Genomic DNA, 113740 nt, shown 5'->3' on the forward strand with positions numbered 1-113740 from the left:
ATGGCCTTCTCGCCCTTCGTTTCGGCAGTCGGCGAGGTCTACACCGAGAACGTCAATTGCGGGAAGCACACGTCAAAATGAGTCTGGTCCGCAGCGAGCCAGTCGTCGCTGACGATTCCGTGCACCACTGACAGCGGCACAGGGTCCATCGCAACTAAGACTTGCGCTAACGCTTGCTCCATCAGCGGCAGACTACCGAGGGCTCGGGGCCGACGCGGGTACCGCGTGTGCCAACACGCGGTACCCGACGTGGAAGCCCCAACGTGCGCCCCCACGGTTTCTTGGCCGTTGAAACGCGAGGTCGGGTGTCACGACGTATGAGTGGCAGGGGAGCGGCGCGCAGTGGCGGCTTTTCCGAGCTGGCGCGCCACCCTAGCGGTGGTCCCGAACAATGATGGCGGCATGTTGGCGCGAGATGGCGACGGCTGGCGGGACTGTGGTCGTGATTGGCTCGCGGAGCGGCGCAGAGTGCGGAGCGGGCAGCGGAACACCTAGCGGCTCCAGCCCCGGACCGAACGAAGGCTTGAATATTGCCTGGCACGCTGACCGACTTGGGGAGTCGTCGGCCGGCGCAGCGGGGTCCGAGCGCATTGCCGACCGTGGGCGATGCGTCGTTTCCGGTTCTGGAAACGCTGCCGGAGAAGGCCGCCAATCGAAGCGCGCCCTACTAGTAGTACATTCGGCTCCGGAAAGGGTTGCTGCCGTGCTTGTACGGATCGCTTCAGGAAGGCGCGTTATGAGTGGTTCCAAACGGGGGCGACGTAGCGGCTCCGAGCGCCGACGTCTGACTGAGACGGTTGTCGTTCGCCTTGCACCGGCTGAAAAGAAGATCTTGGAAGAAGCGGCCGCGCGGATGGGCATTAGCATCGTCCGACTCGTGCGCGAGTCCATCAACGGCCATATGCGCGAGCCGGTGCTGGCGACTGGCGAAAGGAATAAAACCACCGAACGTTAAGAAGAGTGAGCGGGGTTCAGCAACCGCTGACAGTGCCTACGCCGAAGAGGTGGTTGTGCCGCTGGGACAGGACTGACGTACTCGCTGCCTCAGTGAGGCTCTACTGCACTGGGCAGGCGAATGCCCAATTTCGGCGCCAGCATGATTTCCAGGGGCCAGCACCCTCGGTCGGGCAGTATCGCGATGCGCACGAATACATCCCGGCCTGGCGGCACTTTGGCTGCATACGTGCCATGACCGACCGGCGTCTCCCTCCGCCTGAAATTGATCAAGCGTCATAGCATCAATCGCAGTGGGATCGGCACCCATTGGTTGCGCAAATGTTCGGATTCCCCCATTCCAGCTACCAGTTTGTCGAGGTAGCAGATCGACTCCGTGAGCCGGTCAAGGGCATCAACGCTTAACGCCGGCAACCGAGTTGGCCCCATGCGGTGGCTGTGACAGCCTGACTTGGCCCCGGGTGGACGGTTTGAAGTGGCTCCACCTGTGTGGTCGCGGGTGTGCTGTTTTGACGGTCTGATTTGGCTCCGTCTTCACGACACGCCGCGTTGGTTATGACGACGTGGATTGGCCCCACCTGACGGTGATCGCGTGCGTTCCGGATGGCCTGGATCGCGTGGTGATGAAGGTGAGGGTCTGGAGGGTGAGGTCGAAGGTGGAGCAGTTCGCGGCGATCCGCCGGGATCATCGGCTTGAGGGGTTGTCGATCCGGGCGCTGGCCGATAAGCATCGGGTGCACCGGCGCACGGTGCGTCAGGCGTTGGCCTCGGCGGTGCCGCCGGCACGCAAAGTTCCGGCGCGGGTGGCACCGCGGCTTGAGCCGTTCAAGGCCGCTATTGATGAGATGCTGCGCTCGGATCTGGACGCCCCGAAGAAGCAACGTCACACCGCCCGAAGGGTTTTGGCGCGTCTGGTCGATGAATACGATGCGACCGGGTTGTCGTATTCGACGGTGCGTGATCATGTCCGCAAGCGGCGCCCGCAGATCGCCGCGGAAGCGGGCCGGGCGTTGGAGGCGGGGTTCGTGCCGCAGACGTATCGGCCCGGCGCTGAAGCCGAGGTCGACTTCCATGATCTGTGGGTGGTGCTGGCCGGGGTGAAGACCAAGACCGCGCTGTTCACAATGCGGTTGTCGTTCTCGGGGCGGGCGGCCCATCGGGCGTTCGCGACCCAGGGCCAGGAGGCCTTCCTGGAAGGTCACGTGTACGGATTCGACCGGCTCGGCGGCGTACCGGTCGACAAGATCCGCTACGACAACCTCAACAGCGCGGTCAAGCAGGTGCTGTTTGGGCGTTCTCGTCAGGAGAACGAACGCTGGATCGCGTTTCGTTCGCACTACGGTTTCGAAGCCTGGTACTGCCAGCCCGGTCACGACGGCAGTCACGAGAAGGGCGGCGTGGAAGGCGAAGGCGGGCGGTTTCGCCGCACCCATTGCGTGCCGATGCCGAAGGTCGAGTCGATCGACGAGCTCAACGAGATGCTGGCTGCGGCTGATGATGCTGATGATCGGCGTCGGATCGCCAACCGCGCCAACACTGTTGGGCAGGACTGGCAGACCGAGAAGCTGGCGTTGCAGCCGATCCCCGGTGAACCGTTCGATACGGCGTTGACGTTGACCCCGCGGGTGGACCGCTACGCCCAGATCATGGTGCGCTGCAATCAGTACTCGGTGCCGGCCCGGTTCATCGGCCATCGGCTCCGGGTCAAACTGTCGGCCTCCCACGTCACCGTCTATGACCGCACCAGCGTGGTCGCACGGCATCCGCGGGCGGTCGGCAAGGGCACCAAGGTGCTGGAATTGGATCACTACCTGGAGATCCTGGCCCGCAAACCCGGCGCTCTGCCTGGGGCCACCGCCTTGCTGCAAGCCCGGGCGGCCAAGGTGTTCACCGCCGAGCACGACGCCTGGTGGGCGGCAGCGCGGCGGGCTCACGGCGATGCGGCCGGTACCCGGGCGCTGGTGGAGGTGTTGCTGCTGCATCGCCGTCTCGACCACGCCGATGTGCTCGCCGGGATCGCCGCCGCACTGTCGGTGGATGCCACCAATGCCGATGTGGTCGCGTTGGAAGCACGCAAAGCCGCCGAACGACGCCGTCGCGGCAGCGACACCGACCCCGCGGGCGGGCCCGCTCACGGTGGGCAGGTCCTGGTGCTAGCCGAGCGCCGTCTGCTCGATGCGCGTGCGCTGCCCTCGGTCGACCAGTACGACACCTTGCTGGGCCGGGAAACGTCATGAGTATTGCGCGACGCAATGTCACCGAGCAAGCCGCGGTCTCGGCCATCGAGCAGGGCTGCCGAATGTTGCGGCTGCCCACGATCCGTGACCGCTTCGCCGAGATCGCCGCGGCCGCCGAACGCGAGCAGCAGTCCTATCTGGGGTTCTTGTCGGAGTTGGTGATCGCCGAGTGTGACGACCGGGATCGGCGCCGCGCCGCACGCCGCGTGCACGACGCGGGATTTCCCCGACCAAAACGGCTCGAGGAGTTCAACTTTGAGGCCAACCCGGCGATCAACCCGGCTGTCATTGGAACCTTGCGCACCTGCGGCTGGGTCAAGGCCGGTGAACCGCTGTGCTTGATCGGGGACTCCGGGACCGGCAAGAGCCACCTGCTGATCGGCCTGGGGACCCTGGCCGCCGAATCCGGCTACCGGGTCCGCTACACCCTGGCCAGCAAGCTGGTCAACGAACTCGTCGAAGCCGCCGACGACGCCCAGCTGAGCAAACTGATCACCCGCTACGGGCGGGTCGATCTGCTGCTGATCGATGAGCTGGGCTATCTGCAATTGGATCGCCGCGGCGCCGAACTGTTGTTCCAGGTGCTCACCGAACGCGAAGAACGCTCTGCCGTGGCGATCGCCTCCAACGAACCGTTCTCGGCCTGGACCAAGACATTCACCGACCCGCGGTTGTGCGCGGCGATCGTCGACCGGTTGACCTTCGCCGGACAGATCATCGAAACCGGAACCACCTCCTACCGGCTGGCCCATGCCCGCAAAAGACGCACCAGCACAGCCACTGAGTCCACCCGCAGCTGACCCGCGCCTACACCCTGCGGCGGCTACAGTGACCAGGTCATGTTGGTCGCCGATCTGCACCACTTCCTCGACGTGGGACCCGACACCCCGGGCCCGGCCCGCAAGCTCGCCGAACACCTAAGCGCGATTGTCGCCGCAGCCTCGGCCGGCGACGCTCACACCCGATGGGAAACCGCCCTGCCGTGCCGGCGCCGGCCAGCCCACCGTGCCTGCCCCGGCCGCATCGTCGTGAGCTGGACCCAACCCGATCACCCCATCAACTGGTGCTGCAGCCACTGCGATGACGACGGCACCATCAGCAACTGGGCCACCTCGATCTACGACCTGCGTCGCCAGCAGTTGAGCGCGGCCGAACCCGTCCAGAATGTCCTCGTCGATGCCGACACCGCGGCAATCCTGCGGACCCTGCCGTTCCTCGACCATGACTGCCACAGAGCAGTTTTCGCCATCCACGCCCACGGCAACGAATTGCACCTCACGGTCACCGACACCGAACTCAACGAACTGATAGATTCCCTGGCCGCCGAAGCCAACCACGAACCCAACCGCCGCCGCCAACGACAACTCGACAACGCCTACGACCACCTCACCACCGCCGCCGGCCAACCCCGCTGGTAATCAGAATGGCACTGCCCGAACTTGACGTCGCACGCGTGCAACGCTGGTGCGCGGCAAGGGTTCCCGACGACGCGCGCCACGAAGTACGCCTGGAATGCGAGGTAGCGTCCAGGTATCTGACCATCACCGAGCATCGCCCGCCTTGGCGTGACGACTTCGGCCCGGACTGGATCAGCTTCCCGATCGCCCGACTGCGCTACACCGCTACCAACAAAACCTGGACCCTCTACTGGCGTGACCGCCACCAACGATTCCACCGCTACGACCTGCTCGACCCCTCAGCCCGCATCGCCGACCTGCTCACCGAAATCGACAAAGACCCCACCGGCATCTTCTGGGGCTAACCACCCGAACCCTGGGCCGGGGCCAAATCCGGCCGTCACACCGGGGCCAGTTCAAGTTGACATTGCCAATGCGGTAATGCAACGAGTAGCCCGTGCCTCCAGCCATGAGCTGAGCGCCTCACCCTCGGGTGGCCAAGTCGGATGGAAAAAGTACGGATAGACCCGATTGATGTCGGTCGGGGCTAAAAGACGCCAAGGCCGACGGCGAAATGTATTACTAGTAGGGCAGACAGTTGGGCGCTGACGCCGATTACTTGAGAGCGTGCCCACGCGCCCGAGCCAAAATAGTCCGGAGCGGGTCGCCCAGTGGGAACGCTGGCGATCCGTCGTGGGGCACAACATCCGCGAGTTACGGATCCAGCAAGGGATGACTCAAGAGGCGCTTGCATTGCGGTCGGGTGTTACACGCAATGTCCTCATCGATGTTGAGCACGGGCGCCGCGGATTGCTCTATGAGCGCCTTTTCGACATTGCCGAGGCCCTGCAAGTTCCGGTAAACGAGCTCTTGGTTGCGCGTACGCGGCGCCGAAACAAGCGGTAAAGCAGGTTTTTTGACGCAACCGGCGATCTGTTTCGCGCCGGGCCGATGTAGCGGCCGGTTCTCCTCGAAAGGCGCCGGTACGTTCGTCAGGCCCTGGGAGGGCAAGCGGGTGCGTCGATTGACTTTGGTCGTCCTGCGCGGTCGGTTCCAACCCGAACGCCGACTCTTCGGAACAGCCACCCCCAGGGCACTCTCGATCGTACTACTAGTAGTGCTACATCACATCCGTTTCTCGAACGAAAGCGCTTGCGATCACGTTGTTCGGGTCGACTTGGCCGCGAATCCTCGATGCCAATCCGATTTACGATTTACGGCGTGTCGCGCCTGTTGACAAGAACATGACCGCGCAGGAGTTCAGCCATCGTTTCCCAATCGACCAAGTCTTCCAGCCCTTACTGCGCTGATCCGTGCGCTTCTGCGGGTCGTGGCGCCGATCAGCGACTGGTTGAGCCTAGGACTGCGCTGTTGATCACAGGTAGTTGCCCTGGGGTAGTTCGGGTTTGAAGCGGCCGGACTGGATGGTGGCCAGGAGCGCGGTGTCGCTGACCGTCCCGGTGGCTAGAACGGTACGCCGAACGATTTCGCGGATGTCGGCGCCATTGGTTTCGGTATTGAAGTGGCAGGCGACTTGACTGGAATCGACGGATTCGGCTCCGGGAATGCCCCGCAGGTAGGTGGTCAGGATCCGTGCTGCCGCCGCGCGTGTGGGATAGCCGATCTCGATGATCGAGTCGAAGCGTGCGGTCCGGATCGCCGCCGCGTCCAGAGACGCGACGTCGTTTGTGGAAGCCAACGTCAAGATCGGCGCTGAGGGGTCTGTGTCCATGACAGCCAAGAACTCCGAGAGAGGACGAACCTCGCTGTGGTGGCGGCGATTGCCGACGATGAGGTCGATGTCCTCAAGCACGATCACGGTGGGCCCTAGTGCACGGGCCTCTTTGTACACGGCGGACAGCACTGATTTGCCTGCGCGGGCGTCGACATTGATCACGGTAAACGGCCCGACGAGTTCGGCGGCGATGGTTTGCGAGATCGCGGTCTTGCCGACGCCCGGCGGCCCGGCGAGCAAGATTCCGCGGCGTACTCCCAGCCCCAACTGGGTCATCAACTGCCGGTGGGTGGTCAACGCGGCGATATTGAGGTCGATCTCTTCCCATACCGACTCGGGCACAATCACATTCGTGCGGCTAAGGGTTGGGATGTCCGTGACCTCAAGAACCAGGCCGTTGTTCTCGGATGCGGTCAGCGCTCGACCACGGTAGAGGTTTTTGGCGCCATCGGCGTCGGTCATGATCGCCTCGATCACGGCGACGGCATGACCGCGATCAGCAGGGGTGGTGTAGACCTGCAGCCGTGGCGTATCGGAATACAGCGTCGATGAACTTAGCCGGACCACGACGGGCGCGGGGGCGAGCTGGCCGGCTGTGAAGAACGCCGACAGCCGCGCAGGCGGCGCAAGGTGTTTGTCGCCAATCTCGATGTGCGCCCAGGTCGGTGGCTCATCGTCGTCGCTGGGCCCGATCGGGGGATCGAAGCGGTCGATCAACGCGGCCAGCGCCAACCCGGCCGCGACGTGTCCGATCGAGGACAGCCGCCGTGACTCACATACCAGATCCGACCCCGATCGGCCCAACATCGCATGCAGAAACCCCGCGAGGGTGACTTGCGTGGTTACCGACCCCGTCAAAATTTGGCCGACTAACTGCACTGCCCGCCGAACCGACGAATCCTCACCGGCCAACACCGCGGCTAGGGCTGGTGGCTCAACGTCGGACATGCTCAGCAGTATGCCCGCACCTACCGACGCACCGCAGGACCGGCCATCGCTGACACCTTTGGCCCGCGTGGAAATAGCGGGCGCAATAGGGTCGCCGAGCGTTTTCCGGCGGCGACCGGCAACAACTAGCTGCCCGGCGAGCCTTGCTGGATCACCTTGGGAACCGGTAGGCCATCTCGACGTAGGTCGCCGGGGAGGCACGGCGATGTTGCGACGATGGTCGGTGGATAGTCGGGAGGATATGCCGCCTTGATTTGTATATGGTATCCGTCTGGGAAGTAACCGAATTGGTTGGGTTTTTCGAAGCCGTCGCGCTCGATCACCGTGATGCCCCAGCTTCGCCAAAGTTCTCCGGCGTGTGCGATGAGATCTGCCGGCTTCATGCCGGCGGGCCCGATCACTTTGGCGAACAACGAAAATTCGGCGGGGCCGGGGCCGGGGCCGGGGCCGGTGTAGTTGTCATCGCAGCCGAGGTTGCTGCCGCCGATGGTGTCGCTCGTGTCTAGGACGGTGCCCGGTGGCAACCCGTCGACTGTTTTCTGTAGGTACCGAACCAGTGAGTCCTGGGCCTCTTGTTGGCTTTTCGGGATCTTCGGTGACGGCGCAATGGGTGTGGGTTCCATGGGCCCTCCTGGAATCATTGTCGCGCAGGACGGGGCTGATGACCCCGACCCTGTGTGCTTGGTTGGATTGGTCGATGAGCACGCGGCAAGTACGGCCGCTGCCAACAGAACAGCAAGAACGTGAAGTAATCCGCGGGATTCTTCGTTTGTTTTCATTCTGGCCTCGCGGGAGGAGGCCGGGCTGGCATCGTTGCTTCAGGTGTGATGCAGTTCGTCGAGGTTTCCGTCAGCCCACTCGTCCGCGGCCGCCACGGCATCGGGATGATCGGACATCCAGTTGCCGTGCGCCGTGCATCGCAGGCACAACTCGTCCTGGTCTGCGTGTCGCGGCAGCAAGCCGTAGTGAGCGCGGATGTGTCCCTCGCTGAATGTGCGGCCTGCGCGGTAGTCGGCTTCTGCTTCGATGAGCGATTCACGAACGCCCGGTAGTGCCAACCGGAAGTCTGTGTCGTCGTCGGCCCACTGATCGGCATTACCAGTCACCCCATCAGGGTAGTGGCGTATTGCGATAAACCGGATCTGCTGACTATCGCGATGGGCGGTAGCTTCACGACAATGTCGGCAAAATCCGAGCTGGACCGGATTGGTCACCACATCGCCGATGAGGCGTAGACCGGGGTTTGGCGGAGGGCGCGCCGCTGTTCGCTCGCAGTGGCGGCGGATCAGTTCACGTCACTTGGCGCGCAGCGTCGAGCTCGCGGTGGATCCTCGACATCGTCCCGAGCAGATCGAGCGCATCCTGCTCGGTCCAGCCGGGGTTCGTGGGCCCCAAGGCTTTCGGAAGCCTGCGAAGGCACCTTCGGCCAGGAGCGCTGCGCCCTCGTGCTCGTTGTGCTCGGTAAGCCGCGATGGACAGGTATGCCCGCGTCACCCGGACCTTGTTCGATACGACCCTTGATCCCGACAACCAGCGCGGCTCCCTCACGTCCACCGAAGAATTGCAGTCGGTGATTGCGAAGTTCGAGCCGACAGATACGGCACAGCTGGAATTACTGGGCTCGTACGCCTGGGTCATTGGACAGTTGCGGCAACCGAATCCACGCGCTTCCCCTCGACACACAACATAGGCTGTCTCGCAGCTACGGCTCGTCCACAACGGTGGCGAACACCCTCAACGGTCTTGCAGAGTTCGACCCCGCCGCCACACCGCTCAGTCAAGTCCAACTGGACAGGCTTGGGGTCTGGAACGCACAGTCATCCAACCCATTTCAGCCGCGCACGTACTCTGCAGACATCGCCACCCTGGTGACAACCCTCTTCAGGGAGACGCTGTGCTACTTGGAGGAGTTCTCTCACTTCATCATTCGCAACAAGGTGCTGTTAACGATCACAACGCAGAAACGTCCCGTGCTCGGTTGCTGGGCGGACGATCCTCGCCCGATGCCAGACGCGCTGTTAAACGAGCTTCTCTATCGGGAAATGCTGGGATGGGCTGAGTTCGGCTGATCTGCACAACGCAACGGCGCCGTGCTTATCAGCGGGTTCGGGGTGGGTCAGACAGCCTCCGCGAGGCAGCGCGTCCCGCGAACAGCCATACAACCGACAAGCCGAACCTCGTGTTCTTTGATGTCAGGCAACTGTTCTCGCGGAGGCGGTGCCGAGATGCCGGCTTCATCAAGCAAAGGTAGGGGCCACAGAGCGCCCGATTTCGCTCGGTGAGCGCTCGAACCAAGCTTAGTTTCGCGGGCTCTCGCGGCCTAATCGGTTACGCGCCGGGCTCCGATGACGTTCTGGCCCTTGCCTATTGCGGCGGATTGCCAGGCGGCGGGTAGACACCCCGCAGGATCCAGGGGAACCAATTGATGCCGAACTCGAGCTCGTCGCTGGCGTCATAGTCGGGGCTGGGATCGATCGGTATATTAGTCTCGCTTTGCGCTGCGCCCATGGGCGACACTTCATTTGCCCCGGTGCCGGCCGGTTGTACGGGCTGTCCATAAACAGCCACGACGACGGTGCGATCCGGGCTGTTTTCCGACCAGACTCCCATCTGGGAATTGGCGCAGTTGGACATGATGGCGTTGTAGCCGGGGTTGTAGTACCACCGGTTGATCAAATCGTTTCCGCTGATTGCGATGGATTGGTTGATCGCCACTGTTTCCGCGGCCTGACCGTGGAAGCCTGCCGCGTTCGCGCGGTCCTGGGGGGTGGATCCGTCTGAGCCGATGTCGCCGTCGAGGTTGCGGTTGTTCAGCACATCCCTACTGTGCCGCTGCGCGGCGAGTTGCAGCTGTGGGTTGATCCTGACGTCGTTGGTGCAGCCTGCCTGATGCTGCATGGTGTAGACGTTGGCAACGACACCGTCGTTGAGGCGTTTGTTGTTCGGTATGAGCGTGTTGTTGTCATTATCCGCATGCGCGGCAGGGGCATACAGCAGGGCGCTGGTGGCGACTAACAACAAGGCGCGCGGTGTCAGCGGCCGATACTGCATGTCGTTTCCTCCTTGTCCGCCACCGAGTAGGCGGAGGCCGGTGGCGCGCCGCGGAAGCGCCTACGACCAATTACTGCCTTGGCCATGGTGATTGCGCCACAGTTCGGCCCTTGCTTTCGAGCGACCAGAATTAGACAGACATATTACGCTTTAGCCGCCACGAAGCAAGGAGAGCTTTCGCTCAGGTGGATCATCGGGGCCGCTCTCGCGATCGCCCGAACGCGGCGCATCTGCTCAACCACTGTCGCCAGGCTGAGTGCCAACTGGGTTGGTTCGTGATCGGCGGCAACGGGCTAACACGCGACCCGGATTGCGAATGTGCCTGTTGTCCGCACGCTGGGGTGGTCGGTGTCGAACCCGTCGGCGGTACCACGGATCATGTACGTCTGACCCGTCATACTTACGCCGGCGTTGCCGTCGAGCCCTTTCATGTAGCTCCCGGTGAAACCGCCCAAGTTAGTGATGCTGACGGATTTGGCAGTGAGCCCAGTTTCGTTGGATATCAGTGCCGTAACGCCTGCAGCCGTGTCACCAGTAGTGATCGTCGTTAATGCTCCTATTGGCGAGCACTTCACCGAAGTCGTCGCCGGGAGTTCCTTGTCGTTAATCGTCACCCTCGCGGTTCCTGCGGCCAGTGCGTCCGACGGAGGCGAGGCAAGGGGCGACGATGAGCAAGCCGCGATACCCGACGCGACCAGAGCCGCCGCCGTCGTGTTGAAGAACCGTTTCTGCACGAGCCCACCTCGGTTTCGTCTCGTCACTTCTGCCCAACCTTCCGCTAGAGAAATGTAGCCGCCGCGAGGGCCACCGGTGATGAATCGCTCAACCAACAATGGCGCCTGCACGCCGATCCCGCTACGCCCGAGGAGTCAGTGAGGCGACGAGCAGGTTCCGCAGCAGGCCCTCGTCACCACCGTCTTCGGGACTAGCCGGTTCAGCAATGAGGCTGAAGTTGATCCGGACAATCCAGCGGGCAAGGGTGCTGGCTGGTAGGTCGCGCCGAATCTCGCCGGCAACCGCAGCGGCCTCGAGCCGCCGCACGAGCGTGTCAGCGAGTTTGGCTCGCCACAACTCGGAGCCTTCGGCGGCGTGATAGGCGGCACCGAGCGCTTGATGTTCTTCGATCAGCGATCGCATTATCGGTGAGCTGCGGGCGATGTCGGTGCCCCGCAGGCATGCTGCGACGAGCTGAGTCATAAATGGGTCGTCGGTCTGCCAGCATCGTTCGACGGCTTCCGCGGTGGCGGCGAGGACCCGCACAAAGGAGGCAGCCAGCAGGGCGTCTTTCGTTGGGAAGTAGTAGTACACCGTCGACCGGTGCACGCCTGCGCGTCGGGCGATGTCGCTCATCCGGGTGCGTACCGGGCCTTTGTCCGCGTAGCAGGCATCGGCTGCGGCGAGTAGCCTTCGGCGCGCCTCGTCCTCATCGGCAGGTGAGTCGGCGCCCCACGACCGCGCGCGGTGTTTCTCGGGTCGAGCGGTCACAAGAGCACACTATGGGTTTCCTGGCATTCCGGTGACGCACTTCGCAGTTACGGTCGGACACCTTGGTCGAAGCATCCGTCGACCGACCGTAATCAGGAGGACACGCAGGCAGGCGCACCATCGCGGTCATATCCGCACCGACTCGGCAACGGATATACAGTGGGCGCGGCTCGCCGCCGTGGAGCATCTGACGGGTGTCGTCCGGCTCATCAGCAACGTGTTTAAACCAGCTAATGGTCTAATGAGATAAATAGATAAATGTTTTGCTGTTGTGAGCTAATGCCCGACGCGGCCCATTCGCATGCTCCTCTTCTGCTCGGCCGACACCCTAAGCCGAGACGGGTTGACCGACTAGCCTGTTGGCGGAGAAAAATTGCCGAATCTGTTCGAGGGTGGCGCAAGCGGCAAGATTTGAGGGCAACTCGGCGTTGCAACCGCACCGCCGACGCCAGCGAACACCCGCGCAGCCCAAAAGTGCTGGTCATACGTCCGGCGGGCTGCCAACCGTTCGGTGGCTTTGAGGCCGGCGCCACCATGTGCGACGTGGTACGCCTCCTGCGGTGCGCCGCTTCGCACTCGGGCCGCAGCGCCCCAGTTTGAGATACAGAGCGCGAATTTACCACCATTTATCTTCTCGGCTCGCAACTATTCGATGTCTGCGCGATGCGTGACTAAATAAGGTTTAGAAGCATCGAGTGTCTGCACAAATAAGCTTTTTATTTTAGCTGCGGCAAGTCCTATTTGTGCGCTCACAAGAAATCTTGGCGCAAAGTGCGGCGTGCCAATATATTCTGATCTTAGAGGCGACCAAGCGGATGAAAAAGCTGATCTCAGCGAATGATTGAAAGCTAAAGAAGCCGGTTTCGCTGATCTGGAACGGATGCTCCGGCTCGGCTATGTGCGGCACGGTCGTGCCCTGGGGGCCTACTCTATGAGACCTGCGCTTAAGGGTTTCACCTGCGGGAGGGCGCAGCGGTCGGCGCCGACCAAGGAGCGCGTGATCGATCAGGTTCATCAATGATTGCGACATTTGTATTGACTTTGTCGGAACCTCACAGCAAAGCAGTCATAGTTCGACAGATGTCTACCGAATCTGGGTTATGGAGAATAAAAGCCGTTTATGTTGCTCTTCATGAAAGTCGTGGTAGCGTCCCGCTGTGCCGTGGGCCACACTGTGGAACGGGTGCACATGCATAAACCGCTACGGAGAGGATTCATCCGCTCAAATGTCGGGCGAGGATAGAACGGGAGCCTTAGTGGTCGCGACGGAAACTAGGCCTGACCCGCCGGCCACCAGTTTGCGGACTGGGGGCATCGACCCTAGGCCGGAGACCTACACCAAGCCGCTACGCGAGGTCGGCAGCTTCTTCGCGTTGTCGCTGGACATCGCGATGCAAATGGTGCGTCCGCCCTTCGCCTGGCGAGAGTTCATTCATCAGAGTTGGTTTGTGGCCCGGGTGACCATCTTCCCGACCGTTGCCGTGTCGATCCCGTTCAACGCGTTCGCCGTCTTCATCATCAACATCCTGCTGGTCGAGATCGGCGCTGCTGACCTCTCCGGCACCGGCGCTGCGCTGGCGTGCGTCGTGTACATCGGCCCGATATCGACGGTTCTGGTCGTCGCGGGTTGTGGCGCCACCGCGATGTGCGCCGAATTGGGGGCCCGCACCATCCGCGAAGAAATCGATGCGATGCGGGTGATGGGAATCAACCCGGTCCAGCGCCTCCTAGTGCCGAGGGTTCTTGCGCTCACTGTCAACGGGCTACTGCTGAATGCCATCAACACGATCGTCGGTCTGGTGACCAGCTACTTCTTCTCCGTCGGCTTCCAACATGTCAACCCCGGTTCCTACGCGGCGAGCTTGACACTGCTCGTCGGGGTCACCGAGGTCGTCATAGCGTTCGTCAAGGCAACACTTTTCGGCGTGATCGCCGGCTTCATCGCCTGCTACAAGGGCACCACTGTGGGCGGAGGCCCGCAAGGCGTCGGCAACGCGGTCAACGAAACCGTGGTGTACACGTTCATGGCTTTATTTGTGATCAACGTGGTGCTCACCGCAGTCACGACGAAGGCGACGATGTGAGCGCCGCCCCCGCCGGACTGCGGCTGCCGCGGCTGATGAATACCGTGCGTGGCCTGATCAACGAGTGGAATCGGCTGGGAAGCCAGACTGCGTTCTACGTCAGGGCACTTGGCTTCATGTGGGAAGCCGTTGTCCGCTACAAAGTGGAGACGCTGCGACTGATCGCCAACATGAGTCTGGGTGTTGGTGCGCTGGCCGTGATCGGCGGCACCGTGGTCATCGTCACCACCTTGACGATGTCTGTCGGTGGACTTGTCGCCATCCAGCTATTCCGGTCGTTGTCCGATGTGGGGGTCCAGGCGTTGAGCGGTTTTGCCTCCGCTTACATCAACACGCGTCTCGCCGCGCCGCTGGTCGCCTGTATCGGCCTCGCGGCCACTATCGGCGCCGGTGCCACTGCGCAGTTGGGCGCCATGCGAATCAACGAGGAGGTCGACGCGCTCGAGGTGATGGGCATCCGCACAATCACCTACCTGGTCTCCACCCGGGTGGTGGCCGGTGTGGTCGTCGCAGTTCCGTTATGGTGCATGGCCTCGCTGGCCGGCTATATGGCCACGCGGACCCTTGTCATTTTCGCGTATGGGCAGGCTCCCGGGGTCTACGACCACTACTTCCACACCTACCTGCAGCCGAAAGACCTTATCTGGTCGATGCTGCAAGTCATCGGGACGGCCACATCGATCATGCTGGTACACACCTATTACGGTTTTAACGCCTCTGGCGGCCCTGCGGGCGTCGGTGAGGCGGTCGGTCGTGCGGTACGCGCATCCCTGGTCGTTGCGGTAGCGGTGACTTTGGCGGTGGCGATGGCCGCCTACGGTGTGTCCGGCGACTTCAACCTGTCGGGATAGCGACGATGACAAGGAAACGGCGCGAGGCCGGCCTGCACCCGGCGCTGTGGACGGTGATCCTTTTCGCCTTCATCATCGGCGCGGTTGTGCTGACGCTAGGGGCGTTCAACAGAGACTTCAGGCCGTACGCCAGGGTGACCCTCACCTCGGACCGGTCGGGCCTGGTCATGGAACCCGGCGCGAAGGTGAAGTTGCGCGGCGTCCAGGTCGGCCGGGTGGCGTCGATTCAGCAGGGCGACCCGGTGAAACTTCAGCTGGAACTGTATCCAGAGCAGCTCAAATACATTCCCTCCAACGTCGGAGCCGAGATCACCGCCACCACAGCGTTCGGCGCCAAGTATGTCGACCTGCTCACCCCCACCGACCCGAGCCCGAAGCGGCTGACGGCCGGAGCGGTGGTGGAGTCACGCAACGTGACCACCGAAGTAAACACGGTGTTCCAGAATTTGGTGGCGGTGCTGAACAAGGTCGACGTCGCCAAACTCAACGGTGTCCTCACGGCGCTGGCCGAAGGGTTTCGCGGCAAGGGTCCGGCCATCGGCGAGGCGACCACCGACTTCAACCAGGTCCTGACGGAGATCAACCCCCGCAGCGAAACCATCCGCGCGGATTTCCATGCGCTGAAGGGGTTCAGCGACACCTACGCCGCAGCCGCACGCGACATTGTGACGGTACTGGACGCTGCCAGTGCGACTAGCTCCACCATCACCAACAACGCCAAGCAGCTTGACTCGTTGCTGCTCGACGTCACTGGACTTTCCCGTAGCGGGGTCAACCTGCTCGGTCCGAACAAGGACAACCTGGTGCACGGCATTAACCTGCTCGAGTCGACCACCAGCCTGTTGATGAAATACAACCCGGAACTGACCTGCTTGCTGGTCGGCGGCAAGAACGTCGTTGATTTCGGCTTCTTGGATGTTGCCGGTGGCCGCAACGGCTTCTCGGTGATCCTGGACGCCGGACTGCTATTGGGCGACGACACATACAGTTTCCCCGAGAATCTGCCGATCAACGGCATCAAGGGCGGCCCCGGCGGCCAGCCCGGTTGTGGATCGTTGCCAGACGTGTCGAAAAACTTCCCGCAGCGCTACCTGGTCACCAACTCGGGGTGGGGCACCGGGATGGATGTGCGTCCTAACCCCGGTATCGGCTTCCCGGGCTACGTCGATTACTTCCCCGTCACCCGCGGAACACCGAAACCGCCCAGCTTGCGCCACCCGGGAGGCCCGGCTCCCGGCCCGATCCCGTACCCGGGTGCACCACCGTACGGGGCGCCGATGTACGCCCCGGACGGAACGCCGCTGTATCCCGGGCTGCCGCCGGCGCCCCCGCCGGGCAGGCCCCGGGAACCGGGGCCGCCGCCGGCCGGATCCGAACCGTTCTTGCCCGCAACGCCGGGCGGACCGCAACCAACATGCGGGCTGGTCACCGGGCCGTGCGAGCCGCCGCCACCGCCGCCGTTTGCCCCAGCGCCCTGACGGCCGAAAGTCATAGAGGAAGGCAGAGATGCGAGAGAATTTGGGAGGCGCGCTGTGGCGCCTCGCCATCTACGCCGTCGTCTGCGTAACGGGTGCGTTCGGGCTGATCGCCGTCTTCGCGCAGATGCGTTTCCAGTCGGAGAAGACCTACACGGCCCAGTTCGTCAATGTATCGGGGCTGGAGGGTGGCAACTTCGTCCGCATCGCGGGTGTCGAGGTCGGCAAGGTCAAGAACATCGCCGTCCAGCCCGACTCGACGGTGCGCGTCGAGTTCACCGCCTCCGACTCGGTAGTGCTCACCGAGGGCACCAGGGCCGCGATCCGTTTCGCCGACCTCGTGGGCGGCAGGTACGTGGCGCTTGAGGAAGGAGCCGGGGGAGTCAAGAGACTTAATCCGGGCGGGACCATCCCACTGAGCCGGACCGAACCTGCGCTGGACCTGGACGCATTGATCGGCGGTTTTCGGCCGCTGTTTCGCGCACTGGATCCAGACCAGGTGAACAAACTGACCGGTCAACTGATCGCTGCCTTCCAGGGACAGGGCGCCACGATCAGCTCATTCCTCAGCCAGGCCGCAGCCCTGACCAACACCCTGGCCGACCGGGATCAACTGATAGGTCAAGTCGTCGTCAATCTGAATACCGTGCTCGGCTCGCTGAGCGGCCAGAGCAAACAGTTCGCCAAGGCCGTCGACTCGTTGTCTGAACTCGTAGCTGGCCTGAACGCCCGCAAGCAAGACATCAGCAACGGCGTGGCCTACGCCAACGCAGCTGCCGGGTCAATCGCCGGCCTGCTAGCGCAGGCTCGCCCACCGCTGAAGAAAGTGGTTCACGAGGCGGATCGAACGGCCGCAACCATATTGGCCGATCACGACTACTTCGACAACTTCCTCAACACCTGGCCCGATGCGACTCAAATACTCAACAGGCAGGGCATGTACGGCGACTTCTTCAGCTTCTACTTCTGCGAAATCGTGTTGAAGGTCAACGGCAAGGGCGGCCAACCCGTATACGTCAAGCTGGCCGGTCAGCCCACCGGGAGGTGCACGCCGCGATGAGGCCCTTCTCCGAACGCAACCCACTTGTCATCGGCGCCATCGGCGTCGGCATCATTCTCGTTCTGATGCTGGTGTCCGTGAACTACGACAAGTTGCCGTTCTTCAGCAACGGGAAGACCTACTCGGCGTACTTCGCTGAGGCCGGCGGGCTGATGTCTGGCAACGTGGTCCAAGTGTCCGGCTTCCGGGTCGGGCAGGTCTCCAGCGTCGAGCTGGACGGACCCCGGGTGCTGGTCAAGTTCGACGTCGCCGACAACATCCGCCTCGGTGACCGCACCGAGGCGGCAATCAAGTTGAAGACTCTGCTCGGAACCAAGATTCTCGAGGTCACCCCCCGAGGGGAGGGGAAGCTGAGCGGTCCGATACCCCTCGACCGGACCACTCCGGCCTATCAACTGCCCGACGCCCTGGGTGACCTCACGACAACCATCAGCGGCCTGAACACCAAACGACTGTCGGATTCGCTCGCAGTGCTGTCCGACACTTTCTCTGATACGCCACCCGACCTGAAGGCCGCGGTTCAAGGGGTCGCACGCTTCTCGCAGACATTAGACGAGCGCGACGCGCAACTGCGAAACCTGCTGAGTAACGCCAACAAGGCAACGAAGGTGCTGTCTGAACGCAGCGACGAACTGGTCAACCTGGTCGCCAACACCAACGCGTTGCTGGTCCAGCTGCGAAGTCAAAGCAACGCACTTAACCAAATCGCCCACAACCTTTCCGCGCTGGCCCAGCAGTTAAAAGGCCTCATCGCCGAGAACCGCGACACGTTGAAACCGGCGCTGGACAAACTCAACGGCGTGTTGACGATCGTCGACAACCGCAAAGACCGCGTGCAGAAGGCACTCGTCGGGCTTAACAGATACGCCTTGGGGCTCGGTGAATCGGTGGGATCAGGGCCGTTCTTCAAGGCCTATGTTGTCAACCTGCTACCCGGACAGTGGCTGCAGCCGTTCATCGATGCCGCCTTCTCCGACCTCGGCCTGGACCCGAACGTGTTGCTGCCCTCGCAGCGCACTGACCCGCAGGTCGGCCAGCCGGGGACGCCGCCGCTTCCGGTTCCGTACCCGCGTACCGGGCAGGGCGGACCACCCCGGATGACCATTCCTGACGCGATCACCGGCAACCCGAGCGACCATCAGTGCGGTCCGCCCGGGGTGGCGTTGCCTGGTCCTGGCTGCTACCCGGCTCGCGAGCCGGTGCCCGCGCCACCACCCGGGGGGCCGCCGCCAGGACCGCCCGCGCCGCCGGGTCCCGGCCAAGGCCAATCCCTGCCGCCGCCGTCGGGACCGATCGAGCAGCCGGCACCCGGGCAGGTGCCGGCGGCGCAACCGCCCGTGATGAGCGGCCCGGGCCCCATTAGCCCGCCAGCTGGAGGTGGACAGTGACGTCTCGCAACGCCAAGATCGGCGTAGCCGTCGTGCTGGTGCTAGTCCTGGTCGGGGGCATCGTCACGGTGGCACGGTTGGCGAACGACATCGGCCGCACCAACGTCGTCGGATACTTCGCGAACAGCACAGGCATCTACAACGGAGACGACGTCGTTATTCTCGGCGTCCCCGTCGGCAAGGTCGAAAAGATCGAGCCGCTGCCCGACCGCGTCAAGATCACCTTCTGGTACAAGGACAAATACAAGGTGCCTGCTGACGCCAAGGCCGTGGTCCTGTCGCCGTCGCTGGTGACGCCTCGATCCATCCAGCTGACGCCGGCCTACACGGGTGGCGCGGTGATGCACGCAGGCGCGGTGATCCCGCAGGAACGCACCGCAGTCCCGGTGGAATGGGACGACTTCCGCCAGCAACTCGAGAAGCTGACGCAGGTATTGCAGCCCACCACAGCCGGCGGGACCAGCACACTAGGAGCGTTCATCAACACTGCGGCCGACAACTTGCGCGGCCAGGGCCCAGACATCCGTGACACCATTATCAAGCTGTCGCAGGCGATTTCCGCTCTGGGCGATCACAGCGACGACCTGTTCACCACTGTCAAAAACCTGTCGATTCTCGTCTCGGCGTTGCACGACAGCGGCGATCTGCTGCAACACCTCAACCAAAACCTGGCCGCGGTGACGAACCTGCTGGCCGACGACCCCCATGCGGTCGGCAACGCGGTTCGGGATCTCCACGACGTGGTCGACGACGTCCGAAACTTCGTGGCCGACAATCAAGAGTCGCTGGGAACCACCTCGGACAAATTGGCGTCGGTGACGCAGGCAGTGAACGACAGCCTCGACGACGTCAAACAACTCCTACACGTTGCGCCCACGGCCTTTCAGAACTTCCTCAACATCTACCAGCCTGCACAAGGCACGCTGAGTGGAGCGCTGGCATTCAACAACTTCGCCAACCCGATTCAGTTCCTGTGTTCGGCAATACAGGCCGCTTCCCGTCGGGGAGCCGAGGAGTCAGCGAAGCTATGCGTGCAGTATCTGGCGCCGATCTTGAAAAACCGCCAATACAACTTCCCGCCGCTGGGCGAGAATTTGTTCGTCGGAGCCTCAGCTCGTCCCAACGAAATCACCTACAGCGAGGACTGGTTGCGGCCCGACTACGTTCCCCCGCCACCGCCGGCGTCCGACCCGGGCAACCCCCCGCCTGCGGCGAATGCACCGCCGGCGGCCGGCAGCTCACCACTGGGGGCGGAAGCGCCAGGCGCCCAACCGCTTCCGACCGATCCAGCCGCCGGCCTGCGCGGGCTGATGGTGCCTCCCGGAGGCGGACAATGATTCGGGTGCGACACCGGCTGCGCGTTACCCGCGGGCTCGCGGCGGTGCTGGCCGTCGCCGCGCTTTCCGGGTGCGGTTTCCACGGCGCGAATTCGTTCAAATTGCCGGGCACCAAGGGCGGCGGTCCAGGCTCATACACCGTCCAAGCACAGATGCCCGATGTTCAAAACCTCCAACAGAATTCCCGCGTCAGAGTCAACGACGTCACTGTCGGCACCGTGACCAACATCCAACTTCAGGGTTGGCATGCGGTGGTCACGATGACGATCAACGGGGACGTCGATCTGCCGGCTAACGCAACGGCCACTCTGGGGCAGACCAGCCTGCTGGGCTCGGTGCACGTAGAGCTGGCACCACCCGCCGGTGTGCCGGCCAAGGGCAAGCTCAAAGCGGGATCGGTGATCCCGTTGACGTCCGCTAGCGCGTATCCGTCCACCGAACGGACGCTAGCCGCAGTGTCGTTGTTGGTGAACGGCGGTGGCCTAGGCCAGATCCAGGACATCATCAAGGCATTGAGCACCGCGTTTACCGGTCGTGAACAGGACCTGAGAAGCCTTCTCGGACAACTCGATAAGTTCGTCGGCTACCTCAACGATCAAAAGGACGACATCCTCGCCGCAACCGACAGCCTCAACAACGTGGTCGGTCAATTCGCCGACCAGAAGCCGGTGATCGATAAGGCGCTGAAGACACTGCCGGGTGCGTTGACCGTCCTTAAGGACGAACGGGACAACCTCGCCGACGCGCTCGGGGAGCTGAGCAAATTCGGCGCGCTTGCTGCTGATTCGGTAAACAAAACCAAGTCAAACCTGGTCAAAGAACTGAACGACCTCGGCCCGGTACTCCAATCCCTAGCCGACGCTGGACCGGCGCTGACTCGTTCGCTCGGGTTTTTCGGAACCTTCCCCTTCCCCAAGGACACGCTCAACAAGTGGCTACGCGGCGACTACGCGAACTTGACCGCGGTCCTCGACCTCACGCTGAGCCGGCTCGACGCGGGGTTCTTCACCGGCACCCGCTTTGAGTGCAATCTGACCGAGCTCGAGCTGCAGTGGGGCCGCACCATCGGGCAGATGCCCAGTCCGTGCATGGGCGGCAGCCAGTACAACCCCGGCAACCCATTAGTCGTCCCTTACCACTTCAATCAGGGTCCGTGACATCGTGTTAACGAAGCGCACCAGAATCCAATTGGCGGTTTTCGCCGTGGTCAGCTTGATCGCGGGCACCATCATGTTCTTCGCCTACATGCAGGTACCGACGGTCTTCTTCGGGATCGACCGGTACTCGGTCACGGTGCAGTTACCTCAAGCGGGTGGCCTGTACCCGGGCGGAAACGTCACTTACCGTGGAGTCGAGATTGGCCGGGTACAGGCCGTACGTCTCACCCAGACCGGTGCCGAGGCGGTGCTTCAGCTGAAATCGGACATTCACGTCCCCGCCGACCTCAACGCTCAAGTACACAGCGTTTCGGCAGTTGGCGAGCAATACGTCGAGCTGCTACCCCGTAGCTCACAAGGGCCGTCGCTGAAAGATGGTGACGTGATCGCCATGGACCGTACCTACGTTCCGCCGGACATCAACTCGCTCCTGGAGGCGACCAACCGCGGCCTGTCCGCCATCCCACGTGACAACCTGAAAACGGTGGTCGACGAGGGGTATGTCGCCTTCGGCGGGCTCGGGCCGGAACTCTCCCGGCTGGTGAAGGGGACGACCGATCTGGCGATCGGCGCCCACAAGAACCTGGATGCGATCACTACCTTGATCGACCAGTCGAAGCCGCTACTCGACAGCCAAACCGCGTCATCGGACTCGGTCCAGGCATGGGCCGCCCATTTGGCGACCATCACTTCGCAGCTACGGAGCAACGACTCCGCTGTGGCGGGCCTACTGCAAAAAGGCGGCCCAGCGGTCGACCAGGCCCGGGCGCTAATTGACCGGCTCAGCCCTACGTTGGCGATCGTGCTGGCCAACCTGGTCAGTGTTGGCCAGGTTGGGGTCACCTATCGGGACAACCTCGAAGGCCTCTTGGTGGAGTTACCGCAAGGCGCGGCCGACATCCAGGCGATCGGGGTGGCCAACCGAAATACGAAGCAGGACTACCTCGGTGCCTACCTGAGCTTCAACCTGAACCTCGGATGGCCGCCAGCATGCACCACCGGATTCCTGCCCGCCCAGCAGCAGCGGGCCGCCAGCTACGAAGACTATCCAGACCCCCCTAAAGGCGACTTCTACTGCCGGGTGCCGCAAGACTCGATGCTCAACGTGCGCGGCGCACGCAACTATCCGTGCGAGACCCGTCCGGGCAAGCGCGCCCCGACGGTGAAAATGTGCGAGAGCGACCAAGCCTACGTTCCGCTCAACGACGGGTGGAACTGGAAGGGTGATCCGAACGCAACATATACGGGGCAGGGTGTCCCGCAGTACAGGCCAGGCGAGGAGCCGCCAGGTCAGGCGCCACCTCGGCTGCCCCCCGGTCCACCGCCACCACCGATAGCGGCCTTTCAATACGATCCAGGCACCGGTATGTACATGGGACCCGACGGCCATGTTTACACGAAGGCCGAGTTGACCCCAGGCGCCGTAAAGGAGCAAACATGGCAGAGCATGCTGATGCCTCCCGCGAAGAATTGAACACCGACGAGGGTGCATCTGAATCGCGCGATGAGGTCGCCGAGGCGGAAGTCCAAACCGCGGACGCCGAGGATTACGACGGCGCGGTGGACGCCGATGTGGACGACGCTCCCAAAGACGTTGCCACTGAGAAGAAACCGACGTCGCCGGTCCGGCTGGCAATAGTGTTGGGTCTGGTCTTCGTGACCGCCTCGACCGCGCTGGCCGGCTGGCTGGGATTACGGGATTATCAGGCACATCAGATCCAGCAGCAGCGGGCGCTGTTGGTTCAGGTGGGGCGGCAGGGCGCACTGAACCTCACAACGATCGACTGGCAGCACGCCGACAGCGACATACAGCGCATTCTGGATTCCGCCACAGGCAGCTTTTACGACGACTTCTCCAAGCGCTCGAAACCCTTCGTTGAAGTGGTCAAGAAGGCGCAGTCGAAGTCAGCGGGGACGGTCGTTGAGGCGGGCCTCGAGTCGCAATCGGGCGACGAGGGCCAGGTGCTGGTTGCCGTTACCGTCAAAACCTCGAATGCCGGTGCGCCCGAAGAGGAGCCGCGACATTGGCGAATGCGAATTTCGGTGAAAAAAGTCGGCGACGAGGCAAAGGTCTCCAACGTCGAGTTTGTGCAGTGAGGAAATGGCAGAAGGGCATGCGCCGACTACCGATCCTACGAACCAGAGAAGGAACCCTCCCCGTGCGGGTTGAAACAGAACGCGAGACCGGCCAGGACGCGGCCGAGGTCTTCGCGGAGAAAACCGAGCAGTTTGCGATAGAGGTTGACGACCCCGAAGACACCGGGGACGCCACCGAGCACACCAGAGACACCGAACAGATTGCGGAATCGGAGAACACCGAAGATATTGAGCCACCAGCACGTTGGCGCCGGGTTATGTGGTCGCGAGTGTTGGCCTTTGGAGTGCTGCCGGTCTTGGCGCTAGTGATAGCGGCGGCCGCAGGTTATCTGAAGTGGCAAAACGCATGGGTCCGCGGGTCTGGAGTCGCGAGCCTCGAGTCCGTTGCGGCGGCAAAAGATTCCACCGCGGCGTTATTGTCCTACCAGCCCGACACCGTCGATAAGGATTTGGGGGCTGCCCGTGATCGGTTGACCGGCACCTTCAAGGACTCCTACACGCAGTTGACCCACGACGTGGTGATCCCCGGCGCGAAGAAGCAGCACATCTCGGCGGTCGCCACCGTTCCCGCTGCCGCTTCGGTTTCGGCGACTCCACAGCATGCGGTCGTCCTGGTGTGCGTCGATCAGACGGTGACCGTTGGCAACGACGCACCCACCGAAACGGCGTCCACCGTCCGGGTGACTTTGGACAAGACCGGTGCCCGCTGGCTTATTTCCTCGTTCGATCCTGTCTAGATGGAATACCCTGAGCGACGCGACGTCGTCCCGCCCTGACCTCAGAGGGTGGTTTGCGTTGGGCCGAAATTTTGGCAAAGCGTATACGGTGGCTGGAAGGTGCTGGCGCATCCCTGGGCCTTGACGACATAGGTCGTGCCAGGCTGGTAGGGATAGCGCACCTCCGCCGGGTTCTGCCCGTTCATCGATGCGCACTCTCCCTGCGAACCCCCGCCGGCCACGGACAGACATATCACCGACAAGTTGGGGCTGGCGTGGATCGTGCACGGGCCAGGCCGCAAAGTGGCTGACACGACGCTCAATCCGGACACCTGCACGACTTTCGGCGGCGTGAGGATGAAGGAGCACTGCCCGGGTCCGTCGTCGCCCGATGGCGACGCACGTGAGACGCCCGCGGGACAGACAGCAATGAATGCCGCCGATAGACCGGCCCAGAGCGCTGCCAGTGACCTTAACGCCGACATGCGAAGATAATATCCCGTTATATGTTTATATGTCTTCAGGAAGCCTGATAGTTCCACGAGTGGTGTGTGCTACGACGACACCGTTTGCCGGCCCAAACCCGTCCGGGAGATTACGCGCCTCGACGGCGCTACAACGCGGTGATCAGGTGATCGCGCCGGCGATCTTGAGCTCAATGAGGCGGTCGTCGTCGACGCCGAGTTCGCGCAACACCCCGTCGGTGTGCTCAGCGAACTGCGGCGCCCTGGCCAGGCTTGCCGCATCATCGTCGAACTTCACCGGATTGGCTACCAACCTTTGCGGATGACCTTCGGCATCGATGATTTCGGCGATGCGACCGTTGGCGGTCAGTGCCTCGTCATTGGCTATTTCCCAGGCATCCTGTACCGGTGCCCACTGCCCTCTGCCCTTGCGTAACAAGGCTTGGCACTGTTCGAAGGTCAAATTGCCGATCACATCGCCGACGATGCGTTGAGCAGTTTCGCTGTGCTCGGCCATCGCCTCGATCGATGTGAATCGTGGATCTTCGGCGACATCGTGCAGACCCATCAGCCGGCAGAACTCCGGCCAATACCGCGTCGGCTGCAGCATCGACAACTGGACGAACCGTCCGTCCGACGTTCTATAGGCGCCGGTCAGCGGGTTGCCCGGGGCCTGGGTTCGGCGTTCCATCTTCGGCAGCGGGCCGCCCATCAGCATCGCCATGTTCACGTTGAACTGGGTTGCCCAAGCGCCGACCGCCAGCAGCGAAACATCGAGCACCGACGGTTCCCCCGTGGCCTGCCTGCCGTAGAGTGCCGCCGCGACACCCCCAGCGATGGTGATCCCGCCGATGTTGTCTCCGTAAGCCCCGGCGGGCATGAACGGGCTGTGTGGGGCGTCAGGCGATGTGAGGCCGTCCGCGCTGCCGCCTCGGGCCCAGAAAGCCGTCGCGTCGTAGGCACCGGCATCGCGGTCAGGCCCGTCGGAGCCGAAGCCGTTGCCGATGACATAAATGATGTCGGGGTTGACGCGGCGGACGTCGTCGACGTCGATGGACAGCTTCTTGCGCGATGACGGCAGGTAGTTCGTCAGGAACACGTCGCTTCGCCGGATCAGTTCGTCGAGCAGAGGGCGAGCCTCGGAATTGTCGAGGGCCAACCCGACACTGCGCTTTCCGCGGTTGGGCGCCTCCATGATCGGCGCGAACGACGATCCGGGTACCGTCGCCGCGGCGCCCAACACCTTGACCAACCCGCGCTGGGCATCGCCGGTGACGGGATGCTCGATCTTCACCACGTCGGCGCCCCAGTCGGCGAGCACCGCGCCCGCCGATGGCACGAAGGTGAACTGTGCAACCTCCAGAACGCGAACTCCGTTGAGCGGCTTATGCATCAGGTGTCCTTCGAGTGGAAGTGGGCGCGGTGCCCACTCAATGCATGATGTCCTGAACCTTCGTCTTCTCGTAGCCTTTGAGCAGTGCCGCACTGGCGTTCTCCATATGTCGCCGCCAATGCGCTTCGGCCTCAGCGCCTTCCCGGGCGGCCACCAGGTCGGCGAGCCGCGTATACGATCGCATCAGCTTGGTGTACTGAGCCTTGGGCACAACGTTCTGGACACTCAGAAATGCTGCGGTCATGTGCTTTTCGAAGATCTCGTGCAGCATGCCGGCGATCACGGTCAGGGTCGCGTTGCCCGACAGTTCCACCAGCCGACGGTGCAAGGTAGTGGAGGCTGCCGCTAATTTGCCCGTCTCCCACGCAGCGGGGACCTCTTCGATGAGGTCCCGTAACTCGCGGTGGGCTGTTACGGTGCCATTTTCTGCAAGCAGTCGGGCTGCATACGGTTCAATACCCATCCGTGCCGTCATCACGTCGGCGAGCGTCGTTCCTGCCAGAGCGAGCAGGAAGCCTGCCGGTCGCGCGACGATCTCGGGGCCCGGGACCCGAACCCGGGCGCCGGTGCGTGAGCCGCGCCGCACCTCCACGAGTCGGTCGGACTCCAAGACCCGCACCGCTTCTCGTAGCGATGGCCGGCTGACCTGAAAGTGATTCATGAGTTCGGCTTCGTAGGGGAGGAAGTCACCGTCTTTGAGCTGTCCCTCGACGATCATCCGCCGTAATGTATCCGCCACGATCTCGGCCGTCTTGGGCGACCGCACCGCACCGTTCTCTGACGTGGTCATCGGCGCGAGAGGTTCCCGTTTGGGCATCGCGACCTCCTGAATCTCGACGTGTACTACTCAGTACACCATGTAGGACGCTGATCTGGGACATTCGTGGCTTTCGTCAGTGCAGCCGCGACAGAACGCGTGTCGCGGCTGCACCATAGCCAGCGCGTCGTCGGCGTCCGACCAAGAAGCTTGGCGGTGATGCAAACGCCATGTCGGGCAGTCGTTTGCGAGCCGCGAGCATCTCGCGAGCTTGTGTCTCGTTGCCGCAGATCGCGATCGACCACAGCATATCGTCGCTAACGTGGTCGGCGATCGTTTCTGGATGGCCGCTACGGAAGGCCGAACGAATCCTGGCGACCTCGTCCCCCCAGCCGTGCAGTTCGACGAGTGAGTCGTAGGTCTTCACAGTGAGGTAGAAGCCGATCTGAAGCCGCGCGTCCCGGACAGCCCGGGCCGGGTTATCGTTGTCGATCGCGGTGATCAGCCAGCCCCACCGTCGTAGCTCCGCGGGATCGCGTCCGGTTGATTCGGCGCCGCGGGCCAGTTCGGGCTCTACGAGTTCGGTCCACCACCGATCGGTGAACAGTCCGTGTCCGAGCACGCCATCGGCGGTGCGACCTACCGTCCGCACCATGATCTTGTTGAAGGCTCCGATCAGGATGGGCACGTCCAAGCGGCCGAGCACCGGTGCACGGATGTCGGCGTCGACCGTGTAGAACCGGCCCTCGTAGCGGATGTGTTCGCCGTTCTCGGCGTGGAGGAACGCCCTGATCACCTCGATCAGTTCGGCCATCCGGGGTGCGGGGTGGGCGGCGTCGACACCGAACCAGTCCTTGTTCATCCGTGAGGTTCCGGACCCAAGTCCCAGAAAGACCCTGCCCGGGGCGAGCGTGGCGAGGTGTCGGACCGCAGCGGCGTGCACGAACGGGGATCGGGCGAACGCATAGGCGATCCCAGGGCCGACCTTCGCCTGCGAGGTACCGAGGGCCATCTCAGTCGCGGTGATGTAGGCGTTCAGATCGGCGAACTCGCCGGCGCAAAATGCCTGCGCCCCGGAGATTTCGGCCTGCGCCGCTAGCGCGGCCCCTGGCCATGGCAGACCCCAGTCCATGTGTCCTCGCATCCGTCGCCAAACATCACTTACCTAGTAATACATGTGATTGTACGTCCCGATCGGCAGCCATAGTCGATTGCCCGGTGGCCGATTTTTTTCGACAATTGCGTCAAAAATGAGTAGCCTCGAGGTATTGCTGTGCCAGGTGTCGTACGTGGAAGGGACGTTCCGATAATGCAAAGCTTGCCGAGCATGCTGCCCACCGGTTGGTTTCAGGTCGCCTGGAGTGGCGACATCGCCGTCGCCGAGGTGGTCCCGCTGCACTACTTCGGCCGGGATCTGGTCGCCTTTCGGCAGCTGGACGGGGTGGTGAATGTGCTGGACGCGCACTGCCAGCATCTTGGCGCGAGTTTGGCCCATGGTGGCTGCGTGGTCGAAGAAGGCATCCAGTGCCCATTTCACGGCTGGGTGTGGAACGGAGCTGGCCGCAACGTCCGCATTCCGTACCAGGATCGGCCCAACAAGGCCCGACGAGTACGTTCCTATCCGGTCGCTGAGCTCAATGATTCGATTTTGATCTGGCATGACAGCGCCGGCAGGGAGCCACTATGGGAAGCACCAGATGCTTTCACGGTGCTTGGCGATCACGTCCGATCGCAGCGGTTCCACCCGCTGGGCAGCGATTGCCGGACGCGGCACGAGCGAGTGAAGGTGCATCCCCAGGTGATCGCCGAGAACGCCGTCGACCCGCACCACTTCCAGTTCGTACACAGCACCGCGATCAGTCCCGTGGTGCTGCGTGAGAGGACTGACAGCTCTACCTGGTCGGCCAAGGTCGGCTTTGGCCGGAGGTGGAGCGACGGCTTGGACCGCGACGGCGACACGATGAACACGATCGAGATCTATTGGTCAGGCGTTGGTCTCAGCTACAACGGCGAACACGTCCGCGACGGAATCCGGGTCATCTCGATTTGCGCGACACCGGTGGACGACACCAGATCCGACATCTTCGCCGGCTACTGGATCAGCGAGGAAGCATCGGAAGGCCCGGGTGATTTCGAGGCGCGGCTGGCCGCTGCGAAACTCGCCCTGCCCGACGACATCCGGATCTGGGAGCACCAGAAGTATCTCGAACGGCCGGGCCTGGCAACCTCGGAGGGGGCGGGCTTTCGCGCACTGCGCCGGTGGGCGAGCGGGTTCTATCCAGAACCGCAGGCCGCAGCGGAACCGGTCACGCATGGCGCCTGAGGGCTCGGCCCGGCGGGCAACACGGAAATCCGACCGCACCCGAGAGTCAATTCTCGACGCCGCGCGGACGGCATTCGCGCGCAAGGGTTTCTCGGGCGTCACCATCAGGGACATCACTGACCTCGCTGCTGTCACCCGGGCGAACTTCTACTACTACTTCTCCGACAAGACCGAGCTCTTCATCGAACTCGGCACCGATACCTACCGCCAAGCACTTGCGATCGTCGACGGTTTCATGGAGCAGGGGACCCCGCCGAGCAGGGAGGACATCGATACCTGGGTTGCCAGGTACTTCAGCTACCTCGACCGCAACGGCGCGTTCGTCATCCGGTCCACAGCGGACATGCCTCCCGATCGGAAATTCCGCGCAGCGGTGGCACGCTCGCACTGGCGGACTGCCGCCGCACTTGGTGAGGGCATCGCAAAGTTGGCGCCGACCCCGCCTGACGTGGATCCCGTGGCAACCGGGCTAGTGGTGATGGCGATGCTCGAGCGCTCGTGGCTGATGGTCCAGCACAACGAGATCCCATCGACGACGCGCCAAGCGGTGCTGGTCGCGGCCGGCGAAATGCTATGGCGAACGGTCAATGGTCAGACTTGACCGGGGTCCATTCGCCGATCAGCTGATCGACCGTGGTCAGCCGGCCCAGCACGGCAATGGTGTTGTCCAGCACCTGTTGTGCATAGTCTTGAGGAGTGCCGCCGACGGCGTCGCGCGGCACGATGAGGTCGAAGCCGGCCTGTGTGACATGCCCGGCGGTGTGGGTGATCGCCAGGTTGAGCGAAACGCCGACAAGGACGATGGTACTCACGCCCAAGCCCTTGAGTACCGGCAGTAATTCGGAATCGAGCGTGGGGAATAGCCCGTGATGGCGTGGTAGCACCAGGTCGGTGGGCGCCAGTAGCTCGGGAAGCACTGTGGTGGCAGCGCTTCCGGGAGCCCACTGTGCGGTTGCCGGGCCCAGTGCGCGCCAGATGCGCGCCGTCCCGGTATGCCGACCGCCGAGGCTGCCCTCGTAGGTCGCATGCACCACCCGCGCGCCGAACTGGCGGGCTGAATCGAGAAGTCGACGCACGCTGGATACGAGTTCGGAGCTGTCGGCGGCCAGGGCGGGCAGGACGGACTCGGGACCCAGTACACCGTTCTGGCATTCCACGCAGATAACGGCCGTAGTCTCGGGGTCCCATGGTGTCGCAGCCATCTCTCAACCTTAGTCGATTTTTGACACTCGTGATGAAATAGTCGGTAGATTCCTTACAAGCTACGGAGATTCGGCTCTTGTGGTCACTCCGGACGATGAGATGAGTCAAGCCGGCATAGGTGTGGTGCAGAGGATCGATCCGGCCGACATCAACGAGAAGCTGTTGGGCTGGCTACGAAACCGGTTGGCGCACTACAAGTGTCCGCGGTCGCTCTCGTTCGAAGCGCAGCTGTCCCGGACGGACACCGGCAAGCTGTACAAACAGGAACTCGTCAAGAAATGCTCGCGCGGCAACTAGCTCAGCCCAGCTTCAGCGGCAGGCGTTCCAGCGAGAAGGTCTGCGCGGGGAACACGATGTGCGGTTCGTAGCCGTCCTCCACCGAGAACTCGGGGATGCGCTTGAGCCATTCGTCGAGGACGAGCGTGAGCTCCATGCGTGCCAGGTGAGAGCCGAGGCAGCGGTGCGGCCCTCCGCCAAAGCCCCAGTGCCGGTGGACCTTTCCGTCCATCACCACGTCGTCGGTCGAGGTCTCGTCGCTGTCGTCACGATTGATCGCGGCGATGCACAGCCGCACCCGGGTATCGGCAGGAAGGGTGATGTCGCCGATGGTGACCTCCGCGGTGGTGACCCGGGGCAACATCGGCGCGGGGGGCTCCAACCTGACGATCTCCTCGACGAACACGCTCATCTGGTTGGGATCCTCGCGCAGCGTGGTGCGCAGCTCAGGGTTACGGGCCAGTTCCAACAGCGCCGTGCTCATCGCCGCCGTGACGGTGTCCAGCCCGGCGAGCACGAACAGGAAACTCAGCCCCATCATCTCGGCATCGTCGAGGGCGTCTTCACCGGTGAGCACTTGGGACAGGATGTCCGGTCCGGGGTTGGCCCTTCGTTCGTTGATCGCCTCGGAGACGTAGGCGAGCAATTCCATTGCGGGCGTGAGGTCAGCGCCTTCGAGCGTCGGTGACTCTGCAAGCGCGATGACTGAGTCCTTCCATGCGATGAGCCGGTCGCGATCTTCCAGAGGCAGCCCGAACAAGGTCAGGAACACCTGTGACGGGTAGGGGATTGCCAGGTCGGCTACGACTTCGCACTCGCCCTTCTTGGCGATGTCGTCGACGATGTCGATCGCCTGTCTCTGGAGGGAGGGCAGCATTGCCTTTAAAGTGTGCGGGCTGAAGAAGGGCTGCAAGATCTTGCGGAATCGGGTGTGCTCGGGCGGGTCGAAGGAGATGGGTACCAACGGCAACGGGGCGCCGAGCACGTCGAAGGCTTTCTTTGACGAGAACAACTCCGGATTGCGCAGCGCGGCAAGCACGTCCTCGCGGTGCGCTAAGTAGTACCAGCCGTCGATGAACACCACCCGCCCGGCGTCGCGCACGGTCTTCCATCCCACCCCGCGGTCCGCTGCCATCGGCAGCCCTGCGAAGGAGAGTTCCGGTACGGCATGGGGTTTCACGTGTTCTCCTCCCGTCAGAACGCCGAGCGATGCAAGCCGCCGTCGACTTCGATCCAACTGCCGGTGACGTACCCAGCAGGGGCTGAGCACAAGTAGGCAATGAGCGAGGCGATCTCCCGAGGCTTCCCCATCCGTGCCGCCGGTACGCGGGCCTGGGTGAGCATGAAGTCGCGGCGCTCCTGCTCGGTGCTCGCGCCGAGGTGTTGATCCAAATAGGCCAGCGCGTTCTCGGTCTCGATCCAGCCGGGTGCGACGGTGTTGACGGTGATCCCGTATCGGGCGTACTCGTCGGAGACGGTCTTGAGCAGCCCGACCGTCGACGGACGGCTGGTATTGGCCACCGCGTGATGGATGTTGCCCGCGGGTTCCTTCGCTGTGCCTGATCCGATGTGGACGAAGCGGCCCCAACCCGCTTCCTTCATCGCGGGCAGCACCGCATGCAGGAGCAGGATCTGGCTCGTGGTGTGCATGTCGAAGGACTCGCGGTAGATGTTCACGTCGGTGATGTCCGCGAAGTCGCCGGGTTTCTGGTACTTGGCTTGACCGATGACGATGAGCGGCGGCCCCTGCTCGGTGGTCACTTCTCGCACCGCGCTCTGAAGCTGCTCGGCGTTGCTGACGTCGGCGGTGACGCCGATCGCGGTGCCACCCTCGCTACGAATCGATTCGACGGCGGCGTCGACGTCGGACTTGGTGCGGGCCAGTACCGCAACCCGCGCACCCTCTGCGGCAAGCAGTTTCGCGGCTTCGAAGCCGATTCCCTTACTGCCGCCGACGATCAGCGCCGATCGGCGGTCGATTCCGTAGTCCATCGCAGAATCCCGGTCAGCGCCTTACGTCCATGCCGGCGTCCACCTTCAGCATGCTTCCAGTGAACGAACGGCCCGCGTCGCTGAGCAGGAAGAGGATCGCGTTGCTCACGTCGCGTGGCTCGATCAGCGGCAGGTCCGGCAGCGCGGTCTGGACCGCGTTGACCATGCGAGGGTTGTCCTCGATCACTTTGAACAGCGCCGGGTTGTCGGTGATCATCGGGGTCGCACAATTCGTCGGCGCCACCGCATTGACGCGAATGCGGTCGGGGGCCAGCATGGCCGCGTACGCGCGGACCAGACCGACGACGGCGACCTTGGACATCAGGTAGGCGTCGCTCCCGCCGCGGCCGTCGGTCAGGTCCAGTAGGGCGATCATTGAACTCGTCGCGATCAGGTTGCCACCCTCGCCACGTTCCTTCATGTGCGGGATCGCCACCTGGAAGGCGTTCCACACCCCGATAAGCATGATGTCGAGCCCTAGCCGCAGCGCCTCTGATGCGTCGCGCTCGTCGGCGTTGGTGAGCACCACCCCGGCATTGGCGAGCACCGTGTCGACGTGGCCGAATTCGTTGACGCCCGCGTCGAACGCATCCTGCAACGCAGCGAAGTCTCGGACGTCGGCCTTGCGGGTGATCATCTTCCTGCCGGTTTTCTCCACCAGGCGGGCCGTCTCCTCGAGATCGTCTTCGGTGCCCAGGGCGTAGGGCACGATGTCGAGGTTCTCGCAGATGTCGACACCGATGATGTCGGCACCTTGCTCGGCGCACATCACCGCGTGCGAACGGCCTTGCCCGCGAGCGGCTCCGGTGATGAAGACGACCCTGCCGTCCAGTGAACCCATTCGTATGCCTCCAATAGCTCGCAATCGGCCGCGCTCAGCGCGTTGGTGGGGCGCGACGCAGTGACGTACGCCACGTCGAGGATGCTACGCCGACGGCTTGGAATCATACAACTATTTGGCTAATTTGGTGGACGACGGCACACTCAGAGCTTTGGAAGGGATCCCACATGCCCGACAGCCCCAATGGCGGTCCGCGCCCACCCGACGGTGACTGGTTGGGCAGCCCCTACCTGAGGTTTGAGCGTGAAGGCGCATTTGCGATCTGCACCTTGGACCGCCCCGAGGCCCGGAATGCGATGACGCCTGCGATGTACTTCGGGATCCGCTACGCGGTCAGTCGCGTCAATGCCGACCCCGACCTCGCCGGCCTGCTCATCACCGGCACCGGCGACGTCTTCGCACCGGGAGGTGACCTGGGTCAGAAAGCAGCAGACAACTGGATGGACTTCGCGTCCACCCTGGGAACCGACGTCACTCCGTTCGACACGCTGCGGCAGTCGGCCAAGCCGGTCGTGTCCGCGGTCAACGGCCTCTGTCAGGGCGGTGGCCTGCAGATCGCGATGTGCAGCGACCTCGCCGTGGTGAGCGATCGGGCTGTATTCCGGGTGCCGGAATTGTTCCGTGGCATCGCCGACACGTACTACAGCCAGGTGCTGGCCCGGCTCATTGGACCGGTCCGGACCAAGGACCTGATGTTCACCGGACGGACGCTGAACGCCGACGAGGCGCTCGACTGGGGAATGGTGAGCAGGGTTGTTCCGCACGACGACCTGTTGAGCGTCGCCAAGGAGCTGCTCGCGCAGTGCTGCCGGACCGCTCCGGGAGCGCGGGGGTTGGTCAAGGCGAGCCTGGACAACTACCTCGGGCTCTACGACCGGATCGGCATGACGACCAGTCTCTTCGGACCTGAAGCGGCCGAAGGCTTCCGGGCGTTCAAGCAGAAGAACTCGCCCGACTGGGTGCACCCGAAGCTTCGGGTAGAGGGGCGGTTGTAGCGCGCCGCTACAGGCCGGTGCGAGCCGGCCCGTAGCGCGCGCCGGTCACTTCGGAGTGAAGCGCTGCGCGCCGTCGAGGCGCATCACCTCGCCGTTGACGTAGCCATTGGACAGCAGAAACGTCGCGGCGTCGGCGTACTCGGCTGGAGTGCCTAGTCGCTTCGGGAACGGGATGTTGGCAGCGAACTTCGCGATAGCCTCCTCGCCGACCGACTCCATGATCGGCGTCTTCATCGTTCCAGGGGCGATGGTGTTGACCCGGATGCCCACCGAACTGAGGTCGCGAGCGGCAGCGATGGTCAACCCGATGACACCGGCTTTCGCTGCGGCATAAGCGGTCTGGCCGATCTGACCCTCATAGCCCGCGACCGAGGCTGTCATGACGATGGCACCCCGTTCGCCGTCCTCGCGGGGTTCGGCGGCGGCTACCGAAGCCGCTACCAGCCGTGTCAGGTTGTAGGTGCCGGTGAGATACAGGTTGATGGTCTTGGTGAAACCGGCCATGTCGGCCGGGCTGCCGTCGCGCTGCACGATCCGCTGGGCCACCCCGAAGCCGCCGTGTGCAACGACCGCGTAGCGCAGCTGACCGAGCTGGTTGGCCTGCTCGATGGCGCCCTGCACGCTGTCGTCGCTCGTTACGTCGGTGCTGACGAACAGTGCCCGGCCACCCAGCTCGTCGGCCAGCGCCTTGCCCTTGTCGGCGGCGAGATCGGCGATCACCACGCCAAGTCCTTCGGCATGGAGCCGACGCACCGTCGCCTCGCCCAGGCCACCTGCTCCTCCGCTGACAATCGCCGAGGCGCCCTCAAATTGCTGCACTGTCACTAGTTCTCCCTTATCTACTGTTGTTTTCCAATTGAGTCAGATCGCCCGTCACCAAACTCCACGGATCCTCGGCGGCCAGGACAAGCCGGCCGAGTCGCCGCGCGAAATGCGTGGTGCTGCCGTAATCGCTGGTCCAGCTCTGAGCGCGCAAGGTGAACAGCCATAGCGGGTGTTCACTGGTGACGCCGATCGCGCCGTGCAGCTGGTGGGCAACGCTGGTGACCGGCCCGACGGCCCGGCCGACCGCCACCTTGGCGACGGTGACGGCGTAGTCGGTGTGAGGCGACGCGAAGCCGTGCTCGGCAGCGGCGGCAACGGCCAATTCCGCAGCGGCACGGGCTCTTTCGATCTCTCCGGCCATGCCGGCCAGTGACTGCTGCACGGACTGGAAAGCGCTGAGCGGACGACCGAACTGGATGCGCTGGCGGGTGTGCTCTACCGACAGCGCTGCGGCGGCATCCAACACTCCGATGGTCTGCACACAGCGTGACCACGCGCCGCGCCGAGCCAGCTCGGCGCCCACCGTCGGGTCTACGGCGTGCAACTGGTCGGCCGACACGTCGAAGGCAATCGAGTCGCGCGGTTCGCCTGCCAGGTTGTGACCTTCTCGCAGCTCACCGGGCGTCACGTCGATCACGCCGACCTGAAGTCCAGCGGGCGCGCTGACGGCCAGCACCACGGCGGTGCACGCCCGTGCCCATGGCACCGCGTGCGCGGTGCCGGTGACCCGGCCGTGGTCGGTTTCGGCATCGGCGATCGCGACACTCAGCGGGCCGGCGGGCAGCTCGACGCCGGCCTGCTGTCCGAGCCACCCGGCAAGCGCGTCGGTTTCGGCCAACGGCACCGCGCCGGCGTGGCGGGCCACGCCGTAGAGCGCAACCGCCAACTCGCGCGGGCCGGCTCCCATGTCCGGCGTGCTCGTCAGCCTGGCCAGCCCGGTGTCCTCGAGGTTGCGCCAGAGCACGGCGTCGAACTGGTCTGGGACGCCGCGGTGGCCCAGCCCCGCGTCATAAGCGCGCTGCCCAATGTCGTCGACGAGTTGACGCAGCTCCGCATCGTCGTCCCGGGCGTCGGTCGCGGCGAACACCCCGCCGGCCAGAGCGCTCACCGCAGCCCCATTCCGCGGGCGACCACACCGCGCAGCACCTCGTTGGTGCCGCCGCGCAAGGTAAACATGGGCTTGTGCAGCCACGCGGTGTTCAGCATCGTCTGCAGTTCGGAATTCGGTGGCGTCGCCTCGAGTAGATCGGCGATCGACCCCACTGATTCGGCTTCAAAACGCGTGCCGAGGTCCTTCACCAGCGCCGCCTGATTGGCGGCATCGCCGCCCTCGGTGAGCGTGCGGGCCACTGACAACGACAGCTGCCGCAGCGAGATCAACCGCGCCATCAGGTCACCGATGTCGGCGGCGGTGCGGTCGTCGGGCAGCGAGACTCGGCCGAGTGCACGGATGGCAGCGAATAGCAGGGGGCCGGTGGACAGGATCCGTTCGGGCCCGCTGCGTTCGAACGACAATTCGGAGGTGACCTGGTGCCAACCGTTGCCGACGTCACCGAGCACGTCGGCATCGGGAACGAAGACCCCGTCGAACAGAACCTCGTTGAAGTGGTGTGCCCCCGACATCAAGATGATGGGTTCGACGCGGACGCCCTCGGCATCGCATGGCACCAAGAACTGGCTGAAGCCGGCATGCCGCTGCTGCGGGTCCGGCGGGCTGGTGCGGGCCAGCACGACGACCTGATGCGCGTGGTGGGCCCCGCTGGTCCACACCTTGCTACCGGAGAGCAGCCAGCCGCCGTCGCTGCGGACGGCCTTGGTCTGCACGGCGGCCAGGTCGGATCCGGCGCCGTGCTCGCTCATGCCGATCGATGAATAAAGCTTGCCCGCAACGATTTTGGGCAATAGACGTTCGCGCTGCTCCTCGGTGCCGTAGGTCAACAGGCCCGGCGCGACCTGGCGATCGGCGGTCCAGTGCGCCGCCACAGGCGCACCCGCCGCGATCAGCTCCTCGGTCACCACGTAGCGGTGGAGATGCCCCAGCCCGTGGCCGCCGTACCGCTTCGGGATGGTCAGGCCGGTGAACCCGGCGGCGCCCAGCCGGGCGGAGAACTCCTCGTCCCAACCGCCCAACCACGAGTCGACGCCGGGCTGCCACCCGAATTCAGCGCGGTCGGACTGTAAGAAGCCCCGCACGGCGAGCCGTAGCTTGACCAACTCGGGCTCACGGGCGCTCAAGGCGTCAAACGAATTCACCACAGCCGCTTCCTAAACCGTGGGCACCGGGGCCGACAGGAGATAGAAATTGGGCGTTAAGTCCTCCTCGCTCGGGGCCAATAGGTAACCCGACAGGTCCTCGCGGCCTTCTTCCCGCAGGATCTGCTCGTCGGTGTAGAAATGGCCGCTGCACGCCGCGGCGGGTCGGGTGACGAGCGCGTGCACCGCCTCGGCCATGATCTGTGGGCTACGGGCCTGCGCGCGTACCGCTGCCTCTCCCATTGCGACCATCATTCCGGTGCTGGCGATCGTGGTGGCCGGCCACAGCGAGTTCACCGCGATCGGCACCGAGGCGAACTCTTCGGCCCAGCCCAGGGTGAGCAGGCTTTCGGCGTACTTGCCCACGGTGTGCCCCACGTGGGCGCCTACCCATCTGGGGTCCATGTTCAGCGGGGGTGAGACGTTGACGACGTGCGCGTTGCCCGACCGGCGCAGGTGCGGAAGTGCGGCCTGCACCACCGCGAACGGCCCTTCCACATTGATTTCCAGCAGCCGGCGCAGGTTCTTAGGCGGCAACTGCGCGGTCGGCCGGAGATCCAGGGCCCCGGCGTTGTTGACGATGACGTCGATGCCGCCGAACTTCTCGGCCACCGAAGCGATCGCCGACGCCACCGCGTCCGCGTCCCGGACGTCGCAGGTCAGCGGGAGCGCCCGGCCACCCGCACGTTGCACGGCGTCCGCGGTCTCGGCAAGGGTGCCCGCGATCTTGGGATTCGGCGCCTCAGTTTTGGCCAGTAATGCCACGGCCGCACCGTCTTCGGCGATCCGCTCGGCGATGGCGGCGCCGATGCCGCGGCTGGCGCCGGTTATCACCACGACGCGATCCTCCAGAGTGCGAGGATGGGGATTGCCCACGGTTCGTTGACCCTTCCGTCGGTCGCTAGAGTATGCGGTCGAATGCTATAACTATATAGATCATTAGTCGCGCGATGTAACGCGCAGTCATCCACAAAAGCGGGGATCTATGACTCGGGTCTTTTCGGTCGGCACCTATCTGCCGCCCTGGGCTGTGCGCAACCGGCGGGTCAAGGGTCCCGACGAGGACGCGCTGACGATGGCCGTCGCCGCCGGCCGCGCGGCCGATCCCGACGCCACGGCGCGACGGGTGGTGCTGGTGTCTCGCGATTTTCCGCTGTTGGAAGGTGGCAACGGCGCGGTGCTATTGGCGGCGTTGTCGCTGCCGGCTGACACCGCCGTGACGGAGGTGCTGGGCGGCGCACCCGCGGTGTTGGACCAAATCGTCAGCGCCGGCGAAAGGACCCTGGTGATCGCCGCCGACGACAACGATCTCGCGACCGGGGCGGGCGCGGTGCTCACCGGCGATGACGGCGCCGTCGTGACCCCGCTGGCACGCCAGACGCGCAGCCTGCCGTTAAGCGCCCGTGGTGCCGACGGCGCCCGCCACGCCTACGTCGACCCCCGGCTGCAACGCGAGGTCGGGGTGCGCTCCACCCTGACCCGATTGGGCCTGACCGGAACTCCGACGGTGGCCGCGGCGGCAGGCGTGCCCCTGGCGCATGTCGCGGGCGACTTCGATACGACGCACGCCGTTGCGGATTCCGCTGTCTCCAGCGCGGCGATCATCCTGCTGTTGGCCGATGCGATCGAGGCGGGCATCGAGGGCCTGTTGCTCGCGGTCGAGCAGTCCAGCATCAGCGCGGCGCACCTGGCGTCCGCGGGAACCGAGACCCGGATCGCCCGCGATGAGTTTCCGGCCCAGGAATTACCGAAGGCCCGCGTCGCCGACGGTGTCGGCATCCCGATTTCGATGCCCGCATATGCGCGCGCTTTCGAGCCGAAGATCCGCTGGGAGGCAGCGGTTTTCGAGGAAAGCCCGGGCATCGACGCGGCGCCGCAGTTCCCGCCGCGGCTGCGAGTCGACAATGCCGGACGGTTGGCCACCGAATACCGGCTCGAGCCGCTGCCACGCACCGGCACCGTCTATACCCACACCACAGTGCGGATCCCGGTGCCCGACCTACCCAGCCCATACTCACTGGCCGTCGTTCAGCTCGACGACAGCCCGGTGCGGGTGCTGCTCAAGGTCACCGGGGTACGCGCCGGCGAGGCGGCGATAGGACAGCCGGGCTCAGTCGTGTTGCGCAGGATCGCCATTCGCGCCGGCATCCCCGACTACGGCTATGCATTCTGGCCGGGGCGGACGCTGGAAGGAGTCGTTGCATGAGAAACGTTGCCATCGTCGGCGCGGGGATGACGCCCTTTGCCGAACACTTCGCCCTTGGCGTCAAGGACCTGATCCCGATGGCCTACGCCGAAGCGGTCACCAAGGTAGACAAGGGCATTGAGAAATCCGACATCGAAGCCGCGTGGTTCGGTGAGCTTTCGACGACCGACGGGTTCCCATCCGGCATTTTGGCCGACACCCTTGACCTCACCGAGATTCCCGTGACGCGAGTCGAAAATGCTTGCGCCACGGGTAATGACGCGATCCGGAACGGAACGCTGGCCATCGCCTCGGGCCTCTACGACGTGGTGCTGGTGGTCGGGGCCGACAAGGTCCGCGAAACGTCATCGAACACCACGTTCTGGGACTGGGCGGCGATGACACGTGACAACGCCTGGGACTACCCCTTGGGACTGGTTGCGCCGGCCAACTTCGCGCTCCACGTGATGCGATACCTGCACGAATCGCCGGCGACGAAGGAACACATGGCGATGGTGGCGGTGAAGAACCATTTCCACGCGGTGAAGAACCCGAAAGCTCAACTGCGCTACGAGATCACCGTCGAGCAGGCGCTGGCCGCGCCGATCGTGGTCGAACCGTTCGGACTCTACGATTGCACCCCGCAGAGCGATGGCGCGGCCGCGGTGATCTTGGCCGCCGAGGAGGTCGTCGACCGTTACACGGACCGTCCGGTCTGGGTTCGCGGCGTCGGGCTGGGCATGGACCGGGTGATGCACCAGCACAAGGGCGACATGACGACCTTCCCGCCGACGGTGCGCGCCGCCAAGGCCGCGATGAAGATGGCCGGCGTGACGCCGCGCGACATCGACGTCGCTGAGGTCCACGACTGCTTCACCGGCGTCGAGTTGATCAGCTACGAGGATCTGGGGTTCGCCCATCGTTACGAGGCCTACAAGCTGGTCGAGGGCCGTGAACATTACGTTGGCGGATCGATTCCGATCAACCCGAGCGGCGGGTTGAAGGCGAAGGGGCACCCGCCGGGTGCCACGGGGGTGGCACAGTGCTACGAACTGTTCAATCAGCTTCGCGGTGAAGCAGAGAATCAGGTCGACGGTGCGCGAGTCGGGTTGGCCCACAATATCGGTGGGCCGACCGCGGTCTCCGCGGTCACCGTCCTTTCCAACGAGAAGAACTGACGGGACCATCACATGACCACTTCCGAGATCGCTACTCTGCCTGGCTACGAAGAATTTGCGCCGTGGCTACTGGTGGAGAAGCGCGGCAACGTCCACGTCGTGAGCATCAACCGGCCGGAGGCGTTCAACGCCGTCAACGAGCAGGTCCACCATGCGTTCGCCACGATCTGGCGGGTACTGACTGCCGACGACGACGTGCGGGCGGTGGTGACGACCGGTATCGGCAAGGCGTTCTCAGCCGGCGGCGACATGGTGATGTTCGGACGTCTGATCGACGACGCGGTGGCCCGCCAATTCCAGATAGCCGAGGCCCGCACGGTGTTCCTGGAGGTGATCAACTTCCCCAAGCCGCTGGTGTCGGCGGTCAACGGCCCGGCTGTCGGTCTCGGTTGTTCGATCGCGTTGCTGAGTGACTTCCTCGTGATGGGGGAGAGCAGCTATCTGGCCGACCCGCACGTCGCGGTCGGGTTGGTGGCCGGCGACGGCGGCGCGGCAATGCTGCCGCTGCTGATCGGTCTGATGAAGGCCAAAGAGTATGTGCTGCTGGGGGATCGGATCACTCCGGCAATTGCGGACAAGCTGAACCTCGTCACCAAAGTGGCCACCGATGACACCGTGCTGGACGAGGCGCTCGCGATAGGGGAGCGGTTGGCCGGTCTGCCGCCCCAGGCACTGCGCGCCAGCAAGGTTGCGATGAACATGCACCTGTCGCGAGCCGCGCTCGGTGTGCTGGAGTACGCGCTGGCCGAGGAGTACACGTCGTTCTCCACCCCGGAGTTCAAAAAGCGGGTGGCCGCGTTCCGGGCACGCTCGAAGAAGTAGGGGCTCGTCGGACCCTGCGGCGCAACGCCGTTCGAGCGGTGACCGCGTCACACGTCGGATCGGTTACGTGCGACGGGTGCGCGAACGCGAGGTCTTGGCGGCGCGTCGGCCACCGATCGCGTCGAGGCGAGCGAGGATGTCGAAGGCCTCCCCGAAGGATCGCACGAGGTCGTCGGCCCGGCCGGAGGACCACTGGTCCAATGCCGCGATCAGCGCGTTGCGCACAGCCCCTGCGACGATGATCGGACGCAGGTCCGTTGCCGGGTCGACGCCGAGCCGCTGGGCGTTGGTCCGCACGAATCGCTCGGTGAGCTCGGCGTCGCCGTTGATCGTGTCGACGAGGGCCGGGCTGTCGCGGACGAGCACCTTGAGCTGCTCGATCAGGGCGAGATCGACCGCGTCACCACCGAGGACACCGATGGCGGCCGCTCGCCACGAGGTCAGGAGGTCCTCGTTTGCGGGGCGCTGGTCCACCGCGTCGCACAGGACGACGAGGCTGCGGCGCGGGACCGCGAGGAGCACGTCCCGCTTCGTAGCGAAGTACCGGAAGAACGTCCGTGCGGAGATGTTGCATGCCCGGGCGATGTCGTCGGTCGTGACGTTGTCGTATCCCTGTTCGGCGAACAACCGGAGCGCGACCTGCTCGATCTCGCCCGCGACGAGGCGACGGCGACGATCCCAGACCCCTTCTTCGGAAAGCGGGGATGGCGCGGCGGACTTGGTTATCACGACACGACTCTAGACAACGTATGGCAGTGAGTGCCAGAGTTGGCAGACACCCGCAACTATTTACGCCCAGCGGGCGGCGTAGTGGCGGCGATGCGAGCGTGGGGAGGCATCGATGACCGAGACTGGCCGGCGTTCCGAGATCGGAAACGCCACGATCGACGTTGCGGGATACGTGTCGACGGACGGGTTCTTCGGTACGCCGTACGTGGACGTCGACGAGGAGCGATCGGAACCGATCGCGCATCGTTACGTCCACGGTGGGTTCGCGGACACCGCCACTCGCTGGGCGTTCTGGTTCCCGACCGACGGGCAGTACCGCGGACGGATCCTTCAGCCGCTCGAGGGCGCTCACGGTGGCCACGAGAACGCTTTCGACAACGACCTGATGGCGGATTTCCTTGGCGGGCTGCGGATGTGCGCCCGCCTCGGCGGTTGCATGGTGGAGTCCAACCAGGGTCATGTCGGCGACGACCTCGACCCCCGAGGGGGCGACGACCCGACGCTCTACGGACACCGCGCCAGCGCAGAGACGGCCCGACTGGCCAAGTTCGTCGCCGCGCAGGTCTACGGCGAGGCGCCCCATCACGCCTACGTCTGGGGAGGATCGGGCGGAGGGCGGCGGTCGCCGCTGTGCCTCGAGAACGCGCCCGACGCTTGGGACGGCGCGCTGCCGTTCATGGGCGGCGGGCCGATCGTGGAGCACGGCAGCACGGAGAAGATCGAGGGCGCCCAGGTGATGTCGTTCGCCACGATGTTCAACCGCCAGCGCCTGCTCGGCGACAAGACGGACGCGATCGCCGACGCTATGGCCCCCGGCGGGCATGGCGATCCCTTCGTCGGGTTGACCACCCACCAGCGCGAGGAGCTGGCCAGCCTGTACCGGCAGGGCTTCCCGCGTGGCGACGAGTACATGATCGGCAAGCCCCTCGGCCAGATGTGGCTCTGGACCTCGATGGCCACATCGCTGCTCGAGCAGGACCCCACCTACTTCGAGGATTTCTGGACCAAGCCCGGCTACGTCGGCTTCGACCAGCCGGGCCTCGTCGAGCGCGACATCCTGAACGAACGAGCCACCGTGGCGAAAGTGCTCACCGGCGCCGACGTCCTGGCGGATCCGCGCTTCCTCGAGTCCCGGCACCAGAACTTCCGCCTGCTGATCCTGGTGTTCTCGAGCCTTGGCGGAGATCCGTCGCTGCCCATGGTGGTCGAGCTCGAAGGCCTCGGGCAGACGGGCTATCGGCTCGGCGCGAGCGTCACCGTGCTCACCGGAGCGGCGGCCGGGCGGCGGCTCTACTGCGGAGCCCACGCCGACGACGTCTTTTACTGCGACGGCGTGGGCGAAGCTAACCTGCTCAGGTTCAGCGACGTGCTACCCGGCGACGAGGTACAGGTCGACAACCGCGACTTCCTGCCTTCCATTACTTCGCCCGGCACCACCTGATGAGCGATCCACAGTTCGATTCCCTGCGCGTGGATGATCGACCCGTGTACCCGCAGCACCCCGTTCCGCGGCAGTCGGCCCTCATGGGCGTCGGCTACTCCGGGCTCTACAGCGGCAAGCTCATCTGGGTCCACCACACCAAGGACTCGTCGCTATGGCCCCCGCAGGGAATCATCTATCGCGAAGCCGTGCTGCGGGCACAGGGGGAGGAGGGCGCCAAGGAGCGGTTCCGGCTCCGCTGGGTCGAGAACGCCGAGCACGGCCCCTCGATGATGGTGCCCTCACTACCCAACCGGGCCAGCAACACCTGGCTGATCGACTACATGCCGTACATCGAGCAATCGCTGGCTGATCTGATCGCGTGGGTGGAGGACGGCATCGAGCCCGTCGACACCGCCTTCGGCTTCGCCGAGAACAAGGTGATCCTGTCCCCGGACGCCGCCGAGCGCCGCGGGATCCAAGCCGTCATCGCGGTCACCGTCAACGGCGGCGAGCGAGCGGAGGTGGGGGTGGGCGAAGCGGTCGAGCTGGAGCTCCGAGCGACGGTGCCTCCGGGCGCCGGCACGATCGTGTCCGCCGATTGGGACTTCGACGGCACCGGCTTCTTCCCGTTCAGCCACGACGGCGTCGACGGATCGGCGGCGTCCGTCACCCTCTCCACCAAGCACGCGTTCGATCGGCCAGGCGAGTATTTCGTGACCGGCCGAGTCCATTCGCATCGAGATGGTGACCCGGCCGCGAGCTCGTGCCGAATTGCCAACGTCGCGCAGGTCCGTGTGGTCGTCTCGTGAGCGCGGTCGACCTCAGCGGTAGGCGGTCACCCGCGCGGTGATCGCCACTTTGCCGTCGTCGCCGATGGCCTGCGCATCGCCCACGCCGGTGTTGCGACCTACGCGTAGCGGCGTGCCCTCATAGCGGGATTTAGTGCCGGCGAAGAACGGACGCAGAAAGTTCACTCGCAGCGACGCGGTCTGTAGCAGAGCGTCGGAACGGTCCCGGTTCAGGGCCGCCGATGCCGCGAGCTCCAAGCCGGCGGCGGCCACGCCCCCATGCACGATGTCAATGTCGTTGTTCAGGTTGCGGTCGACGCGCTGCGCCAGCACCGTCGCCGGACCATCCTCCGCAACGTGCACCGCCATCAGCTCGGCGAACGTGGTCTCAGCCGACCTGCGCAGGGTCTCCGGCCGTTGCTGGGGGACAACGTCATCGGCGTCGATGAAGAACGACCGCACCGTGCCGCCGCCGATCACCGTTCCGCGGTAGGTCAGCGTGCAGATCCCGAGCGAAGTCGTACCGAGCGGACCAAGTGTGTGCGCGGTGGCCAGCACGGGACCGTCGAGGTCCCCAACGCCGTCCAGGCCGAGCTCCATCGACAACTCGCTCGATACCGTCCACTGGCCGGGCCGACGCCGATAGTGGTTGACGATGCCGGCCGCCGCGTCCACGAGGATGGCCAACGGGCCGACCGTCGGCGCTCCGGTGAAAGGATTGCGACACCTTTCCATCGGCATGGTCAGCGCGGCAATGGCTTCCGCCGGGCGCGATTCGACGTACTCGATACCGAATCGGACTTGTATCGAGTCGGGTGTCTCGAGATCGTGCTGGTTTACCCGCTCGTCGACACCGGTCATTCGAGAAGGTCTACGACAGTGGACAATTCGGCGCCGGTCAGGACGAACTCCTCCGCCTTCTGCAGATGGCGCTTCCAGAGCTGGCCGGCCTTCTCGGCGTCGCCATCCTTGATCATGTCCAGCACCATCCGGTGGGTTTTCGCTGAGCGACGGACCGCCTGCTCGGCGCGCGTGCCCTTGGTGGGCTGGAGCGACCGGTTGGCCTGCTCGATAATGTGATGCAGCATGTCGCTGACGATTTGCAGGGTGCTGTTGCCGGACAGCCGCGCGATCGCGGCGTGGAAATCGGTGAGCTGATCGACGGCTTCGCTGCCGGGATTCAGCTGCGACTCACGTTCGACGATCTGCTCGAGTTCGGCGATCACCTTGGGGTTGCGGTCCTTGGCCAACTGCTCGACCATCGGAACTTCCAGAGTCACCCGGGCGTCGTAGACGTCCTTGACCGTGACGCCTTCGTATTCGAGGATCAAGCCGGCGTAGCGGGCGAGTGTCTCGCGCCGGGGCCGGGTGACGCGGGCCCCGCCGCGCACGCCTCGCTGGACCTGAATCAGCGACTCGGACTCGAGCACGCGGAACGCTTCCCGCAGTGTCGGCCGGGACACGCCGAAACGCTCCATCAGCTCCGATTCCGGGGGGAGCATGGTGCCTTCGGTGATTTCGCCGCGGATAAACATCCGCCGCAACACCGTGGCCACCCGATCGGCCATCTTCGGTTCCCGAAGACTGGTGACCTCCATTGCAACCTCCACCGCTATGCGAATATGCGAATCAAATAACCGTTTAGAAGGTTAGCCGAACCAGCCGGTGGATCCAGCGATTGGCGCCAGTCAGTAAGCAACGTCACCCCTAGTACCCCATCGCCCGTCCCATGAGGTCCTTCATGATCTCGGTGGTGCCGGCGTAGAGTCGCTGCACCCGCGAATCCCGCCAGAGCCTCGCCACTTCGTACTCGTTGATATAGCCGTAGCCGCCGTACATCTGTAGGCAGCGGTCGATGATCTCCCACTGAACTTCTGAGGTCCACCATTTCAGGCCTGCGGCATCCTGATCGGACAATGTGCCGTCGTTGACCGACAGCACGCATTGGTCGAGGTAGGTCTGAGCGGCATCGAGTTTGGTCTGCATTTCGGCGAGGAAGTGCCTGTTGACCTGAAACTTGCCGATCGGCTGACCGAACGCGGTGCGTTCGAGCGCATACGCCTTGGTCAGGTCCAGTGCTCGACGAGCGGCGGGCAGCGCGTAACAGGCCACACCGACCCGCTCACTGGGCAGATTGGAGACCAGATGGTAAAAGCCGCGGTTGAGTTCGCCGACCAAGTTCTCCTTGGGCACCTTGACGTCCTCGAAGAACAGCTCCGCGGTATCGGCGGAGTACTGGCCGATCTTGTCGAGCTTGCGGCCGCGGGTGAAGCCTTCCATGCCATCTTCGATCATCAGCAGGCTGATGCCTTTGTGCTTGGCGGTCGGGTCGGTCTTCACGGCAGTCAGCACCAGCTTGGACAGCAGGCCGTTGCTGATGAACGTCTTCTGGCCGTTGACAACCCAGTGGTCGCCCTCGTCGCGTGCGGTGGTCTTGATGCCCGCCAGGTCGGATCCGGCCGCAGGCTCTGACATCGCGATCGAGCCGATGTACTCACCGGAGACGAACTTGGGCAGCCAGCGGGCCTTCTGTTCGTCGGTGGTGAGGTGGTTGAGGTACGGCACCAGGATGTCGTTCTGGACGCCAAGACCGATGCCCACCGATCCGGTCAGGAACATCTCCTCGGAGATGATCTGGTTGAACCGGAAATCCTTGACCCCAAGGCCGCCGTACTTCTCGTCGAACTCCCACCCGATAAGGCCAGCGGCCCCCGCGGCCAGCCACGCCTCGCGACTGACTTTGCCGTCGCGTTCCCACTTCTCAATGTTCGGCACGCATTCCCGCTCGAAGAACTCGCGAGCGCTGGCTCGAAAGTCGTCGTGGATCTCGTCGAAGATGTTGCGGCGCATGGATTTCCCTTTGCTCGGCTTTCTTCTAGTCGGACCACGTGACGATGGCGGGCAATGCACGGCCCGGAGCGTAGATCTCGAACAGCCGTTCGCCGAGCAGCGCTTCGAGGTGATCGTGCGACCCACAGAGCGCATCAACCTGGAAGCCACGCGTGACGTAACGGTGCAGGTCGTGCTCGGCGGTCAGGCCGATCGCGCCGCACACCTGCAACGCCACGTCGCTGACCGCGCGGTGTGCGCGTCCGGCCGCGGCCTTGGCGGTCACGGCCGATAGCCGGCCGCCGTAGCGCCAGGACTCGCTCAGCAGCGCCCGCGCGCCGGCCAGCACCGCCGAGGCATCGGCGAGCGCGTGGCGCGGCGATTGGAACGACCCGATCGGGGCGCCGAATTGCACGCGCACGCTGACGTGTTCGACCGCGATGCGCAACGCCTGCTCGGCCAGCGCCACCAGTTCGGTGGCCAGCGCCCGGTGTGCCGCGGCCATCGCCCGGTCCCATTCGGTGGACGCTTCGACGAGACTGGCGTCCAGCGGACCACTGACCCGAGTCCAGAACGCCGATGCGTCGAAGGTGTCCATGCGCTCGCCGTCGAGCCGCGACGAGTCGACCACACCCACCGACACCGCCCCCATCGGCCTCGACACCGGGACGACCAACCGACCCTCGAGTGGGCCGAGCACGATGCCCGAGACCCGATCGTCATCGGAACCCGGAATATGTCCAGGGCTCAGCCCGGGCAGCAGAACGTGGTCGGCGGGTTCGTCGAGCAGTTCGGCGAGCTCAGCCAACATGACGCGATCAAGGCAGTCAGTGAGGGCCAGCGATCGACCCTCGGCGCGGAACAGCAGCTCGCACGCCTCGACGGGATACTCGGCTTCGATATCCGACCAGCCCAGCTCGGCCAGACGCGGACCGATCGCCACGTGTTCCGCCGAGCCCGATGTCGCTGCGGGGACGGCACCGTTGCCGGACTTGCCTGCCAGTTCTTCGAAGAGACGGAACACGGCTTCCTCGACCATTGGCCACGACTCGTCGATCGGTTGGCCCTCCTTGCTCATGGGCGTCGCTCCTGGTCGGGCCGCCAAGCGGCCCGCATCGTCGCGGGCGCGGCTCATCTCTTCTCCTTGGGCAACCCGAGGAGGTGGTCGGCGATGATGCCGCGCTGGACTTCGGCTGTGCCGCCCATGATCGTGGCGGCCCGCGAGTACCACCACTCGGCGCGCGCGGTGTTCAGCGCCGCGCCGCCGCGACCGGTTCCGGCCAGCATCTGCTCCCTGCCGATCTCGAGGACCAGGTCGTTCACTTGCTTTTCGGCCCGGCCGAAGAGGAGTTTGTCGATGCTGCTGTCCGCGCCGACTGATTCACCCGCAGCCAGTCGCCGGACAGTGGTGGCGGTCCGGGCCTGGGCGGCAATCACGTCGACGTAGACCTGGGCGAAGCGCTGGCGCTGCGCTTCGGTCGCACCGGCGATCACCATGTCCTCCCGCAGCCGGCTCAGCTCGATGAGCACTTTATTGAGGACGGCGTAGCCGTACATGCCACGTTCGTACTGCATCAGGTGCATCGCCACCGCCCAGCCACCGTCGACGTCGCCGATCACTCGTTCGCGGTCGACCCTGACATCGTCGAAGAACACTTCGGCCAGTTCGCGACGGCCACTTGCCAGCGCGATCGGCCGGATAGTGACCCCTGGCGCGTCGGCGTCGACCATGATCATCGTCAGTCCGCGGTGGCGGCTCTCCGTCGTACCGGTACGCAGCAGCACGAGCAGTCGGGTGGCCGTCGGACCCTGGCTGGTCCAGATCTTCTGCCCGTTGATGACGAAGCCGCCGTCGCCATCAGCGACCGCGCGGGTGCGCAGCGTGGCGAGGTCGCTCCCGGACTCCGGTTCGGAGAAGCTCTGGCCCCACCATTCGGCGCCGCTGAGGTAGCCGGGCAGGTAGGCCGCGGCCAGGCCGGGAGCGAACTTGAGCAGGGCCGGACCCAGGGTCTCCAACGTCCAATGTTGCGCCGGTATCGGCAGCATCGCGTAGCCGAGTTCCTCGTAGTACACGGCCCGATGGATTTCGTTTCCACCGAGACCGCCGGCCGCCTCCGGCCAGCCATACCGGTTCCAGCCGTCGGAGTGCAGCCGTGCCATCACTTGAGCGTCGTGGGCCAGGCCGTCCTCGGCGCTGGTGAATGCGGCCGAGCGCCAATCGTCGGCTGTTTCCAGGTCACGGAGGTAACGCCTGAAGTCCTGGCGGTACGACGCGACGTCGGCCGCATATTCGAGTCGGCCACTGCTGTCAATGGCGCTGTCGACAGGGACGGACAACCGACCCCCCTTCATGGACGCCGGACCCTGACGCATGCCAGAATCAGCTAAACAGTTATCTATAAGAGGCTACAATAACTCATGCCCACAATTCAGTGAGAGGGATCGCCAATGACGGCTTCACCCATCGCCGCCGCCACTGTCAACTTCAATCCCGAGGCCAGGCTGTTTATCGACGGGCGGCTGCGGGATTCGTCGACGGGGAAGACCGTCGACAACATCAATCCGGCGAATGAGGAAGTGCTCGGGCACGCCACCGACGCCAGCGCAGAGGACATGCAGGAGGCCATCGCCGCCGCCCGCCGTGCGTTCGACACCACCGACTGGTCGACTAACCACGAGTTCCGGCAACGCTGCCTGATGCAGTTGCACGAAGCGCTGCAGGAGGAAAAAGAGGACATCCGTGCTGAGCTGATCGCCGAAGTCGGCGCGACGGTGGGGATGACCTACATCGCGCAGCTGGAATGGCCGCTCGCCGACGCTATCCGGTATCCGGCCCAGCTGATCTCGACCTTCCAGTGGGAGCGGATGCTCGACGAGGACGCCAAGATGGGCGTGCCGTACAACCGCGTCGTGGTCAAGGAACCAATGGGTGTCGTCGGCGCCATCACGCCGTGGAATTTCCCGTTCGAGATCATCAGCAACAAAGTGGGCCAGATCCTGGCCACTGGGAACACGATGGTGCTCAAGCCGGCCGTCGAGACGCCGTGGAGCGCGTTGCGGTGGGGCCGGATCATCGCCGAGAAGACCGACATCCCGGCCGGTGTCGTCAACATCGTGCCGGCGTCGGACAATGACATCGCCCAGGTGCTCGCCACCGACCCGCGGATTGACATGGTGTCCTTCACGGGATCAACCGCGGTCGGCAAGCTGATCCAGCGGCTGTCGGCCGACACCATGAAGCGCAACATGCTTGAACTCGGCGGGAAGTCTGCGTATCTGGTGCTCGACGACGCCGACATGGGCATGGCGTTGCCCGGTTGCATTGGCGCGCTGATGCATTCCGGTCAGGGCTGTGCGTTGGCCACCAGGATGCTCGTGCCGCGCTCGCACTATGACCAGGCCGTCGAGGTCGCCAGCGCCACCTTCGGCTCCCTCACGGTCGGCGACCCCTCGGACCCGAATACTTTCTGCGGGCCGCTGGTGTCGGCTAAGCAGCAGGCCCGGGTGTTGAACTACATCGAGACCGCCAAGCGTGAGGGAGGCCGCGTCACCGCCGGCGGCGGGGTGCCGGAGGGCCTGGACCGCGGATATTTCGTGGCGCCGACCGTCGTCGCCGACGTCGCCCCGGACCACACGATCTTCCAGGAGGAGATTTTCGGGCCGGTGCTGTCCATCACGCCGTACGACGGCGGCGACGACGGCGCCGTCGAGATGGCCAACAACTCCACCTATGGCCTGGCGGGCGGAATCATGGGCTCCGACGAGCGGGCCATGGCAGTCGCGCGCCGCATCCGAACCGGCTCACTGATGATCAACAGCGGCATGTACTACGGCGCCGACGCGCCGTTCGGTGGGTACAAGATGAGCGGCATCGGCAGGCAGAACGGCATCGAAGGCTTCGAGCAACATCTGCAGACCAAGACGATCGGATACCCCCTGTGAGCGACATTCTCAGCGGAATCCGCGTCGTCGAACTCGCCGCGTGGACGTTCGTCCCCGCCGCCGGTGCCGTCCTCGCCGACTGGGGCGCCGACGTCATCAAGATCGAGCACCCCGAAACCGGTGATCCGCAGCGTGGCCTGATCAGCTCCGGAATCGTCACCGCCGCCGGGGGAGTGAATCACTTCATCGAGCAGCCCAACCGGGGCAAGCGCAGCATCGGGCTGGACACCTCTACCCCCGACGGGTTGGAGCTGCTGATGAAGCTGCTCGAAACCGCGGACGTCTTCGTCACCAACTTGCTGCCGGATTCGCGCCAGCGGATGGGGATCGACGTCGAGCAGGTACGTGCGCGCAACCCCAAGATCATCTATGCCCGCGGGCACGGCTACGGCACCCGCGGCGACCTCGCCTCGCAGGGCGGCTTCGACCTGGCTGCGTACTGGGCCCGAGGCGGAATCGGCGACGCCTACTCGGCGGGTGACGGTTCGTACCCGCCCATCCAGCGGCCGGCGTTCGGCGACTCCTACGGCGGGCTGGCGATCGCGGGCGGAATCGCTGCGGCGCTGGTGAAGCGCGAGCGCACCGGAGAACCGTCGGTGGTCGACGTGTCGCTGCTCAACGCCGCGATCTGGCAGTTGGGTCCGGACATCGTCGGATCAGGCGTCACCGGTCAAGACATCCCGAAGTTCAACCTGGACGAGATGCCCAACCCGGTAGCCAGCATCTACAAGACCCGCGACAACCGGTTCATCGCCTTCGTGCTGCTGCAGGCCGACCGATTCTGGGCGGACTTCTGCACCCGGCTGGGCCGCACCGACCTGATCGATGACGAGCGCTTCGCTTCGGCGATGGTGAGATTCGGCAACCGCAAGGAGTGCATCGCGGAACTGCGCCGGACCTTTGAGTCGCAGGACCTTTCCCATTGGGAGAAGGCTTTCGGCGGTTTCGAGGGGGTGTGGGACGTGATGCGCACCGCCCGCGAGGTACACGAGGACCCGCAGACGATCGCCAACGGGTATCTGCCGCGAGCTACTAATGCCAGTGGCAATGAGTTCGCGCTGGCGGCCAGCCCGGTGCAGTTCGACGAGGTGCCGCTGGACCTGACGTGTGCGCCCGGACACGGTGAACATACCGACGCGTTGCTGGCCGAGCTCGGCTTCAGTGAGGACGAAATCATCGAGTTCAAGATCAACTCGGTGGTGCTGTAGTGGGTTCGGAGGACCTCGCGCGGCGCTTCCTGCACGTCAATCTCAATTGCGAATCGCTGGACCGCACGGAGTACGTCTACGGGGACATACTGGGTCTGAGGGCACGTATGCGTACGGACCCGAAAATCGCCACCGACGGCACCATTCTCGGCCTCGACGGTGAAACATATTGCGCCACCGCATTTCTCTACGACGCGCGTGGCGGTCGCGCAGGTTGTGCGTTGGAGGCGATCGAATACCGCTCGCCTACGTTGAGTCGCGACCCGAGTCGCGACCCGGTGCGCCCCGGAATCCGGTCGGTGCAACTGGCGGTCGCTGACCTCGACGGCGCCGTGACCGCATTGCGCGACGGGGGACTGACGGTGGGCGATCCGGTCGACGGCCTCATCGATGACGGCAAGTCGGTCCTCGCGCTGGACCCTGATGGCGTGGTGATCGAGGTGGTCGAGTCACCGGTTGATGCCGGGGGCGCGAATGGCGCGTTATTCACACTGTTCAATGGGATCAGGATCGCCGCGATCGACGCGGCCGCGACGGGCGAGTTTCTCACCGCCATCGGGTTCGAAGAGGTAGATGCGCCGCGGGTGATGCGGGTCGCCGGTGCGCAGCTCAGCCCGGACGGCACAGGTGAAACCGATTGCGTCATAGCGCGTTACGCGCTGGCCGAGGATGGGAATCAGTTCGCACTGGTGGTGGTGCAACATCCTGGAACCGCGCATACCCCGGTGCCCTGGGCCGGTAACCGCCAGGGCCTCTACCGTTGCGCGCTGCGGGTGGAGGATGTGGGCGAGGCACTGGCGCAGGTGCCCGATTCGATTGAGCGGATGGGTGATCCAGTGTGGTGTCCGCTGCCGGGAACCAAGATCGAGGGCCTGCACATCGCATTTCTACGGTCGCCCGACGGCGTGGTGTTCGAGTTCGTCGAGCGGCCGCTCAGTCACTTCAGCCCCTCCACGGGAAGGAGCTGACGGATGCATCTCCAGATGGAGGGAAAAGGATATCTCGTCGTCGGCGGAACGGCCGGTATGGGGCTGGCGGCGGCACGGGCGCTGGCTCGCGAAAGCGCGTCCGTCGTCGTGGTCGGGCGCGACGAGGCCAAAGCCAAGGGCGCGACGGCCCAGATCGCCGAATCAGGCGCTGCCGCGGCGCACGGCTTGACCTTTGATGTGAGTCAACCCGGCGCGGCGGTCGCCGCCGTCGAGGAAGCCGTCAACATCCTGGGCCGACTCGACGGCATCGCCGTCACCATGGGCACCGCGGGGATGATGCCCATCGACTCGGACGACGACGCATGGGACACTGCGTTTCACGACGTCCTTCTGGCGACCACTCGTAGCGTGCAAGCTGCTTTGCCGCACCTCGCGGTCAACGGTGGCGCGATCGTGACCACCGCCGCATACTCGGCCCGCTCGCCACACGAGCCTCGGTTACCCTACGCCAGCCTCAAGGCGGCGGTCGCCACGTTCACCCGCGGCATTGCGCGCACCCACGGAAAATCGGGGATCCGGGCGAACAGCGTTGCCCCCGGCGCAGTGGAAACCGATGCGCTGCATGCCGTTCGGGGATACATCGCCGAAAGCAAGGGCTATCCCTACGACGAGGCACTCGAGCGGGCACTCGTGGAGGACTTCGGATTCGACGCCGCCCTCGGTCGGCCCGGGCAGCCTGACGAGATCGGCGCGCTGATCGCCTTCCTGCTCTCGGACATCTGTGCGTTCGTCACCGGACAGACCATCTACGCCGATGGCGGGGCGCCGTAATCCGTGAGGAGTTCAGGCCGTCGGTAGCGGTCCGGCGAGCCCGCGGGGAGAAGTGCCGTAGAGCCAGCTGACAGCCTGCCCGATCTCCGAAAATGTCAGCGAGACACCGTCTTTGGCATAATAGGCGCCGGGCGCCTCGGCGAAGCCATCGATGCGGGTCAGCTTGCCGCCGTTGATGCGGAGGATCTGCCCGGTGAGCCAAGACGAGCGGGCAGATTGCAGCCACGCCACCACCGCGGAGCTGCGTGCGGGATCGAGTGCGGGGTCGTCAGCTCGAGCACCGAACACGTCGGCGGTCATCCGCGACATGGCCAGCGGTGAGATCGCGTTGACCGCAACACCGTAACGCTGTGCCTCCATCGCGGTAACGAACGTCAGGTTGGCGATCGCGGCCTTGGCCGCGCCGTAAGCGCTCTGCCCGACATTGCCCCACAGGCCCGCGCCCGACACCGTGTTGACGATGTGCGCGTCAATCGAGTTGCCTGCCTTGAACTGTGCCCGCCAGTACTCACAGGCGTGCCGGGTGACGGCGAAGGTGCCCTTGAGATGTACGGCGATGACGGCGTCCCAATCGGCCTCACTAGAGGCGGCCACCATGGAGTCACGCAGGATGCCTGCGTTGTTCACCACACCGGTGAGGGAGCCGAACGTGTGGATGGCGGTCGACACCATGTCGGCGACGTCATCCCACGCCGACACCGAACCCGTGTGTGCCACGGCCTTGCCGCCGGCCGCTTCGATTTCGGCGACAACATCGGCCGCGGGGCCTTCACCTTCACCGCTGGAGCCATCCCGGCCGACGCCTGGATCGTTCACCACGACGGCGGCGCCCTGCTTGGCCAGCTCGAGGCAGTGGCCACGGCCGATACCCCGTCCGCCTCCGGTCACCAGGACGACCTTGCCGGTCAATGGGCCTTCAGGCATCGCGCGTTATCTCCTTCATTCCGTGAACAATTCGGTGATGAGCGTGCGGCGCTGCGCCCAGTCTGCCGTGCGCAGGTCGACGTATCCGGACTCGGTGACGATCAGATCGATGTCGTGGGCGGGTGTGGAGGCGGGCCGGCTGAGCTGCTCGACCAGGGGTGGGCGCCCGTTTACTCTCGTCGGAACGGCGATGATCGACAGTCCGCCGCTGCTCATTCGGGCTGCGGCGCAATAGTCGGGGTGCCCGCCGATGCCACCGATCACCTTGTCGTGCACGCCCTCGACGTTGACCTGCCCGTATTGGTCGATCTCGATGGCGGTGTTCACCGCGACCAGCGGTGCGCCGCGCGACAGTCGGGTGAAGTCGTGGGTGTAATCGAGCCCATGCAAGATGGGGCGCCCGTCGGCCCAGTCGTAGAGCGTGTCGCTGCCCAGCAGATACGTGGCGGACGGGGTTCCCGCCAGCAGGCCACGTCGGTCGAGGTCGACGACAGCGTCGGTGAGTAGCCCGGTGTCGATGTGCAGCGGCTTCCGCGCCCGCCGCAGCAATGCAGTGCCGAGCTGCCCCGGGCCGTACTGGATCCGGGCGCCCTCGGGGAGTAACTGTAGTACCGCGTCGGCGAGGGCATCGTGAATCGGTTCGGGCCCGCGCCGCGGTGTTTGCACCGGTCCGCTCCCGACAGCGCCGAGCACCTCGACGCGCGACGGGTTGAGTGGAGGCCCGGCATCCGCCGCGGGCGCCGAGGTGTCGATTACCGCGAGAGTCTTTGCGCCGCTGTCGATTACCGCGCGCTGCCAGGACACCTCGGTGCCGAACTGCAGCAATCCGTCCCGACGTACCAGCCGGGTGAGCAGCACGTCGGGCCGCAGCACGTCAGCCAGCAGCGCGGGAATCGCCGCCAGCCGCGTCGGTAGGAAACGCGCCTTCGGGCTTTGCAGTACCTCGCGCACGCCCCATCCCGGCATCAACGCAACCACGTCGGCGAATGCGTCTGCGTCGAGGCCGTCGATCGGGGCGGCCAGCCAGCCCAGCACCAGGCGCACCGCGCCGACCTCGCTGGCGGCGATGCTCAGCGCCGCGCCGACCGATGCTCCGTCGTCGAGGCAGCGCAGCGCGCCCACTCCGTCGCCGAGGGCAATCGTCATTCCGGGACGCAGCGCGGCGCGCAGCGCTGAGGTGAAGTCGGCCGCAGTCAAACTCGCTGTCATCGTGGTTCTTTGGGGAGCCCGAGTACCCGCTCACCGAGAATGTTGCGCTGAATCTCGCTGGTTCCGCCCAGGATCGTCTGTGCTCGTCCGACCAGCATGTGGTGTACCAGGCCGTCGTCCTCGGGGTCTGCGCACGCGTCGGTACCGAGCACCTCGGTGGCCATGTCACCCAGGTCCTGGTCCGTTTCCGACGTCATCAGCTTGAGCACCGAGAAGGCCGGCGACGTCAGGTCACCCGAGTCGATGGCGCGCTGCCAGGTGTAGCGGAGCAGCCACATCCTGGCCCAAAGCCGGGTCATCGACCTCGACAGCACCGGGTCGAGCAGGTCGTGGTCGCGGGCCGCATCGACCATGCGCTCGTGCAACCGGAACATCGATACTGCCTGCGAACCCAACGTCAGGCGCTCACGGCCCAGCGTCACCATCGCCACCGTCCAGCCCTGACCAACCTCACCGATCAGGGCGCCCTCGTCGAGTTCGGCGCCGTCGAAGAAGACTTCGTTGAACTTGCTCTCGCCGTCCATCTGCGTCAGCGGGCGCACCGTGACCCCCGGGATGTCCATGGGCACTACGAACATCGACAAGTCGCGGTGCTTGTCCGGCCCCGTTCGGGCGAGCAGCAGCCCGAAGCGGGCCGAGGCGGCCGCCGAACTCCACACCTTCTGACCATCGATCCGCCAGCCCGTGGCAGTGCGCTCGGCCCGCGTGCGAACACCGGCGAGGTCTGAGCCGGCGCCGGGCTCGGAGAAGAGCTGACACCAGACATCGTCGCCCAGCCTGATCGGTTCCAGGTAGCGATCCTTCTGCTGCTGGCTGCCGAACTTGATCAGCACAGGTCCAACCAAGTCGGCACCGGTGATGTTGAGCTGGCGGGGCACTTCGGCTCGCGCGCACTCCTCGGCGAAGACGGCCTGATACGTCACTGTTGCTGCGGCACCGCCGAACTCGCGCGGCCAGTGCAAGCAGGCGTAGCCGTGGTCGGCGAGGTAGCGGTGCCAGATCCGGCCAGGTTCGACGTCGTCCGCGGTGGGCGTGGGCCCGTAGTTCCGTAGACCTGCGGGCCTCGGTGCGTTGTCCAGGAACGAGCGGATCTCCGCGCGTATTGCGCCGACGTCTTCTAGGACGTCAGGGGTAGCCGACACCGGTCACTCCTTGGTGTAGGACGGGTCGGAATCACTTCCCGTCGAGATAGTCGTTGTATTCGTCGCGGACCGACTCCATCGCATTGAGTCGACGGGCCAGCAGGGTGATCTCGGCATCGCGGTGAGACGGGTCGCGTGTGCCGGCCTGCAATTCCTCGAGCCGGGCCCGGGTGCGACCGATCTCCTCGACGAGGCGTCCGCGGGCCTCATCCTTGGTAAGTAGGTCCTGGTCGGTCCAGTCCGACTGCGGAAGTTGCTCGATCCGCTCTACGCTTGCCCGACCGGTCGCTCCGTCGTCGGTCACAGCCGGTCACGCCGCCCGCGGAAAGTTATAGAACTCACGGGCGTTCAGTTCGACGATGCGGTGCACCTCGTCGTCGGGCACCTTCTCCAACGCCTGCGCCGCGCGCTCTCGGCTCTGAGGCCAAAACGAGTCGGAGTGCGGATAGTCGCACTCCCAGGTGATCTTGTCGACGCCGATCATGTGGCGCATCTCCACGCCGAAGTCATCCTCGATAAAGCAGCCGTGAATGTGCTTCTTGAACAGGTAGCTCGGCGGGTGATCCTGGTTGATGTTGTTGTAGAAGCGGTGCTTACGCCACACGCTGTCGCAGCGCTCCAGGATGTAAGGGATCCAGCCGATGCCGCCCTCAGACAGGCCGATCTTCAACTTCGGGTGCCGGTAGAGGGTGTTGGAGAACAGCCAGTCCGTCATCGAGGTCATCGACATGGTCCCCATCAGCGTGATGAACACGGCGAAAGGCGCGTCGGGAGCAATCGGCGGTGGGAAGCCGCCGGAACCGAAGTGCTGAGCCAGCACCATGCCGGTTTCCTCCATCGCCGAGAGCACCGGATCCCAGTGATCGGAGTGCACGGAAGGCAATCCGAGTCGGTCGGGCAGGTCCGGGAACGTCACGCACTTGGCGCCCTTCGCGGCGACGCGGTGGATCTCCTTGACGCTGGCCTCGAGGTCCCAGAACGGCAGCATGGCCACCGGGACGAACCGGTCGGGCGCCGTGGCGGCCCACTCATCGAGGTGAAAGTCGTTCCAGGCCGCCGAACACAACTTGGCGAGTTCCTTGTCCTCGCCCTCGGCGAACACCGCGCCGGCGAATCGGGGGAACGACGGGAAGCATGTCATCGCCTGCACACCGTCGATGTCCATGTCGGCCACCCGTGCCTTGGGGTCATAACAACCGGGGATCATGTCGTCATAGCGCACCGGTTCGATGCCGTACTCCTCGGGCTTCTTGCCCGCGACGGCGTTGAGGCCGATGTACGGATAGATCCGGCCCTCGTATTCCCACACCTGACACATCTGGTGGGTGTCGGGGCGTTCCCACTCGATGATTTTCGGGCCCGCCTCCAGGTGCTTGGTGGGGAGGCGATCACTCCACACCTTCGGATGTTCGATCAGGTGATCGTCGACAGAGATCAATTCCATCCAGGGTTGCAACGGCACGGGTGGCTCCTCAAGGACATTTCAATGTGCCAAAATATAAAAACATTTAGTTATTTGTAGGCGAGTCTAGTCACCCGCATGCAGGACCGACAAGCGAACTCGTAGGTCTTAGAGCAGTCTGGCCAGCGCCGACAGCCGGTCCCAGTGTTGGGCCGGAGTCCCGAACATCACCTCGTCGGTGCGGGCGCGCCGGAAGTACAGGTGCGCGGAATCCTCCCAGGTGAAGCCGATGCCGCCGTGAATCTGGACGTTCGCTTTCGCCGCATCGCGCAGCGCCTCCGAGCACACCGCCTTGGCCATACTCGCGCGCCAGTCCGCTTCGCCGGCAGTCGCAGCATCCGCACCGTCGAGAGCTTCCAGGGCTGCCTGCGAGGCCGACCGCGCCCACTCGAGACCCACCAGCATGTCGGCGCACTTGTGCTTGATGGCCTGAAAGCTGCCGATCCGCCGCCCAAACTGTTCGCGGGTACGGGCGTAGTCCGTAGCGATCTCGAGCACCCGTTCGCACGCGCCGACTTGCTCGGCCGACAGCACCGCCAGCGTCACGTCAACGGTGCGGCCGACGACGTCACCGATCGGACCGCCACCGGACAGCCGCACCGCCGGCGCCGAGCTCAGCGTGATCGTGGCCATCGGTCTCGTGCCGTCGAGTACGCGTTCGGCCTCGGCGACGACCCCGTCTACGGCCGGGTCGAGCAGGAAGAGCGCCGGTTCGCCATCCTCGGCGGCGGCGACCACGACGAGGTCGTCGGCGGCGGACCCCCCCAGCACGTGGCGCACCGTGCCGTCGATGCGCCAGTCGTCCCCGGTCCGGGCGGCACTGAGCGTCACCGCGGACGGACGCCACAACCCACCGTCGCCGGTGAGGGCTGCTGCGGCGGTGCGGCGACCTTCGATGAGCCCCGTGAGTCGCTTGTCGGCGTCGGGGTCGCGCTCGGTCGAGCCGAGCAGCAGGCCGGTGGCCAGCACCGTGGAACTCACAAACGGCACCGGGGCCAGTGCGCGGCCGAGTTCGTGGGCGACCACACCCAGCGCGGACGTGCCGTAACCTGCGCCACCGAGGTGCTCGGGAAGCGCAATGGCGGCCACCCCCACCTGGTTGCACAGCACGTCCCAAAGTCCCGTGTCGAAGCCGGAGTGCACATCTCCGCCGCCGTGGCCCCCCTCGCCGTACGCGACGGCGCGCACCCGGTCAGCGGATGCCAGTCGCTGACAGGCGGACCGCACGGACTGCGCGAGTTCCTGACGCTCATCAGCGGACAACGCCGTCATCCGTTTCCTCCTGCGATCTGCCGGGCCAGCTCGGACTTGGCGATCTTGCCGAGGCCCGTCAGCGGGAACTCGTCGACGAGGACGAGCCGCTCGGGCCACTTCTGTTTCATCAGCCCGCGTTCGTCGAGGAACGTGCACAGCTCATCCAGGGTGACGTCACGGTGGCGGCGCGAACGACGCACCACCGCGCACACCAGCTCACCGCGCAGCTCGTCAGGCTGGCCGAGCACCGCGATCTCGTCGACCAGGGGGTGGGCCAGCAGTTCATTTTCGATCTCGTCAGGGGCAACGTTCTCGCCCTTGCGGATGATCAGATCCTTGGTACGTCCGGTGACCACGATGCGCCCGTCCGGGCGAAGGTAACCACGGTCGCCACTGCGGAACCATCCGTCCGCGGTGAGCGCGTGGGCCCATTCCTCGCGCTGCAGGTATCCAGGTGTCAGGTTGGCGCCGCGCAACTCGATTTCGCCGCCGGCCCCGATCCGCACCTCCGATCCGGGGATGGGCCGGCCGGCGCTGTTGGCCAGTTGCTCATCGGTGTCGCTGGCCTCGCTGACGCAGATCATCGGTGCCTCGGTCATCCCGTAGGCGTGTACGACCGGTACGCGCAGGTGTTCACGCACCTGCTTGTGCACCTCGGGCGGACACGCGGCACCGCCGCCGATCAGCATCCGCAGCGATGGCATCAGCAATTCGGTTGTCGGCGCGGCCATCTGGGCGGCCAGGAGCATTTGGTAGAACGCGGTGCTCGCTCCGGTCACGGTCACGTGGTGCTCGGCAAGTACCCGAGGCAAGTCATCTGCGGAAACCTTGGGGATCAATAACACCGGAAAGTCGCCGAACAGAGCGGTGGCGAGATAGACCATGCCGCCGATGTGAGCGATGGGGAACGCGATGGTGCCGACTTCCCGCGGATGGGCGCCCACACCGAGATGGGCGACATAACCGTGGGCGGCGCTGAGCAGGGTGGCATCGGTGTGCTGTACGGCTTTCGGGCGGCCTGTGGTGCCCGAGGTGAAGTACACCCAGCGTGGTTCGGCTGGGGAGTGCGGCCCGTCGAACGCTGAACTCGCGGCCGGCAATGTCTGGAGTCGGCGGACGAGGTCGGGGGGCACCGAGACCGCCGGTATCCGGGGTGCATTCGCGGCCGTCGACTCGTCAACCAGCAGGATGTCCGCGTGGGCGACGTCGACCGCCGCGCACACCTCGCGGCGTCGATAGAGGTGCAACACCGGCGCCTGAACGACGGGCATGCGGGCCAGCGCCAGCATCACCACCGCCGCGTTGACGTGCGAGGGCATTTGCCATGCGACTGTCATCCCCGGTCTCACTCCGGCGTCCCACAGCCAATCCGCCGCGGCGCGGGACAGCGTGGCGACGTCGGCCACGGTCAATACCTTGCCCGTGACGTCTTGCAACAGCGGACGGTCCGGCCTGCTGGAGGCACACCCATCCAGCAGTGCGGCGATACTGCCAGCCGTCACTGCGCACCTCCCGTCCCACCCACTATGCTCTAAACATTTAACTAATTTGACGGTCGCCGCTCCAACTTTTCGGCATTGACGATCGAAGCGGCCGGATGGGCCGTCGGAGCCGAGCGAATCTCAGGCCCGGTCAGGTCACGCGCTGTCCCGGCGTGAACTTGACGCGCAGTTCGCGCACCGCGTAGACCTCACCGGCGTCCTCGAACAGCTTGGGCTCTTCGGCCAGTTCGAAGTCCGGCAGCCGCTTGAGAACCTGGGTCATCATCACGTCGAACATCATCTTGGCGTAGTGGGATCCAAGGCAGCGGTGCATGCCGACGCCGAAAGCCATCTGCTTCTTGGCATTCGGGCGCGATAGATCCAGCGTGTCGGGGTCGGAGAACATCTCTGGATCGCGGTTGGCCGCCGCCCACATCAAAATCGCCCGGTCGCCCTTGCATAACGACTGTCCATGGAATTCCGCGTCACGCGAGACGGTGCGTGCCAGTCCCAGGGTCGGTGTGTACAACCGCAGCAGCTCGTCGGTGCCCTTTTTGATCAGGCCTGGATCGTCGATGAACTGCCGGCGTAGATCCTTATCCTTGCACAGTCGCAGTAGTACGTTCCCGGTGAACCCACTGGTGGTGTCCATGCCGCCGAGCATCATCAGGACCGTGTACATGGTGATCTGACCGTCGTCGAGCGGCTTGCCGTGGAGCGTGCCGCGGAGGATGTCGCTGAAGAGTTCGTCGCCAAGTCCCTCGGCCCGGCGCTCCTGCATGTGCTTGACGATTTCGCCGAACATCTCCATGCCGGCCATCCCGGCCTTCTCCGGATCGTGGGCACGATCGTGCACGGTGCTGTGCACCCAGCCGACCCAGTCCATGTAACGCGACTCGTCGAAGTTCAACAACCGCAGGATCAGCCGCGCCGGCAGGGGGGTGGTCAGTTCGCCGACCAGGTCGCACTCCCCGCGCTCGATGAACGCGTCGATCGCCTCGTTGGTCATCGCGACCGCGGCCTCGCGGAATCGCTCGGCGGCACCGGGGGAGAACCGCTTGAGGGTGATTTCGCGCAACTCCTGGGTCTCTGGTGGGTCGGACTCGATCGGCAGGATCTGCAGCGGCAGTTCGCTCGCCGGAACGCCCACGGAGGGGAAGGAGTTGAACAGTGCGTCGTCGCGGGCCGCCTCGAACACCGAGGCGTAGTCGACCAGCGCCCAGAACCCGCCGTAGTGGTCGGAATGAGCGACCGGACAACCCGATTCGCGCATCTCACGGAACTTGCCGTATGGGTCCTCGCGGAACTCTGGGGAGTGGTGGTCGAGCTCCACCTCGGCGCGGCGCCGTGCTGTGGCCTGGATGTCCGTCATTGGCGATGCTCCCTTTCGTCGGGTTACTTGGAGAGAATGGCGACGGCTGCGGTTCCGGGTGCCCCGTAAAGCTGGGCCAGCGCGACCCGCGGATCGTTCGGCACCTGACGGTCACCCGCGGTGCCTCGTAGTTGGTGGACCAGCTCGTAGACCTGTCGCAAGCCCGAGGCGCCGACCGGTTCACCGTTGGCCAGCAGGCCACCGTCGGTGTTGATAGGCAATCGGCCGCCGATCTTGGTGGCACCGTCGGCGAGCAGCGCCTCCTGTTCGCCGTCCTTGCACAGCCCTGTCTCGGCCATGTGGATGATCTCGGACCCGGAGTCGGTGTCCTGCAATTGCGCGACGTCGACGTCCTCAGGGCCAATCCCGGCCAACTCGTACGCGGCGCGCGCGGCCTCCGCGGTGGTGCCGGGCACGATCGGCAGCTCGATCGAGGTACGCAACAGCTCGTAGGCGCCATTGCGGCGGCTGCGCAGTGCAGTCGAGCGAAGGTAGATCGGAGTGTCGGTGTACTGCTTGGCCACCTCGGCGCGGCACACCACGACGGCGGCAGCGCCCTCGTTCGGATTGCAGTACATATATTGCCGCAGTGGAGCATTCACGATCGGAGAGCTCAGGATCGCGTCGACGCTCATCGGCTTGCGGCGCCACGCGTGCGGCGCCAGCGCGCCGTTGTCGAAGTTCTTGGCCGCCACGCGGGCCAGAGTCTGCTCGGTGATTCCGTGATCGTGCATGTAGCGCATGATCTTGGTCCCGAAGTAATGGGTGGTCAGGAACATGCCCTGATCGCCGTACCACTGGGGCAACCCCGACACCGACGGGTCGGCACCGAAGGCGCCGCGCGGATGCTTGTCCAGCCCGACGCCGAGCGCGATGTCGGCTTCGCCGAGTTGAACGTCCCGCGCGGCCAACGTCAACAGCGAGTTGCCGGTCGCACAGCCGCTCAACGTGGCCCGCGCCGGGAGTCCGGTCATGCCGGCCAGCCCCGTCACCGCCTCGGGATTGGCGACCTCGAGGCTGCCCGCGTACAGACTGCCCACGTCCGACCACTGCACCCCCGCATCGCGCAGTGCCCTGCTGATCGCCACGGCGCCCATCTCGAGCGCCGACCGGTCCTCGTACCTCCCGAACGGATGAAGGCCGACACCGATGATGGCGATCTCGGGCGTGCTGCTCATTGCGTTCCCTTCAGGATGCGTCACTGTCGACCCGGCCGTCGACAGGAGTGCGCGTTGACTCAGATGGCACTAAGCCTATAACTATATATCTGATTCGTGGGCGCGGGTCTAGAATCGGGTCGCTGCGCACTAACGGCGGCGTAGGGCACCAAATCGCGGGTGAAGGCTGAGGGGTTTTGAGTATTTCGTTGCTGCTGGAGATGGCGGCGTCGGGTGGTCCCGACCGGGTTGCCGTGGTGGACGGCGACGTTCGGTTGACCGCGGCCGAGCTCAGCGAGCTCGCCGACGGCGGCGCGGGCGTGATTAGCCGATCGGGGGCGTCCCACGTCGTCTATGTGGGCACCGGGGGAGTGTTGCTGCCTCTACTGCTGTTCTCGTCGGCGCGCGCGAACATTGCGTTCACCCCGCTGAACTATCGGCTGAGTGCAGAGGGGCTGCGACAGCTCATCGATCGGCTACCCGATCCGCTGATCGTGGTCGACAGCCAGTACCGCGATGTCGTGCCTGATTTCGGCAAGCGGGTGATGACATCCGATGCCTTCATCGAGGCGGCGCGATCCGCCGATCCGGGGTCGGCCTTCGCCGACCCCGACGAAGTGGCGGTCGTGTTGTTCACCTCGGGTACCACGTCGCGACCCAAAGCCGTTGAGCTGACTCACAACAACCTGACCAGTTATGTCACCGGCACTGTCGAATTCGGTTGCGCCGATCCCGCCGATGCGGCGCTGGTGTGCGTCCCGCCGTATCACATCGCGGGGGTCGGGGCGGCATTGTCAAACCTGTATGCGGGACGGGCGATCGTGTACCTGCGCCAGTTCGACCCGCACGCATGGGTTCGGCTGGTCCGCGACGAGCGGGTCACCACCGCGACGGTGGTGCCGACCATGCTGTCGCGCATCGTCGCCGTCCTCGAGGAGCAGTCCGCCGAGCTTCCGACGCTGCGTAACTTCGCTTACGGCGGATCGAAGGTGGCGCGGCCCCTGGTCCGAAGGGCGCTCGACCTGCTGCCGCAGGTCGGCTTCGTCAACGCCTACGGCCTGACCGAGACCAGCTCGACCATTGCAGTGCTCACACCCGAGGACCATCGCGTGGCCCACGCGGCGCGCGACGGCGCCGTGGCCCGTCGGCTGAGCTCGGTCGGTCGCCCGGTCCCCGGCATCGAGGTGCAGATCCGCGCTGAGGACGGCACCGCACTCGGGCCAGGCGAAACCGGCGAGCTATTCGTGCGAGGCGCCCAGGTGTCGGGCCGATATGCCGAAATCGGTTCCGTCCTCGATGCGCAGGGCTGGTTCCCGACCCGAGACGTTGCGATGGTGGATGAGGATGGTTACCTGTTCATCGGCGGCCGCTCCGACGACACCATCATCCGCGGCGGCGAGAACATCGCCCCGTCGGAGATCGAGGACGTGCTCGTCGAACATCCTGACGTCCGCGAGGTCGTTGTTGTCGGACAGGATGATGCCGAGTGGGGTCAGATCATCGTGGCGGTGGTCGTGCCCGAGGCCGGCGCGACGCCGACACCCGCGCAGCTGCGTGAGTTCGCCCGCGGCACGCTGCGCGGATCCCGGACGCCGGATCGCATCGTCTTCCGTGAGGAACTGCCGACCACGCCGACCGGCAAGGTGTTGCGCCGGGTGATCCTCGACGAGCTCACGCCGGCGACCGCCGAGCACTGAACCCACCCCCCGAGACAGTAAGGAGTCCGGCATGATCAAGAACGGCACGCGCCTGCAAAGCCAGGTGTGCGACACCCAGGTGATTGTCGTCAAAGCCGGTGCGAGCCTGGACGATCTGCGTTGCGGTGGCCAGCCGATGCTGCCAGTGGGCGCCGAACGGCCCGCCGACACCGCGCTCGACCCGGCCTTCGCCGACGGCACCACGATGGGCAAGCGTTACGTCGATGACAGCGACGCTGAGGTGTTGGTCACCAAGGCCGGCGCCGGGTCGCTCAGCGTCGGCTCGACGCCGCTGGCGCTCAAGGAAGCCAAGCCGCTGCCGGCCAGCGACTGACGAAGCCAAAACTGGCCGTAGCGTGAGAGTTTCGCCGCCGCGGGAGAGTCCGGCAATCTTCTCTACGAGGCGGTACGAACCGAGTCCACGACTGGCTGCTAGGACTCGTGACCGATCTCGACAACCGTTGCCGCGATGTAGCGATCGACTTCGGTTTCCGGTGGATAGGCAGGCCCACTGCGTTGTCGAAGACTGACCATTATGTCGACGAGGCCGTCGGCCATGCCGTCGAGTTGGTCAGGAGAGCCCTCAATGGCCAGGCTGTGCTGGACCGAGACGAGGCCGTGCAGGCCTGTCCACAGAGTGTGCGTTGCCTGGTAGAGCGGCAATGACAATGCGTAACCCGCCTCTGCACAGGCAGCTAGCGCGCCGCGTAACCTCGCCGACACTTGCCGCGCCGGATGCAGCCCCATCCGCGCGCGTTCGACGATGGGCTGGCGAATTTCGTACATGAGGCGGTAATGGCCCGGGTTGTCCAACGCGAAGTGGCAGTAGGCGTGCACCTGGGCCCGCAACCGTTCGCGTGGCCCTTCGCGAGTGGCAGCGATGTCTGCGGCGCCCATCTGTTCGGCCAGCTGTCGGTACTTGTCGGCTAACGCGGCCCAGACCAATTCCGTCTTGTCGGAGAAGTGCAGGTAGATGCTCGCCGGTGTGACACCGACTTCGTGGGCCACCGCCCGCATGGTCAGCTTTTCGTCGCTGCCCCAGTCGTCGAGCAGCCGGTTTACCGCGGCGAGCACCTCTTCACGCAGTTGGTCGCCCTGACCACGGCGACTCCGGGGCCGCGGCGATTGCTCCTCTACGCGGTCGGCCACGCCCACCACTTTAGGGCGGGCGTGACCGAGCGGCCACGGCATTCGTCACCAGGTCACGAGCATCTTCTTCACGCCGTAGTTCGTCCCGTAGGTGTCCATTTCGACCTCATCCAACGGTGTGGCCAACTTCAGGCCGGGAAAGCGCTGAAATAGTTGCGGGAGAATCGTTTTCAACTCCGCCCTGGCGATGTTCTGACCGAGGCACTGGTGTACGCCGTAGCCGAAGGCGAGGTGCCGGGTCATCTTCCGGTCGAAGTCCGGCTCGTCCGGGTTGTCGAATGCCCGGGGGTCGCGGTTGGCCGCAGGCATGCCCACAACTACGAGGTCGCCCTTGGCGATCGCCTGGCCGGCGATTTCCAGGTCCTCCTTGACGGTGCGGCCGAGGCCGAACTGGACGATGGTCAGATACCGCAGTAATTCCTCGACGGCGACGCCGATCTTCTCCGGATGCTCAGCCAGGTCCCGGCGTTGGACGGGATGGGTCAGCAGGGTGAGCGCTGACAGGCCGATCATGGCCATGGTGGTGTCATGCCCGGCGAACAGCAAAAGCACGCCGATCGCGATGACGTCTTCGTCGGACAGGATGGACCCGTCGTCTTCGCTCTTGCGGATCAGTTCGGCGAGTAGGCCCTCGGAACGAGGGTCAGCGCGCTTGTCGGCGACGAGCTTGGTGATGTATTCCATGAGCCAGTGCGCACCCGTATCGCGCTCGGCGCGGCGCTTACTGGTGTCCATCATCACCTCGGTGCCGTGATGGAACTTGTCCCGATCTTCGTAGGGAACTCCCAGCAGTTCGCAGATCACGAGACAAGGGATCGGCAGTGCCAAGTGCTGAATCAGGTCGACCGGCACACCGCTGCCGCCCAGGGTCTCGATGCGGTCCAGATGTTCAGTGACGATGGTGTCGATATACGGCTGGAGATTGGCCTGCACGGACTTGGGCGTGAACCTGCCCGACAGTAGTCGCCGGTACGCGCCGTGGTCGGGGGCGTCCATGGAGTTGAACGTCGGGGGCAACGCCTCGGCGGAATCGTTGTCGTCGGGATCGACATCGTCTTCTTCCGCCACGTCGTGGCGTGGCCGCTGCGAACTCAGTCGTGGGTCGGAGAACACGAGACTCCCCTCCTCGAACCGCGTGACCAGCCAGCCGATGCGGCCACTGGGGAACCGAACACGAGTGATGGGTTGCTCCTCGCGCAACTGGTCATAGGCCAACGGCGGGTCGAGAAGTCGCTCCCGCTCGATCGGCATATCACGAATGGTGGTTGTCATCGGTGCTCCTTGATTTCTGAATTGGATTTGGCTTTACGGTCGCTGATGGCGGCCTCGACGCCCTGGTTGACCTTGGTGCCGTTGCCCCAGCCGACGTAGTAGTGCAATTGCAGGACCGCCTCCCGGAGCTCGCCGGGTGACAGCTCCTCGTTCTGCAGCGCTCCCCGCGCCTGGATCTCGATCAGGTCGGCACGGCCCAATGCGGCGGTGGCTCCGATGACCAGCAATCGGCGGTCGCGGATCGAGAGGCCGGGCCGGCTCCATATCTCGCCGAAGAGGTGGTCGATCGTGTCTTCCAGCATGGGGTTTGAAACTTCGGGCAGCGTCGCTGAGAACCCCGGGCCGTAGACCGCGTCCATGGTCTTGAGGCCCAATTCGGTCGTTTCACTCATCAGCGGTCCTTCTGTGGGATGGCAAGGGTTTCGGCGCCGTTGGCACGGGCCGCGTCGACCAGGGGAACCGGGATCGCGTTGCGTGCCGCAAGTTCCTGGGCGGCGGCGAGATCCTTATCCATCAGATGCCACACCTGCGGCACCAAGGCGCGTGTGTCTTCTGCCGGCGAAAGTTGGTTGCGCAACCAGGAGAAAAGGGTGGTGCCATCGGGATCGGCATCCTCGACGACGGTGATAAGTCGCTGTGGATCGACTCCAGCGGACGCGACCAGGGTGGCTGCTTCGTGGACGGCGCGCCAGGTGCCGTAGGTGATGATGTTGCGGGCGATTTTGGTTGCCATTCCGGCGCCCAGCGGCCCGCAGTGCACAACGTCCTTGGCGAAGCCGGACAGCACCGGCATGGCATTGGCTACTGTGGCGTCGTCGCCGCCGAGAATGGCGACGAGGCCGTTCGGCACTGCCTGCGTGACGCCGCAATCCAGCAGCGCCACAGCCTTTTCCGCGCATTTCTGCGCGAGTTCGTGCACTACGGGTACGGCAACGGTGCACAACAGGACGACGATCAAACCCGGATGCGCGGCGGACAGTACACCGTCCTCAGCGCACAGCACCTGGCGTGCTTGATCGGCGTCGACCACCGCGAGTAGGACCACGTCGCTGTCGCGGGCTACCTGAGCCGGTGACGCCGTGGACGCGGGCACACCGGGCAGCCCGTCCGCGGCTTCGGGGCGGATGTCGTACACCGCTGGGATCCGCCCGCTGCGGGCCAGGCTCACCGCGACCGCGCCGCCGATCATGCCGAGTCCGATGACGCCGGCTCGCGGCGATGTTTGGATGGATTCCACTGCGGCGGTGTCTGTTTGGGTGGTCACGCTGTTACTCCCTCGTTGAGGACGGACACAATTTTGGTCTGCTCTGCCACCAGTGATCGGGCAGTACGAAGTGGGCGGATCATGTTGATGCCCACGGCGGCACGTGTGCGGCCCCCCTTGCCGTAGAGGGCGACGAGCTTGCGGTCGTCGATGCTGCCGTCGGTGACGGTGAACGAGTCAGCGCCGCGCGGCAGGCCGTAGATCTGGATTTTCAGGTCGTACTGGTCCGACCAGATGTAGGACACCGGAACGAATGGTGCTGGATTGGATCCCGCGAGGATGTTGCGTGCGACGGCCATGCCCTGTTCGGCAGCGTTGGTTCGGTGTTCGACGCGAATGCGTTCACCAATACCGACGTGTTGCCACGATGCGACGTCCCCGGCGGCCCATACAGCAGGAGCTGCCCGGCAGTATTCGTCGCAGAGCACACCGTTGCCGGTCGGGATACCGCTGCCGGCAAGCCATTCGGTGTTTGGGATCGAGCCGATCGAGATTAGTACGACGTCGGCGGCCAGGACTGTGCCGTCTGTCAGCTCGACGCCGGTGGCCCGGCCGTCCTCGGTCACAATGCCGACCACCTTGACGCCAGTGAGAACTCGGACGCCGTGCTCGACGTGCACTCCGATGAGGAGTTGGCCTAGTTCATTTCCCAGCACGTCGGACAGGGGAGCTTCGGCATCAGACACCAGGGTGACCTGTGTCCCCGCGGCGCAAGCGACCGAGGCCACTTCGGCGCCCAGGAATCCGGCACCGACGATCACCAGTCGCCGATGTCCGGTCAATTCCGAACGCAGGCGCCGGGCGTCGTCGAGGGTGCGCAACACGTGCACACCGGCGATGTCGTCGGTGCCGGGCAGGCGCCGCGGACGCACCCCGGTGGCGATCACCAGGTCCTGGTAGGCGACCTGCGATCCATCGGAAAGTGCGACCGCTCGGTCGCGGTGTCCACCGACTCGGCCCGCACGCCAAGCCGCAGATCGAGCTCCAGCGCGGCGATCGTTTCGGCGTCCCGCAGCTCAAGCTTGTCTTCGAACCGCGTGCTGGCCAGAACCTCCTTGGACAGCGGCGGCCGATCGTAGGGCAGCTGGTTCTCGTCGCCGATGAGCGTGATCGGTCTGGTGAAGCCGTCGCGCCGCAATGTCTCAGCAACCGATAGGCCCGCCGCTGAGGCGCCGACGACCACCACGCCCGCCGGGGGGGTCACTCCTGCACCGCGATCGCTACCGCCGGGCATACAGCCGCCGCTTGGCGTGTGGCCTCGTACTGGTCCTCGGCTGGATCGGCATCGAGTAGTACCACGATTCCGTCGTCTTCTCGCTGGTCAAAGACTTTTCGGTGCGATCAGAACGCACTGGCCGGCCGCGCAACACTTTGTTTCATCAACGGTGACGTGCATCACCACCCCTTCTCACCAAGTAAGTGAACTAAGTTCAGTTATGAGGCGAGGTTATAACGGAAGTTGCGTTGTTGCTACCCGCAGCGCCGTGATCCAGCACACACTAACTAGGCAAGCTAATTAAATAGCGGGGGCCAAAGAGCGATTCAGGTTGGCCGACGCGACCACGGTGTCAGGGCAGATGCAAGACGCATCCACCGCAAGTATGGAGCGGTTCCACCGCCCCCAAGCGACCGCGTGATTCCCACGGGAACAGTGGTCGCCCACATCCACCGCGTGGGTCAACTATTAGCGGTTGGGCATCAACCCGACTGCATATCCGGGCGGAAGTTACTGCCGCACAACATGTACCAGTGCTGGCCCGGCCCCGCCGGCCATTCGTGACTCAGGCGTTGGCGAACTCGGGTGGCTTCACGGCAGCCGGGTCGGGGTTGGCGATCGGCAGGCCCATAAAGCGACGTGTGTTGTCACCCATGAAGTCATATGTGCGACGTTCGTCCATGCCCTCGGCGTACTGCCAGTAACGCTTGGGCTCAGCCAAGCCTTCGGGATGCGGCCAGTCCGAACCGAACATCACCTTGTCCCATCCGACGGTCTGCACGACATCGGCGACCGAGCCCTCCCAGAACGGGCTGACCCAGACGTTGCGACGGAACACGTCGTGCGGATGCTCGGGAAAGTTCTGCGGCATCTTCTTGTACGTCGACTCAAGGTCGTCGAATAATGGCTTGATCCACGCGCTTCCGTTCTCCACGCTGGCGATCCGCAGCTTCGGGAATCGGGTCAACGTGCCATGGCAGATCAGGCTAGTCAGCATGTCGGCGATCTCGCGGTGACCGAGCGCGGTCCACTTGAAAGCCGACATCTCGAAAGCGCTACTCGTCGACGGCGGTTCCCACTTGTCGATGTACTCCTGCAAGGGAGGTTGGCTGGCGTGCAACACGATTGGCAGCCCGGCGTCCTCGACGTCGCGCCAGAACGGATCGAACTCAGGCAGTGCGGGGGACCGCCAGCCCTTATAGCCGTTCACCGGTGCGGGCTTGATCAGCGCGACCTTGGCGCCGTTGTCGAGGATGTACTCGAGTTCGCGACGCGCTTCGTCGACGAGTCCCAGGGTGAGTACCGGTGTCGAGTAGATCCGGTTGGCGTGGCTGAAGCCCCAGTGCTCCAGCATCCACTGGTTGAGGGCATGGATGATCGCCACCGTCAGGTCTGGATCTTCGGCGGCCGAATGCTCGACCAGATTGGCCAGCGTGGGGTAGTTCAGGCATGCGTCGACGCCCTGGCGGTCGAGTTCGGCGATCCGGTCCTCGGGGTTGCGCGCGCCTGGCGGTGTGTCTATGCCACGGCCGGACATCTCCCGCATTGACAAGCCCTCTGGGTTTTGGCCGGAGTAGAACTTCTCGTGGGCGCCAGGGGCGGCGACCCGTTCGAATGTCGGGTTCGGCATGTAGTCAGTGATCTTGTTCAGGATTGCGATGCGGGTGTGCTTGCCGATCTGGACGAACTGCACCTTCGGCTGAAACTCCGCGGGCAGGTACTTCGTCAGCGCATCGGGGGTCTCGTACATGTGCTGATCGGCATCGAAGATCGGTGCATCGGTGAACTGCGTCATCGTGGTGCCTCTCGCTACTCGACTCTGGGCTCAAGTACGAGCTTGACGTAACTTGACGGTTGTGTCAAGTCTGGTCCGTATCGCATAGTTAATGGCAGTTGAACTGCTGGTATTGCAGTTGACGACACTGTCATATAGAGTCGCCGCATGACGGTGACTTCGGATTCGCCCGCAGAACGGCAACTGGAGGCCACCCGCGGTGAGCGCACCCGTTCGGCGATCCTGAACGCGAGCCGCCGTCTCTTTCTGGAACGCGGCTATGCGGGCACACCGATCAACGCCATCACCGAGGCATGCGGCATCTCGCGGGCCGGCTTCTATACCTACTTCAAGGACAAACGCGAGATCTTCAACGTCCTTGGCAAGAACGCCTACCGCGAGGCCCTTGCCGTCATCGCCGAATGGGCCGATGCCGATCAACCGTTCGGTCCGGCCGACATCCGCGCCTGGGTCGGCCACTATTTCGACTACATGGACCACCACGGCGCGTTCGTGCTTGCGTCGGCGCAGTCGGCGCCCGACGACGACGACTTCCGAAAGTCGCGCAACCGCATGGTGACTCGGGCGTCATGGAAGCTTGGCCAGGCGATCGCCGGAAACGGCGCGCACTCACCGGATGTCATCGGCGTCGCGGTAATGGGGTTGCTGGACCGGGCCTGGCACACGGTTCACCGCCAGACCGTGGCTGTCGACCGCGACGAAATGATCGCGGTGGTCGCGGAGATGATCATCGCGATGGCAACGCCTCTCGCGTCGTGATCCTTCCGCCGCTCGACGAGCCGGACGTCGTCGAACTCATCCGTACCAATCACCGCGCATTTCTGTTCTGCCGCGATGGCGCCCGGCGTCCGATCGGCTACGCCATGCGTTCGGTCGCCTATCACCCCGCCACCCGCACCCTCTCCTTCACCAGCTATGCCAAGAGCGCCAAGGTCCAATACCTGAGTTCGGCTCCTGAGGTCGCATGCCTCATCGGCGACGACCAGGGCTGGGTTTCCGTTTCTGGCTTCGCGCACGTCTACCAGCCGTCCGCTGTCGAGGTCGGCGAGCTGATCGGCGAACGCTCGCCCGACCAACGCGTGCCCGACTCGGTCGTGACTAAGGTCCGCGACCGCCTTCTCAGCGGCAAGCGGTGCGTCATCCGACTGACACTCACCGAGGTCCGCGCCGCCGACATCCCCGATCGACGTGCCTAGGTTGCGCACCGGCGGCCCGGTCGCCATGGCCGAGGACGAACTAGCGGATTTCTTGGCGCACCGGCCGACCGGCTCGATCTGTGTTGTCGACGCCGACGGCCAGTTGCTCGCCCTACCGGTGCGGGTGGTCGACTTCGACTCCGCCACAATTGCCGTCAGCGTTGACGGCGTGAATGGCGACGCCACGCAAGCTGCGACCCAGGCCTGCGTTGTGGCCGATGTCTTCACCGCCTACCAGGACATTCGCGGCGCGATCGTCCAGGGAATAGTGATGTGGCCACCCGCGTCGGGTGATGTCGCCACGCTGACTGTCAGCCGCATGCTGACGTTCTCGTTTGCCAACGCCTAGAGGGCAAGCGATGCCCGGCCCGCGCTGAACCGCGATCAGGCTTCCTTCACGAGGTGTATCAACGCGGCTGCATCGGCGACGCTGCGCAGCAGATCATTGAGGTGGGTGCAGGTGCTGGTACCGGACAGTTCGTGGCGGACCCGGAAGTGCAAGTCCTGCAACGTCATTCCGGCGATTCGCCCGGCGCTGGCGACTGCCCCCGGGCATTCCTGCCAGGGCAGTACCCGCGGTATGGCCCGCGACTCGACGATGACGCCGGTCTCGGGGTCCACGACGGCGTCCAAGGTGTACTCGTGGATGATCGTCTCCATCCCGTCGCTTCGCACGTAGGTGTCGCGGAACATCGCATCGATGCCGACTCGCCCGGCGGTTTCTTCGAAGATGTCGATGCGGCGCCTGCGGCGCATGGCTTGTGGCGCCAAGCGCGCCATCGGGTGCCAGGCCCAAGAGTCCTCGCCGTGATCGAGGTCGGGAGCCTCCGGGCCGGTGACGATCGCGGGATCGCCCGCCTCGAACGACGTCAGCAGCAGCCCGCCGGTCGCGAAGCCCGCACACTGGTCGGCGACTGGCAGGTATCCCGACTTCGCGACGTCGCCGAGCAGGTTCGACGCCGAGAGCGCATGGCCCGATATCAACGTGACGACCGGAACGTCGTCGAGCAGGGTGTAGCGCAGGTCGCGGGCTTGCCGTAGCTCGGGAGCGACCTTGTCGGCCGCGGCACGAAACCCGCTCATCGCGGGCGCGCCCGCCAGCCGGGTCATCGCGGCGACCGGTGGCGTCACCTCGACATGACGGACAACGCGGGCGATCAGCTCGATCGTTGCCGAGAGCGTCGCGGCGCCGAGTTCGGTCACCGTTCCGTCGGCCGCCGTCCACAGATCGCGCGCCCGCCCATCCAGATACACCGGGTCCAGCGAGCCCTCGTCGCGGGTCATGTCGATCGACGTGGTCCGGCGCGCGGACCGCGGCCGTCGCCGTGGATTGCCGGTCGTGGGCTCGTGCACGCCGTGCAGTGGATGCAGCCCGAAGGGCGGGGAGCCCAGGTCCGTCACCGGATAGACTCTAGCTCTCCTCGGCCGGCCGGAACGCGAACGTCAATAGCGACTGGCCGTCGGCGGTCTCCAGCGTGGTGGTGGTCGACACCAGGGGCTGGCCGATCCGAAGTTCGGCCGGGGTCGCGCCGACGATCAGCGTCTCCACCAGCACACCTTCGGCCAGCTCGACGAAGCCCACCACATAGGGCTGGAATACCTTTGGGTCCCGATTGCCCTTGTACGGCAACGGCGGCGGGAACTCCTGCGTCGTGTAGGTGTAAAGCGTTCCTTCGCTGGACAATTCGATCGACTCGATGTCGTCCTGGATATCGGGGTCACCGTCGAAGAGCTCGGGCCGCTCCGCGGGGAACTTCACCGCACCCGACGAGCGTCTGCGCGAAGCGAACAGCACCGCGCGGTCGCCATCGACGCGGAACAGTCCCTCGGTGATCAGTGTGGTCATCTCAGGCCACCTCGATGACCATCGCGGCACCCATACCACCGCCGGCGCACATGGACAGCACGCCGATACCTCCACCACGCCTACGCAATTCGTAGATCGCCGAGGTGGCCATCCGGGCACCGGTCGCGGCGATCGGGTGGCCGAGGCTGATGCCCGAGCCGTAGACGTTGACGATCTCCTCGTCGAGCCCGAGTTCGCGGGCGCACGCGACCGCCTGCGCGGCGAAGGCCTCGTTGATCTCGAACAGTGCGACGTCCTCGAGCTTGCGGCCGGCCAACTCGAGCGCCTTGGGAATGGCGGTGATGGGCCCGCTGCCTGTTCGGTTCGGCGCCACCCCGACCGCACTCCACGAAAGGATCTGCGCCAGCACGTCGTTCGCAGTGTCCGGGGCCGCGAGCGCCACCATGGCGGCGGCGTCGTTAATGCCCGAGGAATTGCCGGCCGTCACGGTGAAGCCTTCGATCTCGGGATGCAACACTTTCAGGCCCGCCAGCGACTCCATCGAACTGCCGCGTCTGGGATGCTCGTCTTCGGCGAACGTGATCGTGGTGCCGTCGGCTTGTGGCACCTGGACCGGCACGATCTCTTCAACGAATGAGCCGGCATCGATCGCCTTGACCGCGCGTTGGTGACTGCGCAGCGCCCACTGGTCCTGCGCCTCGCGGGAGATGCCGTACTGCACGGCGCAGTTGTGAGCGACGGTAATCGACATATCCAGCGCTGGTGCATCCGCGGTGGGCGGATGTGAGAGCGGGAACCACGGGTCCTCGTAGTCTTCGGCCGACTTACCCGACGTGAACGGCTTGCGCTTGCGCAGAAGTGGTGTGGTGGAGCAGGATTCCATGCCGCCGGCCAGAATGGCGCGGCTCATGCCGGCCGCGATCTGCCCCGCGCCCACGGCGATCGCCGAGAGGCTGGAGGCGCACTGGCGGTTGACGGCCAGCCCGGGAACCTTCGTCAACCCGAGGTCGACCGCGATGTAGCGGGCACTGTCACCGCCGCCTTGCAGGCTCTCGGCCAGTACTAGGTCCTCGAATTCCGCCGCATCCAGACCGGACCTATCCACGACCGCCGCGACGACGGGCTTGGCGAGCTCGATCGCGGGCATGTTGGCCAGCGTGCCCTTGCGCGACGTTCCGATCGGTGTGCGGGCAGCGGCCACGATCGCTGCGCGGGACCTGGTGGTGGCCATATGTCTCCCTAGATCGTCAGAGGGGCGGGCTGGTTGCCCGATGAGCGTGGCCAGTCTATACCGTTATATAGATATCGGTATATCAGGCCATGGTGATGTTGGGAGCAGCCCATGAAGGTGATCAGGTCCGTGGACGATGCGCTCGCGACGATCGGGGAGGAACTCGGCGTCAGCCGTTGGGTGGATATCGACCAGAGCCGGATCGATGCTTTCGCCGACGTCACCATGGATCACCAGTGGATCCACGTAGACGTCGGGAAGGCCAGGGCTAAAAGCCCTTACGGCGCAACGATCGCGCACGGCTTCCTCACGCTCTCACTCATCCCCGGTGTGAGCAAGGACAACTACCGCGTCGAGAATGCCAAGATGGGCATCAACTATGGCCTGAACAAGGTACGGTTTCTGTCCGCGGTCACCGCGGGCAGCCGCATCCGTGTCAGATCCGAGCTCGCGGATGCCGCAAAGGTCGACGACGAGACCGTGAACCTGACCGTGCGTCACACCGTGGAGATCGACGGTGTCGACAAGCCGGCCGCGGTCGCCGAGCTGATCGCTAGGTTTGTCTGGTGACCGGCGGTCCGTTCGATGGAAAGGCCGTTCTCACCGGGGCGGGTAAGTCGCAGGTCGGCCGCAGGCTCGGGCGGACCGGACTTGACCTTACCCTCGAGGCGGTGCAGCGAGCCATCGCCGATGCCGGGCTGAGTGTCGACGACGTTGACGGCATTGCGAGTTACCCGGGACCGGGTGTGCCGGATCCAGGATTCTCCGGAGCCGCCGTCCAGGAGGTCCGCAACGCACTCGGACTGCGCTCCCGCTGGTACGTCTCGGCGATGGAGACCGCGGGGCAGGTCGGCCCGGTGATCGAGGCGTGCATGGCGGTCAGTCTTGGGCTGGCGAACCACGTTGTGGTCTACCGGTCGGTATGGGAATCCACCGCCGCGCAGCAGGCCGGTGGCGGTCGGGCCTCGGTGCTCTTCGGCGGCGGCGAGCTGCCCCCGCACCTGGAGTGGACAGCGCCCTTTGGCGCACTGTCGGCAGCGAACTGGCTGGCCATGCCCGCCCAGCGTTATATGCACGACTTCGGGCTGACCCGTGAGCATCTCGGCCGCATCGCGATCAATGCCCGCACCAACGCCGGACTCAACCCCGATGCGATCTACCGCGAACCAATGACGATGGACGACTACCTTGGCGCACGGATGATCTCCGAGCCGCTGTGCCTCTACGACTGCGACGTGCCCTGCGACGGCGCCACCGCCGTGATCGTGTCGTGCCGCGAGGCCGCCAACGGCCTGCCGCGGCACCCACTTACGGTGGAGTCCGTCGGGCCCGGCATGTTCGAGCGGGCGACCTGGGACCAGCGCCGCGACATCACCACGATGGCCGCCCACGATTCGGCCGCCACGCTGTGGGAGCACACCACGCTGACTCCTGCCGACGTCGACATGGCCCAGCTCTATGACGGCTTCTCCTTCCTGACTGTGATGTGGCTGGAAGCGATGGGCTTCTGCGAGCACGGCAAGGTTGGCGAATTCATCGACGACGGTTCGCCGATCGCTCTGGACGGTCCGCTGCCGATCAACACCAGCGGCGGACAACTCTCCGGCGGTCGACTGCACGGCATGGGCTTCTTGCACGAGGCGTGCGTGCAGCTGTGGGGCGAGGGCGGCGATCGGCAGGTGCCCCGCGTTCCCGAGGTGGTGGCCGTCGGTGTGGGCGGTGGACCGGTCGCCGGATCGATGCTGTTGAGTAGCCGATAACTCATGTCGATGGCCGCGGTCGATGACATGACACTCGGTGACATAGTGACCGACAACGCGGTCCGCTTTCCCGATGTCGTCGCCTACCGGCACGACCACCGCACCGTCACCCACGCGCAGTTACGGGACCGGGCAGTCCGATTGGTGTCGGCGATGGCCGCGGCCGGGGTGGGGCGCCAGGACCGCATCGCGGTGTTGAGCCGCAACAGCATCGAGTTCGGCGAGCTGAATGCGGCCGCGCAACTCAGCGGAATCATCATGGCCACCATCAACTTCCGGCTCTCGCCATCGGAGGTGGCCGATGCGCTGCGTCGCGTCGACCCGTCGATCGTGTTCTGTGCCGAGGAGTTCATGCCGGCGATCGCCGACGCCGTAACCGCTATGCCGTCGGGGCCCAACCTGGTGGTCATCGGCGGAGAGGACCGGCCGGGAATCATCGGCTACGAGCGATTCGTCGAGCAAGTCGGCCGCAGCGAAGAACCCGAATTCGCTGCCCGGCCCGACGACATCGCGTACCTGCTGTTCACCAGCGGCACGACCGGCGCGTCCAAATGCTGCATCCTGGGGCAGCGGGAAATGCGCCGGGTCATGTTCACCATGAACAACGAGATACGTTGCGGCAGCGCCGATCGCGGGCTGATCAACATGCCGATGTTCCATTTCGGTGCGCTCGCGATAGTCGGCGGACTGCATGCTCGGGGCGGAACCGTGGTACTGCAGCAACAGTTCGACGCGGCCGATGCGGCGCGGCTTATCGCCGACGAGCGGATTACGGTGCTGCACCTAGCGCCGGTCATGCTCAGGGCACTTCTTGATGAGGTGAATGACCGCTTGGCGATGGAATCCGTTCGCACCGTGGTCTATTCGGCCGCGCCGATGACTGCGGCCGTCCTGCGGCGAGCGCTCGTCATGCTGCCGGACGCGGGTTTCCTCAACCTCTACGGACAGACGGAAGTCATCGTCTCCGGGTTGCCCCGCGAACTACACATCCTCGATGGACCCGACGTCGCCGAGCGACTGAGCTCCGTTGGCTTCCCATTTCCCGACACGCGGGTGCGCCTTGTCGATGAGGACGGCGGTGCCGTGCCCGTGGGGCAGGCAGGTGAGATCGTCGTGCGGTCCGACTCGATGTTCCGCGGCTACTGGCAGGACGCGGCCGCAACCCAGGCGACGCTGCAGGACGGATGGTGTCGCACCGGCGACATGGGCCGATTGGACGGGCGCGGGCTGCTTTATCTGATGGACCGCAAGAAGGACGTGATCATCAGCGGCGGAGAGAATATTTATTCGCCCGAGGTCGAGGATGCGGTCTGTGCGGTTGAGGGGGTCGCCGCCTGCGCGGTCGTCGGGGTGCCCGACGACAGGTGGGGCGAAGCGGTCTGCGCGGTCGTGGTGCCGCGCAGCGGTGCATCGCCGACCCTGGCCACGCTGCAAGAGGGCGTGCGGCAACTGCTGGCGCGCTATAAGGTGCCTCGTCGACTGGTGCTGGTCGCCGAATTGCCTGTACTGGCCAGCGGCAAGGTGGACAAGAAACGGCTGCGCGCCGACCTGAAGGCTGCCGCCGGCTGAGCTCCCAAAGCTCACGTTTCGCGCAGGAGGGAGCGGCGCAACAGTTTGACCATCAACAGTGCGGCCCGCTCATCGCTGTCCGGCGCACTTGCCCCCGTCGGCTCGGACATCCGGCCCAGGACCGCCACAAACACCGCGCCCGCCACATCGGCGTCGATGCCGGCCGGCAGGTCGACGGTAGCCAGTAGCGCGGCGACCGCTTGGAAGATCGCGCCGATGCCGTGGTCGACATCGGCATCGGAGAGTTGTTCTGCGACTGTGCCGTCAAACCATGCTCGGATCACGCCGCGGTAGGCGCGATGGAATCGGACGTAGCCAAGCATCCATTCGGTCAGCGAATCGCCGGCCATGGCCGGCAGAGCGGCAGCGTGCTCCTCGATCTCGACGACCGCCCGGCGGGTCAGCTCGGCCAGGATCTTGTCCTTGGTGCTGAAGTGTCGGTACAAGGTCGCGCGGCTGATATCGGCGGCGGCCGCGATGTCCTCCATGCTGACGGCGTAGTAGCCGCGTTCGGCGAACAACGCCGAACTGACCGACACCACGTCTTGCGGAATTGGTGAGCTTGGCGCCTCGGTGGCCGGTTTCGCCGGACCACTATCGAGGGCAGGCGGTGGTGTTCGCGCGCGCCGGTCTGCTGCCCGCGGTGTTACCGCGTGCAGCACGTTGGCGGGGGTCTCGGGAAACAGCATGAGTTGCAAGGCGACGGTCAGCGACCAGGTAACGGTTGCGGGGTCGGGCAACGGAAACATCGCCCGGTACCGGTAGAGATGGACCATGTGGGGAATGCGGCCCAGTGCTGCGGCCGCGTCGTCGGCGTCCAGACCGCGCAGGCGCGTCTTCCGCAGCCGATCGGTGACCGTCTGGTGAAACTGGTTGGCGGCCGTACTGGCGTCGATGACGGCCAACCCGGTGGCCGTGCCGATGCCCGGAAACTCGGCGAATACCGCGGCGTGGGTGTCGTAGATGTCCGCCCATTCGGCCAGCCACCGTTGCAAGTTGCCGACTCCGTCGACCGTCGGGCCGAGTCCGCCGAGGTGCTCGCCGTGTACGAGGACATCGCGTCCGGCCATCGCACTCAGTTCACGAAAGATCTCCTCCTTGCCGGCGAAGTACTGATAAACAGTCGCGCGGGAGGCGCGGGCCGCCTTGGCGACAGTGTCGAGCGAGGTGGCGTGAAATCCGTTGGCCAGGAACACCTCTGCGGCACATCCGAGTATGCGCTCGCGGGTATGCAGTCCGCGGCGCCCCACGCCGGCATTCGCCGCGGGGGCGTAGCCGGGGCGCCGCAGCTTGCCGGGGGTGTAAACCATAAAAGAAGTATCCGACACGCTCATTGGGCCGACGGCGCTCCGGGCAGGTTGCGCTTGGCCTTGCCGGGATAGCCGAAGAACTTCTCGAAGTTGGCGTCGTTGATGGGCTGCGCGCTGTTGCGGGTAGCAGCCAACCGTAGCGCCTCGAGGCGGGCCTGGGCCTTCTCCAGCGTCTTGACCGCCCCGGATTGCGCCAAACGTTGCACCTCCCGCGCAGCCTCGGCGATCTCGATGCGAAGTCGCTCACCCGCTTCGCCGAAGGTCAGCAGGTCGTGGTCGTCTTCATCGATCTTGTCGCGGCCCGCGTCGTCCGCGGCTCGGTCCGTGAATTTCATGTCGCGCCTCTCAACGTCTAGACGAATGTGGCGTACCTCATATAGTCTGTGAGACGAACCGTCAGAAAACAAGACGATATGTCAGAAAAGTACGACAGCTCGTCAGATGCGAAGGAGCATCATGCCGCTTCAGGATGACCACCAGATCGTCTCCGTCGATGACCACTTGGTCGAGCACCCACGGGTGTGGCAGGACCGGTTGCCGCAGAAGTACCTCGAACGGGGCCCGCGCATTGTCGAGGAAAACGGTATGCATCTGTGGCACTACGACGGGCAGGTCTTTCCGACCATCGGGCTGAACGCGGTCGCCGGCAAACCGCCGGAGGAGTGGGGCATGGATCCCGTCCGCTACGAGGACATGATTCCGGGCTGTTACGACCCGGTCGCACGTGTCGCCGACATGGACCTCGACGGCGTGCAGTCGGCGTTGTGCTTCCCGTCGTTCCCCGGATTCGGCGGCGGCACGTTCCAGCGTGCCGAGGACAAAGACTTGGCGCTGCTGTGCGTCAAGGCGTGGAACGACTTCTACATCGACGAGTGGTGTGCCACAGCGCCGGAGCGCTATATCCCGTTGGCGATCCTGCCGACCTGGGACATCGACGCATGCGTGGCCGAGGCCGAGCGCGTAGCCGCCAAAGGTGCACGCACCATCTCATTCCCGGACAGCCCGGTGCCGCTGGGATTGCCCTCGTTCCACTCCAACCACTGGGACCGCTTGTGGCAGGTCTGCTCGGACGCCAAGATGCCGGTGTCGCTGCACTTCGGGTCCGGCTCCTTTGTGCCGGGCTTCTCGTTCTCCACGATCAAGCCGGTTCCGGGTCAAATGGCGGTGCCCGACGCACCTTTTGCGGTCGCAACGGCGCTGTTCTCAACAAACCTGATGTGGTCCACGGTCGATCTGCTGTTCTCCGGCAAGCTGCAGCAGTTCCCGGATCTCCAGATCTCGCTCGCTGAGGGCGGCATCGGTTGGGTGCCTTACATCCTGGAGCGGTCCGATTACGTGTGGGAGCGCCACCGCTACTACCAAAACATCGACTTTGACACCCGTCCGTCGGACCTGTTCCGCAAGCACTTCTGGGGCTGCTTCATCGACGACGAGCACGGCCTGGCGAACCGGCACAGCATCGGCATCGACCGGATCACGCTCGAGATCGACTTCCCCCACAGCGATTCCAACTGGCCCAACTCGCGCAAGCGGGCCGCCGAGGTGCTCGCGGCGGTGCCCGATGACGAATGCTCGCTGATCGTCGAGGAGAACGCACGCCGAATGCTCAACTTCCCGCGGGTGAGCGCGGGCGATCGGCAACTCGCCGGCGTCTGACGCCGAAGGCCGTCGGTCGTCTAGAGTCTGGCCCGCGAGACCAACTGCGCGGCAATGACATTGCGCTGTACCTCGTTGTTTCCCTCGCCGACGATCGTGAGAGGGGCGTCGCGGAAGTAGCGCTCGACGTCGTACTCGGTGGAGTAGCCGTAGCCGCCGTGGATTCGGACGGCGTTGAGCGCGATTACCGTGGCCCGGTCCGATGCGCCGGGTTCGGTGAGCGCCATCGTGGCGCACACCTGCCCACTCGTCATCTGGGTCAGATATTTCTTTCGCTGTTCTTCGTTGCCGTACAACGAGTTCGGCTGTGTGACAACTTGGCCGCCGTCCGCGCCGGCCAGGCTCATCCAGCCACCGGCCAACTCCTCGGCCACCGGGCTCGAAATCGGCGAGCAGTACCCCCAGTCGAACGCCCTTAGCGCTCTCATGCTCGACCGGCGGTGGTTTGGTGCCGGCGGCGTTAAGCGATCGTGTCGCATCCGGGTGACCGGCAGTGTGCTTCACTCGTGACGACGAGGGCCAGGGAACGCCCGCCACCGTGGGCGGCCGGCACCAAGACGGATCGCACGCGCGGACAGATCCTGGAAGGGGCGCGGCTGACGTTTTAAGAACTCGGCTACTCCACAGCGAGCGTCGAGCAGATCGCGCAACGAGCCGGGGTGTCTCGGCCGACGTTTTACGTGTATTTCGCCTCCAAGCAGGAAGCGTTCCTTGCCGTTGCGGAAAGGTCCGTCCAGCATCTGTCCCAGGTTCTCGCGTCACTTGACGCAGTGCCCGAGGGTGCTGCCGATTCCGTGCTCACTTGCTGGGTCGAACAGTTCTTCTTGTATTTCGACGCGTTTGGGCCGTTCGCTACAGTGTGGCGGCTGGCGGCGTTCGCCGACGCCACCCTTCAGCAGTCGCGTTGGAAGCGCAGCGTCGCTGGGCAATTCGAATCGGCCGTAACCTCGACCGCACCCGCGGGACCGCGCTGGGCGATCCCGTCTCCCAAGGGTCGGCACTGGAGGCGATGCTCGAGTCGCTGTGGTTCTCGTCGACTATGGACGATTCTCGACGAGGCAAACAGGCCGCGCTGTCCACGGCGATCGCGATGGGTGAAGCGCTTATCGCCCGATAGAGGGTTCGGGCGATTGCAGTCTCAAGACCGAGTACGCGGCCTTGCAGACGGTATCCGTCCCAGCGACGCGGGGACGAAGGCCCGGATGAGGCCTTCATCCCCGCCGTCTTCCGGCCGACCCGGCTCGGCGACCAAACTGAAGGCGATCCGAGTGAGCCAGTGCGCCATGGTTTCCGCCGAGACATCGTCACGAACCTCGCCGGCTGCCGCGGCGGCGGTCAATCGCTGACCGAGCGTTTCCGCAAGATCTTTTCGCCAGAGTTCGGAGGCCTCGGCGGCATGAAAGGTTTGCCCTAGTTCGTCGGCGCCGATCAACAGAGCCATCGTCGGAGAGCTCCGCGCGGCCGCCAGTCCGACGAGCATGGCGTTGACCACCTGGTCCACGAACGGTTCGTCAGTATGCCAGCAGGGTTCGGCGGCTTCGAGCACCCCTGAGATGGCCCGGACAAAGCACGCTGCCAGCAAGGCGTCTTTGGTGGGAAAGTAGTCGTAGACCGTGCGACGGTGCACACCGGCTCGGCTTGCGATGTCGCTCATTGTCGTCCGGCTCACGCCGCGCTCGGCGTAACAGGCCTCAGCCGCTACGAGCAACCGTTCGCGGGCGTCGGCGCCGCTGACCGGCAGGTCGGCCCCCCAGGCTCTGGCGCGTAGAGCGCGGTTCTCAGACTCCATACCCGCCATCATCTCAATTCGCTCGGCGACATCTTGACGAACACCACATATCACCATAATGTGTGGTTTGCACCACAATAATACGCATTTGTGGTCAGAAGTGGAGAGTTACGAGTGGGCGACGTCGTCGGCTTCATCGGCGCTGGTCAGCTTGGTGAACCGATGGTCACTCGGCTGTTGCAGGCCGGGCACGAGGTGGTGGTCTACGTGCGTCGGCCAGAGGTACGGGACCGCCTGGCGAACCGCGGTGCTCAGCTGGTCAACGGTGTCAAAGGTCTCGCAGAGGCCAGCGACGTGATCGTCTCCTGCCTGTTTTCTGATGCTCAACTGCGTGAACTCGCTTTGGGCCCTGGCGGTTTCATCTCCAACGCGAAGCCTGACGCTGTATTCGTCTCGCACACCACGGGCACGCTCGCGACGCTGACGGATTTAGCGGCCTCGTCGGCCACCGCGCCGGTGTTCCTGGACGCACCTGTCAGCGGCACAGCCGAGCACATCCAACGCGGTGAACTCACCGTGCTGATCGGTGGGCAACCGGCTGCCGTCGAGCGGGTGCGGCCGGTGCTGGCGGCGTATGCCGACCCGATCCTGTCCACTGGGGAATTGGGCTCGGCGCTGGCGATCAAGCTGATCAACAATCTGCTGTTCGCCGCCAATGTCCAGCTGGTGGTCCAAGCCGCCGAATTGGGTCGTCAGCTCGGAGTCGAGGAGCAGAGCATGCTCGCCGCGCTCGCGGTGTGCAGCGGGGGAAGCAACGCCTCGTCATACGTTCAGTCGGCTGGAGGCCTGCACGAATTCACCGAAGTCGTGACGCCCTTCCTTCGCAAGGATGTCGCGGCCTGCCTGAGCTTCGCCGCGGCGGCGGACACAGAACTGGGTCTACTGGGTCACGTCGTCAGCACCGGACCAATCGACCTGACGCAGGAGAACGGATGACCCAGGAATACGATTACATCGTCGTTGGCGCCGGCTCTGCGGGCTGCGTCCTTGCCAATCGCTTGTCGGAAAACCCGACCTGCCGGGTGCTGCTGCTCGAGGCTGGCGGTCGCGCTACCACCCCGCTGATCCACATGCCGAAGGGTTTCGGCAAGCTCTTCGAGAACGAAAAGCTTGTCTGGCGTTATCCCACCACACCTTTCGGGCCCAACGCGGAGTTCGAGTATTGGCCGCGGGGCAAGGTCCTCGGGGGCTCGAGTTCCATCAACGGCATGGTCTACAACCGCGGAAACCGTGATGACTACGACGAGCTTCTGCTCCTGGGAAATGAGGGATGGGGTGGGGATGACATCCTGCCCATCTTCAAGTCGATCGAAGATCACGTGTTCGGAGCGACGCCGACTCGAGGTTCGGGCGGACCCTTGCACGTTTCAGTGCAAAGCGATACCGATCCGCTCTGTGCCGAAATGATCACGTCGGCGACGCGGATCGGCCTCCGACAAGTCGTGGACATCAACGAGTCCGACGAGGAGCGGGTGGGACTGGCGCCGGCGACGATCAAGAACGGGCGTCGAGTCAGCGCCGCCGATGCGTTCCTGGCGCCCGTGCGCTCCCGACCCAACCTGACGGTGTTGACCGGAGCCCTTGTCGAGCGCGTGATCGTCGCGCGCGGTCGCGCCGTCGGGGTGGTATTCCGGCGGAAGGGCAGCCGTGCAGAGGCGCTGGCGCGCAGCGAAGTCGTCCTATCGCTGGGTAGTCTTGGTTCGCCGAAACTGTTGCAGCTGTCCGGAATCGGACCTGCTGATGTGCTCGCTTCAGCAGGCATCCCCCTACTGGTCAATGCGCCCAATGTCGGGCGGCGCATGCGAGAGCATCGCTGCGTGGCGGTGAAGTACCGCCTCAAGGAGAATCTCGGCTACAACCGGCAGCTGGCTTCGACTCTGGCTCAGGCGATTACCGGCGCCAAGTATTTGGCAACCCGTAAGGGCCCGCTGGCTGCTCCTGCCTACGACATCCTGGCGTTCGTCAAGACAGATCCCGCAGCGAGTCGCGTCGACGGTCAGCTCCTTCTCGGTCCGCTGTCAGTCGGCACCTATAAGCCCGGCGAACCGGTCGGAGTGGAGACGCAGCCGGGGATCTCATGCATGGGGGAGGTCCTGCGCCCGACGTCGGAGGGCACCGTGGCGATCGCTTCGGCCGATCCCAACGACCACCCGGTGATAACGCCCAACTTCTTCGCCAGTGATTACGATCGCAAGACCGGGGTGGCCCTGCTGCGCACGATCCGCAACATCTTCTCCCAACCGCCGATCTCCGACCGAATCAGCCACGAGACCTTCCCCGGTCCGCAGGTTCAGACGGACGAGGCTCTGATCGATTCCGCGCTGGATGCCGGTTACTGCGGGTACCACGCCGTGGGAACCTGCGCCATGGGCCCGGACGAATACGACGTCGTCGATAGCCGGCTTCGCGTGCGGGGCGTCGACGGACTGCGCGTCGTGGACTGTTCAGTCATGCCGACGATGATCGCCGGCAATCTCAACGGACCCATCATGGCGATGGCCTGGCGCGCAGCGGATTTCATTCTCCACGATCAAGGTCTGGTTGATCGTCAGTCCAGCGGCTCACGACGGTAAGGAGATATCTCATGCGAGCGGAAATTGACAAGTCCAAATGTCAGGGTCACGCCCTGTGCGCGACGGCTTCGGGCGATTACTTCGAGCTCGACGATCTCGGCTACATCGCCAGCGACAGTGCAGAGGTACCTGCCGGCAGCGAGCGCGCTGCGGAGGAGGGCGCCGGCGCGTGCCCCGAGCAGGTCATCACCATTCGCCGTGAGAACTGAGAAAGGAGCCGCGCTCGTGACCACCAACGCCGTCAAGTTCGACACCGACCTCGATCAGCACTCCGCCCAATTCATGCAAGACCCCTACGGCAAGCTCGCGGGAATTCGTGATCGATGCCCAGTCGCTAAAAGCAGCGCGTGGGGCGGCTTTTGGATAATCAGCGGGTACCAAGAGATCTTCGATGCCCTGCACGACACGGAAGTGTTCAGCTCGACACCCGACGAGAACGGGAAGGGCGTCCCGCCGGCGCCGGGCTCTCCGCAGCTTGCGCCGATCGACTTCGATCCGCCGGAGGTCGGCTTCTATCGCTCGTTCCTGCTCAAGCACCTCTCCCCGGGGGCAGCCAAAAAACTTAAGCCCGACATCACGGAAATGACCACAGCGTTCATCGACGAGTTCATCGAACGAGGTCGCGCCGATGTCTCGCAGGAGTTGTTCACGGCATTGCCTGCGCAGTTGATTCTCAAGATCTTGGGGTTCGACCACACCCGTTGGCGGGAATGGATCAGCTGGGTGCACGGCTTTGTCCACGAACGAGTCGCCGATCCCGAGGGGGCGATGAACAAGATCCTCACTATGGCCGGCCAAATCGTCTCCGAGATCAACGAGTCGCGAGAGACGCAACGTCCGGGATTGATGACGGACCTAATCAACGATGAGCAGGACGGACGCAAACTCACCGACGCCGATCTGGTCAACATCGTGTTTCTGCTGATCTTGGGCGGGATGGACACGACAGCAGGCCTCACCGGCAACTCGTTGTTGAAGATCGCCGCCGACGATGCGGTACGGCGCAGGATCATCGACGATCCGACGATCCTGGATCGGGCAACCGAGGAGTTCCTCCGGCACGGGACACCGACCATTGGGCTGAGCCGACGGGTCGCCAAGGATGCCGTTTTCCACGGCAGAGAGATGAAAGCAGGGGAGCGGGTGCTGTTGATGTACGCCGCGGGCAACCGAGATCCCCGAGCGTTCGAAGATCCGGACACGCTAGATCTGGACCGTTCGGACAACCGGCACATGGCTTTCGCGCTCGGCGTGCATCGCTGTCTCGGATCGAATCTTGCGCGGGTGATGTTCAAGATCATGGTCACTGAGCTGCTGGCCCGCGTCCCCGATTTCACCGTCGACTTCGACAATGTCGAGAGGTACCCCGACGCCGGGGACGTATACGCGGTCAAGCACCTTCCGATCACCTTCACCCCCGGCCAGTCGAGAGGTCCGGCCCGAACGGACAGCCAAGGTCCAACGTGACGGCGATGCTAAATACACCCGCAAGCGGGCCGCCGAGGTGCTCGCGGCGGTGCCCGATGACGAATGCTCGGTGATCGTCGAGGAGAACGCACGCCGAATGCTCAACTTCCCGCGGGTGAGCGCGCGCGATCGGCAACTCGCCGAGGTCTGACGCCGAAGGCCGTCGGTCGTCTAGAGTCTGCCCCGCGAGACCAACTGCGCGGCAATGACATTGCGCTGTACCTCGTTCCCTCGCCGAGGATCATCAGTGGAAGTAGTGCTCGACGTAGTATTCGGTGGGCTTTGAGCGCGATTTCCATGGCCACCTCCGACGCGAACAGCTTGGTCCTCGCGGCTTCCATTCGCACCGTTCGCCGCTGTCGTACCTCTCTGTGGCACAGCGGATGAGCTGGCGTGCGGCAGTCAATTTGGTTGCCATGTCGGCCAGGTAGTTCCCCACTGACTGGTGTTTTCAGATCGGCTGGCCGAAGCTCTCCGGTTCCTGTGCGTAGTTCGGCGCGTCTTCAGGCGCTGCGCTCGCCCCGCCCAGCGCCCGCGATGCAACCTGAATCCGGCCCGTCTCAAGGCCCGGCGCAGCACCGCTCGGGCCGCAGCGCACAGGCGGGTCGAAATAGTTAAAGCTTTAGTCTTATGCTGTCAGACTGGATGAGACCGTGCGCCCGGACGGTCGAGCGGAGGAGGTCGTATGAAGGTTCGCCTCGAGCGGTCGAAGTGCGTGGGCCACGCCCAGTGTTACGCCGTCGACCCGGAATTGTTCCCGATCGATGACTCCGGTTACTCCACCCTCGAGGAGCGCGAGGTGCGACCGGAAGACGAGCAGCTCACCCGGGACGGGGTAGCTGCATGCCCCGAACTCGCCCTGATTCTCGAAGACGGGTGACAGGCCTGCTTGCCAAGCGGTCGTAATAACCGGCACACTGCAAACATAGTTAACCAGGTTGACTTTGTGGAGTGTGATGCAGACAGCTGATTGGCGCCCCCGGCTCGAGTCGCTACTCGCGGACTTCCGTCGTCGCCAGGACGACAGAGCGCGCGACGGCGCCAAACCCGACCGCATCGAGGTGGCTCGCGCGTGGCATGCCGACCTCGTCGACAACCACCTGGCCGCGCCCGGGTGGCCGCACGAGGCCGGCGGACTCGGCCTCTCGCTGGCCGATCAGCTGGACTACTACCGGATGACGACGGATGCGGGTGCGCCGCCGCATCCGTGTCCGTTGTCGTTCATCCTCGCCCCGACGCTCATCGCGCACGGAAGCCAGGAGCAGAAGGATCGGTTTCTGACGCCGTTGCTGCGCGCAGACGAGTTCTGGTGTCAGGGGTTTTCCGAACCCGGTGCGGGCAGCGACCTTTCGTCGCTGTCCACCCGCGCGGTCCGCGACGGTGACGTGTACCGGGTGACGGGTCAGAAGGTGTGGACCACGATGGCCGACCGTGCCGACTGGATGTTCGCACTGGTACGGACGGCGACGGGGGAGAAGCCATCCGACGGCATCACCTATCTGCTGATCCCGATGAACAGCCCGGGAATCACCGTGCGCCCGCTCCGCGACATCAGCGGCGCGGCGCACTTCGCCGAGGTCTTCCTCGACGGTGTGGAGGTGCCGGTCGACAACCGGGTGGGCGACGAGGGCGCAGGCTGGTCGATCATGCGTACCTCGCTGGGCCACGAGCGGGCCACCGCTTTCCTGGCCGACGAGTTCAAGTACCGTCGCACGGTCGACCGGGTGATCGAGCTGGTCGTCTCCCGACGGCTCGACGACGACCCGCTGGTTCGCCAGGACGTCGCCCGGTTGGAGTCCGGGGTTCGCACCATCGCCGCCAATAGCGCCCGCGCACTTGCCGCGGCGCTGCGCGGTGAGGATCCAGGCGGTGTGGCATCAGTGAACCGGCTGGTGAAATCGGAGTTCGAGCAACACATGCACGCGCTCGCCCTGCGCGCGGCCGGTCCCTATGCGGCACTCGGTAGCCGCGCACCCAACGCCGTCGACAACGGGCGCTGGACGTTCGGTTATCTGATGAGCCGTGCGACGACCATCGGAGCGGGCACCGCCGAGATCCAACGCAATACCATCGCCGAGAGCGTGCTCGGCCTGCCATCGCACCGGGGCGAGGGCATCCGGGCAGCCGCCGTCACGCCCGGCGCCCCGCTCGCCGTGCCCGAGGAGGACGAACGCGGGCTGCGCGAGGTGCTGGCGGCGACACTTCGGGCCAAGGTGGACGTGGCGGGGTTGCTCGACCGCACGCGTCCCGTCGATGCTGTCGAACCCGAAGTGTGGTCGGCGCTCGTCGAATTCGGCCTGCCTGGTCTTGCCGTCGATGAATCCCTGGGGGGCGCCGGCGCTCGGCCGCGTCTGCTTTACGCCGCCATCGAGGAAGCCGCGAAGGCACTGACTCCTGCGCCGCTCGTTCCGACGGTGACTGCGCTCGACGTCGCCCTGCGTTGCGGCGCAAAGGCTTTGGTCCATCGGATAACGAGCGGCGCGGCTGCGGCGTTCGCCGTTCCCGTGAACGACAGCGGCTGGATAATCGGCGGCCCTGAGTTGCCCGAGTGGGACGGGGCCGGCCTTCGCGGTGTGGTGCCGATCGTCGTGGGAGCACCGCACGCCGAGGTGCTGGTGGTCCCGGCGCGAGTAGCCACCGGCGCCGGTGAGGTAGTGGTCGCCGTCGACGCGTCCGCCGAAGGTGTTGACGTGACCGCCCAACAGCCGCTGGACTTGACCGCCACCATCGGCTCGGTGATCTTCAGTCGCGCGGCGGGGGAGGTGCTGGCCGACGGGACCGATGTTGCTCGAGTGCTGGGCACAGCGCGCCGGCAAGCGGCGTTGGCTGTGGCGGCGGACTCGGTCGGGGTTGCTGCACGTGCGTTGGCAATGGCCGTTCAGTGGGCAGGCGAACGCCATCAGTTCGGCCGCGCCATCGGCAGCTTTCAAGCGGTGTCGCACCGGTGTGCGGACATGTTGGTCGCGCTCGAGGGGGCGCGCAGCCAAGTGCTGGCCGCGGCCGAGGTCGACCTCGAAAAGTCGGGATATCTGGCGGATCTGGCCGCCGCGGCCGCGCTCGACGCCGGGGTGATAGCCACGGAGGGTGCGTTGCAGATCCACGGTGGCATCGGCTTCACCTGGGAATACCCGATCCATCTGCTGCTGCGGCGCGCCCAGGCCAACGCCGTGCTGATCGGCCGTGCCGACGCGCTGCGAGACCGCGCTGCCGGCGAACTGTTGGCGCTGAGCCACTAAGACAGCACATCGAACAGGAAGACGGCAACGTGGAATACGCAATGGGTCCCGAATTGGAGGCCTTCCGCGGCGAGGTACGGGCCTTCATCGCCGAGCATGCACCGTCCATACCTCCGCGGGCGGGCGTGCGCAGCGCAGAGAACGAAGCCGAGCTCAAGTCGCTTCAGGAGTGGACGGCGCGGCTGTTCGAAGCCGGCTACGTCGGCTCGGACTGGCCCGCGGAGTTCGGCGGCCGCGACGATCGCTGCGCAGAACACGCCATCGTGGTGAGCGAGGAACTGGCCAGGGCCGCAGTGCCAGGCGTTCCGAGCGGCAACGCGCTGGCATCGCATGCGCTGATCCACTATGGCACCGATGAGCAGCGCCGCAGGCATCTGCCCGAGATCCGTGCGGGTCGACAGCTGTGGTGCCAACTGTTCAGCGAACCCGGCGCCGGAAGCGATCTGGCGTCGCTGCGCACCCGCGCGGTGCTCGATGGCGATACTTACACCGTCAGCGGGCAGAAGGTGTGGACCACCGACGGGCACTGGGCCGACTACGGATATCTGTTGGCCCGCACCGATTCCAACGCACCCAAGCACAAGGGCATCAGTGCATTCATCCTCGACATGTCCAGCCCCGGCATCACGGTCCGTCCGCTGCGCGAACTGACCGGCACTTCGGACTTCAACGAGGTTTTTTTCGATTCTGTCGAGGTGCCTGCCGAGGCAATGATCGGAGAGCCAGGACAGGGCTGGACGATTGCGAACGCCACGTTGGGTCATGAACGTACCAGCGTGGGCGCCGCGGTCGTCAAGCTGAGGCTGGCCATTGACGGACTGGTCGGACTCGCGTCGCGCGTCACCGTCGACGGTCGCCTCGCGATCGACAGCGATCGGATCCGCGATCGGATCGGTGAATTCAGCGCCGAGGTGGAAGCGCTCTCGGCGCTGACGTATGCCAACCTCACCCGTTGGCTGCGTGGCACCGAACGCATGCACGACGGCGCGATGGCCAAATTGATGTTCAGCGAACTGAACCTCGAAATCGCGCGCTTCGCTGTAGAACTCGGCGGCGAGGCGGGCATGTTGGTGCAGGGGGACCCGGACGTCCTCGACGGCGGTCGTTGGCAGGACGAATGGCTGTACGCCCGGGCCTACACGATTGCCGGTGGCAGTTCGGAGATCATGCGCAACCTGATCGCCGAGCGGGGCTTGGCACTGCCGCGGGATCGGCGCTGAATGTCAGGCGCTGAGCAGCGCCGCACGGTGTTCGGCGACGCTTCCATTGAAGGCCTCGTCGACCTTGATCCGGCGCAGGAACAGATGCAGATCGTGCTCCCAAGTGAATCCGATGCCGCCGTGCACCTGCAGCGCCGTGCCGGCCACGTTGGCGGCAGCCGACTTGGTGTACGCCGCCGCCGCGGACGCGGCGCGGGACCGCGCGGCGGCCGGTGCGGTGTCCAGCGCGAGAGCCGCAGCCCACAGACACGCCCTGCTGGCTTCGACAGCGACGACCATGTCGGCGCAGTGGTGCTTCACCGCCTGGAACGAGCCGATGGGCGCGCCGAACTGTTCGCGCTGCCCGGCGTAAGACACCGTCATGTCGAGCAGTCGGGCCGCCGCGCCCAGCGCGTCGAACGCCCGGTACACAGCCAGCGCGTCGCGCACCAGGGCCAGCGTGCCAGGAGGGAGCTGTGTCCAGCTGGCGATCGTCGCGTCGAGCTCCAATCGCGCCCACGAACGACTCAGGTCGAGCGTCGACATCTTCGACGGCGTCGGCGCATTCAGGACCACCAGGTACTCTCCGTCGTCCACCCGACCTGCTACCGCGATGGAGTCCATGTCGGCGGCCATCGGCACCGGACGGGTGACACCCGTCAGCCGCAGCGCATCGCCGCCGAAACCGGCGTTCGGACCGAGCGCCACTCCGGTGAGCTCGCCGCCGTTGGTGGGCGAGTCGACGTGGCCGAGCAGCCAGGCCGCGATGTTCAGATCCGCGACCGGCAGCGAGCTCGCCGCGTATCCGTGCGCCTCGGTCACGACGGCGAGATCCACGTGGGTGCCGCCTATTTCGGGTGTCAGGATTGCCAGCAGACCCGATTCGGCGGCATGGGCCACCGCTGCGGGGTCGACCGTGACAGGCGCCGCGTCCAGCGTTGCGCGGACCCTGGCGATGGGGTCGTTCTTACTGAGCCAGGCCCGCTCCGCCGCGGCGAGTTGATCCTGTTCGTCCGTCAAGCCGAAGTCCATCACTACGCCTTTCACAAAGTTGACCTAGTAAACCATGTCCACTAGGTTCGAGGGAACGGTGATCCACCACGAAAGTCGATCCGGAAAGTCGAGATGACGAGCATCCACGAGGCGCTGGGACGGCTCTGGGACGCCGACGACCACGACCGCATGCTGGAGTGCGACGGACGCTGGGCGACCTGGGGTTCCGTTCGGTCGCTCACGGAGCGGATCGACCGGGAACTGACCGCCGCCGGGTGTCAGACGGGTGGCCGAGTCGCCGTCGTGCTCTCCAATCGAATGGAGTCCGTGGCGGCGCTCATCGCCATCTTCCGCGGCGGACGCACGCTGGTGACCATCAGCCCGCTGCAGCCACCGGAAAGGCTGAGCGAAGACCTTGCGGCATCCGGCGTCTCCTTCGTCCTTGCGCCGTCAGCGTTGTGGTCCGACGAGGTATTCAACCGCGCCGTCGCCGACCTCGGGGCAACCGGCTGGAGGCTCGACGAAGGCGAACTCGCCATGTGGGTACGAGGCACGGCGGAAGCAGTCAGTGGCGATCCAGCGGTAGCCATCGAGATGCTGACCTCGGGCACGACGGGTGCACCCAAGCGCATCCCGCTCACCCGAGAGCAGCTTGAGGCCTCACTGGCTGCTGCGTTGCGGCACAACGACCGTCCGGAGATGAGAACCAAGCCGCCGCTGACCGGAACGGTCGGCCTGGTGACATTGCCCATCGTGCACATCGGCGGGCTGTGGTCCTTACTGCAGTCTCTGGTCGCGGCCCGTCCGATCGCGATGCTCGATCGATTCACGGTGCCGGGTTGGCACGCTCTGGTGACGCAGTATCGGCCCGCGGTGGCAGGCCTGCCCCCGGCGGCCATGCGATCGGTGCTCGACTCCGACATCCCGCGGGAGGATTTGGCGAGCATCCGCGCTATCAACGCCGGCACCAGTCATGTCGATCCGGAATTGGTCGACGCGTTTTACGAGCGGTACGAAATCCCGGTCCTGGTCGTCTACGGCGCGACCGAATTCTCCGGCGCGGTGGCCGGATGGACGGTCAAGGACTTCGGCGCGCGATGGACCGACAAGCGGGGCAGTGTCGGACGTGCCTTTCCCGGAGTCCGGCTGCAGGTGGTCGACGATGACGGCGCCGTGCTCGCCCCGGGGGTCACCGGCAGGCTGCAGGTTGCCACACCCCAGGCCGGCAGCGCCGGAGACTGGATCACGACCAGTGACCTAGCGCATCTCGATGCCGAAGGGTTCCTCTACATCGATGGACGCGCCGATGACGTGATCGTGCGCGGCGGTTTCAAGGTGTCCCCGGAGACCGTCGTCCGCGCACTGCGTGCCCATCCGGCGGTGGCCGACGCCGCCGTCGCGCCCGTGCCGGATCAGCGGTTGGGCCAGGTTCCCGTTGCCGCAGTCGAATTGCGCCCTGGGGCGGCCACGGATGGCGAGGCGCTCCGCGAGCACTGCCGGGGCGCGCTGACGCCCTATGAGGTGCCCGCCCGCGTCTTCATCGTCGACGAGTTGCCTCGCGGGGCGGCGCTCAAGGTCGACCGGCGCCGTCTGATCGCAATCCTCGAAAACCTTGGCTTACCGCCTGTTCAAGCGGCCGGAGCAGGCCGACCTCTGCCAATTCCAAACTAATCAGAAGGAGACTTCATGGCTCAAGCCGTGACTGAGATGACCAATCCAGCCGCTCTCGTCGAGCGGCGAGGCAACGTCACGCTCATCACCATCGACCGGCCCGAGGCGCGCAATGCCGTCAACGGCGCGGTGAGCACGGCAGTCGGCGACGCGTTGGCGGTGGCCCAGGACGATCCCGAGGTATGGGCCGTCGTCATCACCGGTGCGGGCGACAAATCCTTCTGTGCCGGGGCCGATCTCAAGGCCATCTCGCGGGGCGAGAACCTCTACCACGCCGAGCACCCCGAGTGGGGCTTCGCCGGCTACGTGCATCACTTCATCGACAAACCCACGATTGCCGCGGTGAACGGCACGGCACTGGGCGGCGGCTCCGAGCTCGCACTCGCCAGTGATCTGGTGATCGCCTGCGAGAGCGCCTCGTTCGGGCTGCCCGAGGTCAAGCGCGGTCTGATCGCCGGAGCCGGCGGCGTGTTCCGGATCGTCGAACAACTGCCGCGCAAGGTCGCGTTGGAATTGGTGTTGACAGGTGAGCCGATGACAGCGGCAGACGCTCTGCGGTGGGGCCTGATCAATGAGGTGGTGCCGGACGGCACCGTCGTGGAAGCCGCCCTGGCGCTCGCCGAGCGGATCACTTGCAACGCGCCACTGTCGGTACAAGCCAGCAAGCGGGTCGCCTACGGCGCTGACGGGGGGATCATCGCCGCGGAAGAGCCCAAGTGGGAGCGCACGTCTCGCGAGTTCACCGACCTGTTGAAATCCGAAGACGCCAAGGAAGGCCCGCGGGCGTTCGCAGAGAAGCGCCAACCCATCTGGAAGGCGCGTTGAGCATGGGACGAGTACAAAACAAAGTCGTTCTGGTAACTGGAGGGGCCCGCGGCCAGGGCCGCAGCCACGCCGTCAAGCTGGCCGAGGAGGGCGCTGACGTCATCCTCTTCGACATCTGTCACGACATCGATACCAACGAATACCCGCTAGCGACATCACGTGATCTCGAAGAAGCCGGTCTGGAGGTGGAGAAGACCGGCCGCAAGGCCTACACCGCCGAGGTGGACGTGCGGGACCGAGCGGCGGTGAGCCGCGAACTCGCAAACGCGGTAGCCGAATTCGGCAAACTCGACGTGGTAGTCGCCAATGCGGGCATCTGTCCCTTGGGCACTCATCTGCCGGTTCAGGCATTCGCCGATGCCTTCGACGTCGACTTCGTCGGCGTGGTCAACACCGTGCACGCCGCGCTGCCGTATCTGAAGTCTGGTGCGTCGATCATCACCACCGGGTCGGTCGGCGGGCTGATCGCCGGTCTGCTAACCCCGGGTGCGGGCGGGCCGCAGGGTCCCGGCGGAGCGGGTTACAACTACGCCAAACAGTTGGTGGACTCCTACACGCTCCGGCTCGCGGCGCAGCTGGCACCACAGTCGATCCGCGCCAACGTCATTCATCCGACCAACGTGAACACCCCGATGCTCAACAGCGAGCCGATGTACCGACAGTTCCGACCAGACCTCGAGGCGCCGAGCCGCGACGACGCCTTGCTGGCCTTCCCGGCCATGCAGGCGATGCCCATCCCATATGTGGAAGCCTCGGACATCTCGAATGCGGTCTGTTTCCTGGCCTCGGACGAGTCCCGGTACGTGACGGGCTTGCAGTTCAAAGTCGACGCCGGCGCAATGTTGAAGTTCTAGGAGGGATCAATGACCACCACCGAGAAGACCGGTGCCGAGGCGGCCGCCGAAGAGGGCCGCATCACCGACGAGGACATCGAACGCGCCAAGGGGCAGATCGGAATTCCTGTCCACCAGCGCGACGAAGCGTGGCACAAACTGCCGTCGGCTGATGCCATCACGCACTTCGCCTTCGGCTGCGGTGACGACAACCCGTTGTTCCACGACCCGACCTACGGACCCGCCACGCGCTGGCACGGACAGATCGCATCGCCGACTTTCCCGATCGCGACGGGCCTGGATCAGACCCCGAAATTTACCGATCCGGAGCGGAAGAAGCTGTTCCGCGGTCTCTTTCGCGGTACCGGCAAGTACTACTCGGGGGTGAAGTGGACGTGGTACCGCCCGATCTACGCGGGTAGGCCGGTGTTGGCGGAGAACTACACGCTGGATGTCCAGGTGAAGGACAGCGAATTCTCCGGTGGCCGTTCGGTCAAGGAGACCTATCGCTACCTCTATGTCGACATCGACGGCAATCCGATCGCCACCCGTGACGAGTCCTATATCAACGCCGAGCGTCATGGTTCGAAGAAGTCCGGGAAGCTCAAGGACATTGAGCGCAAGCACTGGACTCCCGAGGAGTTCGCTCAGGTCGAGGAAGAGTACGAGGCTGAGGTACGGCGAGGAGCCGATCCGCAATGGTGGGAGGACATCTCGGTGGGAGATGAACTTCCGGGAATCATCAAGGGCCCGTTGACCGTCGTCGACATCATCTCGATGCACATGGGCTGGGGCTGGGGTGGCTACGGCGTGGGGCCACTGAAATTCGCCCACCAGCTGCGCAAGCGGATGCCCGCCTTCTACCAGCCGGATGAGTATGGCGTTCCTGATGTCGTGCAACGACTGCACTGGGACGCCGAACGCGCTCAGGCACTGGGTATTCCGGCGCCGTATGACTACGGCCAGATGCGCGCAGCGTGGGTGAGTCACCTGCTCACCAACTGGATCGGTGACGACGGCTGGCTGGCCGAGATGGACCTTCAGTTGCGCGGCTTCAACTACCACGGAGACGTGCACCGGTGCACCGGCAGGGTCACCGCGAAGGGTGACGGAGCCGAAGACCCGGTGTCGCTGGACGTATTCGCCACCAGCCAGCGAGACGAAACCACCACGCGTGGCACGGCCAAAGTGTTGCTGCCGTCGAAAACGACGGGGGCTGTCGCGCTGCCGATCCCGGATACCGATCTCAGAAGGCGTGGGGCGCAAGTCGTTTCGCGGATTTCCGGTAGGGTCGGCGAAGAAATGCGACGACTGTATGGAGAGTGAGAAAGGCGTATGAAGAGACTCGTTCTAGGGCCGGAGCATGTGGCGTTCCGCGAGACGGTGCGGCAGTTCATCGAGCGTGAGCTCATGCCCAACGCCGAGAAGTGGGAGAACGACCGTCTTGTGGACCGATCGGCGTTTGTCGCTGCTGGCAAATACGGTTTGATCGGGTTCAACATGCCCGAGCAGTACGGCGGCGGCGGTGTCGATGACTTCCGCTTCAACGCGGTCATCGACGAGGAGATCGCCCGCTACGGAGGGCCGGCACCTTCGCTGAGCTTGCAGAACGACGTTGTGGGACCGTACTTCTCGTCGTTGGCTAACGACGAACAGAAGGGACGCTGGTTGCCGGGCATCATCAGCGGCGAGCTGATCGTCGCCGTCGCGATGACCGAGCCTGGCGCGGGCAGCGACCTGGCTGGCATCCGCACCTCGGCCGTCCGTGATGGCGACGACTGGATCATCAACGGCGCCAAGACATTCATTTCCTCGGGTATCAACTGCGATTTGGTCGTAGTGGTCTGCCGTACCGACCCCGAGGCCGGACACAAGGGCTTCACATTGTTGGTCGTCGAGGCCGGCATGGACGGCTTCAGCCGCGGGCGAAAGCTCGCCAAAATGGGCTTGCACTACCAAGACACGGCCGAGTTGGCCTTCGAGAATGTCCGAGTCCCGTCGGCCAACCTACTGGGTAAAGAGGGACGCGGCTTCTATCACCTAATGGCCAACCTCCCGTCGGAACGGTTGTCCATCGCCATCTCAGCGATCGCAGGCGCACGGGAGACCTGGCGGCAGACGTTGCAGTATGCTAAGGACCGCAAGGCTTTCGGCCAGTCGATCGGTAGCTTTCAGCACAACCGATTCCTGTTGGCCGAGATGGACACCGAACTCGAGATCGGCGAGCAATACATCGACAGATGCCTTCAGGCGGTAGTGGACGGTGAACTGACTGCGGTCGAGGCGTCGAAGGCCAAGTGGTGGTGCACCGAAACGGCCAAGAAGGTGATCGATGGCTGCGTGCAGTTGCACGGTGGCTATGGCTATATGACGGAATACCGCGTTGCGCGCGACTATATGGACAACCGCATCATGACGATCTTCGGTGGCACCACCGAGATCATGAAGGACATCATCGGACGCGACCTCGGCCTATGATCCCGTTGTGGTGAATGGTATCGCGGTCGCGCGCGATGGTGCGGTGCTGCGGATCCGGCTCGACCGGCCGGAGAAGCTCAACGCCGTCGACGCCCCCTTGCTCGACGAGTTATCGGCCCGGCTGGGCGATGCTGCGGCAGATCCGGCGGTCCGTGCGGTGTTGCTCAGCGGCGCCGGGCGAGCGTTCTGTTCCGGCGGCGACCTGACCGGCGGTGAGACCGAGGGAGCGGCCCATGCCGCCAACCGGGTGGTCCGGGCGGTCACCTCGCTACCAAAACCCGTCGTCGCAGGGGTACACGGTGGCGCGGTCGGGTTCGGGTGCGCGTTGGCGCTGGCCTGCGACCTGGTGGTAGCCGCACCATCGGCATACTTTCAGTTGGCGTTCAGCCGAGTCGGGCTGATGCCCGACGGCGGTACGTCCGCGCTGCTGCCAGGGCTGGTCGGCCGGGCGCGTGCCGCGCGGATGGCAATGACAGCCGAAAGGGTCTCCGCGGCAACTGCATTCGAATGGGGCATGATTGCCCACGTCACGTCCGTGGATGACTACGAGTCGGTACTCGAGGACGTGCTGCAGTCGGTTGCGTGCGGGCCCACAGTGTCATTCGGCTGGACCAAGCGCGCGTTGGCCGCAGCGACCCTGGGCGAACTCGAGCCGGTACAAGCGATCGAAGCCGAGGGGCAGCTGGCATTGATCGACACCGCTGACTTCCGCGAAGGCGTGCGTGCCTTCCGGGAACGTCGCAACCCGGATTTTAGTGGCAACTGAACAGAGGAGAGTCGACATGACAATCCAGAAGGCACGAGTAGACGGGCTGGACATCGACTACACCGACACCGGAACGGGTCCAACCGTCCTGTTCGTACACGGCGTCTACGTGACCGGCGCGCTGTGGAACGACGTCGTGGCCGAACTAGGGCAGGGTTTCCGCTGCATCGCCCCGACGTGGCCGCTGGGCGCGCACAGCACACCTAGCGACGGCGCCGACCTGCGTGCCGAGGCGGCCGCGCGACGCATTGTCCACTTCATGGAGTCCCTCGATCTCATTGATGTCACGGTGGTGGCCAACGACACCGGTGGCGGCCTGGTGCTAGCGTCGCTGGGCGATCCAGCGCTGGACACGTCCCGGATCGCTCGTTTGGTGTTGACCAATTGCGATAGCTACGAACACTTTCCGCCCGGCTCGTTCGCTCAGATCGTCAAGCTGTGCCGGTTCAGTCCTGCGCCGGGCGGCATGATCTTAGGGCTGCTGGCCACCGGACCGGGGCGGAGCTTCTTCCTGAAGGCCGTGTCCAAGCACCGCCCGACCCCGGAGCGGCAGCGGGAGATTTTCGGATCCTTCGCCACCAGCGGAGCGGCCCGCCGCGACGCCGTTACGGTCACCGCCTCCCTGGATTCGGCTCTGACATTGCGTGCCGCGCCGGCGATCGAGGCTTTCGACCGACCCGTCGTCCTGGCCTGGGGAACCGAGGACCCGCTGTTCCCCCTCGACCACGCCCGCCGACTGCGCGACGCGTTCCCGCATGCCACGTTGATCGAGATCCCCGGCAGCTCCACCTTCGTCATGATCGATGCGCCCAGTGAACTAGCCGAAGCGATCCGCAACGTATGACCGGCGCACAAATGTGACAGTGTACTGTCATAGTTCTCGAACCGTACGACCCTGGAGAGTGCTGACGTGGCAGGTCCGCTGAAGCTGGTAATCGGCGCGAGCGGCTTCCTTGGTTCGCACGTGACGCGGCAACTGGTGCAGCGAGGCGATGCCGTCCGAGTCCTGCTGCGGCGCACCAGTCCTACCGCGGCGATCGATGACCTTGACGTCGAACGCCGCTATGGAGACGTCTTCGACGATGAGGCATTGCGTGACGCGATGACGGGTTGTGACGACGTGTTCTATTGCGTTGTCGACACCAGGGCCTGGTTGCGGGATTCGACGCCGTTGTTCCGCACCAACGTTGAGGGGTTGCGTCACGCACTCGATGCTGCAGCAGATGCGGATCTGCGGCGCTTCGTCTTCACCAGCACCATCGGGACGATCGCGCTGAGTACCGACGGCCTGCCAGTGACCGAAGACAAACCGTTCAACTGGCTCGACAAGGGTGGGGGCTACATCCGTTCCCGCGTCGAAGCAGAGCGGCTCGTCCTACAGTACGTCGCCGAGCGTGGGTTGCCCGCAGTTGCACTGTGCGTCGCAAACACCTACGGCCCCGCTGACTTTCAGCCGACCCCGCATGGCTCACTGGTGGCCGCGGCGGCCCGCGGCAAGATGCCGGTGTACGTCAAGGACATGTCGATGGAAGTGGTCGGCATCGAGGACGCCGCTCGCGCGTTGATACTCGCCGCTGAGAAGGGCCGCGTGGGCGAGAGGTACATCATCTCCGAGCGCTTCATCAGCGCTCGCGAGCTCTATCGTACGGCTGCCGAGGCGGGAGGAGCGAAACCGCCGCGGTTAGGGGTTCCGTTGAAGGTTATGTACGCGTTGGGTTTTGCTGGAGACGTGGCCGCAAAGGTGCTGCGGCGCGACCTACTGCTGTCCAGTCTGTCCGTGCGGCTCATGCACATCATGTCCCCGATGGACCACGGCAAGGCCGTGCGGGAGCTTGGGTGGCAACCGAAGCCGATCCACGATTCGATCCGTAGCGCCGTGGCGTTCTACCAAGCGCGCCAGCCGCCGCACCCTTTCTCGCGGCGTTGACCTGGTGACGATACGTCGGCGCAGTAGTACGGGGTCCAACAGGAAGGCACCGCCAAGTCATCAGATAAGCGCATCGTGTTACAAGAATGAGGTCCTTTCACGCACCGCGGGCCACAGGCAGTTCAGCGGCGCCGTTCGCTTCGGGTCCTCGGATGGAAGGGAGTGACGTTCGTGGCGAAGAGTTTTCGGTTCGGTGTTGCGCTGTCGACGCTGAAGTCGCGATCCCAATGGCGGGACGCCGTACGGCGCGTGGAGGACTTCGGCTACGACGTTCTGCATTTGCCGGACCATCTCGTCACGCCTGCGCCATTTGCCGCGTTGCTTTCCGCCGCGGAAGTCACGACGATGCGACTCAGCCCGTTCGTACTCAACGCCGGGTTCTACAAACCGGCATTGCTGGCTCGCGATGTCGCGGCCATCGACCTGCTCACCGACCATCGATTCGAGCTTGGGTTGGGTGCAGGTTATGTGAAGGAAGAGTTCGAAGCAGCGGAATTGGTGTTTCCCAGCGCTCGGGGCCGCGTCGATCACCTCAGCCACATGACAGGTTATCTCCGCGAGCATGTCCCCACTGTGCCGATCATGATCGCCGGATCAGGTGATCGAGTGCTGACACTTGCAGCGAGGCAAGCCAACATCATTGGTCTCAGCGGCAGCCGCGCAAATAGCACTGCGGCCGATCCGCTAGACGACTTGGTGGGTTTCATTCGCGACCGGGCAGGAGACCGTTTCGACGACATCGAGTTGAACCTGATGATTACGGCGTTGCCGCACGATGACAGCGGGGTCCCGAAAGTGTTGCGGACATCGGGCTTTGGACAGAGTCTTTCCGAGGAGCAGATACTCGCCTCACCAACGACGCTTGCTGGTTCGCCCCGCACCATGGCCGATACATTGTGTCGCTACGTCGAGGACTATGGCATTACATACATCAGTGTTCCGCAGTTGCACGCCGAGGCATTCAGCAAGGTGATCGCTCAAATTCGTTGAGGCGTCGGGGCGCTGCACGCCGTCCGAGCGTGTCGGTGCTCCGTTGTGGCGTCGGGGCGTTCACGGCCGGACCGGAGACGGTGGCCACACCTGAAGGACACTCTCAATGGACGCTAACCATCGCCAGCCCGGTCGCGGGGAAGTTTCCCGCTGGTCTGCAGTTCGGCGCGTAGCGCCTGCGCGTCAGACGTGTGCTCCAGCACCGACATCACGTCCGCCGACAGCTGAAGGTGCTGGCGCATGCCCATTTGCTCCCAGGCGCGCACCAGCATGGTCTTCGTCGCCATCAAGGTCGACAGCGGCGCCCTGGCAATCTTGGCCGCCAACGCTTCCGTCACCGGCTCGAGCTCGTCGCGGGTGACGACGCGGTTGACCAATCCCATCCGCAGCGCGTCCTCAGCGGTCAATGTCTGTGCAGTGTAGAGGTATTCGGCGGCGCGCTTGAAGTTCATAAACACCCATGGCTCGATCATCGTTTCCCCGCCCGCGAAGCCGAGGCCGGGGACCAGTGGCATCTGAAAGTAAGCGTCCTCGGATGCGATAGTGACCTCGGGCAGCAGCGCCCAGTAGGTTCCGCCGCCGATCGCGTAGCCGTGCACCTGGGCAATCATCGGCTTCGGGAATTCCCAGTATCTCAGCGTGGGCCAGAGGAACAATTCCTTTCCGCCCTGGTAGTTGCTCCCCATGTTGGCCTGTGACTCGGCGAACTCGGGGTAGGCGTCGGGGGCGATGACATGTCCGGCGCAGAAGCCCTTGCCGGTGCCCTTGATGATCACCACCTTGACCCCGTAGTCCTGGCGGGCCTCATCGAGGCAGGAATCCACTTTGCTCACCATCTCCGAGGACTGTGCGTTCGCCCGCTCCGGCCAGTTGAGGATGATACGGGCGATCGCGCCGTCGCGCTCATAGCGCACGACGCCGTGATCCCCACTGTAGGACGGCCTTTCGGTCATTTTGCCGGGTCCTTCCTGTTGCCCCGATCAGGTCGTTCAGTCGGTGTGCGACCGCGCGGGTGCTTTTAGCGCAGGGCTAGATGCCGCCCCGGGCAATCAGTTGCGAGGCGATGACGTTGCGCTGTATCTCGTTTGTGCCTTCTCCGACGATCATCAGCGGGGCATCACGAAAGTAGCGCTCGACGTCATACTCGGTGGAATAGCCGTAGCCTCCGTGGACTCGGACGGCGTTCAGCGCGATCTCCATGGCGATCTCGGACGCGAACAGCTTGGCCATTCCGGCCTCCATGTCGCACCGTTCGCCGCTGTCGAACTTCTCGGCGGCATACCGCGTCAGTTGGCGTGCCGCCGTCAGCTTGGTGGCCATGTCGGCGAGATAGTTACCGACGGACTGGTGCTTCCAGATCGGTTGGCCGAAGCTCTCCCTCTGTTGCGAATAGGCCAGGGCGTCCTCCAGTGCGGCGGTCGCAACGCCCAAAGCGCGGGACGCGACCTGGATCCGGCCGGTTTCTAGTCCCTTCATCATGTGACCGAAGCCCTTACCGGGCACACCGCCGAGCACCGCCGATGCCGGCACCCGACAGTCGTCGAATGACAACTCGCACGATTCGACACCCTTGTAGCCGAGCTTGGGCAGATCCCGCGACACGGAAAGGCCCCGACCGTGCTCCACCAGCAGCACCGAGATGCCTTTATGGCGTGGGACGGCGCCGGGATCGGTCTTGCACAGCAGCGCTATGAGTCCCGATCGCCGGGCGTTGCTGATCCAGGTCTTGGAGCCGTTGATGACGAACTGGTCCCCGTCGGCACGCGCGGTCGTGGTCATCGCCTGTAGGTCGGAGCCCCCGCCCGGCTCCGTCAACGCCATTGTGGCGCGCAGCTCACCGGTCGCCATGCCTGGCAGGTACTTCTGCTTTTGTTCCTCGGTGCCGAACAACGAGAGCAGCTTCGCCACGACGGTATGCCCACCCATCGCGCCGGCCAAGCTCATCCAGCCGCGGGCAAGCTCCTGGGTCACCTCGACGTAGCACGGCATCGAGACCGGCGATCCGCCGTACTCCTCAGGCACGGCCAGGCCGTAGATTCCGATGCGCTTCATCTGTTCGATCCACGCCTCGGGATATTCGTTGGCGTGTTCGATTTCGCGGACGGCAGGCTTCACGTCTCTATTGACGAAGTCACGCACCGTGCGGACCAGCATGGTCTCTTCTTCGCTGAGAAGCGCGATCACGGGGCTTCCTGATTGATTACGTTGGGGGACAAGGATCTAGCTGATCAACTCGCCGGCTATGAGTTCGATGTCGGTGCGAAAGTCGGAGAAGCTGCGGCTGGCCGGCTCAACGGTGATCCAAGTCACCCCGGCATCGGCGTACTCGTTCAGTCGTGGCTTCACTGACTCGACGAAATCTCCACTGTCGCCACTCACGAGCCGAGCGGCTTCGAACGGAACGAATGACACATCAGCGGGTGCACGTCCGAGTTCGGACCGTCGCTGGTTCACTCCCGAGATGAGTTCGGCCAGTCGGGCGATGTCCTCAAGCGGCGGGGTCCGCGTGATCGCCGCCGTCTCGGCAGACTGGCCCATCGGAATCCAGCCATCGGCGGTGTCGACCACCCGGCGCTGCGCGGCCTTGCTGTTCCCGCCGATCCAGACCGGGGGTCCCCCGGCCGTGGCGGGGAGGGGCAGTGCCACATGGTCGGTGATCCCGAACTCGGGCCCGTGGTGCTCCTCGCCCGCCCAGGTGGCCTTCCACGCGACGATGGCCTCGTCCAACAGCGCTCCGCGACGGTGGAAGTCAGCTCCGAGAGCCTCGAACTCGGTTTTCAGATATCCGGCGCCGGTACCAAGCGTGAACCGGCCACCGGATAGTAGGTCGAAGCTGGCGGCGGCCTTGGCGGTCAGGTAAGGGCTGCGGTAGCCGGACACCAGTATGTAAGTCATGAGTCGCAGTCGGGTGGTGGCCGCGGCTGCGAAGCTGAGCGAGACGAACGGATCGAAGGCGTGGTGCCCGCCGTTGGCCAACCACTGGTTGTCGGGGAAAGGATGCTCGCTCATCGAAAAGCCTTGAAAACCAGCGCTTTCGACCGCTTTGGCGACCTCGCCCAGGCTGGCTCCCTCGCTCCAACGTTGCCAGTGCTTGACGGCGCGCATCGGAAACATCACGTTGTACTGCAGGTCCACCGGGAATCCTTGAGTTGTGAGCGCCAGTCGGGCATACGCGCGCCCGAGGTCAGCTCCGCGCTGCGGCGGCTGCCCGTAGGTCGCGTGCGCTTTGGAGTTGTGGTTCGTGGTTGGCTTCGTAGCGTTCGATCCACTCGTGGGGCAGTTTGGCCCAGGCTTCGCCGATACGTAGGCGTTGGGCGGAGCTGAACACTTCGGCGGCCACGACGTCTCCGACGAAGATGGTGTTCTCGTCGTTGTCCAGTGATCCGCTGATACGGCATTCGACGTAGCTGTGGGCGTCAAGCAGGATGGGTGCACCGGTGATGCCGCGCTTTGTGCGCAGTTTGGCGATCTTGTCGCCGTCGCGCCCGGAGCTGCCGCCCAGGGTCATCAGGATGTCCATCGAGGCGTCGATCTCCTCGGGGCCCGCGGAGAGCATGTGCATGACGAAGATCCCGGAGTTGACCAGCATGTCGTGGGTGCGGTTGTACTTGGTCAGGCTCACGGTGGCCCGGGGTAGTTCGGGCACGATGCTGGCCGAGCCGGCCGACAGCGACATCAGGCCGTTGGCGAAGCCGTTGTCGATCGTGGTGACCGCCACCGGGAAGGGGCGCAGACCCGCCAGCACCTTGTCCGCGGCCGCGACATCGAGCGTCATATGTGTTTCTCCTCGGGGCTGATCTCACGGCATTCGTCGAGCCGTATGCCCACATTATTACCGCATAGTACTGTCAGAATCAAGCCTTATGTCTCTGGCCTAGGTCCGTAGAGGAGCGGGAAAATAGCGCGTTTATTAGGTAATACGCCGCCCAGCGTAGAACGACACTAATGTCAGATATGGCTCATAGGTGCAACGCGACGGCTCATCGGACGGTGGCGGAAGTGCATCCTGAGCGCATGGTGAACGTCCTGCTCCTACGAAGACGCGCTCGAGCGGGTGTAGCGTGAGGACTTCGGTTTCGACGCAGTGCTGGATCGGCAGCGACAGCCCGATGAAACAGGGGCGCTGATCGCATTCCTGCATCCGACGAATGTGGCTTTGTGACCGGTCGGACGATCTACACCGACGGCGGTGCCCGTAGTCAGCGGTCCGATCCGTCGGTCGTCACGCCCGACGTGACCAAATCCGAGATCGCCTCGTCGGTATAGCCCAACTCTCGCAGGATCTTTCGGCTGTGCTCAGCGAGCGCAGGAATATCACCCAGCGGTGGCTCGATCCCGGCCAACGTCGCCGGCGGCAACAACGCGTCGATCGGCCCGCCCGGCGTGCGGACCTCCCGCCAGCGGTCACGTCCGGTGAGTACGGGATGTGACCACAGATCGCCGACGTCATTCATGCGCGCATTCGCGACGCCCGAGGCCTCGAGCCGTTGCGCAAACTCGTCCGCCGTCATCGGCGCGATCGCGGCGTGGATGATCGCCTCCAATTCGTCGCGGTTGCTCACCCGTTCGGGGTTCGTCACGAAGCGCGTGTCGTCACACAGCTCCGGCATCACCAATACCCCGTTACACAGCCGGCGCCACTCCCGTTGATTCTGAACGGCGAGCAGTACCGTGCCGCCATCTCCGGCGGTGAACGGGCCGTATGGAGCAATGGTCGCGTGTCTGGCACCTGTGCGCATGGGCGCTGTGCCGCCGTAGTGCGCGTAATAGGCGGGCTGGCCCACCCATTCGACGAGTGACTCGAACAACGAAACCGACACCGGGCGTACCTCCCCGGTAGTGGCGCGCACGTAAAGCGCGGTGAGAATGCCCGAATATGCGAACATTCCTGCCGCGATGTCGGCGACCGACACGCCCGTACGCGCCACGTCGTCGCCCGTTCCGGTGACCGACAGCAGCCCGGCTTCGGCCTGGACCAGTAGGTCGTACGCCTTGCGGTCTCGCCACGGGCCGGTGCCGCCGTACCCGGTGACGTCGCAGACGATGAGCCGCGGGTACTCGGTGGTCAGCGATGCGGCGTCCAACCCCAATCGGGTAGTCGCACCCGGTCCGAGGTTCTGCACCAACACGTCTGAGCCGGTCAGTAGTCGGCGCAGGATTCGTTGTCCCTCAGTGCTTTTCAGATCGAGAGTCAGAGACTCCTTGCCTCGGTTCAGCCAGACGAAATAGCTGGAGTCGCCGTGCACACTGCGGTCGTAGCCGCGGGCGAAATCGCCGCCGTCGGGTCGCTCCACTTTGATCACCCTGGCGCCGAGATCGGCGAGTTGCCGGGTGGCGTACGGCGCTGCCACGGCTTGTTCAAGGCTTACGACAGTGACTCCGGACAGCGGGCCCATCAGAAGTCCTTTCGCCCGGTCGCGCCACGAGATGACATAAGCGTCAGATAGTCTTCTAGGGAGCTATGAATTGACGTCGTCATTGCATTACAGTCGGCATAGAGCATATGTACAAGATGTCAGAATAGACTATGGTGGCGGGGTGACACAGGCAGCCGCTCTCTCGGGCACACGGGTCATCGAACTGGCGGGTATGGGGCCTGGTCCGCACGCAGCCATGGTGCTCGCCGATCTGGGCGCCGACGTCATCAGGGTTCAACGTCCCGGTCAACTCGCCGGACGAGCAAACCCGCAACTGCGGGGGCGTCGCGTCGTGGAGGCGAACCTCAAGGATCCCGCCGACCACGCTGCGGTCCGTCGGCTCATCGATCGAGCCGACGTGCTGATCGAAGGATTTCGCCCGGGTGTGACCGAGCGTCTCGGTCTGGGCCCGGACGTCTGTTGCGCGACCAACCCTGCTCTGGTGTACCTGCGATTGACCGGCTGGGGACAGACCGGCCCACGTGCATTGGAGGCCGGCCACGACATCAACTACATCGGACTCACCGGATTGCTCCATGCGATCGGCCCCGCCTCACAGCCCCCGGTGCCGCCGTTGAATCTGGTCGGTGATTACGGCGGGGGATCGATGCCCGCCGTCATCGGCGTACTGGCCGCCCTTGTCGAGCGGCAGACCTCGAGCCGCGGCCAGGTGATCGACGCCGCCATCGTCAATGGAGCCGCCCAGCTTACACAGGTCGTCTGGTCGATGCGTGCCGACGGCCGTTGGTCAGATGACAGGGGCACCAACGTCTTTGACGGCTCGGCGCCGTTCTACCGCACCTACGAGTGCGCAGACGGCGCCTATGTCGCCGTCGGCGCGCTCGAGGCGGAGTTCTTCGCCAAGATGTTGGCGGTTCTGGACATCGACCCCGAAACCGTCGGTCCGCAGCGCGACGAATCCGGCTGGCCCGCGATGCACGCGTTGCTGTCAGACACGTTCGCGCAGCGGACGCGGGACGAATGGAGTGCGCTTTTCGCGAACATCGACGCGTGCGTGACACCGGTATTGACCCTGGCGGAGGCGGTCGCCGACCCGCACCTAACGGAGCGGGGCGTGTTCATCGAGATCGACGGCGTGACGCAACCTGCGCCGGCACCCCAGTTCTCCAGGACTCCCCAGCCCCTGCCATCGGAGCCGCCCCGGCACGCCGAAGCAGCGGACGATGTCTGGACTGACTGACGGAACAGGATTCTGCAACCACGCCTCTGCCCGCCTCGTTCCGGTACGGCGGTGAACACGCCGCCGACTGCTGGGATCTCGTCGTCGCGGAATTATATTGTCAGGCACCGGATACGTATCCTCGCGGTGGGCCTCCCGGGGTCGCGGCCGTACGCCTGGAAACCTCCCGTCCGCGACGTTCGGACAGTGGGTGGACTCCGTTTTCGCTGACATCGAGCGCTCTGTGCCGACGTGCTTTTACCGACGGCAACGGTTAGTTCAGGTGATGGCCCCTTCGATCTTCAACTCGATGAGTTCGTGGTCGTCCATGCCCAGCTCGCGCAAGACCTCGTCGGTGTGTTCGGCGAACATCGGTGCCCGGGTCAGATGCCCGGCCGCCTCGTCGAACTTCACCGGGTTGGCCACCAGGCGCTGTTCGTTGCCCTGGGCGTCCCGGACCTCGGCGATGCGCCCGTTGGCGATCATCGACTCGTCATTGGCGACCTCCCAGGCGTCCTGCACCGGCGCCCACTGACCGTGTAGATGTTGCAGCAGCTGCGTGCATTCGTCGAAAGTCCGCGCACCGATGGCTTCGGCGAGCAGCGCGGTGGCCTCGTCGGCGTGTGCTGCGAGCGACTCCAGCGAGGCGAACCGCTCGTCGAGGGCTGCGGATCTGAGCCCGAAGAGTCGGCACATGGGAGCCCAGTAGCGGGTCGGCTGCAGCATCGACAGCTGGATGAAGCGTCCGTCGGCGCATCGGTAGGCACCGGTGAGTGGGTTGCCCGGCGCCTGGGTGCGATGGTCGATCTTCGGCAGCGGGCAGCCGTAGAGCATGGCCAGGTTAACGCTGGACTGGTTGGCCCACGCCCCGACCGCCAGTAGCGACACGTCGATGACGGACGTCTGCCCGGTTGCTTGCCTGCCGTAGAGGGCGGCGGCCACCGCGCCCGCGATGGTGATGCCGCCGATGTTGTCGCCGAACGCGCCCGCAGGCATGCCCGCCGGCACCTCCGAGTCGTTCGGCGTGACGCCGGCGGCGTTGCCAGCCTGCGCCCAGAACGCCGTCGCATCGTGCGCGCCCGTCTCTCGGTGTGGTCCTTCGCTGCCATACCCGCTGCCCGCGACGTAAACGATCGACGGGTTGATCCGTCGTATCTCGTCGACATCGATGCGAAGTTTGGCCCGCGCCTGGGGAAGAAGGTTGGTCAGGAAGACGTCGCTGCGTCGCACGAGTTCCTCGAACACCGGTCTCGTCTGGTTCAGCGCGAGGGACAGCCCAACGCTGCGCTTGCCGCGATTGGGTGCCTCGACCATGGGCGAAAACGAGACACCGGGCGCCGTCGCGGAGCGCCCCGCGACCGTGACCATTCCGCGTTGCGCATCGCCGGTCACCGGATTCTCGATCTTGATGACGTCGGCACCCCAGTCGGCAAGTACCGCACCCGCAGAGGGAACGAAGGTGAACTGTGCGACCTCGAGGACGCGCACCCCTGTCATCGGCTTCTGCATGACATCCCTATCTGATCAACATCCCTATCTGATTAACGACCGGGCGATGACTTCGCGTTGGACCTCGGTCGCGCCTTCGCCGAGTCGTTTGACGCGCAGGTCGCGGAACCAGCGTTCCAGCGGGAGTTCGGTGGAGATGCCGAGGGCCCCGTGGATTTGGATGCAACGGTCGAGCACCTTGTAGGCGGCCTCGGTGCCGTACATCTTTGCGACCGACGCGTCGACGCGGACGTTGCGGCCGAGATCGGCGTTCCATGCCGCCTGGTACATCAGAAGTCGCGCGGCGCGCAGTTCCACTTCGCTTTCCACGAGCATCCATTGGATGCCTTGCTTGTCGGCGAGTCGGCCGCCGAAGACGTCGCGGTCCTTCGCCCATTGGCACGCCATGTCCAAGGCGGATTGCGCGATGCCGATCGGGCCTGCGGCATAGACGATGCGGCCGTGCACGAGGAAGTCGCTGGCCAGCGCGAAGCCCTGACCTTCCCCGCCGACCAGATGGTCGGCCGGTATCCGGACGTTGTCGAAGTGCAGTTCATATGGAGCGAAAGATGCCATGACCGGGATACGGCTGAACGTGACTCCCGGGGTGTCCTTCTCGAGGATGAAGGCCGAGATTCCGTTACGACCCTCGCCGGTGCGCGCGTAGACGATGCCCCAGTCGGCTTGGGGCGCATGGGAGATCCACATCTTGGAGCCGTTGAGCACATACCCCCCATCTCCCGAACCGTCCCGCACCGCTTTGAGCTGGATGGCTCGCGCCGGGTCAGATCCGCCGGAGGACTCGGTGATCGCGGTGTACGCCTTGCTCATGGTGCCGTCGATGATCGGCTGTGCGTACTTCGCGAACTGGTCGGGCGAGGCCTTGAACATGATGTTGGGTGGGTTGCCACCGAACGCCCCAAGAGCCGGAAAAAACGCGCCCATACGGCATTTCGCGGCTTCTTCGGCGACCACCACTTGGCCGAGCACGCTGAGTCCGGCGCCGCCGTACTCCGCTGGCGTCTGCAGCGCCCACAGGCCGAGCTCGCGCGCCTTGGCCTGCAATGCGACGAGCTGGTCGCGGGGGAGTCCGACGGTGTCGTGGTCCAGCTTCTCCTCGACGGGATGCACGTGCGCATCCATGAAGCGACGCACGGTGTCGCGCAGCAGCACGAGTTCCTCGGGCAGCTGCCAGGCGCCGGTGTCGTCGGACGGCAGTTCAGGCATGTCAGCTCCGCGCTGCGGCGATCGTCATATGTCTCTCCTGGTGGTCAATTGCTCAGCCGAGCGTGAACGGGTCCCGGGTCGCCCCGGATAGTTCGACCCAGACGGCCTTGGTTTCGGTGAAGTCCTTCACGGCGTCGATGCCGTTCTCCCGGCCGATACCGCTGTAGCCGATACCTCCGAATGGAACATGCGGGGCAACAACGCGATACGCGTTGACCCACACGGTTCCTGCTCGCATCTTCGCGGCCACCCGGTGCGCACGGTGCACGTCCTTTGTCCACACCCCTGCGGCCAATCCGAACTCGGTGGCATTCGCCGCAGTCACGGCTTCGTCCTCATCTGCGAACGTCATCACTGCGAGCACGGGTCCGAAGACCTCTTCGGTGACAGCCCGCATCGACGGATCCACACCGGTCAGCACCGTCGGCTTGACGAAGAAGCCGCCGAGGTCGTTCGCCGGCTCGCCGCCGTAGGCCACTGTAGCGCCCTGTTCGCGGGCAGAAGCGAAGTGCGACAGCACTTTTTCGTACTGCGCCTGATTGGACACCGGGCCCATCTCGGTCGCCGGGTCCTTCGGGTCGCCTAGCTTGATGGTCGCCG

The 113740-nt window shown here is 64.8% G+C and carries 111 protein-coding genes and 5 pseudogenes (1 of these 116 running past the window's edge); 57 read left to right on the forward strand and 59 right to left on the reverse strand.

From position 1 onward, the window contains the following. Nucleotides 1-38: 38 nt before the first annotated feature. Nucleotides 39-182 carry a hypothetical protein gene (locus QGN31_RS11565; RefSeq protein ID WP_014385073.1) on the reverse strand — a complete coding sequence of 48 codons (144 nt, stop codon included), beginning with the start codon at nt 180-182 and terminating at the stop codon, nt 39-41. Nucleotides 183-736: 554 nt separating this feature from the next. Here QGN31_RS11565 and QGN31_RS11570 point away from each other — a divergent pair. From QGN31_RS11570 to QGN31_RS11595, 6 genes are all read left to right on the forward strand, one after another. Beyond that, nucleotides 737-955: a hypothetical protein gene (locus QGN31_RS11570; RefSeq protein ID WP_162130191.1), complete on the forward strand. Its 219-nt coding sequence runs from the start codon at nt 737-739 to the stop codon at nt 953-955. A gap of 643 nt (nt 956-1598) precedes the next feature. Continuing rightward, nucleotides 1599-3191 (forward strand): IS21 family transposase, encoded by a 1593-nt coding sequence (gene istA, locus QGN31_RS11575; RefSeq protein ID WP_043955664.1) that lies wholly within the window; start codon nt 1599-1601, stop codon nt 3189-3191. After that, entirely contained in the window at nt 3188-3991 is an 804-nt protein-coding gene (gene istB / locus QGN31_RS11580; protein ID WP_014941578.1) for an IS21-like element helper ATPase IstB, read from the forward strand. Before istA ends, istB begins: the two co-directional genes overlap by 4 nt. A gap of 39 nt (nt 3992-4030) precedes the next feature. After that, a complete protein-coding gene (locus QGN31_RS11585) occupies nt 4031-4609 on the forward strand; it encodes a hypothetical protein (protein ID WP_014941577.1) in 579 nt (192 codons plus the stop codon). 5 nt (nt 4610-4614) lie between these two features. After that, a complete protein-coding gene (locus QGN31_RS11590; protein ID WP_014941576.1) occupies nt 4615-4953 on the forward strand; it encodes a DUF3024 domain-containing protein in 339 nt (112 codons plus the stop codon). 262 nt (nt 4954-5215) lie between these two features. Then, on the forward strand, nt 5216-5494 hold the full coding sequence (locus QGN31_RS11595) for a helix-turn-helix domain-containing protein (protein WP_041785028.1): 279 nt from the start codon (nt 5216-5218) through the stop codon (nt 5492-5494). A 469-nt stretch (nt 5495-5963) separates the two neighbouring features. Here the strand turns inward: QGN31_RS11595 and QGN31_RS11600 are convergent, their stop codons facing one another. The 3 genes from QGN31_RS11600 to QGN31_RS11610 form a co-directional block, all read right to left on the reverse strand. After that, the gene (locus QGN31_RS11600; RefSeq protein ID WP_326544702.1) at nt 5964-7238 is read right to left on the reverse strand and encodes an ATP-binding protein; all 1275 of its coding nucleotides are present in this window, start codon (nt 7236-7238) and stop codon (nt 5964-5966) included. A gap of 158 nt (nt 7239-7396) precedes the next feature. Then, entirely contained in the window at nt 7397-7894 is a 498-nt protein-coding gene (locus QGN31_RS11605) for a hypothetical protein (protein WP_014385068.1), read from the reverse strand. Between the two features lie 195 nt (nt 7895-8089). Beyond that, entirely contained in the window at nt 8090-8485 is a 396-nt protein-coding gene (locus tag QGN31_RS11610) for a hypothetical protein (RefSeq protein ID WP_232065605.1), read from the reverse strand. Nucleotides 8486-8992: 507 nt separating this feature from the next. On the opposite strand from QGN31_RS11610, the gene QGN31_RS11615 reads away from it, so the two are divergent. Beyond that, on the forward strand, nt 8993-9340 hold the full coding sequence (locus QGN31_RS11615; RefSeq protein ID WP_014385064.1) for a hypothetical protein: 348 nt from the start codon (nt 8993-8995) through the stop codon (nt 9338-9340). A gap of 295 nt (nt 9341-9635) precedes the next feature. Here the strand turns inward: QGN31_RS11615 and QGN31_RS11620 are convergent, their stop codons facing one another. The 3 genes from QGN31_RS11620 to QGN31_RS11630 all read right to left on the reverse strand — a co-directional run bounded on the left by QGN31_RS11620 (nt 9636) and on the right by QGN31_RS11630 (nt 11807). After that, complete coding sequence (locus QGN31_RS11620; RefSeq protein WP_014385063.1) at nt 9636-10322, reverse strand: CAP domain-containing protein; 687 nt, start codon at nt 10320-10322, stop codon at nt 9636-9638. 293 nt (nt 10323-10615) lie between these two features. Then, nucleotides 10616-11056, reverse strand: a complete 441-nt coding sequence (locus QGN31_RS11625) for a lipoprotein LpqH (RefSeq protein ID WP_080588024.1) — start codon at nt 11054-11056, stop codon at nt 10616-10618. A gap of 121 nt (nt 11057-11177) precedes the next feature. Further along, nucleotides 11178-11807 carry a TetR/AcrR family transcriptional regulator gene (locus QGN31_RS11630; RefSeq protein WP_041785026.1) on the reverse strand — a complete coding sequence of 210 codons (630 nt, stop codon included), beginning with the start codon at nt 11805-11807 and terminating at the stop codon, nt 11178-11180. 1391 nt (nt 11808-13198) lie between these two features. Between QGN31_RS11630 and QGN31_RS11635 the strand changes: the two genes are divergently transcribed. The 10 genes from QGN31_RS11635 (at nt 13199) to QGN31_RS11680 (ending at nt 23993) form a co-directional block, all read left to right on the forward strand. Beyond that, on the forward strand, nt 13199-13891 hold the full coding sequence (locus QGN31_RS11635) for an MlaE family ABC transporter permease (protein WP_232065660.1): 693 nt from the start codon (nt 13199-13201) through the stop codon (nt 13889-13891). Nucleotides 13892-13926: 35 nt separating this feature from the next. Continuing rightward, entirely contained in the window at nt 13927-14742 is an 816-nt protein-coding gene (locus QGN31_RS11640; protein ID WP_051019785.1) for an ABC transporter permease, read from the forward strand. 5 nt (nt 14743-14747) lie between these two features. Continuing rightward, nucleotides 14748-16220 (forward strand): MCE family protein, encoded by a 1473-nt coding sequence (locus QGN31_RS11645; RefSeq protein ID WP_014385058.1) that lies wholly within the window; start codon nt 14748-14750, stop codon nt 16218-16220. Between the two features lie 28 nt (nt 16221-16248). Next, nucleotides 16249-17277 carry an MCE family protein gene (locus tag QGN31_RS11650; RefSeq protein WP_014385057.1) on the forward strand — a complete coding sequence of 343 codons (1029 nt, stop codon included), beginning with the start codon at nt 16249-16251 and terminating at the stop codon, nt 17275-17277. Beyond that, nucleotides 17274-18665 carry an MCE family protein gene (locus tag QGN31_RS11655; RefSeq protein WP_014385056.1) on the forward strand — a complete coding sequence of 464 codons (1392 nt, stop codon included), beginning with the start codon at nt 17274-17276 and terminating at the stop codon, nt 18663-18665. The genes QGN31_RS11650 and QGN31_RS11655 overlap by 4 nt, the downstream gene beginning before the upstream one ends. Beyond that, nucleotides 18662-20002, forward strand: a complete 1341-nt coding sequence (locus tag QGN31_RS11660; RefSeq protein ID WP_014385055.1) for a virulence factor Mce family protein — start codon at nt 18662-18664, stop codon at nt 20000-20002. Before QGN31_RS11655 ends, QGN31_RS11660 begins: the two co-directional genes overlap by 4 nt. Next, nucleotides 19999-21159, forward strand: a complete 1161-nt coding sequence (locus QGN31_RS11665; RefSeq protein ID WP_014385054.1) for a virulence factor Mce family protein — start codon at nt 19999-20001, stop codon at nt 21157-21159. Before QGN31_RS11660 ends, QGN31_RS11665 begins: the two co-directional genes overlap by 4 nt. A 1-nt stretch (nt 21160) precedes the next feature. Then, a complete protein-coding gene (locus tag QGN31_RS11670) occupies nt 21161-22633 on the forward strand; it encodes an MCE family protein (RefSeq protein WP_041785023.1) in 1473 nt (490 codons plus the stop codon). After that, nucleotides 22597-23256, forward strand: a complete 660-nt coding sequence (locus QGN31_RS11675) for a hypothetical protein (protein ID WP_014385052.1) — start codon at nt 22597-22599, stop codon at nt 23254-23256. Before QGN31_RS11670 ends, QGN31_RS11675 begins: the two co-directional genes overlap by 37 nt. A gap of 62 nt (nt 23257-23318) precedes the next feature. Next, on the forward strand, nt 23319-23993 hold the full coding sequence (locus QGN31_RS11680; protein WP_014385051.1) for a hypothetical protein: 675 nt from the start codon (nt 23319-23321) through the stop codon (nt 23991-23993). A 606-nt stretch (nt 23994-24599) separates the two neighbouring features. Here the strand turns inward: QGN31_RS11680 and QGN31_RS11685 are convergent. The 3 genes from QGN31_RS11685 to QGN31_RS11695 all read right to left on the reverse strand — a co-directional run bounded on the left by QGN31_RS11685 (nt 24600) and on the right by QGN31_RS11695 (nt 27718). Beyond that, nucleotides 24600-25829 carry a CaiB/BaiF CoA transferase family protein gene (locus QGN31_RS11685; RefSeq protein ID WP_201358735.1) on the reverse strand — a complete coding sequence of 410 codons (1230 nt, stop codon included), beginning with the start codon at nt 25827-25829 and terminating at the stop codon, nt 24600-24602. Nucleotides 25830-25866: 37 nt separating this feature from the next. Next, nucleotides 25867-26646 carry a FadR/GntR family transcriptional regulator gene (locus QGN31_RS11690; RefSeq protein ID WP_041785021.1) on the reverse strand — a complete coding sequence of 260 codons (780 nt, stop codon included), beginning with the start codon at nt 26644-26646 and terminating at the stop codon, nt 25867-25869. A gap of 76 nt (nt 26647-26722) precedes the next feature. Beyond that, the gene (locus QGN31_RS11695; protein ID WP_014385047.1) at nt 26723-27718 is read right to left on the reverse strand and encodes an LLM class flavin-dependent oxidoreductase; all 996 of its coding nucleotides are present in this window, start codon (nt 27716-27718) and stop codon (nt 26723-26725) included. A 177-nt stretch (nt 27719-27895) separates the two neighbouring features. Between QGN31_RS11695 and QGN31_RS11700 the strand changes: the two genes are divergently transcribed. Next, nucleotides 27896-28909 (forward strand): Rieske 2Fe-2S domain-containing protein, encoded by a 1014-nt coding sequence (locus QGN31_RS11700; RefSeq protein ID WP_041785019.1) that lies wholly within the window; start codon nt 27896-27898, stop codon nt 28907-28909. Then, nucleotides 28899-29510 carry a TetR/AcrR family transcriptional regulator gene (locus QGN31_RS11705; RefSeq protein ID WP_014385045.1) on the forward strand — a complete coding sequence of 204 codons (612 nt, stop codon included), beginning with the start codon at nt 28899-28901 and terminating at the stop codon, nt 29508-29510. Before QGN31_RS11700 ends, QGN31_RS11705 begins: the two co-directional genes overlap by 11 nt. On the opposite strand, the gene QGN31_RS11710 is transcribed toward QGN31_RS11705, so the two are convergent. Next, nucleotides 29494-30111, reverse strand: a complete 618-nt coding sequence (locus QGN31_RS11710) for an isochorismatase family protein (RefSeq protein ID WP_041785017.1) — start codon at nt 30109-30111, stop codon at nt 29494-29496. The two genes, QGN31_RS11705 and QGN31_RS11710, sit on opposite strands and share 17 nt — an antisense overlap. A 67-nt stretch (nt 30112-30178) precedes the next feature. On the opposite strand from QGN31_RS11710, the pseudogene QGN31_RS11715 reads away from it, so the two are divergent. Next, nucleotides 30179-30409 (forward strand): annotated as a pseudogene (locus QGN31_RS11715) (acyl-CoA synthetase); the annotation flags it as partial. 1 nt (nt 30410) lies between these two features. On the opposite strand, the gene QGN31_RS11720 reads toward QGN31_RS11715, so the two are convergent. From QGN31_RS11720 to QGN31_RS11730, 3 genes are read right to left on the reverse strand one after another with little or no spacing between them, the layout of a single operon-like run. Then, complete coding sequence (locus tag QGN31_RS11720; RefSeq protein ID WP_080588022.1) at nt 30411-31523, reverse strand: cytochrome P450; 1113 nt, start codon at nt 31521-31523, stop codon at nt 30411-30413. Nucleotides 31524-31582: 59 nt separating this feature from the next. Further along, nucleotides 31583-32380, reverse strand: coding sequence for an SDR family oxidoreductase (locus tag QGN31_RS11725; RefSeq protein WP_014385041.1), 798 nt, complete (start codon nt 32378-32380; stop codon nt 31583-31585). 13 nt (nt 32381-32393) lie between these two features. Then, nucleotides 32394-33221, reverse strand: a complete 828-nt coding sequence (locus QGN31_RS11730; RefSeq protein WP_014385040.1) for a mycofactocin-coupled SDR family oxidoreductase — start codon at nt 33219-33221, stop codon at nt 32394-32396. A gap of 167 nt (nt 33222-33388) precedes the next feature. On the opposite strand from QGN31_RS11730, the gene QGN31_RS11735 reads away from it, so the two are divergent. After that, nucleotides 33389-34216 (forward strand): enoyl-CoA hydratase/isomerase family protein, encoded by an 828-nt coding sequence (locus QGN31_RS11735; RefSeq protein ID WP_014385039.1) that lies wholly within the window; start codon nt 33389-33391, stop codon nt 34214-34216. A gap of 45 nt (nt 34217-34261) precedes the next feature. Here the strand turns inward: QGN31_RS11735 and QGN31_RS11740 are convergent, their stop codons facing one another. The 4 genes from QGN31_RS11740 to QGN31_RS11755 are packed head-to-tail and all read right to left on the reverse strand — an operon-like array spanning nt 34262 to nt 38131. Further along, the gene (locus QGN31_RS11740) at nt 34262-35041 is read right to left on the reverse strand and encodes an SDR family oxidoreductase (protein ID WP_041785015.1); all 780 of its coding nucleotides are present in this window, start codon (nt 35039-35041) and stop codon (nt 34262-34264) included. A gap of 10 nt (nt 35042-35051) precedes the next feature. Then, nucleotides 35052-36149, reverse strand: a complete 1098-nt coding sequence (locus QGN31_RS11745; protein WP_014385037.1) for an acyl-CoA dehydrogenase family protein — start codon at nt 36147-36149, stop codon at nt 35052-35054. Beyond that, nucleotides 36146-37297, reverse strand: coding sequence for an acyl-CoA dehydrogenase family protein (locus QGN31_RS11750; RefSeq protein ID WP_014385036.1), 1152 nt, complete (start codon nt 37295-37297; stop codon nt 36146-36148). Before QGN31_RS11750 ends, QGN31_RS11745 begins: the two co-directional genes overlap by 4 nt. A gap of 9 nt (nt 37298-37306) precedes the next feature. Then, nucleotides 37307-38131 carry an SDR family oxidoreductase gene (locus tag QGN31_RS11755; RefSeq protein ID WP_014385035.1) on the reverse strand — a complete coding sequence of 275 codons (825 nt, stop codon included), beginning with the start codon at nt 38129-38131 and terminating at the stop codon, nt 37307-37309. Between the two features lie 148 nt (nt 38132-38279). Between QGN31_RS11755 and QGN31_RS11760 the strand changes: the two genes are divergently transcribed. From QGN31_RS11760 to QGN31_RS11770, 3 genes are read left to right on the forward strand one after another with little or no spacing between them, the layout of a single operon-like run. Then, on the forward strand, nt 38280-39500 hold the full coding sequence (locus QGN31_RS11760) for an OB-fold domain-containing protein (RefSeq protein WP_014385034.1): 1221 nt from the start codon (nt 38280-38282) through the stop codon (nt 39498-39500). Beyond that, complete coding sequence (locus QGN31_RS11765) at nt 39497-40657, forward strand: thiolase C-terminal domain-containing protein (protein WP_201358730.1); 1161 nt, start codon at nt 39497-39499, stop codon at nt 40655-40657. The genes QGN31_RS11760 and QGN31_RS11765 overlap by 4 nt, the downstream gene beginning before the upstream one ends. Before the next feature lie 12 nt (nt 40658-40669). Further along, nucleotides 40670-41479 (forward strand): enoyl-CoA hydratase/isomerase family protein, encoded by an 810-nt coding sequence (locus QGN31_RS11770; RefSeq protein ID WP_014385032.1) that lies wholly within the window; start codon nt 40670-40672, stop codon nt 41477-41479. 63 nt (nt 41480-41542) lie between these two features. Here the strand turns inward: QGN31_RS11770 and QGN31_RS11775 are convergent, their stop codons facing one another. Then, entirely contained in the window at nt 41543-42208 is a 666-nt protein-coding gene (locus QGN31_RS11775) for a TetR family transcriptional regulator (RefSeq protein ID WP_014385031.1), read from the reverse strand. A 112-nt stretch (nt 42209-42320) separates the two neighbouring features. Here QGN31_RS11775 and QGN31_RS11780 point away from each other — a divergent pair, with 112 nt between their 5' ends. Next, nucleotides 42321-43649: a tannase/feruloyl esterase family alpha/beta hydrolase gene (locus QGN31_RS11780; protein ID WP_201358729.1), complete on the forward strand. Its 1329-nt coding sequence runs from the start codon at nt 42321-42323 to the stop codon at nt 43647-43649. Nucleotides 43650-43678: 29 nt separating this feature from the next. After that, nucleotides 43679-44440 carry a hypothetical protein gene (locus tag QGN31_RS11785; protein ID WP_201358728.1) on the forward strand — a complete coding sequence of 254 codons (762 nt, stop codon included), beginning with the start codon at nt 43679-43681 and terminating at the stop codon, nt 44438-44440. A 12-nt stretch (nt 44441-44452) separates the two neighbouring features. On the opposite strand, the gene QGN31_RS11790 is transcribed toward QGN31_RS11785, so the two are convergent. The 5 genes from QGN31_RS11790 to QGN31_RS11810 all read right to left on the reverse strand — a co-directional run bounded on the left by QGN31_RS11790 (nt 44453) and on the right by QGN31_RS11810 (nt 49585). Further along, a complete protein-coding gene (locus QGN31_RS11790; RefSeq protein ID WP_014385029.1) occupies nt 44453-45280 on the reverse strand; it encodes a PaaI family thioesterase in 828 nt (275 codons plus the stop codon). After that, nucleotides 45277-46017 carry a FadR/GntR family transcriptional regulator gene (locus QGN31_RS11795; RefSeq protein ID WP_014385028.1) on the reverse strand — a complete coding sequence of 247 codons (741 nt, stop codon included), beginning with the start codon at nt 46015-46017 and terminating at the stop codon, nt 45277-45279. The genes QGN31_RS11790 and QGN31_RS11795 overlap by 4 nt, the downstream gene beginning before the upstream one ends. A 109-nt stretch (nt 46018-46126) precedes the next feature. Then, nucleotides 46127-47269 (reverse strand): acyl-CoA dehydrogenase family protein, encoded by a 1143-nt coding sequence (locus tag QGN31_RS11800; protein ID WP_014385027.1) that lies wholly within the window; start codon nt 47267-47269, stop codon nt 46127-46129. 25 nt (nt 47270-47294) lie between these two features. Next, on the reverse strand, nt 47295-48326 hold the full coding sequence (locus QGN31_RS11805; RefSeq protein WP_014385026.1) for an acyl-CoA dehydrogenase family protein: 1032 nt from the start codon (nt 48324-48326) through the stop codon (nt 47295-47297). 53 nt (nt 48327-48379) lie between these two features. Further along, a complete protein-coding gene (locus QGN31_RS11810; protein ID WP_014385025.1) occupies nt 48380-49585 on the reverse strand; it encodes an acyl-CoA dehydrogenase family protein in 1206 nt (401 codons plus the stop codon). Nucleotides 49586-49696: 111 nt separating this feature from the next. On the opposite strand from QGN31_RS11810, the gene QGN31_RS11815 reads away from it, so the two are divergent. The 4 genes from QGN31_RS11815 to QGN31_RS11830 are packed head-to-tail and all read left to right on the forward strand — an operon-like array spanning nt 49697 to nt 54158. Beyond that, nucleotides 49697-51190, forward strand: coding sequence for an aldehyde dehydrogenase family protein (locus tag QGN31_RS11815; RefSeq protein ID WP_014385024.1), 1494 nt, complete (start codon nt 49697-49699; stop codon nt 51188-51190). Next, entirely contained in the window at nt 51187-52398 is a 1212-nt protein-coding gene (locus QGN31_RS11820; RefSeq protein WP_014385023.1) for a CaiB/BaiF CoA transferase family protein, read from the forward strand. Before QGN31_RS11815 ends, QGN31_RS11820 begins: the two co-directional genes overlap by 4 nt. Beyond that, the gene (locus tag QGN31_RS11825) at nt 52398-53366 is read left to right on the forward strand and encodes a VOC family protein (RefSeq protein WP_014385022.1); all 969 of its coding nucleotides are present in this window, start codon (nt 52398-52400) and stop codon (nt 53364-53366) included. Before QGN31_RS11820 ends, QGN31_RS11825 begins: the two co-directional genes overlap by 1 nt. 15 nt (nt 53367-53381) lie before the next feature. Further along, the gene (locus QGN31_RS11830) at nt 53382-54158 is read left to right on the forward strand and encodes an SDR family NAD(P)-dependent oxidoreductase (RefSeq protein ID WP_014385021.1); all 777 of its coding nucleotides are present in this window, start codon (nt 53382-53384) and stop codon (nt 54156-54158) included. Nucleotides 54159-54170: 12 nt separating this feature from the next. On the opposite strand, the gene QGN31_RS11835 is transcribed toward QGN31_RS11830, so the two are convergent. From QGN31_RS11835 to QGN31_RS11875, 9 genes are all read right to left on the reverse strand, one after another. Beyond that, nucleotides 54171-55082, reverse strand: coding sequence for an SDR family NAD(P)-dependent oxidoreductase (locus QGN31_RS11835; RefSeq protein ID WP_080588021.1), 912 nt, complete (start codon nt 55080-55082; stop codon nt 54171-54173). Between the two features lie 15 nt (nt 55083-55097). Beyond that, on the reverse strand, nt 55098-56291 hold the full coding sequence (locus tag QGN31_RS11840; protein WP_014385019.1) for an acetyl-CoA hydrolase/transferase C-terminal domain-containing protein: 1194 nt from the start codon (nt 56289-56291) through the stop codon (nt 55098-55100). Next, entirely contained in the window at nt 56288-57433 is a 1146-nt protein-coding gene (locus tag QGN31_RS11845; protein ID WP_014385018.1) for an acyl-CoA dehydrogenase family protein, read from the reverse strand. Before QGN31_RS11845 ends, QGN31_RS11840 begins: the two co-directional genes overlap by 4 nt. A gap of 31 nt (nt 57434-57464) precedes the next feature. Further along, nucleotides 57465-57737, reverse strand: coding sequence for a hypothetical protein (locus QGN31_RS11850; RefSeq protein WP_014385017.1), 273 nt, complete (start codon nt 57735-57737; stop codon nt 57465-57467). A gap of 6 nt (nt 57738-57743) precedes the next feature. Next, nucleotides 57744-58895 (reverse strand): amidohydrolase family protein, encoded by a 1152-nt coding sequence (locus tag QGN31_RS11855; RefSeq protein WP_139826530.1) that lies wholly within the window; start codon nt 58893-58895, stop codon nt 57744-57746. A gap of 108 nt (nt 58896-59003) precedes the next feature. Next, nucleotides 59004-60167 (reverse strand): acyl-CoA dehydrogenase family protein, encoded by a 1164-nt coding sequence (locus tag QGN31_RS11860; protein WP_014385015.1) that lies wholly within the window; start codon nt 60165-60167, stop codon nt 59004-59006. After that, nucleotides 60164-61651 carry a class I adenylate-forming enzyme family protein gene (locus tag QGN31_RS11865; RefSeq protein ID WP_041785014.1) on the reverse strand — a complete coding sequence of 496 codons (1488 nt, stop codon included), beginning with the start codon at nt 61649-61651 and terminating at the stop codon, nt 60164-60166. The genes QGN31_RS11860 and QGN31_RS11865 overlap by 4 nt, the downstream gene beginning before the upstream one ends. Before the next feature lie 130 nt (nt 61652-61781). Further along, nucleotides 61782-63002, reverse strand: a complete 1221-nt coding sequence (locus tag QGN31_RS11870; protein WP_014385013.1) for a cytochrome P450 — start codon at nt 63000-63002, stop codon at nt 61782-61784. 23 nt (nt 63003-63025) lie between these two features. Continuing rightward, nucleotides 63026-64180 (reverse strand): thiolase family protein, encoded by a 1155-nt coding sequence (locus tag QGN31_RS11875; protein WP_014385012.1) that lies wholly within the window; start codon nt 64178-64180, stop codon nt 63026-63028. A 176-nt stretch (nt 64181-64356) separates the two neighbouring features. Between QGN31_RS11875 and QGN31_RS11880 the strand changes: the two genes are divergently transcribed. Next, nucleotides 64357-65856: a class I adenylate-forming enzyme family protein gene (locus QGN31_RS11880; RefSeq protein WP_014385011.1), complete on the forward strand. Its 1500-nt coding sequence runs from the start codon at nt 64357-64359 to the stop codon at nt 65854-65856. Between the two features lie 31 nt (nt 65857-65887). Continuing rightward, the gene (locus QGN31_RS11885; protein WP_014385010.1) at nt 65888-66190 is read left to right on the forward strand and encodes a hypothetical protein; all 303 of its coding nucleotides are present in this window, start codon (nt 65888-65890) and stop codon (nt 66188-66190) included. Nucleotides 66191-66288: 98 nt separating this feature from the next. Here QGN31_RS11885 and QGN31_RS11890 read toward each other — a convergent pair whose 3' ends face one another. The 8 genes and pseudogenes from QGN31_RS11890 to QGN31_RS11925 all read right to left on the reverse strand — a co-directional run bounded on the left by QGN31_RS11890 (nt 66289) and on the right by QGN31_RS11925 (nt 72552). Beyond that, complete coding sequence (locus QGN31_RS11890) at nt 66289-67011, reverse strand: TetR/AcrR family transcriptional regulator (protein ID WP_197748738.1); 723 nt, start codon at nt 67009-67011, stop codon at nt 66289-66291. A 39-nt stretch (nt 67012-67050) separates the two neighbouring features. Next, nucleotides 67051-68256, reverse strand: coding sequence for a cytochrome P450 (locus tag QGN31_RS11895; protein ID WP_014385008.1), 1206 nt, complete (start codon nt 68254-68256; stop codon nt 67051-67053). A gap of 17 nt (nt 68257-68273) precedes the next feature. Continuing rightward, nucleotides 68274-68669, reverse strand: a complete 396-nt coding sequence (locus QGN31_RS11900) for a carboxymuconolactone decarboxylase family protein (RefSeq protein WP_014385007.1) — start codon at nt 68667-68669, stop codon at nt 68274-68276. Then, nucleotides 68669-69466, reverse strand: coding sequence for an NAD(P)-dependent oxidoreductase (locus QGN31_RS11905; protein WP_201407133.1), 798 nt, complete (start codon nt 69464-69466; stop codon nt 68669-68671). Before QGN31_RS11905 ends, QGN31_RS11900 begins: the two co-directional genes overlap by 1 nt. A 71-nt stretch (nt 69467-69537) precedes the next feature. Beyond that, complete coding sequence (locus QGN31_RS11910) at nt 69538-70428, reverse strand: NAD(P)/FAD-dependent oxidoreductase (RefSeq protein ID WP_201358727.1); 891 nt, start codon at nt 70426-70428, stop codon at nt 69538-69540. Then, nucleotides 70425-70745: an FAD-dependent oxidoreductase gene (locus tag QGN31_RS11915; protein ID WP_197748737.1), complete on the reverse strand. Its 321-nt coding sequence runs from the start codon at nt 70743-70745 to the stop codon at nt 70425-70427. Before QGN31_RS11915 ends, QGN31_RS11910 begins: the two co-directional genes overlap by 4 nt. Then, nucleotides 70742-70937 (reverse strand): annotated as a pseudogene (locus QGN31_RS11920) (ferredoxin). Before QGN31_RS11920 ends, QGN31_RS11915 begins: the two are co-directional and overlap by 4 nt. A 385-nt stretch (nt 70938-71322) precedes the next feature. Further along, nucleotides 71323-72552, reverse strand: a complete 1230-nt coding sequence (locus QGN31_RS11925; RefSeq protein WP_014385003.1) for an amidohydrolase family protein — start codon at nt 72550-72552, stop codon at nt 71323-71325. A 147-nt stretch (nt 72553-72699) separates the two neighbouring features. Between QGN31_RS11925 and QGN31_RS11930 the strand changes: the two genes are divergently transcribed. Genes QGN31_RS11930 through QGN31_RS11940 form a run of 3 tightly spaced genes read left to right on the forward strand, consistent with a single transcriptional unit; the run spans nt 72700 to nt 74097 of the window. Further along, nucleotides 72700-73311, forward strand: coding sequence for a TetR/AcrR family transcriptional regulator (locus tag QGN31_RS11930; protein WP_014385002.1), 612 nt, complete (start codon nt 72700-72702; stop codon nt 73309-73311). Beyond that, nucleotides 73308-73748, forward strand: a complete 441-nt coding sequence (locus QGN31_RS11935; protein WP_201358726.1) for a pyridoxamine 5'-phosphate oxidase family protein — start codon at nt 73308-73310, stop codon at nt 73746-73748. Before QGN31_RS11930 ends, QGN31_RS11935 begins: the two co-directional genes overlap by 4 nt. Before the next feature lie 25 nt (nt 73749-73773). Next, a complete protein-coding gene (locus tag QGN31_RS11940) occupies nt 73774-74097 on the forward strand; it encodes a hypothetical protein (RefSeq protein WP_041785662.1) in 324 nt (107 codons plus the stop codon). A 35-nt stretch (nt 74098-74132) separates the two neighbouring features. On the opposite strand, the gene QGN31_RS11945 is transcribed toward QGN31_RS11940, so the two are convergent. From QGN31_RS11945 to QGN31_RS11955, 3 genes are read right to left on the reverse strand one after another with little or no spacing between them, the layout of a single operon-like run. Continuing rightward, a complete protein-coding gene (locus QGN31_RS11945; protein WP_014384999.1) occupies nt 74133-75149 on the reverse strand; it encodes a DUF2889 domain-containing protein in 1017 nt (338 codons plus the stop codon). A 10-nt stretch (nt 75150-75159) separates the two neighbouring features. Then, nucleotides 75160-75594 (reverse strand): Zn-ribbon domain-containing OB-fold protein, encoded by a 435-nt coding sequence (locus QGN31_RS11950; RefSeq protein ID WP_014384998.1) that lies wholly within the window; start codon nt 75592-75594, stop codon nt 75160-75162. A gap of 1 nt (nt 75595) precedes the next feature. After that, nucleotides 75596-76786 carry a thiolase family protein gene (locus QGN31_RS11955; protein ID WP_014384997.1) on the reverse strand — a complete coding sequence of 397 codons (1191 nt, stop codon included), beginning with the start codon at nt 76784-76786 and terminating at the stop codon, nt 75596-75598. A 111-nt stretch (nt 76787-76897) separates the two neighbouring features. Here QGN31_RS11955 and QGN31_RS11960 point away from each other — a divergent pair, with 111 nt between their 5' ends. From QGN31_RS11960 to QGN31_RS11970, 3 genes are read left to right on the forward strand one after another with little or no spacing between them, the layout of a single operon-like run. Next, on the forward strand, nt 76898-77356 hold the full coding sequence (locus QGN31_RS11960; RefSeq protein WP_014384996.1) for a MaoC family dehydratase: 459 nt from the start codon (nt 76898-76900) through the stop codon (nt 77354-77356). Next, nucleotides 77353-78546, forward strand: a complete 1194-nt coding sequence (locus QGN31_RS11965) for a thiolase family protein (RefSeq protein ID WP_014384995.1) — start codon at nt 77353-77355, stop codon at nt 78544-78546. The genes QGN31_RS11960 and QGN31_RS11965 overlap by 4 nt, the downstream gene beginning before the upstream one ends. Before the next feature lie 3 nt (nt 78547-78549). Continuing rightward, complete coding sequence (locus QGN31_RS11970) at nt 78550-80115, forward strand: class I adenylate-forming enzyme family protein (RefSeq protein WP_014384994.1); 1566 nt, start codon at nt 78550-78552, stop codon at nt 80113-80115. A gap of 11 nt (nt 80116-80126) precedes the next feature. On the opposite strand, the gene QGN31_RS11975 is transcribed toward QGN31_RS11970, so the two are convergent. Beyond that, the gene (locus QGN31_RS11975) at nt 80127-81425 is read right to left on the reverse strand and encodes a TetR/AcrR family transcriptional regulator (protein ID WP_014384993.1); all 1299 of its coding nucleotides are present in this window, start codon (nt 81423-81425) and stop codon (nt 80127-80129) included. Nucleotides 81426-81445: 20 nt separating this feature from the next. Next, nucleotides 81446-81760: a hypothetical protein gene (locus QGN31_RS11980; RefSeq protein ID WP_014384992.1), complete on the reverse strand. Its 315-nt coding sequence runs from the start codon at nt 81758-81760 to the stop codon at nt 81446-81448. Between the two features lie 121 nt (nt 81761-81881). Here QGN31_RS11980 and QGN31_RS11985 point away from each other — a divergent pair, with 121 nt between their 5' ends. Next, nucleotides 81882-83081 carry an amidohydrolase family protein gene (locus QGN31_RS11985; RefSeq protein ID WP_014384991.1) on the forward strand — a complete coding sequence of 400 codons (1200 nt, stop codon included), beginning with the start codon at nt 81882-81884 and terminating at the stop codon, nt 83079-83081. 20 nt (nt 83082-83101) lie between these two features. Here QGN31_RS11985 and QGN31_RS11990 read toward each other — a convergent pair. Together QGN31_RS11990 and QGN31_RS11995 are read right to left on the reverse strand one after the other, a co-directional pair. Next, nucleotides 83102-83287 (reverse strand): annotated as a pseudogene (locus QGN31_RS11990) (acyl-CoA dehydrogenase family protein); the annotation flags it as partial. A gap of 93 nt (nt 83288-83380) precedes the next feature. Next, nucleotides 83381-83560 (reverse strand): annotated as a pseudogene (locus tag QGN31_RS11995) (hypothetical protein); the annotation flags it as partial. A 425-nt stretch (nt 83561-83985) separates the two neighbouring features. On the opposite strand from QGN31_RS11995, the gene QGN31_RS12000 reads away from it, so the two are divergent. Beyond that, nucleotides 83986-84198: a hypothetical protein gene (locus QGN31_RS12000; RefSeq protein WP_014384989.1), complete on the forward strand. Its 213-nt coding sequence runs from the start codon at nt 83986-83988 to the stop codon at nt 84196-84198. A 21-nt stretch (nt 84199-84219) separates the two neighbouring features. Here QGN31_RS12000 and QGN31_RS12005 read toward each other — a convergent pair whose 3' ends face one another. Continuing rightward, nucleotides 84220-84870 carry a TetR/AcrR family transcriptional regulator gene (locus QGN31_RS12005; RefSeq protein ID WP_232065604.1) on the reverse strand — a complete coding sequence of 217 codons (651 nt, stop codon included), beginning with the start codon at nt 84868-84870 and terminating at the stop codon, nt 84220-84222. Nucleotides 84871-84984: 114 nt separating this feature from the next. Between QGN31_RS12005 and QGN31_RS12010 the strand changes: the two genes are divergently transcribed. Genes QGN31_RS12010 through QGN31_RS12025 form a run of 4 tightly spaced genes read left to right on the forward strand, consistent with a single transcriptional unit; the run spans nt 84985 to nt 88910 of the window. Continuing rightward, nucleotides 84985-85806, forward strand: coding sequence for an NAD(P)-dependent oxidoreductase (locus QGN31_RS12010; RefSeq protein WP_014384987.1), 822 nt, complete (start codon nt 84985-84987; stop codon nt 85804-85806). Beyond that, nucleotides 85803-87443, forward strand: a complete 1641-nt coding sequence (locus QGN31_RS12015; RefSeq protein ID WP_014384986.1) for a GMC family oxidoreductase — start codon at nt 85803-85805, stop codon at nt 87441-87443. Before QGN31_RS12010 ends, QGN31_RS12015 begins: the two co-directional genes overlap by 4 nt. 11 nt (nt 87444-87454) lie before the next feature. After that, nucleotides 87455-87652 (forward strand): ferredoxin, encoded by a 198-nt coding sequence (locus QGN31_RS12020; RefSeq protein ID WP_014384985.1) that lies wholly within the window; start codon nt 87455-87457, stop codon nt 87650-87652. A gap of 16 nt (nt 87653-87668) precedes the next feature. Beyond that, entirely contained in the window at nt 87669-88910 is a 1242-nt protein-coding gene (locus QGN31_RS12025) for a cytochrome P450 (protein ID WP_014384984.1), read from the forward strand. Nucleotides 88911-89081: 171 nt separating this feature from the next. Here the strand turns inward: QGN31_RS12025 and QGN31_RS12030 are convergent. Next, a pseudogene (locus tag QGN31_RS12030) lies at nt 89082-89499 on the reverse strand (acyl-CoA dehydrogenase family protein); the annotation flags it as partial. A gap of 96 nt (nt 89500-89595) precedes the next feature. Between QGN31_RS12030 and QGN31_RS12035 the strand changes: the two are divergent. From QGN31_RS12035 to QGN31_RS12045, 3 genes are all read left to right on the forward strand, one after another. Then, nucleotides 89596-89790 carry a ferredoxin gene (locus tag QGN31_RS12035; protein WP_014384982.1) on the forward strand — a complete coding sequence of 65 codons (195 nt, stop codon included), beginning with the start codon at nt 89596-89598 and terminating at the stop codon, nt 89788-89790. 76 nt (nt 89791-89866) lie between these two features. Next, nucleotides 89867-92146, forward strand: coding sequence for an acyl-CoA dehydrogenase family protein (locus QGN31_RS12040; RefSeq protein WP_014384981.1), 2280 nt, complete (start codon nt 89867-89869; stop codon nt 92144-92146). 29 nt (nt 92147-92175) lie between these two features. After that, nucleotides 92176-93366 carry an acyl-CoA dehydrogenase family protein gene (locus QGN31_RS12045; protein ID WP_014384980.1) on the forward strand — a complete coding sequence of 397 codons (1191 nt, stop codon included), beginning with the start codon at nt 92176-92178 and terminating at the stop codon, nt 93364-93366. 3 nt (nt 93367-93369) lie between these two features. Here QGN31_RS12045 and QGN31_RS12050 read toward each other — a convergent pair whose 3' ends face one another. Next, a complete protein-coding gene (locus QGN31_RS12050) occupies nt 93370-94377 on the reverse strand; it encodes an acyl-CoA dehydrogenase family protein (protein WP_014384979.1) in 1008 nt (335 codons plus the stop codon). Nucleotides 94378-94470: 93 nt separating this feature from the next. Between QGN31_RS12050 and QGN31_RS12055 the strand changes: the two genes are divergently transcribed. The 9 genes from QGN31_RS12055 (at nt 94471) to QGN31_RS12095 (ending at nt 103828) form a co-directional block, all read left to right on the forward strand. Next, the gene (locus QGN31_RS12055) at nt 94471-96009 is read left to right on the forward strand and encodes a class I adenylate-forming enzyme family protein (protein ID WP_014384978.1); all 1539 of its coding nucleotides are present in this window, start codon (nt 94471-94473) and stop codon (nt 96007-96009) included. A gap of 15 nt (nt 96010-96024) precedes the next feature. Further along, nucleotides 96025-96834: an enoyl-CoA hydratase-related protein gene (locus tag QGN31_RS12060; protein ID WP_080588020.1), complete on the forward strand. Its 810-nt coding sequence runs from the start codon at nt 96025-96027 to the stop codon at nt 96832-96834. Nucleotides 96835-96836: 2 nt separating this feature from the next. After that, nucleotides 96837-97688 carry a mycofactocin-coupled SDR family oxidoreductase gene (locus QGN31_RS12065; RefSeq protein ID WP_014384976.1) on the forward strand — a complete coding sequence of 284 codons (852 nt, stop codon included), beginning with the start codon at nt 96837-96839 and terminating at the stop codon, nt 97686-97688. A 9-nt stretch (nt 97689-97697) separates the two neighbouring features. Continuing rightward, the gene (locus QGN31_RS12070; RefSeq protein WP_014384975.1) at nt 97698-98993 is read left to right on the forward strand and encodes an FAS1-like dehydratase domain-containing protein; all 1296 of its coding nucleotides are present in this window, start codon (nt 97698-97700) and stop codon (nt 98991-98993) included. 9 nt (nt 98994-99002) lie between these two features. Next, nucleotides 99003-100145, forward strand: a complete 1143-nt coding sequence (locus QGN31_RS12075) for an acyl-CoA dehydrogenase family protein (protein ID WP_041785009.1) — start codon at nt 99003-99005, stop codon at nt 100143-100145. A 10-nt stretch (nt 100146-100155) separates the two neighbouring features. Further along, nucleotides 100156-100911, forward strand: a complete 756-nt coding sequence (locus tag QGN31_RS12080) for an enoyl-CoA hydratase-related protein (protein ID WP_041785645.1) — start codon at nt 100156-100158, stop codon at nt 100909-100911. A gap of 46 nt (nt 100912-100957) precedes the next feature. Next, nucleotides 100958-101755 (forward strand): alpha/beta fold hydrolase, encoded by a 798-nt coding sequence (locus tag QGN31_RS12085; RefSeq protein WP_080588066.1) that lies wholly within the window; start codon nt 100958-100960, stop codon nt 101753-101755. Between the two features lie 66 nt (nt 101756-101821). Next, a complete protein-coding gene (locus tag QGN31_RS12090; RefSeq protein ID WP_201358724.1) occupies nt 101822-102838 on the forward strand; it encodes an NAD-dependent epimerase/dehydratase family protein in 1017 nt (338 codons plus the stop codon). A 171-nt stretch (nt 102839-103009) separates the two neighbouring features. Next, nucleotides 103010-103828: a TIGR03621 family F420-dependent LLM class oxidoreductase gene (locus tag QGN31_RS12095; RefSeq protein ID WP_041785642.1), complete on the forward strand. Its 819-nt coding sequence runs from the start codon at nt 103010-103012 to the stop codon at nt 103826-103828. Between the two features lie 113 nt (nt 103829-103941). Here QGN31_RS12095 and QGN31_RS12100 read toward each other — a convergent pair whose 3' ends face one another. The 5 genes from QGN31_RS12100 to QGN31_RS12120 form a co-directional block, all read right to left on the reverse strand. After that, nucleotides 103942-104781 (reverse strand): enoyl-CoA hydratase-related protein, encoded by an 840-nt coding sequence (locus QGN31_RS12100; RefSeq protein WP_014384969.1) that lies wholly within the window; start codon nt 104779-104781, stop codon nt 103942-103944. A gap of 76 nt (nt 104782-104857) precedes the next feature. Next, complete coding sequence (locus QGN31_RS12105; RefSeq protein WP_407937429.1) at nt 104858-105982, reverse strand: acyl-CoA dehydrogenase family protein; 1125 nt, start codon at nt 105980-105982, stop codon at nt 104858-104860. Between the two features lie 66 nt (nt 105983-106048). Continuing rightward, nucleotides 106049-106963, reverse strand: coding sequence for an LLM class F420-dependent oxidoreductase (locus tag QGN31_RS12110; protein ID WP_014384967.1), 915 nt, complete (start codon nt 106961-106963; stop codon nt 106049-106051). A 49-nt stretch (nt 106964-107012) separates the two neighbouring features. Beyond that, entirely contained in the window at nt 107013-107603 is a 591-nt protein-coding gene (locus QGN31_RS12115) for a flavin reductase family protein (RefSeq protein ID WP_014384966.1), read from the reverse strand. 424 nt (nt 107604-108027) lie between these two features. After that, nucleotides 108028-109224 carry a CaiB/BaiF CoA transferase family protein gene (locus QGN31_RS12120; RefSeq protein ID WP_014384964.1) on the reverse strand — a complete coding sequence of 399 codons (1197 nt, stop codon included), beginning with the start codon at nt 109222-109224 and terminating at the stop codon, nt 108028-108030. 193 nt (nt 109225-109417) lie between these two features. On the opposite strand from QGN31_RS12120, the gene QGN31_RS12125 reads away from it, so the two are divergent. After that, nucleotides 109418-110446 carry a CaiB/BaiF CoA transferase family protein gene (locus QGN31_RS12125; RefSeq protein WP_080588019.1) on the forward strand — a complete coding sequence of 343 codons (1029 nt, stop codon included), beginning with the start codon at nt 109418-109420 and terminating at the stop codon, nt 110444-110446. Between the two features lie 258 nt (nt 110447-110704). On the opposite strand, the gene QGN31_RS12130 is transcribed toward QGN31_RS12125, so the two are convergent. The 3 genes in view from QGN31_RS12130 to QGN31_RS12140 are tightly spaced (at most 52 nt apart) and all read right to left on the reverse strand, a layout consistent with a single transcriptional unit that may run on beyond the window. Continuing rightward, nucleotides 110705-111934, reverse strand: a complete 1230-nt coding sequence (locus QGN31_RS12130; RefSeq protein ID WP_014384962.1) for a CaiB/BaiF CoA transferase family protein — start codon at nt 111932-111934, stop codon at nt 110705-110707. Nucleotides 111935-111958: 24 nt separating this feature from the next. Next, a complete protein-coding gene (locus QGN31_RS12135) occupies nt 111959-113140 on the reverse strand; it encodes an acyl-CoA dehydrogenase family protein (protein ID WP_014384961.1) in 1182 nt (393 codons plus the stop codon). 52 nt (nt 113141-113192) lie between these two features. Beyond that, nucleotides 113193-113740, reverse strand: partial view of an aldehyde dehydrogenase gene (locus tag QGN31_RS12140; RefSeq protein ID WP_014384960.1) — the end only. It continues 937 nt past the right edge of the window; only the last 548 of its 1485 coding nucleotides appear in the window; its start codon lies off the right edge, out of view; it ends in the stop codon at nt 113193-113195.

This window comes from Mycobacterium sp. 2-64, from assembly GCF_035918375.1.
In the GTDB taxonomy this organism is placed as follows: Bacteria; Actinomycetota; Actinomycetes; order Mycobacteriales; family Mycobacteriaceae; genus Mycobacterium; species Mycobacterium intracellulare.

Bases quoted from the DNA above. Each gene is read 5' to 3' on its own strand.
- QGN31_RS11870 (WP_014385013.1), bottom strand. From the start codon at position 63,002: ATGACGGACATCCAGGCCACAGCACGGCGCCGCGCCGAGGTGGAGCTC.
- QGN31_RS12120 (WP_014384964.1), bottom strand. From the start codon at position 109,224: ATGGGCCCGCTGTCCGGAGTCACTGTCGTAAGCCTTGAACAAGCCGTG.
- QGN31_RS11860 (WP_014385015.1), bottom strand. From the start codon at position 60,167: ATGACGGCGTTGTCCGCTGATGAGCGTCAGGAACTCGCGCAGTCCGTG.
- QGN31_RS12015 (WP_014384986.1), top strand. From the start codon at position 85,803: ATGACCCAGGAATACGATTACATCGTCGTTGGCGCCGGCTCTGCGGGC.
- QGN31_RS11925 (WP_014385003.1), bottom strand. From the start codon at position 72,552: ATGACGCAGTTCACCGATGCACCGATCTTCGATGCCGATCAGCACATG.
- QGN31_RS11735 (WP_014385039.1), top strand. From the start codon at position 33,389: ATGCCCGACAGCCCCAATGGCGGTCCGCGCCCACCCGACGGTGACTGG.
- QGN31_RS11675 (WP_014385052.1), top strand. From the start codon at position 22,597: ATGGCAGAGCATGCTGATGCCTCCCGCGAAGAATTGAACACCGACGAG.
- QGN31_RS11970 (WP_014384994.1), top strand. From the start codon at position 78,550: ATGTCGATGGCCGCGGTCGATGACATGACACTCGGTGACATAGTGACC.
- QGN31_RS11830 (WP_014385021.1), top strand. From the start codon at position 53,382: ATGGAGGGAAAAGGATATCTCGTCGTCGGCGGAACGGCCGGTATGGGG.
- QGN31_RS11665 (WP_014385054.1), top strand. From the start codon at position 19,999: ATGATTCGGGTGCGACACCGGCTGCGCGTTACCCGCGGGCTCGCGGCG.
- QGN31_RS11840 (WP_014385019.1), bottom strand. From the start codon at position 56,291: ATGACAGCGAGTTTGACTGCGGCCGACTTCACCTCAGCGCTGCGCGCC.
- QGN31_RS11980 (WP_014384992.1), bottom strand. From the start codon at position 81,760: ATGAAATTCACGGACCGAGCCGCGGACGACGCGGGCCGCGACAAGATC.
- QGN31_RS11780 (WP_201358729.1), top strand. From the start codon at position 42,321: ATGACCGAGACTGGCCGGCGTTCCGAGATCGGAAACGCCACGATCGAC.
- QGN31_RS11795 (WP_014385028.1), bottom strand. From the start codon at position 46,017: ATGGAGGTCACCAGTCTTCGGGAACCGAAGATGGCCGATCGGGTGGCC.
- QGN31_RS11960 (WP_014384996.1), top strand. From the start codon at position 76,898: ATGAAGGTGATCAGGTCCGTGGACGATGCGCTCGCGACGATCGGGGAG.
- QGN31_RS11875 (WP_014385012.1), bottom strand. From the start codon at position 64,180: ATGAGCAGCACGCCCGAGATCGCCATCATCGGTGTCGGCCTTCATCCG.
- QGN31_RS11805 (WP_014385026.1), bottom strand. From the start codon at position 48,326: ATGAGCAAGGAGGGCCAACCGATCGACGAGTCGTGGCCAATGGTCGAG.
- QGN31_RS11985 (WP_014384991.1), top strand. From the start codon at position 81,882: ATGCCGCTTCAGGATGACCACCAGATCGTCTCCGTCGATGACCACTTG.
- QGN31_RS11710 (WP_041785017.1), bottom strand. From the start codon at position 30,111: ATGGCTGCGACACCATGGGACCCCGAGACTACGGCCGTTATCTGCGTG.
- istB (WP_014941578.1), top strand. From the start codon at position 3,188: ATGAGTATTGCGCGACGCAATGTCACCGAGCAAGCCGCGGTCTCGGCC.
- QGN31_RS11725 (WP_014385041.1), bottom strand. From the start codon at position 32,380: ATGGACTACGGAATCGACCGCCGATCGGCGCTGATCGTCGGCGGCAGT.
- QGN31_RS11895 (WP_014385008.1), bottom strand. From the start codon at position 68,256: ATGCCGATCGAGCGGGAGCGACTTCTCGACCCGCCGTTGGCCTATGAC.
- QGN31_RS11605 (WP_014385068.1), bottom strand. From the start codon at position 7,894: ATGGAACCCACACCCATTGCGCCGTCACCGAAGATCCCGAAAAGCCAA.
- QGN31_RS11800 (WP_014385027.1), bottom strand. From the start codon at position 47,269: ATGCGCCGCAACATCTTCGACGAGATCCACGACGACTTTCGAGCCAGC.
- QGN31_RS11695 (WP_014385047.1), bottom strand. From the start codon at position 27,718: ATGGACTGGGGTCTGCCATGGCCAGGGGCCGCGCTAGCGGCGCAGGCC.
- QGN31_RS11765 (WP_201358730.1), top strand. From the start codon at position 39,497: ATGAGAAACGTTGCCATCGTCGGCGCGGGGATGACGCCCTTTGCCGAA.
- QGN31_RS11705 (WP_014385045.1), top strand. From the start codon at position 28,899: ATGGCGCCTGAGGGCTCGGCCCGGCGGGCAACACGGAAATCCGACCGC.
- QGN31_RS11930 (WP_014385002.1), top strand. From the start codon at position 72,700: ATGACGGTGACTTCGGATTCGCCCGCAGAACGGCAACTGGAGGCCACC.
- QGN31_RS12070 (WP_014384975.1), top strand. From the start codon at position 97,698: ATGACCACCACCGAGAAGACCGGTGCCGAGGCGGCCGCCGAAGAGGGC.
- QGN31_RS11570 (WP_162130191.1), top strand. From the start codon at position 737: ATGAGTGGTTCCAAACGGGGGCGACGTAGCGGCTCCGAGCGCCGACGT.
- QGN31_RS11815 (WP_014385024.1), top strand. From the start codon at position 49,697: ATGACGGCTTCACCCATCGCCGCCGCCACTGTCAACTTCAATCCCGAG.
- QGN31_RS12050 (WP_014384979.1), bottom strand. From the start codon at position 94,377: ATGGACTTCGGCTTGACGGACGAACAGGATCAACTCGCCGCGGCGGAG.
- QGN31_RS12130 (WP_014384962.1), bottom strand. From the start codon at position 111,934: ATGCAGAAGCCGATGACAGGGGTGCGCGTCCTCGAGGTCGCACAGTTC.
- QGN31_RS11885 (WP_014385010.1), top strand. From the start codon at position 65,888: ATGATCAAGAACGGCACGCGCCTGCAAAGCCAGGTGTGCGACACCCAG.
- QGN31_RS11690 (WP_041785021.1), bottom strand. From the start codon at position 26,646: ATGCCCAAACGGGAACCTCTCGCGCCGATGACCACGTCAGAGAACGGT.
- QGN31_RS12020 (WP_014384985.1), top strand. From the start codon at position 87,455: ATGCGAGCGGAAATTGACAAGTCCAAATGTCAGGGTCACGCCCTGTGC.
- QGN31_RS11955 (WP_014384997.1), bottom strand. From the start codon at position 76,786: ATGGCCACCACCAGGTCCCGCGCAGCGATCGTGGCCGCTGCCCGCACA.
- QGN31_RS11650 (WP_014385057.1), top strand. From the start codon at position 16,249: ATGCGAGAGAATTTGGGAGGCGCGCTGTGGCGCCTCGCCATCTACGCC.
- QGN31_RS12055 (WP_014384978.1), top strand. From the start codon at position 94,471: ATGACGAGCATCCACGAGGCGCTGGGACGGCTCTGGGACGCCGACGAC.
- QGN31_RS12100 (WP_014384969.1), bottom strand. From the start codon at position 104,781: ATGACCGAAAGGCCGTCCTACAGTGGGGATCACGGCGTCGTGCGCTAT.
- QGN31_RS11585 (WP_014941577.1), top strand. From the start codon at position 4,031: ATGTTGGTCGCCGATCTGCACCACTTCCTCGACGTGGGACCCGACACC.
- QGN31_RS11565 (WP_014385073.1), bottom strand. From the start codon at position 182: ATGGAGCAAGCGTTAGCGCAAGTCTTAGTTGCGATGGACCCTGTGCCG.
- QGN31_RS11620 (WP_014385063.1), bottom strand. From the start codon at position 10,322: ATGCAGTATCGGCCGCTGACACCGCGCGCCTTGTTGTTAGTCGCCACC.
- QGN31_RS12075 (WP_041785009.1), top strand. From the start codon at position 99,003: ATGAAGAGACTCGTTCTAGGGCCGGAGCATGTGGCGTTCCGCGAGACG.
- QGN31_RS12125 (WP_080588019.1), top strand. From the start codon at position 109,418: ATGGGGCCTGGTCCGCACGCAGCCATGGTGCTCGCCGATCTGGGCGCC.
- QGN31_RS11770 (WP_014385032.1), top strand. From the start codon at position 40,670: ATGACCACTTCCGAGATCGCTACTCTGCCTGGCTACGAAGAATTTGCG.
- QGN31_RS11640 (WP_051019785.1), top strand. From the start codon at position 13,927: ATGAATACCGTGCGTGGCCTGATCAACGAGTGGAATCGGCTGGGAAGC.
- QGN31_RS11730 (WP_014385040.1), bottom strand. From the start codon at position 33,221: ATGGGTTCACTGGACGGCAGGGTCGTCTTCATCACCGGAGCCGCTCGC.
- QGN31_RS11685 (WP_201358735.1), bottom strand. From the start codon at position 25,829: ATGCATAAGCCGCTCAACGGAGTTCGCGTTCTGGAGGTTGCACAGTTC.
- QGN31_RS12040 (WP_014384981.1), top strand. From the start codon at position 89,867: ATGCAGACAGCTGATTGGCGCCCCCGGCTCGAGTCGCTACTCGCGGAC.
- QGN31_RS12065 (WP_014384976.1), top strand. From the start codon at position 96,837: ATGGGACGAGTACAAAACAAAGTCGTTCTGGTAACTGGAGGGGCCCGC.
- QGN31_RS11905 (WP_201407133.1), bottom strand. From the start codon at position 69,466: ATGATCGGCGGCGCGGTCGCGGTGAGCCTGGCCCGCAGCGGGCGGATC.
- QGN31_RS11645 (WP_014385058.1), top strand. From the start codon at position 14,748: ATGACAAGGAAACGGCGCGAGGCCGGCCTGCACCCGGCGCTGTGGACG.
- QGN31_RS12135 (WP_014384961.1), bottom strand. From the start codon at position 113,140: ATGCCTGAACTGCCGTCCGACGACACCGGCGCCTGGCAGCTGCCCGAG.
- QGN31_RS12035 (WP_014384982.1), top strand. From the start codon at position 89,596: ATGAAGGTTCGCCTCGAGCGGTCGAAGTGCGTGGGCCACGCCCAGTGT.
- QGN31_RS11950 (WP_014384998.1), bottom strand. From the start codon at position 75,594: ATGACCACACTGATCACCGAGGGACTGTTCCGCGTCGATGGCGACCGC.
- QGN31_RS11760 (WP_014385034.1), top strand. From the start codon at position 38,280: ATGACTCGGGTCTTTTCGGTCGGCACCTATCTGCCGCCCTGGGCTGTG.
- QGN31_RS11590 (WP_014941576.1), top strand. From the start codon at position 4,615: ATGGCACTGCCCGAACTTGACGTCGCACGCGTGCAACGCTGGTGCGCG.
- QGN31_RS11635 (WP_232065660.1), top strand. From the start codon at position 13,199: ATGCAAATGGTGCGTCCGCCCTTCGCCTGGCGAGAGTTCATTCATCAG.
- QGN31_RS12105 (WP_407937429.1), bottom strand. From the start codon at position 105,982: ATGCTGGTCCGCACGGTGCGTGACTTCGTCAATAGAGACGTGAAGCCT.
- QGN31_RS12115 (WP_014384966.1), bottom strand. From the start codon at position 107,603: ATGACGCTCGATGTCGCGGCCGCGGACAAGGTGCTGGCGGGTCTGCGC.
- QGN31_RS11940 (WP_041785662.1), top strand. From the start codon at position 73,774: ATGGCCGAGGACGAACTAGCGGATTTCTTGGCGCACCGGCCGACCGGC.
- QGN31_RS11720 (WP_080588022.1), bottom strand. From the start codon at position 31,523: ATGGCAGCGGACCGCGGGGTGGGATGGAAGACCGTGCGCGACGCCGGG.
- QGN31_RS11790 (WP_014385029.1), bottom strand. From the start codon at position 45,280: ATGACCGGTGTCGACGAGCGGGTAAACCAGCACGATCTCGAGACACCC.
- QGN31_RS11900 (WP_014385007.1), bottom strand. From the start codon at position 68,669: ATGAGTGAAACGACCGAATTGGGCCTCAAGACCATGGACGCGGTCTAC.
- QGN31_RS11655 (WP_014385056.1), top strand. From the start codon at position 17,274: ATGAGGCCCTTCTCCGAACGCAACCCACTTGTCATCGGCGCCATCGGC.
- QGN31_RS12005 (WP_232065604.1), bottom strand. From the start codon at position 84,870: ATGGAGTCTGAGAACCGCGCTCTACGCGCCAGAGCCTGGGGGGCCGAC.
- QGN31_RS11835 (WP_080588021.1), bottom strand. From the start codon at position 55,082: ATGCCTGAAGGCCCATTGACCGGCAAGGTCGTCCTGGTGACCGGAGGC.
- QGN31_RS11700 (WP_041785019.1), top strand. From the start codon at position 27,896: ATGCAAAGCTTGCCGAGCATGCTGCCCACCGGTTGGTTTCAGGTCGCC.
- QGN31_RS11975 (WP_014384993.1), bottom strand. From the start codon at position 81,425: ATGGTTTACACCCCCGGCAAGCTGCGGCGCCCCGGCTACGCCCCCGCG.
- QGN31_RS12060 (WP_080588020.1), top strand. From the start codon at position 96,025: ATGGCTCAAGCCGTGACTGAGATGACCAATCCAGCCGCTCTCGTCGAG.